Source organism: Pseudonocardia parietis, assembly GCF_017876315.1.
GTDB classification, from domain to species: Bacteria; Actinomycetota; Actinomycetes; order Mycobacteriales; family Pseudonocardiaceae; genus Pseudonocardia; species Pseudonocardia parietis.
In genome coordinates, this window is sequence record NZ_JAGINU010000001.1 from 7059026 (window position 1) to 7172499 (window position 113474).

Annotated in this window: 110 protein-coding genes, 1 tRNA gene and 3 pseudogenes (1 of these 114 cut by a window edge); 49 read left to right on the forward strand and 65 right to left on the reverse strand. The window is 72.4% G+C overall.

Translation table 11 applies throughout. The annotated features are described in order from the left end of the window. Positions 1 to 8 precede the first annotated feature (8 nt). The 4 genes from JOF36_RS33350 to JOF36_RS33365 form a co-directional block, all read right to left on the reverse strand. On the reverse strand, positions 9 to 500 hold the full coding sequence (locus JOF36_RS33350) for a MogA/MoaB family molybdenum cofactor biosynthesis protein (RefSeq protein ID WP_210036418.1): 492 nt from the start codon (positions 498 to 500) through the stop codon (positions 9 to 11). 205 nt (positions 501 to 705) lie between these two features. Next, a complete protein-coding gene (locus JOF36_RS33355) occupies positions 706 to 2367 on the reverse strand; it encodes a trypsin-like peptidase domain-containing protein (RefSeq protein WP_210034673.1) in 1662 nt (553 codons plus the stop codon). Positions 2368 to 2425: 58 nt separating this feature from the next. Further along, complete coding sequence (locus JOF36_RS33360) at positions 2426 to 3907, reverse strand: sensor histidine kinase (protein ID WP_210034675.1); 1482 nt, start codon at positions 3905 to 3907, stop codon at positions 2426 to 2428. Beyond that, complete coding sequence (locus JOF36_RS33365; protein ID WP_210034676.1) at positions 3904 to 4602, reverse strand: response regulator transcription factor; 699 nt, start codon at positions 4600 to 4602, stop codon at positions 3904 to 3906. Before JOF36_RS33365 ends, JOF36_RS33360 begins: the two co-directional genes overlap by 4 nt. A 92-nt stretch (positions 4603 to 4694) precedes the next feature. Here JOF36_RS33365 and JOF36_RS33370 point away from each other — a divergent pair, with 92 nt between their 5' ends. From JOF36_RS33370 to ppk2, 9 genes are all read left to right on the forward strand, one after another. Further along, positions 4695 to 5399 carry a mycothiol-dependent nitroreductase Rv2466c family protein gene (locus JOF36_RS33370; protein ID WP_210034677.1) on the forward strand — a complete coding sequence of 235 codons (705 nt, stop codon included), beginning with the start codon at positions 4695 to 4697 and terminating at the stop codon, positions 5397 to 5399. Between the two features lie 19 nt (positions 5400 to 5418). Next, positions 5419 to 6099, forward strand: a complete 681-nt coding sequence (locus JOF36_RS33375; RefSeq protein ID WP_210034678.1) for an SGNH/GDSL hydrolase family protein — start codon at positions 5419 to 5421, stop codon at positions 6097 to 6099. A 153-nt stretch (positions 6100 to 6252) separates the two neighbouring features. Further along, complete coding sequence (locus tag JOF36_RS33380) at positions 6253 to 7908, forward strand: ABC transporter substrate-binding protein (protein WP_210034680.1); 1656 nt, start codon at positions 6253 to 6255, stop codon at positions 7906 to 7908. Beyond that, complete coding sequence (locus tag JOF36_RS33385) at positions 7908 to 8942, forward strand: ABC transporter permease (protein WP_210034682.1); 1035 nt, start codon at positions 7908 to 7910, stop codon at positions 8940 to 8942. Before JOF36_RS33380 ends, JOF36_RS33385 begins: the two co-directional genes overlap by 1 nt. Continuing rightward, positions 8939 to 10612 (forward strand): dipeptide/oligopeptide/nickel ABC transporter permease/ATP-binding protein, encoded by a 1674-nt coding sequence (locus JOF36_RS33390; RefSeq protein WP_210034684.1) that lies wholly within the window; start codon positions 8939 to 8941, stop codon positions 10610 to 10612. Before JOF36_RS33385 ends, JOF36_RS33390 begins: the two co-directional genes overlap by 4 nt. Further along, positions 10609 to 11388 carry an ABC transporter ATP-binding protein gene (locus tag JOF36_RS33395; RefSeq protein ID WP_210034686.1) on the forward strand — a complete coding sequence of 260 codons (780 nt, stop codon included), beginning with the start codon at positions 10609 to 10611 and terminating at the stop codon, positions 11386 to 11388. Before JOF36_RS33390 ends, JOF36_RS33395 begins: the two co-directional genes overlap by 4 nt. Beyond that, a complete protein-coding gene (locus tag JOF36_RS33400; RefSeq protein ID WP_210034688.1) occupies positions 11385 to 12686 on the forward strand; it encodes a hypothetical protein in 1302 nt (433 codons plus the stop codon). The genes JOF36_RS33395 and JOF36_RS33400 overlap by 4 nt, the downstream gene beginning before the upstream one ends. Next, positions 12683 to 13201 (forward strand): hypothetical protein, encoded by a 519-nt coding sequence (locus tag JOF36_RS33405; RefSeq protein WP_210034689.1) that lies wholly within the window; start codon positions 12683 to 12685, stop codon positions 13199 to 13201. Before JOF36_RS33400 ends, JOF36_RS33405 begins: the two co-directional genes overlap by 4 nt. A 54-nt stretch (positions 13202 to 13255) precedes the next feature. Next, positions 13256 to 14059, forward strand: coding sequence for a polyphosphate kinase 2 (gene ppk2, locus JOF36_RS33410; protein ID WP_210034690.1), 804 nt, complete (start codon positions 13256 to 13258; stop codon positions 14057 to 14059). Between the two features lie 7 nt (positions 14060 to 14066). On the opposite strand, the gene JOF36_RS33415 is transcribed toward ppk2, so the two are convergent. Then, on the reverse strand, positions 14067 to 14963 hold the full coding sequence (locus JOF36_RS33415; protein WP_210034691.1) for an alpha/beta fold hydrolase: 897 nt from the start codon (positions 14961 to 14963) through the stop codon (positions 14067 to 14069). A gap of 107 nt (positions 14964 to 15070) precedes the next feature. Between JOF36_RS33415 and JOF36_RS33420 the strand changes: the two genes are divergently transcribed. From JOF36_RS33420 to JOF36_RS33435, 4 genes are all read left to right on the forward strand, one after another. Further along, positions 15071 to 17056 (forward strand): AfsR/SARP family transcriptional regulator, encoded by a 1986-nt coding sequence (locus JOF36_RS33420; protein WP_210034692.1) that lies wholly within the window; start codon positions 15071 to 15073, stop codon positions 17054 to 17056. 422 nt (positions 17057 to 17478) lie between these two features. Then, positions 17479 to 18240 carry a GAF and ANTAR domain-containing protein gene (locus tag JOF36_RS33425; protein ID WP_210034693.1) on the forward strand — a complete coding sequence of 254 codons (762 nt, stop codon included), beginning with the start codon at positions 17479 to 17481 and terminating at the stop codon, positions 18238 to 18240. 96 nt (positions 18241 to 18336) lie between these two features. After that, positions 18337 to 18567 (forward strand): acyl carrier protein, encoded by a 231-nt coding sequence (locus tag JOF36_RS33430; RefSeq protein ID WP_210034694.1) that lies wholly within the window; start codon positions 18337 to 18339, stop codon positions 18565 to 18567. An 87-nt stretch (positions 18568 to 18654) separates the two neighbouring features. Next, on the forward strand, positions 18655 to 18882 hold the full coding sequence (locus tag JOF36_RS33435) for a nuclear transport factor 2 family protein (protein WP_210034696.1): 228 nt from the start codon (positions 18655 to 18657) through the stop codon (positions 18880 to 18882). Between the two features lie 46 nt (positions 18883 to 18928). Here JOF36_RS33435 and JOF36_RS33440 read toward each other — a convergent pair whose 3' ends face one another. From JOF36_RS33440 to istA, 6 genes are all read right to left on the reverse strand, one after another. Then, complete coding sequence (locus JOF36_RS33440; protein ID WP_210034698.1) at positions 18929 to 19828, reverse strand: alpha/beta hydrolase; 900 nt, start codon at positions 19826 to 19828, stop codon at positions 18929 to 18931. Between the two features lie 49 nt (positions 19829 to 19877). Next, positions 19878 to 20930, reverse strand: coding sequence for a helix-turn-helix domain-containing protein (locus tag JOF36_RS33445; RefSeq protein WP_210034700.1), 1053 nt, complete (start codon positions 20928 to 20930; stop codon positions 19878 to 19880). Positions 20931 to 21248: 318 nt separating this feature from the next. Beyond that, complete coding sequence (locus JOF36_RS33450) at positions 21249 to 22145, reverse strand: IS3 family transposase (RefSeq protein ID WP_210034702.1); 897 nt, start codon at positions 22143 to 22145, stop codon at positions 21249 to 21251. Beyond that, positions 22142 to 22453, reverse strand: coding sequence for a transposase (locus JOF36_RS33455; RefSeq protein WP_210034704.1), 312 nt, complete (start codon positions 22451 to 22453; stop codon positions 22142 to 22144). The genes JOF36_RS33450 and JOF36_RS33455 overlap by 4 nt, the downstream gene beginning before the upstream one ends. A gap of 20 nt (positions 22454 to 22473) precedes the next feature. Further along, positions 22474 to 23253 (reverse strand): IS21-like element helper ATPase IstB, encoded by a 780-nt coding sequence (gene istB / locus JOF36_RS33460; protein ID WP_307862716.1) that lies wholly within the window; start codon positions 23251 to 23253, stop codon positions 22474 to 22476. A 56-nt stretch (positions 23254 to 23309) separates the two neighbouring features. After that, entirely contained in the window at positions 23310 to 24881 is a 1572-nt protein-coding gene (gene istA, locus JOF36_RS33465; protein ID WP_210034707.1) for an IS21 family transposase, read from the reverse strand. A gap of 193 nt (positions 24882 to 25074) precedes the next feature. Between istA and JOF36_RS33470 the strand changes: the two genes are divergently transcribed. Then, positions 25075 to 25617, forward strand: a complete 543-nt coding sequence (locus JOF36_RS33470) for a GIY-YIG nuclease family protein (protein ID WP_210034709.1) — start codon at positions 25075 to 25077, stop codon at positions 25615 to 25617. 137 nt (positions 25618 to 25754) lie between these two features. Further along, positions 25755 to 25827 (forward strand) — tRNA-Arg (locus JOF36_RS33475). Between the two features lie 152 nt (positions 25828 to 25979). Here JOF36_RS33475 and JOF36_RS33480 read toward each other — a convergent pair. The 9 genes from JOF36_RS33480 to JOF36_RS33520 all read right to left on the reverse strand — a co-directional run bounded on the left by JOF36_RS33480 (position 25980) and on the right by JOF36_RS33520 (position 34987). Beyond that, complete coding sequence (locus JOF36_RS33480; RefSeq protein WP_210034712.1) at positions 25980 to 27221, reverse strand: alpha/beta hydrolase; 1242 nt, start codon at positions 27219 to 27221, stop codon at positions 25980 to 25982. A 1-nt stretch (position 27222) separates the two neighbouring features. Beyond that, positions 27223 to 28032 (reverse strand): maleate cis-trans isomerase family protein, encoded by an 810-nt coding sequence (locus JOF36_RS33485; RefSeq protein ID WP_210034714.1) that lies wholly within the window; start codon positions 28030 to 28032, stop codon positions 27223 to 27225. A 93-nt stretch (positions 28033 to 28125) separates the two neighbouring features. Beyond that, the gene (locus JOF36_RS33490) at positions 28126 to 28449 is read right to left on the reverse strand and encodes a hypothetical protein (RefSeq protein WP_210034715.1); all 324 of its coding nucleotides are present in this window, start codon (positions 28447 to 28449) and stop codon (positions 28126 to 28128) included. Beyond that, complete coding sequence (locus tag JOF36_RS33495; protein WP_210036449.1) at positions 28446 to 29117, reverse strand: VOC family protein; 672 nt, start codon at positions 29115 to 29117, stop codon at positions 28446 to 28448. The genes JOF36_RS33490 and JOF36_RS33495 overlap by 4 nt, the downstream gene beginning before the upstream one ends. Then, positions 29110 to 30744 (reverse strand): FAD-dependent monooxygenase, encoded by a 1635-nt coding sequence (locus tag JOF36_RS33500; protein WP_210034716.1) that lies wholly within the window; start codon positions 30742 to 30744, stop codon positions 29110 to 29112. Before JOF36_RS33500 ends, JOF36_RS33495 begins: the two co-directional genes overlap by 8 nt. Next, the gene (locus JOF36_RS33505; RefSeq protein ID WP_210034717.1) at positions 30741 to 32426 is read right to left on the reverse strand and encodes a (2,3-dihydroxybenzoyl)adenylate synthase; all 1686 of its coding nucleotides are present in this window, start codon (positions 32424 to 32426) and stop codon (positions 30741 to 30743) included. The genes JOF36_RS33500 and JOF36_RS33505 overlap by 4 nt, the downstream gene beginning before the upstream one ends. Before the next feature lie 94 nt (positions 32427 to 32520). Next, positions 32521 to 33363: a TetR/AcrR family transcriptional regulator gene (locus JOF36_RS33510; protein ID WP_210034721.1), complete on the reverse strand. Its 843-nt coding sequence runs from the start codon at positions 33361 to 33363 to the stop codon at positions 32521 to 32523. Beyond that, on the reverse strand, positions 33360 to 34658 hold the full coding sequence (locus JOF36_RS33515) for an MFS transporter (protein ID WP_245351066.1): 1299 nt from the start codon (positions 34656 to 34658) through the stop codon (positions 33360 to 33362). Before JOF36_RS33515 ends, JOF36_RS33510 begins: the two co-directional genes overlap by 4 nt. Beyond that, positions 34655 to 34987, reverse strand: a complete 333-nt coding sequence (locus tag JOF36_RS33520; RefSeq protein ID WP_210034723.1) for a hypothetical protein — start codon at positions 34985 to 34987, stop codon at positions 34655 to 34657. Before JOF36_RS33520 ends, JOF36_RS33515 begins: the two co-directional genes overlap by 4 nt. Positions 34988 to 35521: 534 nt before the next feature. Here JOF36_RS33520 and JOF36_RS39625 point away from each other — a divergent pair. Then, positions 35522 to 36457 (forward strand): alpha/beta hydrolase, encoded by a 936-nt coding sequence (locus JOF36_RS39625; RefSeq protein WP_245351067.1) that lies wholly within the window; start codon positions 35522 to 35524, stop codon positions 36455 to 36457. Between the two features lie 169 nt (positions 36458 to 36626). Here the strand turns inward: JOF36_RS39625 and JOF36_RS39630 are convergent. Together JOF36_RS39630 and JOF36_RS33530 are read right to left on the reverse strand one after the other, a co-directional pair. Beyond that, positions 36627 to 37100: pseudogene (locus JOF36_RS39630) on the reverse strand (SDR family NAD(P)-dependent oxidoreductase); the annotation flags it as partial. A gap of 3 nt (positions 37101 to 37103) precedes the next feature. Continuing rightward, positions 37104 to 37313 (reverse strand): hypothetical protein, encoded by a 210-nt coding sequence (locus JOF36_RS33530; RefSeq protein ID WP_210036450.1) that lies wholly within the window; start codon positions 37311 to 37313, stop codon positions 37104 to 37106. Positions 37314 to 37351: 38 nt separating this feature from the next. On the opposite strand from JOF36_RS33530, the pseudogene JOF36_RS41495 reads away from it, so the two are divergent. Continuing rightward, positions 37352 to 37633: pseudogene (locus JOF36_RS41495) on the forward strand (SMP-30/gluconolactonase/LRE family protein); the annotation flags it as partial. Positions 37634 to 37748: 115 nt separating this feature from the next. Here JOF36_RS41495 and JOF36_RS33535 read toward each other — a convergent pair. The 6 genes from JOF36_RS33535 to JOF36_RS33560 form a co-directional block, all read right to left on the reverse strand. Then, positions 37749 to 38723, reverse strand: coding sequence for an MBL fold metallo-hydrolase (locus JOF36_RS33535; protein WP_210034725.1), 975 nt, complete (start codon positions 38721 to 38723; stop codon positions 37749 to 37751). A gap of 10 nt (positions 38724 to 38733) precedes the next feature. After that, positions 38734 to 39699 carry a fumarylacetoacetate hydrolase family protein gene (locus JOF36_RS33540; protein ID WP_210034727.1) on the reverse strand — a complete coding sequence of 322 codons (966 nt, stop codon included), beginning with the start codon at positions 39697 to 39699 and terminating at the stop codon, positions 38734 to 38736. Positions 39700 to 39910: 211 nt separating this feature from the next. Continuing rightward, positions 39911 to 41971, reverse strand: coding sequence for an acetate--CoA ligase family protein (locus JOF36_RS33545; RefSeq protein WP_210034729.1), 2061 nt, complete (start codon positions 41969 to 41971; stop codon positions 39911 to 39913). Beyond that, positions 41968 to 42576, reverse strand: a complete 609-nt coding sequence (locus tag JOF36_RS40470) for a TetR/AcrR family transcriptional regulator (protein WP_307862774.1) — start codon at positions 42574 to 42576, stop codon at positions 41968 to 41970. The genes JOF36_RS33545 and JOF36_RS40470 overlap by 4 nt, the downstream gene beginning before the upstream one ends. Positions 42577 to 42580: 4 nt before the next feature. Next, positions 42581 to 43360 (reverse strand): enoyl-CoA hydratase-related protein, encoded by a 780-nt coding sequence (locus JOF36_RS33555; protein ID WP_210034735.1) that lies wholly within the window; start codon positions 43358 to 43360, stop codon positions 42581 to 42583. Positions 43361 to 43392: 32 nt separating this feature from the next. Continuing rightward, the gene (locus JOF36_RS33560) at positions 43393 to 44547 is read right to left on the reverse strand and encodes an acyl-CoA dehydrogenase family protein (RefSeq protein WP_210034737.1); all 1155 of its coding nucleotides are present in this window, start codon (positions 44545 to 44547) and stop codon (positions 43393 to 43395) included. 241 nt (positions 44548 to 44788) lie between these two features. Here JOF36_RS33560 and JOF36_RS33565 point away from each other — a divergent pair, with 241 nt between their 5' ends. The 5 genes and pseudogenes from JOF36_RS33565 to JOF36_RS33585 form a co-directional block, all read left to right on the forward strand. Further along, positions 44789 to 45274, forward strand: a complete 486-nt coding sequence (locus JOF36_RS33565; RefSeq protein ID WP_210034738.1) for a hypothetical protein — start codon at positions 44789 to 44791, stop codon at positions 45272 to 45274. A 61-nt stretch (positions 45275 to 45335) separates the two neighbouring features. Further along, positions 45336 to 46175 carry a DUF4097 family beta strand repeat-containing protein gene (locus tag JOF36_RS33570; protein WP_210034739.1) on the forward strand — a complete coding sequence of 280 codons (840 nt, stop codon included), beginning with the start codon at positions 45336 to 45338 and terminating at the stop codon, positions 46173 to 46175. 100 nt (positions 46176 to 46275) lie between these two features. Further along, positions 46276 to 47247 carry an ATP-binding cassette domain-containing protein gene (locus JOF36_RS33575; RefSeq protein ID WP_210034740.1) on the forward strand — a complete coding sequence of 324 codons (972 nt, stop codon included), beginning with the start codon at positions 46276 to 46278 and terminating at the stop codon, positions 47245 to 47247. After that, positions 47244 to 48080: an ABC transporter permease gene (locus tag JOF36_RS33580; RefSeq protein WP_210034741.1), complete on the forward strand. Its 837-nt coding sequence runs from the start codon at positions 47244 to 47246 to the stop codon at positions 48078 to 48080. Before JOF36_RS33575 ends, JOF36_RS33580 begins: the two co-directional genes overlap by 4 nt. 300 nt (positions 48081 to 48380) lie before the next feature. Next, positions 48381 to 48938: pseudogene (locus JOF36_RS33585) on the forward strand (putative N-acetylmannosamine-6-phosphate 2-epimerase); the annotation flags it as partial. A gap of 19 nt (positions 48939 to 48957) precedes the next feature. On the opposite strand, the gene JOF36_RS33590 reads toward JOF36_RS33585, so the two are convergent. Then, positions 48958 to 50313: a glycoside hydrolase family 140 protein gene (locus JOF36_RS33590; protein WP_210034742.1), complete on the reverse strand. Its 1356-nt coding sequence runs from the start codon at positions 50311 to 50313 to the stop codon at positions 48958 to 48960. Between the two features lie 168 nt (positions 50314 to 50481). On the opposite strand from JOF36_RS33590, the gene JOF36_RS33595 reads away from it, so the two are divergent. Then, positions 50482 to 51438: a DUF808 domain-containing protein gene (locus JOF36_RS33595; protein ID WP_210034744.1), complete on the forward strand. Its 957-nt coding sequence runs from the start codon at positions 50482 to 50484 to the stop codon at positions 51436 to 51438. 17 nt (positions 51439 to 51455) lie between these two features. Continuing rightward, positions 51456 to 52184 carry a YwaF family protein gene (locus JOF36_RS33600; RefSeq protein ID WP_210034745.1) on the forward strand — a complete coding sequence of 243 codons (729 nt, stop codon included), beginning with the start codon at positions 51456 to 51458 and terminating at the stop codon, positions 52182 to 52184. 51 nt (positions 52185 to 52235) lie between these two features. Here the strand turns inward: JOF36_RS33600 and JOF36_RS33605 are convergent, their stop codons facing one another. Beyond that, on the reverse strand, positions 52236 to 52835 hold the full coding sequence (locus tag JOF36_RS33605; protein ID WP_307862717.1) for a TetR/AcrR family transcriptional regulator: 600 nt from the start codon (positions 52833 to 52835) through the stop codon (positions 52236 to 52238). A gap of 47 nt (positions 52836 to 52882) precedes the next feature. After that, positions 52883 to 54799 (reverse strand): flavin-containing monooxygenase, encoded by a 1917-nt coding sequence (locus JOF36_RS33610; RefSeq protein ID WP_245351069.1) that lies wholly within the window; start codon positions 54797 to 54799, stop codon positions 52883 to 52885. 155 nt (positions 54800 to 54954) lie between these two features. Between JOF36_RS33610 and JOF36_RS33615 the strand changes: the two genes are divergently transcribed. Both JOF36_RS33615 and JOF36_RS33620 read left to right on the forward strand, forming a co-directional pair. Beyond that, a complete protein-coding gene (locus tag JOF36_RS33615; protein WP_210034746.1) occupies positions 54955 to 55605 on the forward strand; it encodes a nitroreductase family protein in 651 nt (216 codons plus the stop codon). A gap of 31 nt (positions 55606 to 55636) precedes the next feature. After that, positions 55637 to 57196 (forward strand): class I adenylate-forming enzyme family protein, encoded by a 1560-nt coding sequence (locus JOF36_RS33620; protein ID WP_307862718.1) that lies wholly within the window; start codon positions 55637 to 55639, stop codon positions 57194 to 57196. A 30-nt stretch (positions 57197 to 57226) separates the two neighbouring features. On the opposite strand, the gene JOF36_RS33625 is transcribed toward JOF36_RS33620, so the two are convergent. Together JOF36_RS33625 and JOF36_RS33630 are read right to left on the reverse strand one after the other, a co-directional pair. Continuing rightward, entirely contained in the window at positions 57227 to 58291 is a 1065-nt protein-coding gene (locus JOF36_RS33625) for a DUF2332 domain-containing protein (RefSeq protein ID WP_307862719.1), read from the reverse strand. Between the two features lie 5 nt (positions 58292 to 58296). Then, positions 58297 to 59274 carry an SDR family NAD(P)-dependent oxidoreductase gene (locus JOF36_RS33630; protein WP_210034750.1) on the reverse strand — a complete coding sequence of 326 codons (978 nt, stop codon included), beginning with the start codon at positions 59272 to 59274 and terminating at the stop codon, positions 58297 to 58299. Positions 59275 to 59343: 69 nt separating this feature from the next. On the opposite strand from JOF36_RS33630, the gene JOF36_RS33635 reads away from it, so the two are divergent. Together JOF36_RS33635 and JOF36_RS33640 are read left to right on the forward strand one after the other, a co-directional pair. After that, entirely contained in the window at positions 59344 to 59949 is a 606-nt protein-coding gene (locus JOF36_RS33635; RefSeq protein WP_210034751.1) for a TetR/AcrR family transcriptional regulator, read from the forward strand. Between the two features lie 71 nt (positions 59950 to 60020). After that, positions 60021 to 60413: a hypothetical protein gene (locus JOF36_RS33640; protein WP_210034752.1), complete on the forward strand. Its 393-nt coding sequence runs from the start codon at positions 60021 to 60023 to the stop codon at positions 60411 to 60413. Between the two features lie 23 nt (positions 60414 to 60436). On the opposite strand, the gene JOF36_RS33645 is transcribed toward JOF36_RS33640, so the two are convergent. After that, positions 60437 to 60856: an SRPBCC family protein gene (locus tag JOF36_RS33645; RefSeq protein ID WP_210034753.1), complete on the reverse strand. Its 420-nt coding sequence runs from the start codon at positions 60854 to 60856 to the stop codon at positions 60437 to 60439. Positions 60857 to 60910: 54 nt separating this feature from the next. Between JOF36_RS33645 and JOF36_RS33650 the strand changes: the two genes are divergently transcribed. The 3 genes from JOF36_RS33650 (at position 60911) to JOF36_RS33660 (ending at position 63714) form a co-directional block, all read left to right on the forward strand. Then, positions 60911 to 61489, forward strand: a complete 579-nt coding sequence (locus JOF36_RS33650) for a TetR/AcrR family transcriptional regulator (protein WP_210034757.1) — start codon at positions 60911 to 60913, stop codon at positions 61487 to 61489. 88 nt (positions 61490 to 61577) lie between these two features. Continuing rightward, positions 61578 to 62078 carry a cupin domain-containing protein gene (locus JOF36_RS33655; protein ID WP_210034759.1) on the forward strand — a complete coding sequence of 167 codons (501 nt, stop codon included), beginning with the start codon at positions 61578 to 61580 and terminating at the stop codon, positions 62076 to 62078. A 103-nt stretch (positions 62079 to 62181) separates the two neighbouring features. Continuing rightward, positions 62182 to 63714, forward strand: a complete 1533-nt coding sequence (locus tag JOF36_RS33660) for an FAD-dependent monooxygenase (RefSeq protein WP_210034760.1) — start codon at positions 62182 to 62184, stop codon at positions 63712 to 63714. A 19-nt stretch (positions 63715 to 63733) separates the two neighbouring features. Here JOF36_RS33660 and JOF36_RS33665 read toward each other — a convergent pair whose 3' ends face one another. The 5 genes from JOF36_RS33665 to JOF36_RS33685 all read right to left on the reverse strand — a co-directional run bounded on the left by JOF36_RS33665 (position 63734) and on the right by JOF36_RS33685 (position 70251). Next, entirely contained in the window at positions 63734 to 65059 is a 1326-nt protein-coding gene (locus JOF36_RS33665) for an MFS transporter (RefSeq protein WP_210034761.1), read from the reverse strand. A gap of 236 nt (positions 65060 to 65295) precedes the next feature. Beyond that, the gene (locus JOF36_RS33670) at positions 65296 to 66642 is read right to left on the reverse strand and encodes an HNH endonuclease signature motif containing protein (RefSeq protein ID WP_210034762.1); all 1347 of its coding nucleotides are present in this window, start codon (positions 66640 to 66642) and stop codon (positions 65296 to 65298) included. Between the two features lie 157 nt (positions 66643 to 66799). Next, positions 66800 to 68332, reverse strand: a complete 1533-nt coding sequence (locus tag JOF36_RS33675; RefSeq protein WP_210034763.1) for a carboxylesterase/lipase family protein — start codon at positions 68330 to 68332, stop codon at positions 66800 to 66802. Between the two features lie 150 nt (positions 68333 to 68482). Next, positions 68483 to 69376: a serine hydrolase gene (locus tag JOF36_RS33680; RefSeq protein ID WP_210034764.1), complete on the reverse strand. Its 894-nt coding sequence runs from the start codon at positions 69374 to 69376 to the stop codon at positions 68483 to 68485. After that, a complete protein-coding gene (locus JOF36_RS33685) occupies positions 69373 to 70251 on the reverse strand; it encodes a LysR family transcriptional regulator (protein WP_210034765.1) in 879 nt (292 codons plus the stop codon). The genes JOF36_RS33680 and JOF36_RS33685 overlap by 4 nt, the downstream gene beginning before the upstream one ends. Positions 70252 to 70345: 94 nt before the next feature. Between JOF36_RS33685 and bla the strand changes: the two genes are divergently transcribed. After that, a complete protein-coding gene (gene bla / locus JOF36_RS33690; protein WP_210034767.1) occupies positions 70346 to 71263 on the forward strand; it encodes a class A beta-lactamase in 918 nt (305 codons plus the stop codon). Between the two features lie 52 nt (positions 71264 to 71315). On the opposite strand, the gene JOF36_RS33695 is transcribed toward bla, so the two are convergent. Both JOF36_RS33695 and JOF36_RS33700 read right to left on the reverse strand, forming a co-directional pair. Continuing rightward, positions 71316 to 72122, reverse strand: a complete 807-nt coding sequence (locus JOF36_RS33695) for an SGNH/GDSL hydrolase family protein (RefSeq protein ID WP_210034769.1) — start codon at positions 72120 to 72122, stop codon at positions 71316 to 71318. Between the two features lie 75 nt (positions 72123 to 72197). Continuing rightward, on the reverse strand, positions 72198 to 73757 hold the full coding sequence (locus JOF36_RS33700) for a long-chain-fatty-acid--CoA ligase (RefSeq protein WP_210034771.1): 1560 nt from the start codon (positions 73755 to 73757) through the stop codon (positions 72198 to 72200). A 60-nt stretch (positions 73758 to 73817) separates the two neighbouring features. Here JOF36_RS33700 and JOF36_RS33705 point away from each other — a divergent pair, with 60 nt between their 5' ends. Both JOF36_RS33705 and JOF36_RS33710 read left to right on the forward strand, forming a co-directional pair. Then, positions 73818 to 74543: a GntR family transcriptional regulator gene (locus JOF36_RS33705; RefSeq protein WP_210034772.1), complete on the forward strand. Its 726-nt coding sequence runs from the start codon at positions 73818 to 73820 to the stop codon at positions 74541 to 74543. A 55-nt stretch (positions 74544 to 74598) separates the two neighbouring features. Then, positions 74599 to 75744 carry an acyl-CoA dehydrogenase family protein gene (locus JOF36_RS33710; RefSeq protein WP_210034774.1) on the forward strand — a complete coding sequence of 382 codons (1146 nt, stop codon included), beginning with the start codon at positions 74599 to 74601 and terminating at the stop codon, positions 75742 to 75744. A 6-nt stretch (positions 75745 to 75750) separates the two neighbouring features. On the opposite strand, the gene JOF36_RS33715 is transcribed toward JOF36_RS33710, so the two are convergent. From JOF36_RS33715 to JOF36_RS33725, 3 genes are all read right to left on the reverse strand, one after another. Beyond that, on the reverse strand, positions 75751 to 77142 hold the full coding sequence (locus JOF36_RS33715) for a glycosyltransferase family 2 protein (protein ID WP_210034776.1): 1392 nt from the start codon (positions 77140 to 77142) through the stop codon (positions 75751 to 75753). A gap of 98 nt (positions 77143 to 77240) precedes the next feature. Then, entirely contained in the window at positions 77241 to 77909 is a 669-nt protein-coding gene (locus JOF36_RS33720; protein WP_210034778.1) for a glycoside hydrolase family 16 protein, read from the reverse strand. A 1156-nt stretch (positions 77910 to 79065) separates the two neighbouring features. Continuing rightward, positions 79066 to 80310: an MFS transporter gene (locus tag JOF36_RS33725; RefSeq protein ID WP_307862720.1), complete on the reverse strand. Its 1245-nt coding sequence runs from the start codon at positions 80308 to 80310 to the stop codon at positions 79066 to 79068. A 116-nt stretch (positions 80311 to 80426) separates the two neighbouring features. On the opposite strand from JOF36_RS33725, the gene JOF36_RS41175 reads away from it, so the two are divergent. Further along, on the forward strand, positions 80427 to 81653 hold the full coding sequence (locus JOF36_RS41175) for a class I SAM-dependent methyltransferase (RefSeq protein ID WP_210034780.1): 1227 nt from the start codon (positions 80427 to 80429) through the stop codon (positions 81651 to 81653). On the opposite strand, the gene JOF36_RS33735 is transcribed toward JOF36_RS41175, so the two are convergent. After that, a complete protein-coding gene (locus tag JOF36_RS33735) occupies positions 81628 to 82101 on the reverse strand; it encodes a VOC family protein (RefSeq protein WP_210034782.1) in 474 nt (157 codons plus the stop codon). The genes JOF36_RS41175 and JOF36_RS33735 overlap by 26 nt on opposite strands. A gap of 37 nt (positions 82102 to 82138) precedes the next feature. After that, positions 82139 to 82666 carry a GNAT family N-acetyltransferase gene (locus JOF36_RS33740; RefSeq protein WP_210034783.1) on the reverse strand — a complete coding sequence of 176 codons (528 nt, stop codon included), beginning with the start codon at positions 82664 to 82666 and terminating at the stop codon, positions 82139 to 82141. A gap of 76 nt (positions 82667 to 82742) precedes the next feature. Here JOF36_RS33740 and JOF36_RS33745 point away from each other — a divergent pair, with 76 nt between their 5' ends. Further along, complete coding sequence (locus JOF36_RS33745) at positions 82743 to 83759, forward strand: NAD(P)-dependent alcohol dehydrogenase (RefSeq protein ID WP_307862721.1); 1017 nt, start codon at positions 82743 to 82745, stop codon at positions 83757 to 83759. After that, a complete protein-coding gene (locus JOF36_RS33750; RefSeq protein ID WP_210034784.1) occupies positions 83756 to 84325 on the forward strand; it encodes a nucleoside/nucleotide kinase family protein in 570 nt (189 codons plus the stop codon). Before JOF36_RS33745 ends, JOF36_RS33750 begins: the two co-directional genes overlap by 4 nt. 88 nt (positions 84326 to 84413) lie before the next feature. Here the strand turns inward: JOF36_RS33750 and JOF36_RS33755 are convergent, their stop codons facing one another. From JOF36_RS33755 to JOF36_RS33765, 3 genes are read right to left on the reverse strand one after another with little or no spacing between them, the layout of a single operon-like run. Beyond that, positions 84414 to 85157 (reverse strand): hypothetical protein, encoded by a 744-nt coding sequence (locus JOF36_RS33755; protein ID WP_210034786.1) that lies wholly within the window; start codon positions 85155 to 85157, stop codon positions 84414 to 84416. Continuing rightward, a complete protein-coding gene (locus JOF36_RS33760; protein WP_210034788.1) occupies positions 85154 to 86038 on the reverse strand; it encodes an ABC transporter ATP-binding protein in 885 nt (294 codons plus the stop codon). The genes JOF36_RS33755 and JOF36_RS33760 overlap by 4 nt, the downstream gene beginning before the upstream one ends. Next, positions 86035 to 86394 (reverse strand): GntR family transcriptional regulator, encoded by a 360-nt coding sequence (locus JOF36_RS33765; protein WP_210036424.1) that lies wholly within the window; start codon positions 86392 to 86394, stop codon positions 86035 to 86037. Before JOF36_RS33765 ends, JOF36_RS33760 begins: the two co-directional genes overlap by 4 nt. Positions 86395 to 86516: 122 nt before the next feature. Here JOF36_RS33765 and JOF36_RS33770 point away from each other — a divergent pair, with 122 nt between their 5' ends. The 5 genes from JOF36_RS33770 to JOF36_RS33790 all read left to right on the forward strand — a co-directional run bounded on the left by JOF36_RS33770 (position 86517) and on the right by JOF36_RS33790 (position 90296). Beyond that, the gene (locus JOF36_RS33770) at positions 86517 to 86855 is read left to right on the forward strand and encodes an ArsR/SmtB family transcription factor (RefSeq protein ID WP_210034789.1); all 339 of its coding nucleotides are present in this window, start codon (positions 86517 to 86519) and stop codon (positions 86853 to 86855) included. Then, complete coding sequence (locus JOF36_RS33775) at positions 86855 to 87364, forward strand: SRPBCC family protein (RefSeq protein ID WP_210034791.1); 510 nt, start codon at positions 86855 to 86857, stop codon at positions 87362 to 87364. Before JOF36_RS33770 ends, JOF36_RS33775 begins: the two co-directional genes overlap by 1 nt. 175 nt (positions 87365 to 87539) lie before the next feature. Further along, entirely contained in the window at positions 87540 to 88580 is a 1041-nt protein-coding gene (locus JOF36_RS33780) for a DMT family transporter (protein ID WP_210034793.1), read from the forward strand. Beyond that, positions 88577 to 89296, forward strand: a complete 720-nt coding sequence (locus JOF36_RS33785; protein WP_210034795.1) for an ArsR/SmtB family transcription factor — start codon at positions 88577 to 88579, stop codon at positions 89294 to 89296. Before JOF36_RS33780 ends, JOF36_RS33785 begins: the two co-directional genes overlap by 4 nt. 172 nt (positions 89297 to 89468) lie before the next feature. Then, positions 89469 to 90296: a TetR/AcrR family transcriptional regulator gene (locus tag JOF36_RS33790; RefSeq protein ID WP_210034797.1), complete on the forward strand. Its 828-nt coding sequence runs from the start codon at positions 89469 to 89471 to the stop codon at positions 90294 to 90296. A gap of 3 nt (positions 90297 to 90299) precedes the next feature. Here JOF36_RS33790 and JOF36_RS33795 read toward each other — a convergent pair whose 3' ends face one another. The 5 genes from JOF36_RS33795 to JOF36_RS33815 all read right to left on the reverse strand — a co-directional run bounded on the left by JOF36_RS33795 (position 90300) and on the right by JOF36_RS33815 (position 96267). Further along, positions 90300 to 91016: a hypothetical protein gene (locus JOF36_RS33795; protein WP_210034799.1), complete on the reverse strand. Its 717-nt coding sequence runs from the start codon at positions 91014 to 91016 to the stop codon at positions 90300 to 90302. Next, complete coding sequence (locus JOF36_RS33800) at positions 91013 to 91927, reverse strand: ATP-binding cassette domain-containing protein (RefSeq protein ID WP_307862722.1); 915 nt, start codon at positions 91925 to 91927, stop codon at positions 91013 to 91015. Before JOF36_RS33800 ends, JOF36_RS33795 begins: the two co-directional genes overlap by 4 nt. A 136-nt stretch (positions 91928 to 92063) precedes the next feature. Next, positions 92064 to 92720: a DedA family protein gene (locus JOF36_RS33805; RefSeq protein WP_307862723.1), complete on the reverse strand. Its 657-nt coding sequence runs from the start codon at positions 92718 to 92720 to the stop codon at positions 92064 to 92066. Between the two features lie 118 nt (positions 92721 to 92838). Beyond that, entirely contained in the window at positions 92839 to 95013 is a 2175-nt protein-coding gene (locus JOF36_RS33810; RefSeq protein ID WP_210034801.1) for a 3-hydroxyacyl-CoA dehydrogenase NAD-binding domain-containing protein, read from the reverse strand. Between the two features lie 33 nt (positions 95014 to 95046). Then, positions 95047 to 96267: an acetyl-CoA C-acetyltransferase gene (locus JOF36_RS33815; RefSeq protein WP_210034803.1), complete on the reverse strand. Its 1221-nt coding sequence runs from the start codon at positions 96265 to 96267 to the stop codon at positions 95047 to 95049. A 189-nt stretch (positions 96268 to 96456) separates the two neighbouring features. On the opposite strand from JOF36_RS33815, the gene JOF36_RS33820 reads away from it, so the two are divergent. Together JOF36_RS33820 and JOF36_RS33825 are read left to right on the forward strand one after the other, a co-directional pair. After that, positions 96457 to 97200, forward strand: a complete 744-nt coding sequence (locus JOF36_RS33820) for a MerR family transcriptional regulator (RefSeq protein ID WP_210034806.1) — start codon at positions 96457 to 96459, stop codon at positions 97198 to 97200. A gap of 30 nt (positions 97201 to 97230) precedes the next feature. Then, positions 97231 to 97713, forward strand: a complete 483-nt coding sequence (locus JOF36_RS33825; RefSeq protein ID WP_210034808.1) for an acyl-CoA thioesterase — start codon at positions 97231 to 97233, stop codon at positions 97711 to 97713. Here the strand turns inward: JOF36_RS33825 and JOF36_RS33830 are convergent. After that, positions 97675 to 98736 carry a fumarylacetoacetate hydrolase family protein gene (locus JOF36_RS33830; protein WP_307862724.1) on the reverse strand — a complete coding sequence of 354 codons (1062 nt, stop codon included), beginning with the start codon at positions 98734 to 98736 and terminating at the stop codon, positions 97675 to 97677. The genes JOF36_RS33825 and JOF36_RS33830 overlap by 39 nt on opposite strands. A gap of 303 nt (positions 98737 to 99039) precedes the next feature. On the opposite strand from JOF36_RS33830, the gene JOF36_RS33835 reads away from it, so the two are divergent. From JOF36_RS33835 to JOF36_RS33845, 3 genes are all read left to right on the forward strand, one after another. Then, positions 99040 to 99603 (forward strand): hypothetical protein, encoded by a 564-nt coding sequence (locus tag JOF36_RS33835; RefSeq protein ID WP_210034810.1) that lies wholly within the window; start codon positions 99040 to 99042, stop codon positions 99601 to 99603. Between the two features lie 220 nt (positions 99604 to 99823). Beyond that, positions 99824 to 100912, forward strand: a complete 1089-nt coding sequence (locus JOF36_RS33840) for an S-(hydroxymethyl)mycothiol dehydrogenase (protein WP_210034812.1) — start codon at positions 99824 to 99826, stop codon at positions 100910 to 100912. Then, positions 100912 to 101538 (forward strand): MBL fold metallo-hydrolase, encoded by a 627-nt coding sequence (locus tag JOF36_RS33845; RefSeq protein WP_210034814.1) that lies wholly within the window; start codon positions 100912 to 100914, stop codon positions 101536 to 101538. The genes JOF36_RS33840 and JOF36_RS33845 overlap by 1 nt, the downstream gene beginning before the upstream one ends. A gap of 248 nt (positions 101539 to 101786) precedes the next feature. Here JOF36_RS33845 and JOF36_RS33850 read toward each other — a convergent pair whose 3' ends face one another. The 4 genes from JOF36_RS33850 to JOF36_RS33865 all read right to left on the reverse strand — a co-directional run bounded on the left by JOF36_RS33850 (position 101787) and on the right by JOF36_RS33865 (position 104684). After that, complete coding sequence (locus JOF36_RS33850; protein WP_210034816.1) at positions 101787 to 102080, reverse strand: hypothetical protein; 294 nt, start codon at positions 102078 to 102080, stop codon at positions 101787 to 101789. Positions 102081 to 102091: 11 nt separating this feature from the next. Beyond that, entirely contained in the window at positions 102092 to 102364 is a 273-nt protein-coding gene (locus JOF36_RS33855; protein ID WP_210034818.1) for a BrnT family toxin, read from the reverse strand. A 109-nt stretch (positions 102365 to 102473) separates the two neighbouring features. Continuing rightward, positions 102474 to 103658 (reverse strand): MFS transporter, encoded by a 1185-nt coding sequence (locus JOF36_RS33860; protein ID WP_210034821.1) that lies wholly within the window; start codon positions 103656 to 103658, stop codon positions 102474 to 102476. Between the two features lie 24 nt (positions 103659 to 103682). Beyond that, positions 103683 to 104684 carry an iron-siderophore ABC transporter substrate-binding protein gene (locus tag JOF36_RS33865; protein ID WP_210034829.1) on the reverse strand — a complete coding sequence of 334 codons (1002 nt, stop codon included), beginning with the start codon at positions 104682 to 104684 and terminating at the stop codon, positions 103683 to 103685. Positions 104685 to 104802: 118 nt separating this feature from the next. On the opposite strand from JOF36_RS33865, the gene JOF36_RS33870 reads away from it, so the two are divergent. Continuing rightward, on the forward strand, positions 104803 to 106158 hold the full coding sequence (locus tag JOF36_RS33870; RefSeq protein WP_210034831.1) for a sodium/glutamate symporter: 1356 nt from the start codon (positions 104803 to 104805) through the stop codon (positions 106156 to 106158). Positions 106159 to 106185: 27 nt separating this feature from the next. On the opposite strand, the gene JOF36_RS33875 is transcribed toward JOF36_RS33870, so the two are convergent. Then, positions 106186 to 107568 (reverse strand): carotenoid oxygenase family protein, encoded by a 1383-nt coding sequence (locus tag JOF36_RS33875; RefSeq protein ID WP_210034833.1) that lies wholly within the window; start codon positions 107566 to 107568, stop codon positions 106186 to 106188. A gap of 74 nt (positions 107569 to 107642) precedes the next feature. Here JOF36_RS33875 and JOF36_RS33880 point away from each other — a divergent pair, with 74 nt between their 5' ends. Further along, a complete protein-coding gene (locus JOF36_RS33880) occupies positions 107643 to 108173 on the forward strand; it encodes a PadR family transcriptional regulator (RefSeq protein ID WP_210034835.1) in 531 nt (176 codons plus the stop codon). Between the two features lie 112 nt (positions 108174 to 108285). Here JOF36_RS33880 and JOF36_RS33885 read toward each other — a convergent pair whose 3' ends face one another. From JOF36_RS33885 to JOF36_RS33905, 5 genes are all read right to left on the reverse strand, one after another. Next, positions 108286 to 109455, reverse strand: coding sequence for an amidohydrolase family protein (locus JOF36_RS33885; RefSeq protein ID WP_210034837.1), 1170 nt, complete (start codon positions 109453 to 109455; stop codon positions 108286 to 108288). A gap of 87 nt (positions 109456 to 109542) precedes the next feature. Further along, positions 109543 to 111231 (reverse strand): chaperonin GroEL, encoded by a 1689-nt coding sequence (groL, locus tag JOF36_RS33890; protein ID WP_210034839.1) that lies wholly within the window; start codon positions 111229 to 111231, stop codon positions 109543 to 109545. Positions 111232 to 111450: 219 nt separating this feature from the next. Beyond that, positions 111451 to 111813, reverse strand: coding sequence for a propane 2-monooxygenase effector subunit MimD (gene mimD, locus JOF36_RS33895; RefSeq protein ID WP_372447438.1), 363 nt, complete (start codon positions 111811 to 111813; stop codon positions 111451 to 111453). Then, entirely contained in the window at positions 111810 to 113012 is a 1203-nt protein-coding gene (locus tag JOF36_RS33900; protein WP_210034841.1) for a ferritin family protein, read from the reverse strand. The genes mimD and JOF36_RS33900 overlap by 4 nt, the downstream gene beginning before the upstream one ends. Continuing rightward, a protein-coding gene (locus tag JOF36_RS33905; protein WP_210034843.1) for an FAD-binding oxidoreductase crosses the window boundary here: on the reverse strand, positions 113009 to 113474 show its final stretch. The gene runs 596 nt beyond the window's last position; the window shows 466 of its 1062 coding nt (coding positions 597-1062); the start codon falls outside the window, past its right edge; it ends in the stop codon at positions 113009 to 113011. The genes JOF36_RS33900 and JOF36_RS33905 overlap by 4 nt, the downstream gene beginning before the upstream one ends.

Below are 113474 nucleotides of genomic sequence, written 5' to 3' on the forward strand. Positions count from 1 at the left end.
CGGGTGGGTCAGCCTTCCAGGCCGGACAGCTCCGAGATCACGTGCGGGACCAGCGGCGTCAGGGTGGCCATGCCGTCACGCACCGCGGCGCGCGAGGCCGCCAGGTTGACCACCAGCGTGCTGCCGGAGACACCGACGACGCCGCGTGACACCCCGGCGTCCACCGCCCCCGCGGCCAGCCCGGAGGCACGGATCGCCTCGGCGATGCCGGGCACCGGCCGGTCCAGGACACCGGCGGTGGCGTCCGGTGTGACGTCGCGGGGCGAGACCCCGGTCCCGCCGACCGTCACCACCAGATCGACCCCGCCGATCACGGCGGTGTTCAGCGCGCTGCGGATCGCCACGACCTCGCCCGGGGCGGTCACCACGCCGTCGACGACGAGGTTCGCCTCCTCCAGTAGCTCGGTGACCAGCGGACCGGTGTTGTCCGAACGTTCACCGGCACTCACCCTGTCGTCGACGATCACCACGAGGGCACGGCCGATCTGCGGACCCGGCATCTCCATGGTCGTCACCCTATCGCCGGGACTGCCGCGATTCCGGGGAGGCCGTGCCGGCACGGGGAGGGGGAGCCCACACCGGCACGGCGCTCGACTGCATTCGGAGGGGCACCACCGAATACCGGTCCAGCCCACCACGACGATGTTTCACACGTCAACGAGGTGAGAGGCGCCACACCCCGCCCGACCTGACCGCCGGCGCTGCTCACTGCTCCCCGAGCGTCACCGGGACGGTCCGGTCCCGCAGCTGCAGCTCGACGGTGGCACCGGGCGGCTGCGACCGGACCGCTGCCTGCAGGTCGGTGCCGGAGGAGATCCGCTGGTCACCGAGTCGCACGACGAGGTCGTTCGGCCGCAGACCGGCCTTCTCGGCCGCGCCACCGGGAGTGACGGTCCGGACGACGGCACCGCCGAGCTGCGGGTCGTCGGAGACCTCGACGCCGAGGACCGCGTGCGTGGCCGGGCCGCCGGTACGGAGCTGGTCGGCGATCCGGCGGGCCTGGTTGACCGGGATCGAGAAGCCGACGCCGATCGACCCGCCGCCGGGGCCCGCCGTCGCGATCGCCGAGTTGATGCCGACCACCCGGCCCTGCATGTCGACCAGCGGGCCACCCGAGTTACCGGGGTTGATCGCCGCGTCGGTCTGGATCGCGTTGAGCACGGTGGAGGCGTTGCCCGCCTCGCCACCGACGCTCACCGCCCGGTCCAGGGCCGAGACGATGCCGGTGGTCACCGACCCGCCGAGCCCCAGCGGCGACCCGATCGCGGTGACCTGCTGACCGACCCGGACCCCGTCGGAGTTGCCCAGCTCGACCGGGGTGAGCCCGCCGAGCTGCACCCGGACCAGCGCGACGTCGGACTGCGGGTCCTGCCCGACGATCGACCCGACGGCGACCCGGCCGTCCTGCATCACCGCGCGCAGCGTCCCGCCGGAGGCTGCCGGCTCCACCACGTGGTTGTTGGTGAGGATCAGCCCGTCGTCGCTGATCACCATCCCGGATCCCTCGCCACGTCCGCCCGAGTTGCCTGCGCCGCCGTCGACACTGAGCTGCACCACGCTCGGGAGCACCCGGGCGGCGACGGCCTCGACCGGGGTCACGGGCAGGTCGGACTCGACCTCGGGCACCGGATCGGTGAGCACCCCGCCACCCGACGCCGAGGACCGGGCGATGTCGGTGCCGATCGCGCCACCGACGGCCCCGGCGACCAGCGCCAGGATCAGACCGCCCGCGACCAGCGCGATCGTCCGGCGTGACCGGCGCGGCGGCGGCGCTCCGACCTCGGCGGCGTAGAGGTGCTGCCCCGCACCGGCCTCCGGGTACGGCGCGGTGCCGGGATACGGCGACGCCCCGTACGCCCAGGGCGGGGGTGACGGCTGCGCATCCTGCGGCCCGGGTGCGCCGGGCGCGTGGCCGGCGGTCGCGGTGTCCCCGCCGGAGGTGGCGTCGCGCGCCCACGGGCTCATCGGGACCGTCCACCGGTCCGTCGGCGGGTCCTGGGTGGAGACGGCGTCGGCGTCGGGGCCGGTGTCGGGCGCCTCACGCCCGGCGGCGCCGCCGGGCGCGGACCCGTCCGGCGGCACGTCGTCCGCGGGGTCGCTCGGCACGGCACCACCCGCGGGCGTCCCGGCCTCGGCGGCGGGCGCCGCGCCGGGCTCAGCGGCGGGCTCGGCGGCGGGCGCGGCCTCCGCCGGCTGCTCCTGCTCCGCACCGTGGCTCCGGACGTCGGCGCCGGTGTCGCGGTCCGGCGTCTCCCGCCCGGTGTCACCGGCACCGGGCTCGGCCGGACGCGCAGCTCCCGTCGAGCCGGACCCGTCGGACGCCTCGTGGGTCCCGGTCCCCTCGTCGGGCGCGTTGTTCTGGGCCATGCGTCCACCGTCCGTCATGTCGCGTGCACGGTCCGCCGTCCCGGACCACCCCTCCAGGCTATGGGTCGGTGGGCTCCGCCACGTGTCGGCCCGGCAGCGCGATGGACAGCAGCGCCCCACCCTCGGGGGCGCGGCCCGCGCGGACCTCGCCACCGTGGCGCGCCACGGCCTGCGCCACGATCGAGAGCCCGAGCCCGGAGCCGGCCATCGTGCGGGACGTGTCGGCCCGGTAGAAGCGGTCGAACACGTGTGGCAGGTCCTCCGCGGTGATGCCGGAGCCGCTGTCGGCGACCTCCACGACCATCCACTGCGGCGAGATCGGCACCATCGACAGCCGCACGGTCCCGCCGGGCGGGCTCCACTTCACGGCGTTGTCGAGCAGGTTCAGCACGGCCCGTTCGAGGGCGCTGGCGTCGCCATCGAGCGTCCAGGGCGTGAGGTGGACGTCGAACCCGGTCTCCGTGGCGCGCCGGCGCACCCGGGCCAGCGCGCGCTCGACGATCTCGGTCAGCTCCAGGGCCTCGGTGGTCATCGTCGGGGTGTCGTCGCGGGCCAGCTCGACGAGGTCCCCGACCAGGTGCGTGAGCTCCTCGACCTGGGCCCGCACGTCGGTGAGCAGCTCCGCACGGTCCTCGGCGGGCAGTTCCGGGGCGTCCGGCCGGTCCGCGGCCGCGAGCAGCTCCAGGTTGGTGCGCAGCGAGGTCAGCGGGGTCCGCAGCTCGTGCCCGGCGTCGGCGACCAGGCGTCGCTGCTGCTCGCGGGACGCGGCCAGCGCGCCGAGCATGGCGTTGAAGCTGAGCGTCAGCCGGGCCAGCTCGTCGGACCCCGACACCGGGATCGGCCGCAGGTCACCGGTGGTGGCGACCCGCTCGGTGGCCGCGATGAGCCGCTGCACCGGCCGCAGCCCGGTGCGGGCGACGGCGACCCCGGCCAGCGCGGCCAGCACGACACCGCCGAGCCCGACCAGGGGCAGCGCCGTCCCCATCCGCGACACCACCCGCGTCATCGTGTCGAGCTGCTGGGCGATGACCAGGGCACGGCCGTCCCCGGCCTGCACCGCGACGATCCGGTACGGGATCCCGTCCATGACCTCGGTCCGCCCCGGCTGGGTGGGTCCGCCCTGGGCCACCGCCAGCTCCGGCTCACCGACCGGTGGCATCGACGTCGGGTCGGAGGAGGTCGCCAGGCCGGAGCCGTACACCAGCGCGATGTGCAGGTCGGCGGCCCCGAGGACGGCGGGCGGGAGCGCGGCCAGCAGTTGCGGGTTGCTCAGTTCGCTCTGCGCCGCGGCGTAGGCGCGCTGGCGGAGCGTCTCGTCGAGCGAACTGGTGAGGTTCTGCCGGACGACGAGGAACGCGGCCGACGACACGATCAGCACCATGGCCGCGGCCACCAGCGCGGCCAGCACGCCGATCCGGGCCCGGAGGGTGAACCGCTCGCGGTCCGGCGACCGGTCGCCGCGCAGCCGCCGCCACCACTGCTCGACCCGCTCCTCACCCTCGCTGAGCTGCTGCGAGCCGGTCACCCGGGAACCGGTCACGGTGGCGACTCCCGCAACACGTACCCGACACCGCGCACTGTGTGGATCAGCCGCGGTTCGCCGTCTGCCTCGGTCTTGCGGCGCAGGTAGCCGACGTAGACCTCCAGGGCGTTGCCGCTGGTCGGGAAGTCGTACCCCCACACCTGCTCGAGGATCTGGCCGCGGGTCAGCACCCGCCGGGGATGGGCGAGCAACAGCTCCAGCAGCGAGAACTCGGTGCGGGTCAGGCTGATCGGCCGCTCACCCCGGGACACCTCGCGGGTGTCGGGGTCCAGCGACAGGTCGGCGAAGGTCAGCACGGCGCTGCGCCGCTCGCCGTCACCGGCCGGTTCGATGACCCGCCGTCGCAGCAGCGCACGCAGCCGGGCGAGCAGTTCCTCCAGCGCGAACGGCTTGGGCAGGTAGTCGTCCGCGCCCGCGTCGAGCCCGGCGACCCGGTCGGACACCGCGTCCCGTGCGGTCAGCACGAGGATCGGCAGGTCGTCGCCCGCGCTGCGCAGCCGCCTGCAGACCTCGAGCCCGTCGACCCGCGGCATCATCACGTCGAGGACGAGCGCGTCCGGCCGGTCGGTGAGCAGCCGGTCCAGCGCGGCCTGCCCGTCCTCGGCGAGCTCGACCTGATAGCCGTTGAAGGCCAGCGATCGGCGCAGCGAGTCCCGGACCGCCTTGTCGTCGTCGACGACCAGAATGCGCATGCCCCCCAGTCTCACCCAGCGGGCTGAGAGGGATCTGAGTGGACCCGTCGCCGGGACGCCTGGCGGGCGGCGGGCGTGGGTACCCGAGGGGCGTGAGCGACGAACTCGAGTTCTTCTTCGACCCGATCTGCCCGTTCTGCTGGGTCACCTCGCGCTGGGTGGTGGAGGTGGGCCGGCAGCGCGAGATCGCCGTGAGCTGGCGGCCGCTGCCGCTGGCGATCCTCAACGAGGGCATCTCCTACGAGGAGCGCCGGCAGGTCTCCGAGGCGTACCCGGAGTCGCACCAGCGGGGCCTGGAGATGCTGCGGGTGATCGACGCGGCCGTCGAGAAGCACGGTCCGGAGGTGGCCGGTGATCTCTACACCGGTTTCGGCGAGCTGGTGTGGGAGACCCCGGCGCCCGACGGCGAGGGGTTCGACCCGGTCATGCAGGTGATGGCCCGCCGGCGCGACCTGCGTCCGGTGCTGGAGCGCTTCGGGCTCGATCCCGCCCTCGCCGACGCCGCGTCCGACACGTCGCGCGACCCGGGCCTGCGCAAGAACGTGGACGAGGTGCGGGCCCGCTGCGGCGACGACGTCGGCACGCCGATCCTGTCGTTCACCCCGCCGGACGGTCCGGCCCTGTTCGGCCCGGTGATCGACACCGTGCCGTTCGGCGACGACGCGCTGCGGCTGTGGGACGCGACGTACACCCTCGCCACCTGGCCCGGGTTCGCCGAGCTCAAGCGCGGGCTGCGGTCGTTCCCGGACACCCCGTTGACCGCCCGGATCGCCCACGGCGAGACCACGGTGCGGTGACCCCTGGTTCACTGGCGCCGTGACCGACGCGGGCGCTCCCGGCTTCTCCAACCGGACCGGCCGCCCGCCCGGCCGGCTGATCACGCTCGCGTCCCGGTTCGTGCCCGGCATCCGGCGGATGCAGGAGCAGATCGAGCCGTACGCGGCGTTCTGGGAGCGGCGCAACCGCGACGAGCTCGCCCGGAGCGGGCCGCTGTGCGTGGTGCTCGGCGACTCGCTGGCCCAGGGTGTCGGCGCGAGCACGCCGGAGTCCGGCTGGGTCGGGCGGCTGCTGCCCCTGCTGGCCGGGTGGCGGCTGGTGAACCTGTCCCAGTACGGCGCCCGGGTCGAGGACGTCCTGGACCTGCAGCTCCCCGCCGCGCTGCGGCTGCGCCCGCGCCTGGTGCTCTGCCTCGTCGGGTCGAACGACCTGATGCAGCCCAGGCACCAGGACGGCGTCGGTGACCGCTACGCGCGGCTGCTCGATCAGCTGCCGCGCGGGGCCGTGATCGGCAACCAGCCCGGGACCTACGCGGCGGCGCTGCAGGTCAACGGCCTGATCGACGACGCCGTCGAGCGTCGCGGGCTGGTGCTCGCCGAGCTGCGGGACGCGCGGACCCGGCACTGGCACGGCAAGCTCGCCTCGGACCGGTTCCACCCGAACGACCGTGGTCACGCCGCGATCGCCGAGGTCTTCGGCGAGGCGCTACGGCGCCGGTGATCCCCCCGCACCGACCCGCTCGATCCGGACATCCCTCTCGAACGTGACCTGTTCAACATCATCCATGTGCATCTTGCCGCGCTGTCGCGGACTACTTAGGGTCAACAAGCCTCATCTAGGCGAGGCTTGCCTAACTCGATCGGAGCACGCAGGATGTCGACCAGTGGCAGTGAGGGCCGCACGGCGTCGGTGGGGCGCAGGCTCTTCCCCGCAGTCCTCGCCCTCGTGCTGGCGAGTGGCTGCGCGGGTGGCGCCCCGGCCTCTCCCGCAGACGGACCGACCACGGCAGATCGGCTGACCATCGCCCTGCCCGAGACGATCGGTGGCCCGCTCAACCCCTTCGTCACCTTCACCGAGCAGATCAGCGAGCTGGTCTACGACAAGCTGCTCGCCCCCTCCCCCTACGTCGACGAGCCACAGCCCTGGCTGGCCACCGACGTCAGCATGGTCGACCCGACCACGTGGGAGGTCACCCTGCGCGACGACGTGACGTGGCACGACGGTGAGAAGCTCACCGCCGACGACGTCGTCTTCACCTTCCACTACGCGCACGCGGCCCCGACCGGGCGCTTCACCCACCACGTCAACGAGATCCCCGACGTCTCCTCGGTCGACGTGCTCGCCGAGAACAAGGTGCGGTTCACCTGTGCCTTCGCCTGCCCCGATCTCGGGCCCGTGACGCTGGCCGACCTGCCGATCCTGCCCGAGCACGTCTGGTCGAAGATCGCGCCGACCGACGTCAAGAAGCACACCGCGCTGCCGGTCGGCAGCGGTCCGTACCGCCTGGTCTCGTTCGACCAGACCACCGGGTACCGCTTCGAGGCCAACCCCGACTACTTCGCGGGCGCACCGGTCGTGCGCGAGCTGGAGATGCCGATCATCGCCGACCCCTCGGCGACGTTCACCGCCCTGCGGGCGGGTGAGATCGACGCCGCGTTCCGCCCGGTGTCGCCCGAGCTGGTCGACCAGTTCGCCGGCTCCGGCGACGTCTCGGTCGTCGAGACCAGGCCGCTGCGCTTCCCCGAGCTGCGGCTCAACTACGAGCGCGCGCCCTTCGACGAGCCGCGGTTCCGCAAGGCGCTGAGCCTGGCACTGGACCGCCAGGAGCTGCTCGACACCGTGTTCCTGGGCCAGGGGCGCATCGCCGACAAGGGCTATCCGCACCCGGACTCACCCTGGACCGATCCGACCCTGTCGACCCCGTCCGACGCGGCCCGGGCCACGGCGCTGCTCGACGAGATCGGCTTCCGCGACACCGACGGCGACGGCGTGCGGGAGAGCCCGGCCGGGCCGCTGCGCTTCACGATCTCCGCGGAGGGCTCCGAGCCGACCCAGGTCCGGGCGGCCGAGATCGTGGCCGAGCAGCTCGCCGGGGTCGGGATCGCGGCCACCGCGCAGGGCCTCGACGCCGGGTCGTTCGCCGACCTGTCGACCTCGCGGAACTTCGACATGTTCGTCAACACGATCACCGCGCACGGCGTCGCCGACCCGACGCAGTTCATCATGTCGCACCGGTCCGGCTACCTCTGGGACGCGCCCGACCTGCCCTACCCGGCCTGGGACGCGCTCTTCGAGCGCTGGAAGGCGACGACGTCCGTCGAGGACCGCCGTGAGGTGGCCTTCGAGATGCAGCGCCTGTTCAACGAGCAGCCGACGTCGATCCCGCTGTACTACCCGGACGAGCACTGGGCGTTCCGCCCGGAAGCGTTCTCCGGCTGGGTGGAGTCCCCGGGCTTCGGGATCATCCACAAGTGGTCGCTGCTGCCGCGCTCGGTATCCGAGTCGGCCGGCGCGATCGTCACCGGCTGATGCTCGCCGAGCGGAGCGCCCGGCACGGCCCGGGCACCCTGCGCCGGGCCGGCGCCAAGGTGGGCCAGTACGCGCTGGTGGTGTGGGCGGCGGCGACGCTGAACTTCGCACTGCCGCACCTGGCCCCCGGCGACCCCGTGCAGTACCTCTACGGCGGTGAGTCGCTCGGGCTCGCGCCCGAGCTGGTCGACGAGATCCGCAAGGGGTACGGCCTGGACCGTCCGGTGCTCGAGCAGTACGGGATGTTCTGGGCCGGGCTCCTGCGGGGCGACCTCGGGATCTCGGTGGAGTACAACCGGCCCGTCGTCGACCTGCTCCTGGAGTACCTGCCGTGGACGGTCGTCCTCGTCGGGGTGTCGACCGTGCTGGCGCTCCTGCTCGGCGTGGCCCTGGGGACCTGGGCGGCGTGGCACCGCGGAAAGCGCCGGGACGCCGCCGGGGTCGCGGCGGTCCTGGTCCTGGACTCCATGCCGGGGTTCTGGATCGGGATGATCCTGATCGCGGTGTTCGCCGTGACGCTGGGCTGGTTCCCCTCCTACGGTGGCGCCGCGATCGACGGCAGCGGCCTGGCGTGGCTCGCCGACGCCGCGTCCCGGATGGTGCTGCCCGGCCTGACCCTCACCATCGCGACCTTCGGGGGCTTCTTCCTGCTCACCCGCGCCGCGATGGTGACCGTGCTCGACGAGCCGTTCGTCCGGCTGGCCCGGGCGAAGGGGGTGCCGGACCGCGGCATCGCCGTGCACCACGCCCTGCGCAACGCGCTGCTGCCGGTCTCGACCAACGTCACCCTCGTGCTCGGCTCGCTGCTCTCGGGCGCCGTGGTGGTGGAGAGCGTCTTCGCCTATCCCGGTCTGGGCCGGCTCATCTTCGAGGCCGTGACCGCCCGCGACTACCCGCTGCTCCAGGGCGCCTTCCTGCTGATCACCCTCGGTGTGGTCGCGGCCAACGTGCTCGCCGACCTGATCTACCCGCTGCTCGATCCGCGGGTCCGGCGAGCCCCGGCCCGGCCCGCGCCGAAGGCGGTGACGGCGTGAACCGGGGGCTCTCCCGCAGGTTGGCGATCACCGGGCTCGCCATCCTGGGCCTGCTCGCGCTGGTCGCGCTGGCGGCCCCGCTGCTGGCCCCCTATGACCCGGCCGAACGCACCGGACGGCCCTTCTCCCCGCCGTCGGCCGACCACCTGCTGGGCACCAACGACATCGGCCACGACCTGCTCTCCGAGCTGATCCACGGCGCGCAGGTGTCACTGCTGGTCGGCGTGGTCGCAGCCCTGGTCGCGACGCTGGTCGGCGCCGCCGTCGGCGTGGCCGCCGGGTACGCCCGGGGCTGGGTGGACACCGTGCTGATGAGGGCCGTCGACGTGGTGCTGGCGCTGCCGACGCTGCCGCTGACGATCGTGATCGGCGTCTTCGCGGGCCCCGGCCTGGGCACCCAGATCCTGGTCATCGCCGGCGTGATGTGGGCCGGTGTCGCCCGGGAGCTGCGCTCGCAGGTCCTGTCGCTGCGCGAACGCGACCACATCCAGGCGGTGCGGGCGATGGGCGCCGGTCCCGTGCACGTGGCGTCCCGGCACCTGCTGCCCGCGGTCGCCCCGCTGGTGGTGCCGCAGTTCGTGCTCGCGACCAAGACCGCGATCCTGCTGGAGGCGTCCCTGGCGTTCCTCGGACTCGGCGACCTCACCGCGAAGAGCTGGGGGACGATGCTGTCGCTCGCCCACGCGCGCAGCGCGTTCCTGACCGACGCCTGGCTGTGGTGGGTGCTCCCGCCCGGCCTGGCCATCGCCATGACGGTGCTGGCCTTCGCGCTGCTGGGCTTCGCGTTCGAGGAGCGGGCCCGCCCGGCGTTGCGGGTGCGCCGCAGGCAGGCCCCGCGGCTGCGCCGCCCCGCGTCGCCCACCGGTGCCGCGGCGCCCGACGGCCCTCCGCTGGTGGTCGAGGGCCTCACCGTCACCTACGACGGCGTGAGCTCCGCGGCCGCCGGGGTCGATCTGCACGTGGCCGCGGGCGAGCTGGTCGGCCTGGTCGGCGAGTCCGGCAGCGGCAAGTCGACCGTGGCCGCGGCCACCGCCGGGCTGCTCCCGCCGGCGGGCGAGATCACCGCCGGTGCGATCCGCGTCGAGGGCGTCGACATCGCGACGCTCCCCGACGAGGAGCTGCGCACGCTGCGCGGCAACCGGATCGCCATGATCCCCCAGGAGGCGATGAGCGCGCTCGACCCGGTGCACCCGATCGCCGACCAGCTCGCCGAGGCGGTGCTGGTGCACCGCAGCGTCGGCAGGCAGGCGGCCCGGGAGCGGGCGGCCGAGCTGCTCACCCTGGTCGGCATCGACCCGGCACGCGGGCGCGACCACCCCCACCAGTTCTCCGGGGGTATGCGCCAGCGCGTGGTGATCGCGATGGCGCTGGCCAACGATCCCGCCGTCGTCATCGCGGACGAGCCGACGACCGGTCTCGACGTGCTCGTCCAGGCCGACGTGCTCGCCCTGCTCGACACCCTGCGCAGCACCATCGGCATCGCGCTGCTCGTGGTCACCCACGATCTGCCGGTCATCGAGGCCGTCGCGGACCGCATCGTCGTGATGAAGGACGGCGCCGTGGTGGAGTCGGGTCCGACGGCCCGGGTACTCACCGCACCCGAGCACCCCTACACCCGGCTGCTGGTGGACTCCACCCTGCGCCTGCAGGTCGCGGAGCCGGCGTCGTGAGCCCGGTACTGGCCGTGGACGGCCTGACCGTGTCCTTCGGCGGACGCGGCGGCCGGCTCCCCGCGGTGTCCGATGTGGATCTCACGGTGGAGGCCGGTGAGATCGTCGGGCTCATCGGCGGCTCGGGGGCCGGGAAGTCGACGGTGGCCCGTGCCGTCGCCGGGCTCGTCCGCCCCGACGCGGGCTCGATCCGGATCGCCGGTTCCGAGCTGCTGGGTGCCGGTCGCCGCGAGCTGCGCAGGCTGCGGCGGACGATGCACCTGGTCTTCCAGGACCCCTACGCGTCGATTCCACCGACCATGCGGGTCGCCGACGTCGTCGCCGAACCGCTGGTCGTCCACCGGATCGGCGACCGGTCCGAGCCCGCGGACCGGGCGGCCGAGGCCGTCACCGCGGTCGGGCTGCCCACCTCGCGGCTGCACAGCTTCGCCCACGAGCTCTCCGGCGGGGAACGCCAGCGGGTCGCCTTCGCGCGGGCGCTCGTGACCGGCCCCCGGCTGATCCTCGCCGACGAGCCCACCCAGATGCTCGACGCGTCGCTGCGCCGGGGCCTGGTCGACCTGATCGACGAGCTCGCCACCGGCCGGGGGATCGCCGTCCTGCACGTGACCCACGACCTCGCACTGGCCCAGCACAGCTGCGCCCGGCTCGCCGTGATGTGCCGTGGACGGGTGGTGGAGGCGGGCCCGACCGACCGCCTGCTCGCCGCACCCCGGCACGACTACACCGCGGCGCTCGTCGCCGCCGCCCACCACGCTCCGAAGGGAACCTCGTGAACGACATCGCCGTGCTCGACATGGACATCCGCAGTCCGGAACGGCACCACCGCGGCGACCGGATCGACTGCTACGACCTGGAGCGCACCGACCTCGGCCGCTACCGTCTGATCGCCGTCTCCGGCACGGTCGACCAGGAGCACCTGCTGCGGAACCGGCACATCATCCGCGAGTACCTCGACGGCGGCGGTGTGCTGCTGTTCAACGGGCAGCTGCACCGGGACTGGCTGCCGGGGGCGTCGTCGTTCGTCCCGCTGGAGCGACCGTCCCTGGCCGCCTACCGCGTGACCTGGCTCGCCGACCACCCGGTCTTCGCCGGGATCGAGCCGGACGACCTGACCTTCCGCCGCGGGGTCGCCGGCTTCTTCGCCCGCGGCCACCATCCCGTGCCGGACGGCGCCGAGGTGCTCGTGCGTCTCGGCGGCGGCGAGCCCGCCACCTACGTCGACCGGGTGTCGACCCGCGGCACGATCGTCGTCCACGCGAGCGGGGACCTGCTCGGCTACGACGGCGCCGACAACACGGCGAACCGGCTGGGCGGCCAGCTCGTCGACTGGGCGCGCGCCGAAGCCGACACCCGCCGAGCGGCCGCCGCGACGGCCGTCACCCCGGCGCCCTCCGGTGCCGCACCGCAGCCGGAGCCGGTACCGGCCGCGCACGGCAGCGGGCTCGCCGCCGTCTACGGCGGATCGGCGCCGCACCTGCGGGCCCTGACCACGCCGAAGTACGCCCGCCACCTCACCGGCGGCCTGCACTACCTGCCCGACCTGGCCGCGGCCGACCTCACCGGACTCGACGGCCTGATCATCCCCGAGCGGCTGCACCGCGACCTGCTGCACGGCGCGCGTGAGCGTGTCCGGGACCTGCTCGACGCCGGTGGCACCGTGGTGTCCTTCGCGGGCGGCGAGCCGGTCCCCGAGTTCCTGCCCTCGGTGCACTGGGAGCACCGGCCGACGAACTTCTGGTGGTGGCTCGAACCCGGCGCCGACCTGGGGCTGCGCACCCCGGACCCGGAGCACGCGCTGTTCGACCACCTCACGATGCGGGACTGCACCTGGCACTACCACGGTGTGCTCGACCCGCCCGAGGGCGCGGAGGTGCTCGTCACGCTGCCCACCGGCGAGGCGCTGCTCTACGTCGACCGGGTCAGCACCGCAGGCACCCTCGTGGTGTCCACACTGGATCCGATGAGCCACTACGGGAGTCACTTCATGCCTGCCACCGAGCGGTTCCTCGACGGGTTCATGCCGTGGCTCGCCGAGACCGTCGCCCAGGACGCGACGGCGGGTGTCCGATGACCGGCCACGCCGCACTCACCGTCCTCGACGCGGGAACGCCGCTGACCTTCGGCCTCGACGACCTGATGCGCTACCACGGCCCGGGCTTCCCCGGCGGGGTCGCGCACGGCTTCACCGCGATGCGCCGCGCGTGGCCGCTGCTGGACCCGGCGGGCGCGCCCGAGCGCAGGGAGATCCGGGTCGAGACCGCGTTCCGAGGCCCCGGCGGCCGGGACGCGATCGAGCTGGTCACCAGGGCCGCGACCGAGGACCGCTTCGTGGTCACCGCGGACCTGGAACGGCCCGAGCGCGGCACCACCCTCGAGCGCTACGTCTTCCGGTTCCACCACCGCGACCGCACGGTCACGGTGCAGATCCGCGAGGGGTTCGTGACCGACGAGTTCATCGCGCTCGGCCGTGCCACGGACCGGACCGCGGACCAGGACGCGCGACTCGTCCTGCTGAAGCAGGAGATGGCCGACCGGCTGCTGGCACGGCCGCCGGAGGAGGTCTACGACGTCGTCGACGGGAGCTGACCCGCCCCGGGGCGGCGTCCGCGCAGCACCACGTCGCTCTGGTTAGGTGGTCCGATGGCGACCGCGAAGCTGCCGCGCAAGATCTACGAGCCCGAGCTGCTGCGCCTGCAGGGCGAGCTGGTGAAGATGATGGAGTGGGTGCGGGCCTCCGGCGCGCGGATCGTCGTCGTGTTCGAAGGGCGGGACGCGGCGGGTAAGGGCGGCGCCATCCAGCGGGTCAGCCAGTACCTCAACCCGCGCTTCTGCCACATCGTCGCGCTGCCCGCTCCGACCGAGCGTCAACGGGGCCAGTGGTACTTCCAGCGCTACGTCGAACAGCTGCCTGCGGCCGGCGAGATCGTGCTGCTGGACCGGTCCTGGTACAACCGCGCCGGCGTCGAGCGGGTCATGGGTTTCTGCACCGAGGCCGAGCACCAGCGGTTCCTCCACCAGGCCCCGGCGTTCGAGCAGATGCTCGTCGAGGACGGCATCCACCTGCGCAAGTACTGGTTCTCGGTCAGTGCCCAGGAGCAGTCGCGGCGGTTCGCCGAGCGGCTGGACAACCCGCTCAAGCGGTGGAAGCTCTCGCCGATGGACCTGGAGTCGATGACCCGCTGGGACGACTACTCCCGGGCCCGCGACGACATGCTCGCGCACACCGACACCGAGCACGCGCCGTGGTGGATCGTCGAGGCCGAGCAGAAGCGCAACGCTCGGATCAACATGATCCACCACCTGCTGACGTCGGTCCCGTGGGAGCCGGTGGAGCCCAGGGTCCTGACGATGCCCGGGCGCGCCCCGTCGACCGGGTACGAGCGACCGCCGCGCGAGGTCCAGCGCGACGTCCCGGACCACGCGGCGACACTGCTGAAGAAGTAGCCGGCGATCACACCGGCTGTCGGAGCCGGCGGGCCACCAGTTCCCGGATCGTCGCGGTGACCTCGCCCGGCGCCTGCTCCGCCATGAAGTGCCCCCAGCCGCGGGTCCGGTGGTCGAGGTCGCCGGCCCACGCCCGCCACAGGGCGACGGCGTCGTAGCCCAGCGTCGCGCCCCAGTCCTGCTGGACGACCGTCACCGGCATGGCCAGGCGCCGCCCGGCGGCCCGGTCGATCCGGTCGTGGTCGATGTCGATCCCCGCCGACGCGCGGTAGTCGGCCACGATCGAGGGCACCGCCTCCCGGGAGGCCCGCAGGTACTCCGCGCGCACCTGCGGCGGGATCGCCGCGGGATCGGCGCCCCAGGCGTCGAGGAAGTGGCCGAAGAACTCGTCGGCGCTGCGGGAGATCATCGACTCCGGCAGGCCCGGGGGCTGCGCCATCAGGTAGAGGTGGAACGCGACCGCCGCACCGGCGCCGTGCAGGATGTCCCACATGTCCAGGGTCGGCAGCACGTCGAGGATCCCGAGGTGAGTGACCGTCTCCGGGTGGTCGAGCCCCGCTCGCACCGCGACCAGGGCACCACGGTCGTGCCCCACCAGGGCGAAGCGCTCGGCGCCGAGCTGCCGGGCGGCGGCGACGACGTCCGCGGCCATCGTGCGCTTCGAGTACACGTCGGGGGTCGTGGCGTCGGGCTTGTCGCTGGCGCCGTAGCCGCGCAGGTCCGGGCAGATGACCTGGTGGTCGGCGGCGAGATCGGCGGCCACGTGCCGCCACATCAGGTGGGTCTGGGGGAAGCCGTGCAGCAGCACGACCGCCGGGCCGGAGCCCGCGATGGCGACGTTCAGGACCGTCCCGTCGTGGGCGGGAACGCGCTCCGTGCGGAAGCCGGGGATCTCGGGGGGCATGACTGTTCCTCTCGTTCGGACCGGCGCCAGCCTCCCCACCGCCGGTCAGTATCCGGTCAGTACCGATTCCCCTACGACCGACGACCCGACGACCGACCCGACGACCGATGACCCGACGACCGCCGACCGTCGCCGGGATCGACGTCCTCGGGCCGGTGACCGCGCGCGACAGCGGCGGAGCGACGATCGATCTGCGGGGCCCGCGGCACAAGGCCGTGCTGGCCCGGCTGATCGTGGCCCGTGGTCGCGTCGTCCCGCTGACGCGGCTGGTGGACGACCTGTGGCAGGACCTGCCGTTGCCGCGCAACCCGGCCGGCGCCGTCCGCACCTTCGTCTCGGCCCTGCGCGCCGACCTCGAGCCCGGGCGACCGGCGGGTGACCCGGCCCGGCTGATCGTCACCGAGGGACCCGGCTACGCGTTCCGCGCCGGGCCGGGACTCCTCGACGCCGACCGGTTCGTCGCGGCCCTCGACCGGGCGGAGCCGCCGGGTGCACCCGGCGCCGGGCAGGCGGTGCGGTCCCTGCACGAGGCGCTGGCCCTGTGGCGAGGACCGGCGTACGCCGACTTCCCCGACGCGTCGTGGGTGCGCGCCGAGCGCGCCCGATTGGGGCAGCTGCGACTGGACGCCGTCGAACGTCTCGGCGAGGCCAGGCTCGCGGCCGGCCGCCCGGCGGATGCCGTCCCGGACCTCGACGCCCATGTCGTGGACCATCCCTGGAGGGAGGAGGGCTGGCGGTTGCTCGCGCTGGCCCTCTACCGCTGCGAGCGGGCCGGGGACGCGCTCGCCGTCCTGCGCCGGGCCCGCCGCGAGCTCGTCGACCAGCTCGGCAGCGACCCCGGCCCACGGCTCTCCGAGCTGGAGACGGACATCCTGCGCCGCGCGCCGCACCTCGACCGCTCGCCGGCCGGGAGCACGACGGGAGCGGGCGACGTCCTCACCGAGACCGCCGCGGCCTGGGCCACCGGCCCCGCGATGGGCCCCCGGGCCGGTCTGACCTCGGCGACCACGCTGCTCGGCAGCTTCGCCGTGCACGGCGGTGGGCCCGCGGAGGCGACCGTCCGGCACGCGTCGACGATCGCGGCGGCCGAGGAGCTCGGTGACCCGCGCTTCACCGCTGCGGTCATCTCCGCGTTCGACGTGCCGAGCGTCTGGACCCGGCCGGACAGTCCGGACTCGTCCCGCGCCGTCGTCGCCGCGGCCGAGCGCACCCTGCGAGCGCTGGGTGACGGCGCCCCGGTCCCGACCCGCGTCCGCCTGCTCACCACGATCGCCCGGGAGAGCCGCGGGACCACCGACCCCCGCGGTGGCGAGGCGGCGATCGAGGCCGAGCGGCTCGCCCGGGGACACGGCGACCCGGCACTGCTGGCCACCGCCCTCGGCGGCCGGTTCCTGCACCGGTTCGGCCGGGCAGGCCTCGCCGCCCGGCGCGACGAGCTCGGCGCCGAGATCCTCGACCTCGGTGTGCGCCACGAGCTGACGAACTCGACCGTGCTCGGGCACCTGGTGCGGCTGCAGGCCCGCTGCGCGCTGGGTGACCTCGCGGGCGCCGGACAGCACGAGGACGCACTGGTCGAGCTGGACCGGCGGCACGAACGTCCGCTGGTCCAGGTGTTCGTCGCGTGGTTCCGCGCGCTGCGCGCCGACCTGCGCGACGACCCGCACGCGGAGGCCGGATACCGCGATGCGGCCGGGCTGCTCGACGGCGCCGGGATGCCCGGCCTGGCCGACGGCCTGCTCCCGCTGGCACTGGTCGCACGCCGACTACGCCGGGGAGAATCCGCCGGCTCCCCGGAGCCCGCCGGGCCCTACGAACCGTGGATCGCCCCGCACCGGCTCCTCGCCGCCGGGGAACGGAGCCGGGCCGCGGCGGCACTCCGGTCACTGCCCGACCCCGCGCCGGGCCACCTGCTCGAGGTGCTGTGGTGCCTGGCCGGGCAGGCGGGCCTGGCCGTGGGAGACCACGACATCGTCGTCCGGGCCGCACATGCCCTGGGCCCCGCCGAGGGCGAGCTGGCCGGGGCGGGAACCGGCCTGCTCTGCGCCGGGCCGGTCGCCGAGCACCTCGATGCCCTGCGCGCGGCGGCCGCGTGATCTCTGCGGAGCCGTAGCGCCACGAAGGCGGCCCCGGCGGCTGTTGGATCAACCACCGGGGCCTCGAACCCATCGGCACCCGGGTCCCGAGAGGCTCTACGGGCGGACGATACGGGCCCCGGCGAGTGGGGCCGGGGCCGACCGACGCCGGCCCGTCTCCGGAGCCGGTGCTGAATCTCCGAGGTCGGCGCTGATGGCGTACGGTCGGCACGACGGTCGAGCACACGGCCGTCGGTCCGGACACGGGGCACGGCGCTTCCTCATCGGCGCTTCCCCGCTAGTTCCGTTCTTCATGTGCGTCCTCGACCACTGGCTCCGCGGGTGAGGGCTGAACGCGTCATGTTGCTTCGGCCCTATCCGGTCAGTGCGCCCTGCGCGCTGTACCCCGTACCCGCCCGCCTTCCGGAAGGTCGTACGCCCGCATGGACGTCGAACGGACCAGCGCACTGGTTTCCGCGCTGCGTCAGGCCGCCCACGATCTCGTGGGCCGGCGCGGCATCGCCGATCTCGAGCAGACCCTGCAGCAGATCGTGGAATCCGCCGTGGAGACCGTGCCGGGTGCCGACGCCGGTGGGATCACCATGACCACCGGCCGCGGCGAGGTCGGCTCCCGCAACCCCTCCACCGACGACGTGCGCTACCTCGACGGGCTCCAGACGACCTTGCACGAAGGGCCCTGCATCAGTGCGGTCGAGAGTGCGGCCGAGGTCGAGGGCGAGCCCGACGACGGGGTCGTGCTCGCCTCCGACCTGGCCGAGCCACCCGACGCCACCCGCTGGCCGACGTTCGCCCCGCAGGCGGTCGAGTACGGCTACCGGTCGATGATGTCGACCCGGCTCTCCCCGACCAGCAACGGTGTCCGGGCCGCCCTGAACCTCTACTCCCACGCCCCGCACACCTTCGACACCTCCGCCCGCGCCCTCGCCAGTCTCTTCGGGGTACAGGCGGCGCTGCTGCTCTACGGCGCCGACCAGGCCACCCACCTGACCGCGGCCCTGGGCAGCCGGGACACCATCGGGCAGGCCAAGGGGATCCTGATGGAGCGCTTCGACGTCGACGCGGACCAGGCGTTCCAGATGGTGGTGCAGTCCTCGCAACGCACCAACCTCAAGCTCGCCGACGTCGCCCAGTGGCTGACCACGCACCGGACCGACACGAGCGCTCCGGGACCGCGGACGTCCTGACACGCCGGGAGGTCCGAGCTCCTCCAGGAACCGTGCATGGCCCGGCTCTGGCCGGGTAGGCCTCCGGTGCCCGCAACCACGTGAGGAGTGATCGCGATGGCAACCGGTGAGACCGGGTTCGGCGACGTCGTCTACGACCTGGTGTCGGTCCAGTACCACGCCCTCAAGGGCGGCCACGACTACGGCCAGTACGTGCGCGACGCCCGCAACGGCGGCTACGAGGAGATCGCCTCCTTCTTCGAGAAGGTGATGGAGGAGGACTCCCAGCGCGCCGAGAAGTGCCACAAGTTCCTCGCCGAGCTGCAGAGCAAGGAGGGCGTCGGCTGAGCCCGGCGGTCCAGGACGGCGGCGGTCCCGGGGCCGGCACGACGTGACCGGTCCCGGTACCACGGTCGCGAGGCCATCGTCAGCAACGTGTTCGGCCCGATCCTCTCCGATGTCGAGTCCTTCACCGCCGTACCCGACGAGATCCTGTCGCTGGACGAGAATCGCGTCCTGGCGCTCGGCCGCCACGGCGGTCAGGGCGCACACGGCCCGGTGCGCGCCAGGTTCGTCCACATCTGGACGGTCACCGACGGCCTGGTGTCGCGCTACCAGCAGCTGGCCGACACCCACAGCTTCCGCGTCGCCATCGGAAAGTAGCCGCCGCTACCCCGAATCAGCGGGCGGGATGAGAACGGGGTGGCCCTCAGGGCTTGAGGTGCTCGAGGAACCAGTCCCGCGCCGGGATCATGGAGGCGTCGAAGCCCTTGACGTAGGCGTCGAAGTGTCCGCCCGGCAGCATCACGAGCTTCTTGGGCTCGCGGGCCTTCTGATAGGCCGCCAGGGCCAGCTCGGTGGGCGTCAGGACGTCGTTCGCGGCGACGAGCATCAGCAGCGGCCTCGGGCTGATCCGCTCGACGACGCTGTCCGGGCTGTACTCCGACAACATCTCGACCGAACGCAGGGTGATCTCGTTGCGCCAGGCCGGAGCCCGCTCCTCGTGGGTCTCGGTGAACCACGTGTAGGAGTCCGGGGTCGGCATCGCGGCCGGTCCGAGGGGGTCCTCGGATACGGCGGGAACCATGCCCGGCGCCTCGCCGCGGAAGCGGGCTTCACGGTCGGCGTCGAACATCTCGCGGAAGCCGCCGATGAAGTCCGAGCGGACCAGCGAGCGGATGTTCTCGTAACCGTTCACCAGCGGGACCTGCGACACGACGGCCTTCACACGGCTGTCGAACGCGCCGACGGTGAGCACGTGGCCACCGGAGTAGCTGCTGCCCCACACGCCGACCCGGTTCCGGTCGACCTCGGGAAGGGTGAGCGCGTAGGTGATCGCGTGGCGGTAGTCGCGGACCTGCGCAACGGGGTCGATCTCCTGGCGGGGTTCGCCGTCGCTGGCTCCGAAATTGCGGTTGTCGAACACCAGGGCATTGAGTCCGGCTTCGGAGAACGCGGCGGCGTACTTGTCGAGGAACATCTCCTTGACCGCGGAGAGACCGTGCGCCATGACGATCACCGGGGCGGTGCTGCTCGCGCCCTCGGCCGGGTAGAACCAGCCCCGCAGCGTGGTGCCTTCGGCGTCGAACTCGATATCGCGTCGAGCCATCCTGAACTCTCCGTCGGGTCGTAGCGGTCGGCCCGGAGGGAGTCTCGACTCAGCTCCGGGCCGCTGTGGCCCCAGTCTCACGACTCCGGGTCGGAGCTTCATGAACTCCGGCGACAGGCCCTTGCACGGACGCGCCATCGCGGTTCCCGGTCCGTGCCACGAGTCGGTACTCGCTCGGGGATGAGCCGTAGTGGGCCTTGAACGCCCGGCTGAAGTGACTGGCGTCGGAGAACCCCCACCGGTGGGCGATGGAGGACAGGGGCAGGTCGGCCTCGGTCAGTTCTTCGCGGGCCCGGGCCAGGCGTCGGACCCGGATCACTTCGCCGGCGGTCTGGCCGGTGGCGTTGAAGATCCGGTTCACGGTCCGGACCGAGACGCCGTGCGCGCTGGCGACGGCCGCGGGGGTGACGGTGGCGCCGAGCAGGTGGCGCTCGATGTAGCGGTCCATCGCGTCTCGTAGGGCCGGCTGGGCCATGCTCGTCGTCGGCATGTCGCCACCCGACCGCAGCGCCCCGATGAACAGCTCCAGGGTCGCGTTGCGGGCCGCACTCACCGACTGCGAGCCCAGATCGGGAAGGGCGACGCTGAGGGTGTCGAGGTAGGACGTCAGCAGGCGGGTGGCCGGCTTCGTCCCGTCGAGCATGACCCCGCCGGCTACCCACGCTCGCCCGCTGACCTCGTCGAGCGCAGCCCGGGGGATCAGCAGGCTCCGCTTGGACAGCGGCTCCGACACCGCGAACCGGGCAGACTTGGTGCTGTCCCAGACCACGGCGTCACCAGGCCTGAGCTCGGCCTCGGCGTCGCCCTGCGCGACGGTCTCCCGCCCGGCCAGGGTGATCAGCACGATCACGAACTCGCCATCGGTCCCGGCGAGCTCCCGACGTGTTCGCGTCCCTGAGCACGGGCCGCACGTACAGTCGACCAGGGCCAGATCGTCGATCCACCACCGCCGGACGGCGGCCTCGAACATCACGGAGCTGCGCTCCTGCCGCGGTATCGCGATCGACCAGGGCAGGTGAGTCTTCGAGAGCATGTCTTGCCACTGCTCCGCCACGCCGTCTCGCTCGTCGTCCGTTCGCCAGAACTCCCCGCCTCGCGCCACGACCTGGTCCTCTCGTCCGACAGCGCTGTCCGACCACGTCAGGCAAGCCACAGTAGGGAGGACGACGTCCCTCGACCAGGGGCCACCGGGCTGACGCCTACCGCTACCCATCGGGCTCGGTGGTCGCCCTGATGTCGCGTGCCAGCGAGAAGGGACCACCGGTTTGCCATGAGGTAGGGACCACGTCGGCGGTCGCGGGCCGTGTGATGGAGGGTGGCTGTGGCGGCCCTGGTCGGTCAACTCTGGCCGGCTGATTTGTCGGCCGTGGTGCGGCCGGTGAGGGTGGGTTGAGCTTCCCCCGGTTCGCCGGAGTCCGGGTTATCTGTGATCGTCGCGCTGGGCGCGATGGTAGGTGTCCTCGTACTCGTCGGGTGAGAGTCCTCCGAGGCCGGCCTGGATCCGGCGCGGGTTGTACCAGCCGTCGAGGTAGCGGATCAGGGCGTGCTCGGCCTCGGCGCGGGTGGCGAAGGTCGTGCCCGGCCAGTACATCAACTCGATCTTGATCGTGGACCACAGGTTCTCGGCGAGAGCGTTGTCGTAGCTGTCCCCTGTGGACCCGGTCGAGGGGGCGGCCCCGGCGTCGACGAGGCGCTGAGTGAACCGCAGCGCGGTGTATTGGGCGCCCTTGTCGCTGTGAAAGATCAACTGTCCGGTGCGGATGTCGCGGGAGCGCAGGGCGTGGTTGAGCGCGGTGAGCACCAGCGTCGTAGTGGCGCGGGGGTCGGTGGCCCAGCCGACGACCCGGTTGGAGAACGCGTCCCGCACGCTGGCCAGCCATACGACGCCCTCGCCGGTGACGATCCGGGTCAGGTCGGCCACCCACACTCGGTCCGGCGCGGACGCGGTGAAGTCGCGTTCGAGCAGGTCCGGAGCGGGCCGATGCGACGGGTCCTGCCGGGTCGAGCCGTGGCGCCAGCCGCGGCGCAGGTGCGCGCCCTGCAGGCCGTGCTCGCGCATCACTCGCTCGACGCGCTTGCGTCCGACGTGCACGCCTTGTCGGCGCAGTTCGAGCCAGACCCGCGGGGAGCCGTAGGCGGCGGCGAACTCGTTGACGCTGCGAATCTTCCCGATCTGCTCGAGCAGGGTCGCGTCGTCGAGCTCGCGCCGCGATGGGTTGGCGCGGCGGGTGCGCCAGTCGTAGTAGGTCGAGGTGGGCACACCGAGGACCCGTAGTACGAGACCGGCGGGGAAGCCATGGACGTCGATGAAGCTCATGACCACCTCCGGGTCGGGCCGATCTCGCTGGCGAAATAGGCACTCGCCGCGCGCAGGACCTCGTTGACCCGCCGCAGCTCGGCGTTCTCCTTCGCCAGCCGGCGGTTCTCGACGACCATGTCGGTGCTCGGGCGATCGGCGCGCTGGCCATCGTCGGCCTCGGCTTGGCGGACCCAGTTGCGCAGGGCTTCATGGTGGACATTGAGCTGCTCAGCCAGCCTGCGGAACGACGGCCGCGGGTCAGACTCCCGATAGAGACGGACCGCGCGTTCCCGCAGCTCATCAGGGTACTTCTTCGGTGCCGGCACCAGTGCCTTCCTTCCGGTTCTCAAGATCGAACCAGTCTTCGAAGACTCCGGCAAAGCGGGGGAACCTCAGGTTTCTGGCGTTGGCGGTAGCTGTCGCCTTCGACGACGAGTTCGTAGGACGCTGACTGGAGTCGGTCGATCGCGGACTGGGCCAGCAGCGGGTCGGCCATCATGGTCACCATCTCGCTGGGGTCGCGGTTCGAGGTGGTGATCGTCGAGCCCTGCCGGTGGCGTTCGACGACGAGTTCGTAGAAGTCGCTGGTGTCGGTGGCGCCCAGCGGGTGCAGGGCCAGGTCGTCGAGGACGAGTAGATCGACGCGGTGCAGCTTGCGCAGCTCGTCGTCGTGGGTGCCGTCGAGGCGGGCCGCCCGCAGGCGTTTAAACAGCTTGTCGGCCCGTTCGAAGTGCACCGAGTGGCGGCGGCGGACTGCGGCATGCCCGAGTGCGGTGGCCAGAAAGGTCTTGCCGACTCCGACCGGACCCATGATCAGCGCGTTGTGGGCGTCGGCGAGGAAGCGCAGCGAGCACAGTTCCGACCACAGTTGGCGGTCGAAGGCGGCGGAGCTGGTGTCGTCCCAGGCCTCGAGCACCATGGTGGGGTCGAGCCCGGCGCGCTGGGCGCGCAGGGTGGTGGCCTGGCGATCCCGGCGGTTGACCTCGTCGGCGAGCAGCATCTCCAGGAAGTCGTGGTGGGCCAGGTGCTGGGTGCGGGCCAGGGCGAGGCGTTCGGGCAGGGTGTCGAGCAGTCGGCCGAGCTTGAGCCGGCGCATCAGCTCCTTGAGCTCGGCCGAGACTTCCACCCGTTGTGGTGTCGCACTGCTGGCAACGGGCGTGGGCGGCTTCGGGCTCCGGCTGCTCATGAGGGCCGCCGGCTGCTGAACTCGCCGGCGTCGCGGACGAACCGGCCCGCCGCCGGCACCACCGCGCCGGCTTCGGCAGCGGTGTGCGAGGTGGAGTCAGTGTCGCCCACGCCGCGGGCGAGCATGCGTTCGATAAGCCCGACGTTGATGACTTCGACCTCGAGTGCCCGGGCGCAGGCCGTGTCCAGGTCCGGCGCGCCGTGGCGGCGGGCGAGCCCGAGTAGCCGGTAGACCTGCCGCATCTTGGTCCAGGGCAGCGGGTGGTCGAGTACCGCGGCGGCGTAGGCGCCCACGTTCGGACCGTAGGTTTCCGCGCGGCGGGCAAGCCCGTCCAGATCCCGCAGCGCATAGGCGCTGACCTCGTCGGGCAGGTCGGCCGGGTCGGTGTGGCGCCGCCCGGGCGCTTGGCGGGGATGGACCTTGATCAGCTGGCCGCGGTGATAGAGCTTGACCGTGGTCGCGTCCGCGCGAGCGCTGATGCGTCGGCCGATCAGCTCACCGGGTACCGAATAGATCCCGCGGGCCACCTCGACATGGCGATCCCGGGCGACCTTGGGCTGAGTGAAACTCGGGACCTGGAACGCCGAGGTCGGCGCCGGGCCCAACAGAGCGGCTTCCTCGGCAGCGAACACTTCACCAGGGCGGGCCCGGGTGCTGCCGTGGATCCGTCGCCCAGCCACGTGGGTGCACCAGTGCGCCGCGCGTGCCCGGCAATCGGCCAGGTCGACGAAGCTCTCACCGGCGAAGAAGTTCCCGCGCACGTACTGCACCGCGCGTTCGACGCGCGGTTTGTCCTGCGGGTGCCGCACCCGGGCCGGGTCGATCGCGAAGCCGCGGTGCTGGGCGTACTCGCGGAAGGCGTCGTTGAACCGTGGATAGAGCGCATCTGCTCGGTCCACCACCGGCGCCAGGTTGTCCGGGATGACCACAGCGAACACGCCGCCGAAGAACGCCCAGGCGGCGTCGAACCCGGCGATCACCTCGTCCTGGGTTTGGCGATGGGTGGCGAACACGAACAGGTGCCGCGAGTAGACCGCAGTGAAGATCAACCCGTGGGTGACGCGCCGGTTCCCACGGACCGGGTCCGGGATCAGGCCAAGTCGGCCGAAGTCGACCTGCACCTCCACGCCCGGGTCGCCATCGGCGACCGGCACGGTGGCTCGTCGTCGGCCGAACCCGAGCTCGGCCACGGCGAAGCGGTGCAGCGTCCGATACGGCACCGCCACTCCGCGCCGCTCCAACAGTACGTGCACCTTGACCAGCGTCAGGCCGTCTCCCAGCCAGCCCTCGATCCGTTCTCGCTCGCCGGCGATGGTCTCCCACGACACACCGGTGCCCCGCGGTCGCGCCGGGCGCACCGCAGCCACCACCGCGCCCAGCAACTCGTCCGTGAGCTGGTCGACGCCGCCGTCACGGTCCAGCCCGGCGGCCTTACCGGCTTCGACGTAGCGGCGGACCGTCTTACGGTCCACCCCGGCCAGCGTTGTCACCTCGCGCAGCGACCGGCCATCCAGCCACAGCCGCAGGATCTCCTTCACCTCGATCACCGACACCTCCCGGTAGCTCATGCGGTCGACCACAACGGCCGCACGACCTACCGGCGGGGAGCCACGCCGAGGGTGGTCCCATCACTGGCAAACAGGTGGTCCCATCCTCATGGCAGAACTACACCTCAGTGGTCCCATGATCGTGGCAAGCGACAGCCCTGACGAAGGGTTGACGAACGCTGCCCTGGTCCTCGGCGCCGGGCAGACTACCGAGATGGCGTCCGATCCCGCGCCCATCGACACCGTCGTCGACGAGCTGCTGACCAGCCCCGCCTGTACCGAGGAGATCCGGACGCAGGCACCGTCGGCTCCGGGTCTCTACGCCTGGTGGGCGCCACCAGCTGTCCTCCCCGAGCTCGTCGGCCCTGCCCACCCCGCCGTGCCGGATCTTCGACTGCTCTACGTCGGCATCGCGACGAAGCTCCGCTCCCGGCTCGTCTCGAACCACCTCGGACGAAGCGGCAGTTCCACGCTCCGGCGCACCCTCGCCGGCCTCCTGCTCGACGAGCAGAGCTACCGGACCCGCTGGACCGATCGCGTGGTCCTGATCGACGACGACGAAGTTCGGCTCACCGGCTGGATGGGCACCAACCTCCGCGTCTCCTGGTGCACGTACCCGACACCGCGTGATGTGGAGGGCGACATCATCCGGGCCCTGCACCCGCCCCTCAACGCCGACCACGCCTCGGGCACCACTCTCCAGGTCGTCAAAGCCGCCCGACGCCACTACTACGACAGCGCCGGACCTCGGCCCTGAGATTCTGCACGAGTTGCGACACACCGCGGCGTCGCCCGCGACAGCATTTCGCACGGACGTGAAGGTGGTGCAGATGGTGCCGGGGTACAGGACGGCGACGAACGGGAGCCGAGGAGTTCCAGGTACGCTCCATCCAGGCCCTCGTAGCTCAGGGGATAGAGCACCGCTCTCCTAAAGCGGGTGCCGCAGGTTCGAATCCTGCCGGGGGCACCCACGAAAACAGCCTCTCACCAGGTGAAGCCTGGTGAGAGGCTGACCTTGCGGTGTCCGGCTATACCCGGCTGCGAGCGAGTGTCTGACTCGCTCGAACCGACGACTGGTGACCGAGGATCAAAAATCCCTCTCGGACTGCAAGGAAGACATCACAACTGTCCACTCGTCCTGATCCAGTGTGCGATGAGGTCGGCTGCATAGCCTCGCCGTTGCCTCCCCGTACCAACAGGGTTGCCGTAGTGGTCGGCCGGGATCGCGTGGATCTGCTTGTCGCTGCTGGCGATCGCATCAGCGATGCTGTCGAAGTCGCTGGGGAACACGCAGTTGTCGGCGGTGTAGGTGATGAGCAGGGTCGGCAGGGTCATGTCGGGCCCGGTTTTGGCGATCGTGGCGTTCGAAGTGATCGCCGACCAGGTCGACAGCCATGCGTCCGGGGTGGTGAGGCGCCCGAAGCCGACGATGCCGTAGTTGGTGATTTCAGGGTCGTGGCCGTAGACGGATCCGTAGTCACGGTCGGACTTGTCGAGGCTGAGATCCATGGCACGCAGATCAGCGTCGGTGCGCCAGGTCGTCATCAGGCGTGCGGTGCCGGCGCGGTGGCGGTCTGCGGCGGTGGCGTTGCCGTCCTTGACCTTCCGGCGGGCATCGCGAGCCTCGGAGACGTGGGAGCGGGCACGTTCGTCGATGCGGGCGATTCGGGCGAGCTGCGCGGCGCGGTAGCGCTCGACGAACTCGGCCGGGTAAGCGGAGCTCTCCGGTACCGGCCGGTGGCCGTTGTGCTCGGCGAAGGGGTCGAGGCCGGGGTCGACGGAGAACGGGTCGTCCTCGTCGGTCACCGACGGGTCGATGCAGTGGCTGAGTAGGGTGCCCTGCCCGGGGTGCGGGGCAAGATATGCCAGTGCGTCGAGCGTCGGGAGGGTGGCCTTGTCGAGTGAGCTGAGTCGACCGGCCGGGGTCCGCGTGATCCGGTCAGCGGCGGCTCGGTGGGACTGCTGGACGTAGTAGGTGAGCAGCCCTCCACCGCCGGAGTTGCCCAGACCGACCGCGCGGCGGAATCCGACGGTGTGCAGCCACTCCAGTCCTGCACCGAGATCGAGCAGGGCCTGTTCGTGGATCAGGCGCAGGTCGTTGCCGGCGTCTCGGGCCTGCTGGGCGTAGACGGCGTGCCCGGCCTCGACGAGGGCGGGAACGAGGTAGTGGCGGGAGAAGTCGACACGCGGGTGCATCAACACGACGACCGTGGTGTCGCGGGGTTCGCGACCGGGAGGGGTGAAGAGGGTGCCCTTGGCGGCGTTGCCGTCCACGGTGACGCTGGTCTGCAGGTGGACGCCGGTGCCGGTGGGCAGGCTGGCGGGGTACCAGTCGACGTTGAGTCCGGGGTTCTTCGCCATCTCAGACACCAACCTTCGCGTCGCGGGTGAGCAGCCGCCCGGCTCCGGGGAGGTCGACGGGCAGCCCGAGCCGGTCGAGCAGGGTGAACGCGCCCGCGGTGGCGGCGGTCAGGACGGGGAGCCCGAGCTCGTCCTCGGCGGCCTGCACCAGCGGCAACGAGGGCATCTGCACGCAGGCCGACAGGATGAGCGCGTCGGCGCCGGACAGGTCGAGCGAGCGTGCTGCGTCGAGGACCCGGTCACTTGGGATACAGCCGACCTCGGCGTTGTCGGCGACCTCGAGTGCCCGCCAGTCCGTGACGGTGAAGCCCTCTGCCTCGACGTAGGCGACGACGAGCTCGGCGACGGGGCGCAGATAGGGCATGACCAGCGCGACGCGTCGCGTGCCGGTCGCCCGGAGCGCGTGCACGAGGGCACCGGCGCTGGATGTGACCGCAGGGGCGAGGCCGCGCTCGGTCAGCCGGTCGGTGAGAACCTCCTCCGTGCGCTCGTGCTCGCCGACGCCGTCGGTGTGGCCCTGGGCCATGAGGGCGACCAGGCAGGCGTAGAGGATCGTGTCGACCCCGGCGTCGCCAATCTCGTCGACGCAGCGCCCTCGCTGGGCGTTCATGGCCCGGAGCTCCTCCGGCGAGACGGTGTGCATGCGCATCCGGGTGGAGTGGAAGGAGAACGTCGCGTCGCGGTGGCGCTGCAGCAGCGCCGGCATCTCCGTCTCGACGGTCACGTTCGAGCTGGGGACCACCAGCCCGATGCGGCGGTGGGTTCGTCCGGATCCAGCAGGGCTCGCTGTTCTGGTAATCGGGTCGCTCATCGTCCGTCCTGGTTCGTCGCGCGACCGGTGAACGGTCGCGCCGGGGGGTGCAGCGGGCCCACGCCGTGCCGGACGTGGGCCCATGTCCGGGTGTCAGCGGTGGATCAGGCGCAGCGCGTTCTTGTCGTGCTGGACGATGCGGGCGTCCTGCAGACCGGCCAGCGCGGAGTACCAGACGGCGTGCCGACACCCGGTGGCCCGGCGGTCGATGACGATCTGATCGTGGGTGCTCGTGTGACCGGCACCGACGTCCTCTCCCGGATCACCAGGGGTACCGGCGCGAACCGGGGTTGCGGGCTCATCGAGCGCGATCCGGAAGTACGGACCGACCTTCTCGACCTGCAACAACGCGTCCTGCTCAGCGACCTGCACGACGCCCTCGTTCTCCGGCACGTCGAGCACGAACACCGCGGTCACGTCGTCACCTCGGTGAGGTCGGTCGCGGGGGCGTCCCACCCGGCGGCACGCTCCACGATCAGCTCGGCCTTGCGGGTGAGCAGCTTGGCCAGCGACGGCTCGGGCCCGTCCGTGACCTCGCAAAGGGCCTCGATGGTCAGCTCCGCGTCGAGGTCCTCCTGCGGGGTGACCGGGCGCAGCGCCCGCGTGATCTCGACCATGTACCCGTTCGGGTCGTGGGTGTAGATCGACTCGATGGTCTCGTGCTTGACCTGCATCTCGCACGGCCATGCGCTCTCGTCCAGGCGTCGCCGGTACTCGAGCAGGTCCTCCTCGGAATCGACGTGGATGGCCAGATGCCGCGAGCGCACGAAGAAGTCCGGCACATCGGCCGCGAAGCGCGCGTACACGTCGCCCTTAGTCGTCTCCGCCGGATCCGCGGCGACGGCAGGGTCGAGTCCGAAGTAGTAGAAGAACGCGATCCGGTCATCGTTGCCGATGTCGAAGAAGAAGTGGATGAAATCGGGGTGGTCCTCCGGACCCCAGCCGGCCGCGCAGATCGAGTGCACGACCGGGAACTTCAGGGTGTCGCGGTAGAAGCGGACCGTCGCGGCCGGGTCGAAGGTCGGGAATGCGGCGTGATCGACGCCCTTCACCCGGTGTGCGGTGCGAATGCTGTCGTCAGGCACGGTGGGCCTCCTCGAGTGTGTTCGATGACATTTCCGTGGGCGGGAGCGGACAGACCAGGTCGGCGCGGGCGGCGACGACACCGGCGGCGAGGTCGTCGCGGCACGACGCGGGGCCATCGACGACGACCAGCCCGCTGGTCTCGGTGCGGAGCCGCTCACCGACGTCGAGACGGGTCAGGACGCACCCGCGATCGAGCGGTCCGGTGAGCCAGAACCCGCGCCAGCCGGCGAGGACCAGGTCGTGGAGCCCCTTGACCAGGGTGTCGGCCTCCGGGCTCCAGGGGTCATCGAGCATGACCGGGATGCGGGCCAGGTCCGCGCTGGTCGGGGCCGCGGCGATGTCCGGGGCAGGGGTACTGAGCCGGTCGCGCTCGGCTGGATTCAGGGTTCGGCTGTCCCATGTGTGGTCGCCGTGGGTGAACGGCTGGGCCAGCACCCACTCGACGATGCCCTCGGTCGGCACGTGGGACGGATCGATGCCGGCGAACCCGGCGAGGCCACGGCGGACGATGTCGGGGTTCGTGCCTGCGAAGCGCTGCAGCCCGACGTTCCCGGTCCGGGTCATGTAGGCGAGCATGAGCTGGTCCACGGGCAGGTTGGTGCGGCGGGGGAACGAGTCCCACCACAGCCGGCTGCGCCGGGCCAGTTCCTGGAGCCGCTCGACCTGGGGACGGCGCGTGCTCTCGTAGACGGCCAGCGCGGTCGGCAGGTCGGTCGCCCCGGTGATCGCGTCGCGCAGCGCGATCGCGTCCTCCATCGCGAGTTTGGTGCCGGAGCCGACCGAGTAGTGCGCCGTGTGTGCTGCGTCGCCGAGCAGCACGGCGTTGCCGCGGGTCCAGCGCCGGCAGTTCACGGTGCGGAACCGCAGCCAGCGGGTCCGGTTCCCGATCAGGTGATGGCCGTCAAGGTGCTCGGCAAAGGCGTCCTGCAGGTAGGCGAGCGCGGTGGTGTCGGACTCGTCCGGGGCGGTGGCGTCGGTGGTCGCGTCGAAGCCCGCCGCCCGCCAGGTCGCCTCATCGGTCTCGATCAGGAAGGTGCTGCGGTCGGGTGCGTAGGGATAGGCGTGGGTGACGAACGTGCCGTGCGCGGTCGTCGCCGGGGCGAAGATCGCGGTCTCGAGCGCGAAGTCCGCGCCGGCCCACAGATAGAGCCCGCCGGCAATCTCGGCCTCGGCCCCGAAGTCCTCCGCGTGCTCGGTGCGGGTTTGGCTGCTCACCCCGTCGGCGACGACGATCAGGTCGGCGTCGATCTCCCCGAGCCGCCGCCGCTCGCCGTAGCAGAGCTCGACGCCGGCGGCCCGCGCGTGCCGGTCGAGCACGGCGAGCAGCTCGGGGCGGGCGATGCCGATCAACGGTCCGTTGTGTACCCGCGCGGCTTGGCCGTCGACCAGCATCCGCATGTCGTGCGGGCGTCCGGCGGCGATGATGTCCGCCTGCGTGGCGGGATCGGCCTCCTCCAGGTTGCGCTGGGTGCGGCCGGCGACCGCGACACCGAATCCGAAAGTCGTCTCCGGTGTGCCCTGCTCGTACACCCGCACGACGGCGTCCGGGTGCGCCAGCTTCAGCAGGCGTGCGGTGTACAGGCCGCCCGGGCCGCCACCGAGGACGGCGATGTTGTCGAGCCTCATGAGGCGAGATTCTCCTTCTCGATCTTCTCTTCGACGTCCGCCCGCAGGTCCTTCTTCGAGACTTTGCCGACGTTGGTCAGCGGGAACGCGTCGAGTACCTCGACCCGCTCGGGCAGCTTGAACTTCGCCAGTCCCTGCTCGAGCAGGTACCGGCCGAGCGAGGCGACGGTCGGCGGCTCGGCTCCCTCGGCGACCACGACACAGACGCAGACCCGCTCACCCAGAACCGGGTCGGGCATGGCCACCACGGCGGCATTGCCCACGTCGGGATGCCGCACGAGCAGCTCTTCGACCTCCTCGGCGTGGATCTTCTCGGCGCCGCGGTTGATGACGTCCTTGATCCGGCCGTCGATCGCGTAGTAAGGGCGGCCGTCGAGGACGTGCCGGGTGACCAGGTCACCGGTGCGGTAGAATCCGTCCGAGGTGAACGCCGACGCGTTATGCCGCGCCGCACGGAAGTAGCCGTTGATCGTGTACGGGCCCCGGCAGACCAGCTCCCCGATCTCCCCGTCCGGGACCTCCTCCTCGCCCCCGGGGGCGAGGACACGCACCTCATCCGCCGCCGAGATCGGGGTGCCGACCGTGGTGAGACGGGCCTGCTCGGGCGCGTCGGGCGGGGTGTAGAGGAACATCCCCTCGGCCATCCCGAACATCTGCAGGGCGCGGATGCCCAGCTCCCGATCGAGGCGTTCGATCAGATCCACGCTCGGGCGCTGACCGCCGAGCGCGAACCGCCGGAGGCTGGTCAAGTCGGCGTGGGGGGCTCGTTCGTGCTCCAACATCCGGATCGCCACCACAGGGGGCACGACGGGGAAGACGGTGACCCGCTCCGCGGCGATCAGCTCCAACAACCGGCCGGGCTCCGCGTCCGGCGCGACGACGCAGACAGCCCCGACGAGGTGGGCCGGCTGCAGTGCAGCCGCGGTGCCCGCGTTGTGCATGATCGGCAGCGGGTGCAGGAGCACCGAATCCTCTGTCATCTCGAGCGCCTCGGCCCAGATTCGGGAGTTGTAGACGTACTCCTCGTGTCGGCGCGGGGCGACCTTCGGCAGCCCGGTGGTTCCGCCGGACAGCTGGAGCACGACGAGCCCGTCCGGATCGATCGCGACCGCAGCAAGTTCCTCGCGTGCCCGCGGCTCGCCACCGGCGTCGAGGATCTCGTCATAGGAGTGTTCCGACGCAGGGGCGGCGCCGCGAGTAACGATCAGTGTGTCCAGGACGTCGATCTCGCGCTGCAACCGGTGCCCGAGTTCGGTGAGGTCCCGATTGCGGAAGTCGGCCTGCACGATGTGGCCGCGCGCGCCGGTGTGCTCGGCGAGCTGACCGATCTCGCGTTCCCCGTGCTGGGGCAGGGTGCAGACCGGGACGATCCCGGCCCGGATGCATCCGTAGTAGGCAACCACGGTCTCGAGCTCGTTGCCGAGCTGGAACATGACCCGGTCACCGGTGCGCAGTGAGGTGCGAGCCAGTAGCCCGGCGCCGAAGGCCTCGACCCGTTCGTCCAGCTCGCCATGAGTCAACCGGCCCTCGCCGGTGACCAGCGCGGTTCGACCCGGATGCGACCGGGCGGCCTGGTGCAGCGCCTCCCCCAGTGTCTCCCCCGTCCACAGTCCGCGGCGCCGATAGGCCTCCGCGCGTTCGAGCGGGAAGGACGGCGAGGAGGTCTCGGTGTCGACCGGCATGGCAACTCTCCCGGTAGCTAGGACATAAATGTAGAACTATCGACAGTCATGTCAAGAACGGCCTGCGCATGCGCCCGGCCGGTGAGAAGGCGGTTCAGCCCTGCGCGTTCGGGTTCGGGTTCGAATCCGTGTCGGGGGCCGGCATTACAGCGCGAGCTGTGCCGTCGGTCGCAGACAGGGCGCTCTCGAGGTGGGCGATGTCTTCCTTGAGCAGGGCCAGCGCGGCCCACGGACCGGGCTGCACCTGGCGGTCGTCGTCACGCCGGACACCGACCATCACGAGATCGAGCAGCACGTCCGCGACGACCTCCGCGTCCCCGTCGGTACCGGCGCGGTACCACCAGGCGACCCAGTTCGCCATGCCCAACATGCCCAGGGCGACGGTGCGGGCATCTAGCGGCCGGAACCGCCCGGCGTTGGCCGCGTCCTCGATCAGGCCGGTGAACAGTTCCAGCACGCGCCGTCGGGCCCGGCGGTGCAACTCGGCGATCTCGGCCGGCAGATCGGGCTCGCTGCGGTCGAGCAACCGGAACCGGGTGGTGTTGCGCGCGTTGTTGACGATGATGCGGCGCAGGGCCTCCTCGACACGCTCGTCCTCGGCGAGATCCTCCCGGGATCGCACCTGCTCGAGAATCTCGACGACTCGTTCGAGCACGTCACGCACCAGGGCGGCGAGGATCTCCTCCTTGTTGCTGACGTAGTGGTAGAGCGCGGGACGGCTGATCCCCATCGCGTCGGCGATGTCCTGGAAGGAGGTGTTCGCGTAGCCCTGGGCCGCGAACAGGCGGGCCGAGTGCTCGAGCAGCTCGTGCGACACCAGCTGCCGGCGGTTGTGCTGCCGCGCCATCGATGCCTCGCCCTGCTCGTCCAACCTGTGTCCGCTGCCATCCTGCACCACGACGGCGAGCCGCTTCTGCCGGAGGGCTTCCGCGCTCACGACGCGCCTCCTGGCTCTCGCACCGGTGCGGGCTCGGCGTTCATGATCGGGCTGCGATCCGGCCCGGTCGAAGCCCGATCCGCGGACGCGTCGACCGGGCGCGGGACGAGCGCGCAGGCGATCGCCCCGACGACGGCGACCAGGGCGAAGACCCCCACGTTCCAGTCGAGGCCGAGGCCGGCGGCGACCAGCGAGCCACCTACGACGGGCCCGGCCACCGCACCGAGTCGACCGATCCCGCTGCTCAATCCCAGTGCGGTGGCACGTCGCACGGGCGGGTAGTGCGCCGCCACGTAGCCGTAGACCACGATCTGGTTGCCGGTGGTCGCCGCACCGGCGACGAACACCAGCAGGTAGAGGATCGCAGTCGGGAGCGGTACTGCGATCAGCGCCAGCGACACGACTGCGAGGGCGAACAGGACCGTCGCGACCCAACGGCTGCCGTATCGGTCGGCCACCGCCGAACCACCCAGGCCGCCGAAGATGGCTCCGACGTTGAGCACCAGCAGGAACGCCAGCGCGGACCCGAGTTCGTACCCCGCGCCCCGCATCAACTGCGGCAACCAGGTGTTCAGCCCGAACACCAGCAGGAACCCACAGAAGTTCGCGACGACGAACAGCAGAGTGGCGATCGCAGCCCGCCCTCTGACCAGTTCCAGGAGCTCACGGCGCTGCCGCCCCTGTCCCGTGCCCCACTCCCGCCGGACGAAACTCGGCGACTCGGGAAGCAGCCACACCGCCAGTGGCACGAGCGTGATGAGGGGGAGCGCTCCGATCGCGAACAGCGCGCGGAAGCCGAGCGGCTCGAGCAGTGCGATCGCCAGCACCGCGGCCAGCACCCCACCAACCGGAAACCCACACAGCATCAGGCCGTTGAGCACCTGCCGCCGCGCGACCGGTGCGAGTTCGACGACCAACGCGATCGCGGTCGGCGGGATACCGCCGAACCCCAACCCGGCCAGGAACCGGAACAGGCCCAGCCACGTCGGGTCCGGCGCCATCGCGACCAGCAGCATCATCACCGAGAACCAGGTCAGCGAGGCGATGAACAACCGTCGCCGGCCGATCAGGTCGGTCAGCGTGCCCGAGGCGATCGCCCCGATGAACATCCCCAGCAGCGCGTAGCTGCCGATCGCCCCGGCCTGGGCGGGCGTAAGGCCCCACGGCTCGTACTGCAGCAGGGCGGGCATGACCGAGCCGTAGACGATCAGGTCATACCCGTCGAACACGATCGCCCCGAAACACAGCCCCACCGCCGCCGACGCCGAACGGGGACTGATCGGTCTTGTCGTCATGACGACCTCCCGGACTCGGCCCGCGTCGCGTGGGCGGCGAGGCAGGTCTCGAAGAACGCTGCAGGCGTGAGGTGGTGGGCGTAACCGGCGCGGTCGGCGTCGACGCAGTGACCGGCGGCGCGCTGCACCATCCCGGCGGCACCCTCGCTCCTCTTCAGCGCGGCGGATGCCTGCTGCCGCGCGCACTCATCCGCGCTCCAAATCCCGTCGTGCTCGGGCAGGACGTGCAGCACCGGCACAACTGCCCGCGCCGTCCCGTCCGGTTCAGCCGCCCGCCCGCTCAGCCGTTGACCGCCCACCTCGACCTCGATGGTCGACACCGTTGTCATCTCCGCCTCCTGTTCGACGATAGTGTCGAACTATGGACAGTCTTGTCTTGTTCAGTGGGGCAATAGGCCGACCGGGCGAGACCGCGCCCTGGTCTCGACGCCCGGCGCGGGGTCCGCCCGGTCGGCCCCGTGCGCTTCCCGGTCAGGCCGCGAGGCCCTTCTCGGCCAGCCAACGGGTAGGGCAGCTCAGACACTGCGTGCAGGCTCCGCGTGGAACGCCTCGTGGAACGAACTGCGGGTCACGACGGCGTTGCGAAGACGCATACGGCGAACGAGCGACCGCAGTAGGCCCAGCGTGCGCTCCACAGATCGCGCGGTCCACCGGCCTCCTAAAGCGGGTGCCGCAGGTTCGAATCCTGCCGGGGGCACGCAGATCAAAGGCCTACAGGGCGTCGCGCGGGCGCCTCCCGTGGAGCCGCCCGCAGAGCCAATGCGCGTCACACTCGCTCCATTGCAGGCGGCCGGACTGAACCGGCCCGGCGTGTCTGGAGAGGCTGGGGGTAACGGTGCGGCCACACCCCGCGAATGCAGGTCATGGCCGCGGTCGACAGCATCCAGGCACAGACGCTCAGCCCAGAGGCTCTGAACCACCTGCTCTCGACCAACCCGGTTCAGATCCCCGGTCCGCAGCTGAACCAGCAGTTCGCGGACACGCTCAACGCTCAGCTCGCGGGCCAGATCAACCCCTTCCTCGCGCAACTGCGCACCCGGCTCGGTCTCGTTGTCAAGGCGAAGGAGCTCGGCGGGTCCCGAGTCCTGACGATCACGCCGAAGAAGATCGCGAAGAGTCGCCGGAGGGTCGCCGGCATCTACGTCCACGGCGGCGGCTTCGCCCTGCTCAGCGCCAACGACTACACCGCGTACCGGATGGCCCACGACCTAGGCGTCGTCGTGTACTCGGTCGACTACGACCTCAGCCCACGGGTACAACTTCCGATCGCGCTGGAGCAGACGGCGCGTGCCTGTCGGGCGGCCTCGCGGCAGTACCGCCGGGTCGTCGTCGCCGGCTCCTCGGCCGGCGCCAACCTCCTGTTCACCACAGTCCTGCGTGCAAGCCGCGGCGAGTTCGATCCGCCGGCCGCAGCTGGGCTCTTCTCCCCTGCCGCGGACCTGCGCGCCATCGGCGACAGCTACGTCGCCAACGACGGCCGCGATCCACTGCTGACCCGGGACACGATGACCAAACTGGTCGCCGCCTATCTCGGGTCCACACCGTCCGGTGATCCGGCGGCCTCGCCGATCCTCGCGAATCTGCGCAGTGGCTTCGTGCCGACTGTCATCAACACCGGAACCCGGGACCTGCTGCTGAGCGACGGCGTACGGCTCCACCGGACGATGCGAGACGCCGGCCTCGACATCCGCCTCCGCGTGTGGGAGGGGATGTGGCACGCCTTCGAAGGCGTCCCCGGCTTACCGGAGGGCGACCGGGCATTGGGTGAGGTGTTCGGGTTTCTCGAGCAGCACCTCTGATCGAACCGACCCTGTTCCGAATACGACAGGCGGGTATGGCGATCACCTCCTGCTGGGTGCGATCGGTTGCAGGGTGCGATCGGCCGCCCTGGTCAGAGAGTGGGCTCGGCACGTAGAGCCCGACACCGGGCTCGCCCTCGTAGCCGGACCGGGAGCCGACATGCACCAGGGTGCCCCTGCGGGTGCGGCGCGTGTGCAGCAGCACGGCGCTGGTCATGTCGATCAGACCGAACACGTTGAGGTCGAACGGAGACCGCGCCTCGGCGTCGGTCACGTCCACGACGGCGTCGAGCAGTCCCCGGCCGGCGTTGTTGACCAGTACGTCGATGCCGCCGAGCTCCGCGACGCCGAGCTCGACGGCGTGGGCGATCGCCGCGCCGTCGGTGACATCGAGCGCGACGGGCACGGTGCGGGGGTGCGCCCGCAGGTCGGTGGGCAGGGCGTCGGTGTCGCGGGCGGTCACCACGACCGCGGCACCACGGTCCAGCGCGGCACGGGCGATCTCGGCGCCGAGCCCACGGGAGCACCGGTCACGAACCAGGTCGACATCAGAACTCCTTCTGCGCGGATCGAGGGCGGTGGTCGTTCCGCCCTCGACACATTCGACCTGCCGGGAGATGCTTCGTGCGACGCGCCGGCGCACCGATCAGGTGTAGAAGTTGCCGACACCGGTACGGAGGGTCCGGAGCTGAGCCGGGTCGTGACCGAAGATCACCTGCCCGCCGGTGTGCTCGGCCGTGCTGCGGATCTTCTCGACGGAGGAGAACCAGGCGACCGTGTCGTGGACGATCGCTGCGGCGAGCGCCGGCGGCCCGTAGGACTCGCTGCGGTACAGGGCGTCCGAGGCGGAGAGCACGTGTCTGCGCCCTCGACCAGGACTCGGGCACCGTCGACGTGACCCTCGACGACGTCGACGACTACCCCAACGGCCTCGCCTTCGCCGACGATGAGCTGTACCTCGCCCAGACCGCCCTCGGGCTCGTCAGCCGGTACCGGTGGGACGGGAACCGGCCGGCGCCGGCCGGAGATCCACTCGTACTGCCCGAGGGTGGACCGGACGGCTTGGCCCTCGACGCCGAGGGCCGGGTGTACGTCGCGGCACCCGAGGCGAATGCGGTCTTCGTGTTCGGCCGCAACGGTGCTCTCGAGGAGACGATCGGTTTCTCCGAGCCCGCGTTCCCGACCAACCTGTGCTTCGCCGGCCCGGACCTCGACCTCCTGGTGGTCACCGCGGCGAAGGGGGGTCGGGTACTCGTGTGCGAGCGCGTCTCCGACGCACCGGGCCGGAAGGTCACTCCCGAGGTTCGGCCCGCAGAGCCGCGTTCGGGAACCCTTCCAGCGCCGCGATCTTGGTCAGCACGTTCAACCGGTCCGGACGCGCGACGCTGGAGTCGAGCTGCTGATACACGTTGAGGACGTTCTGCGCGAGACGACCCGATTCGGGCAGATCCGCGAACTTCCCGAGATCGATCGTCGTGATCGCGTCGTCGACGCCGAGGCCGTCCTCGTAGCGTTTGCGGGCCTCGGTCTCGACGAAGACCAGGTACTCCCGCATCGCCGCGACCTCGGCCTTGCCGCTGACCGGGCCGTGGCCGGGGACGACGGCCGTGACGTCCATGTCCAGGATCAGGTCGAGGGCAGCGACCCACCGCTCGATCGGCCCGGCCCACGCTATCGGGGTGCCGCCGACGAACAGGATGTCGCCGGCATAGAGCAACCGCGCGTCCGGGACGTACACGAGCGCGTCACCGGGGGTGTGCGCCGGTCCGACCTGGATCAACCGCACTTCCCGCCCGCCGACGTCGACGCTCTCCTCACCGGTGAAGGTCCGGTCGGGGCCGGTCGCGGTGATGCCCTCCAGGTCGAAGGGGCCGAAGATGTGGCGGGCGAAGTCCCCGAGCGCACCGGGCATGCGCTTGGTGCCGGTGACGGCGTCCGCCGCCTCCTGGGTCATCAGCTCGGCCGCCGCCTCGGAGGCCACGATCTCCACTCCCCGTGCGGCGAGCAGCTCGTTTCCGAAGGTGTGGTCGGGATCCGAGTGGGTGTTCACGAGGGTCTGCAGTGGATGGTCGGCGACGACCGGTCCGAACCCGTCGAGCATCTCGCGGGTCAGCGCGAGGTCGAACAGCGTGTCGACCATGAGTGAGGTCCCGGACCCGGTGATCAGGCCGGAGTTGCTCCAGCCCCAGCTGCCGTCCGGCTGCAGCCAGGCATGGCACCCCTGCCCGAGGTCGTGGAATCCCTTGCGGTAGTCGAGCGTGCTCACGTCGTTCCTCTCAGGTGGTGGTCGAGGCGGCGGTCCGCGCGGCACGAGTGCGTAGCGGGGTCAGCCCCGGTGCCGGCCGCACGGTCTGCTCGGTCGAGCCGATCCCCGATGCGTGCAGGGACACGACGTCGCCCGGTCGCAGCCACCGGCTGAAGTCGGCGAGATCGGGTGTGTCGACGTGTTCGAGCAGGCAGCCACCGGGCACGGTGCCCGAACCGATCACGTCGCCCGGGCGCAGGTCGGTTCCCCGGGACAGGTAGGCGAGCAGCTCGCCGAACGTCCAGTCCATCTGGTCGAGCGTGCCGCGCGCGAGCTCGACCCCGTTCACCTCGGCGGACATCTCGAGCACCGGCCGCCCGTCCCGCCGGTAGGGCTCCAGCTCGTCGACGGTGACCAGGGCGGGGCCGAGCGTGATGGCGCCGTCCTTGCTCTTGCCCATGCCGATGCCCTGCGCCATGTCGAGCTGCTGCAGGTCCCGCGCGGTCCAGTCGTTGTAGAGCGTGTAGCCCACGATGTGGGACTCGGCCCGGTCGGGGTGCAGGTCCCGGCCGGGCCGTCCGATCACGGCGCCGAGCTCGAGCTCCAGGTCGAACATCGTGGAACCGGGCGAGATCACGACGTCGTCGTACGGCCCCACGACCGCGGCGGGACTGGCGAAGTAGAACGCGGGGGCCTGGGACCAGACAGCGGGCAGTTCGTCGGGTGCGTCCATCGCGCGCCGGCATCCGCGCAGGTGGTCGAGGAAGCAGAGGCCGTCACGGACCGACGGTGGGCGCGGAATCGGGGCGAGCAGCCGGACGTCCGACAGCGGCCGGACCTCCACCGGTTCCCGCCGGGCGGACTCCCCCGCTTCTTCGAGGTCGCCTCCTTCCAGCAGGGACAGGACCGTCACCACCGGGGGCAGCCCGCGCACGTTCTCTCCGTCGAGCACGCCGGCCCGCGGCCCGGCGCCGCCGTCGTAGGTCACCCATCTCATCAAGCACTCCTGTCGTCCGCAGCGTCATGACGTGGCGAGCCGATCCACCGGGCATCCTCCGGTGGGAGGACCGCCGGAAGCTTCAGCCGACGGTGACATCCTGGGGAGGACGAGCGCTGTGGTCCAGGAAGTTCTCCGGCCACGAGCGACGAGGTCGCGACGCGAATGCCCTCTGACGGGCGCGTCCGCGGTCGCACCATCAGATGTGGAGTCACTCCGCGAGGACGATCCGCGCGTCGAGGGCGGATACCCCGGAGGGGGTGACGAGCAGGGGGTTGACCTCGATCTCGGAGATCTCCGGATGGGAGACCGCGAGCGCGCTGACGGCGGTGATCGCCCTGGCGGCCGCGGCGGTGTCGAGCTTCGGACGGCCCCGGAACTCGTCGAGCAACCGGGTGCTCCGTAGCCGCGACAGCATGCTCTCGGCCGCGGCCTCGTCGACCGGTGCGAGCTCGAAGGTGACGTCCACCAGTACCTCGGCGAGAACTCCGCCGAAGCCGACCATGACGATCGGGCCGAACCGCGGGTCCTGCTGGACGCCGACGATGAGCTCGACACCCGCGCGCAGGTCCGCCAGCTCCTCGACGCAGAAACTGGAGACACCGAGGGTGTCCCGCATCCGTGTCAGTTCCTCGACGAGCCGGTCCTCGTCGCTGATCCCGAGGGAGACCCCGCCCGAGTCCGACTTGTGCAACAGGCCCATCGCCTTCAGCGCCACCGGGAAACCGATGGCGCCGGCCGCGGCCACGGCGTCCTCGGCGCAGTCGACGAGGCGGGCGTCCGGTGCGGGGATCCCGGCGTCACGGATGATCTGCCGGGAGGTCCAGTAGCCGGTGTCGCGGATCGGACGGTCGGCCGGACCGGGGAGGGTGGGAAGCGGTCGCCGGGCGCCGGCGCGGTTCAGCACACCGAGGCAGTTCGTGGCGTCCTCGACCGCGGCGAACACCGGGACACCGTTGTCGGACAGCGTTCCGGTCGCGCTGCCGTCCGGGTACATCGAGTGGACGAGTACCGGCTTGCGGTACCGGTGGGCGCTCCCGGCGATCGCCAGCGCCGTCTCCTCCTCGCTGCGCGCCATGCCCGCTCCGTAATGCTCGTAGCCGCCGAAGTAGCCGGAGAGGAGCACGCCGTCGATGTCGGGGTGGCGCAGGGCGGTGTCGACGATCGATGCGAACGAGCCGATCTCGAATCCCGGACCGACGACGACGTCGACGGGGTTCTGCACGTGTCCGCCGGTCCCGACGGCGGTCCGGAGCTCGTCGTGCAGCTCCGGCGCCAGTTCCGGAACCCGGACACCGGCCGACTCGGCCAGGTCGCTCGCGACCGAGGCGTGACCGCCACCGTCCGCCACCACCACGAGGTTCCCGACGGCGACCGGTCCGTAGGCGGCAAGCACCGACGCGACGTCGGCGAGGGACCGCGGACTCGTCACGCGGTACACACCACCCGCCCGGCACGCCGCGTCGACGACCGCCGTCGCGGAGGTGAGCGATCCGGTGTGCGACTTCGCTCCCCGGATCGACGCCTCGCTGCTGCCCACGGTCAGCAGGATCACCGGCTTCCCCGCTGCCACCGCCTCCCGGGTGGCGGCGACGAACTCCCGCCCGTCGCCGAAGTCCTCGCAGTAGAGGGCGATCACGTCGGTGCCGTCGTGCTGCGCGCACGACCTGATCAGGTCGGCGACGCCCAGGTCGGCCTGGTTGCCGAGCGAGACGAACCGGGAGAAGCCCTGTCCACGGGCGGCCAGCACCCTGCTCAGCTCGAGTGCCATGTTCCCGCTCTGCGACAGCAGCGCGATCCGCCCCTCGGGCATGGTGTTCGAGCTCAGCGTCAGGCCGGTCGACGAGTCGGTCAGGCCCAGACAGTTCGGTCCGACCAGCACGGCCCCGGCCTCGCGTACCCGTGCCACGACGCGCTCCTGCACCGCGCGTCCCTCGGCTCCGAGCTCGGCGAAACCCGCCGTCACGCCCACGATGGCCCGCGCACCGGCGGCCAGCGCGTCCTCGACCGACGCCTCGAAACCGTGCGCCGGCACCGCGATGGCGACCAGGTCGACCGTGTCGCCGGTCTCGCCGAGACTCGCCGATGCGGGGTGGCCCAGCACCGTGCCCGCGCGCCGGTTCACCAGGTGCACGTCCCGTGAGCCGGCCATCCGCAGGGCCTGTGCGCCGAGCCAGTTCCCGTACTTCGTCTCGTCGTCGCTGGCCCCGATCACGGCGACCGACCTCGGGTCGAACAGGACGGACAGGTCACGGGTGCCGGGGGGCGTCATGAGGTCTCCGGGACCGGCAGCGCACGGTCCACGAACGCCACGACCAGCTCGCGCATCCGCTCGACGTCACACCCCGACGAGTCGGTCAGCACCCGGATGGCCAGTCCGTCCGTGAGCGCGGTCAGCTGGTGGGCGAACTCGTCGGCGTCGACCTCCGCGGCGATCCCGCCGCGCTCGATGCCCTGTTCCACGTTTTTCGCGACCGCGCGGCGCCACCGGCTGTAGTACTGGTCGTGGATCTCGCGCAGGTCCGGATTGATCATGGCCTCGGCCCAGAACTGCACCCACACCGACCATTCCGCGCGCAGCTCCCCCGGGCGCGGCAGCTGCATGTCGATCAGCAGGAGAAGGCGCGCGCGTGGATCGTCGAGCTCCTTCAGGGGAGCGCTCTGTCGGGCGAAGGCGCGGTCCATCGCGTGGGTCAGGGCGGCACGGAGGACGTCGTCCTTTCCGGGGAAGTGGTAGTGCACCGTCCCCGTACTGGTGCCGACCAGCTCGGCGATGTCGGCGATCCGGACCGCGTGGTACCCGCGCTCCGCGATCAGCCGGGCGGCGGCATCGAGCAGCTGCCGGCGTCGGTCGTCGACGTTGACCTGGGTACTGATGGCCCTACCGTCCCTTCCAGACCGGCGACCGCTTCTCGGCGAACGCGCGTGCCCCCTCGGCCTGGTCCTCCGAGGCGTAGAGGGTGGCGACGGTGGGGAACTCGGAGGTGGAGATGCGGCGCATGGCCTCGGCGAAGGAGAGCCGGCGGCTCTCGCGCTGCACCTCCTTGATCGCCGCGTACACCAGCGGCGGACCTTCCGCCAGGCGCTCCGCGACCCCCAGGGCGTGCTCGGCGACCGTCGCCGCCGGGAGCACCTCGTTGACCATGCCCCATCGGTGCGCCTCGGCCGCGTCCATCCAACGACCGGTGAACAGCAGGTCCATCGCGATGTGGTGCGGAAGGCGGTCGGGCAGGCGCAGGGTGGCCGCGTCGGCCAGCGTCCCGGCGTTGATCTCGGGGAGCGAGAAGGACGCCGTGTCGGCCGCGTAGATCAGATCGCACGAGAGTGCCAGCTCGAAACCACCGCCGACCGCCATGCCGTCCACCACCGCGATCACCGGCTTGTTCAGCCCGGGCAGCTCCTGGATCCCGCCGAAGCCGCCGATGCCGTAGTCACCGTCGACGGCGTCACCGGATGCGGCGGCCTTGAGATCCCATCCGGCACTGAAGAACCGGTCACCCGCCGTACGGACGACCGCGACCCGCAGGCCGGGGTCGTCGCGGAACGACGCGAACACCCGTCCCATCTCCCGCGAGGTGGCGAGGTCGATCGCGTTGGCCGGTGGGCGGTCCAGCGTGACCTCGAGGACCGTGCCGCTCTGCCGTGTGCGCACTGCGCTCATTTCTCTCCCTGGTCGTCGACGGATGTGCCGGCTCAGCCGCCGTGGGCCCGCAGCATCGATCGCGACAGGATGTGCCGCTGGATCTCCGACGTGCCGTCCCAGATCCGCTCGACCCGCGCGTCGCGCCAGATCCGCTCCAGCACCATCTCGTCCATCAGGCCCATCCCGCCGTGGATCTGCAGGGCCTCGTCGGCGACCGACGCGAGCATCTCCGTCGCGGCGACCTTCGCCATGGCGATCGCCGGATCGGACAGCTGGTCCGCATCCACCAGCCACGCCGCGTACCACGTCAGCCAGGATGCGGACTCCAGCGACGTCGCCATGTCGGCCAGCTTGAAACCGATTCCCTGGTTGCGCCCGATCGTCCGGCCGAACTGCCGGCGGGTCGCGGCGTGCTCGACCGCGAGATCGAGCGCACGCCGAGCCCGGCCCAGGCTCGTGGCGGCCACCTGCAGCCGCGTGCTGCCCAGCCAGCTGTTGGCCACGTCGAAGCCGCTCCCGACCTCGCCGAGCACCGCCGAGCCGGGAACCCGGCAGTCCTCGAACGCCAGCGTGAAGTTGCCGTATCCGCGGTGCGAGACGCTGCGGTACCCCGGCAGCACGGTGAGCCCGGGATTGTCGAAGTCGACCAGGAAGGCCGTGATCGCGGCTCGTCCGGGTTCCTGCTCACCGGTCGCCGCGAAGAGGATCACGTAGTCGGACGCGTCGGCGTGCGAGATGAAGTGCTTGGTACCCGAGATCACCCAGTCGTCGCCGTCGCGGACGGCGCGCGTACGCATCCCGCGCAGGTCCGAACCCGCGTCGGGCTCGGTCATCGCCAGACACTCGGTACGCTCGCCGGCCACGGTCGGCAGCAGGTACGAGTCCCGCTGGTCGCCCTCGCAGGCCAGCAGGATCCGGGACGGCCGGGCCACCGAGGACATCTGCAACACGTACCCGGTGTGCCCGAGCTCGCGCTCCATCAACATCCAGGTCAGCGTGTCGAGCCCGCCACCACCGACGTCCTCGGGCATGTTCGCGGCGTAGAGACCCGAACGGATCGCCGTCCCGCGCAGCGTCCGGGCGAGCTCCGGGTCGAGCCGACCGGAGCGTTCCACCTCGTCCTCGTGCGGCACGAGTTCGCGTTCCACGAAGGCCCGGGTCGTGTCGACCACGCCCCGCTGCTCGTCCGTCAGTGCAAAATCCATCGTTTCTCCCCTGGGACGTGGGTCGGACGCAACCGCGGGCCGGCATCCGGCACACCTGCGGGCGACCGGAGCATCTGACTGACGCGTCAGTCAGATGCAGACTGCCCATCGGTCACGCGCGCTGTCAAGCTGGTGCGCCACCTCAAGACGCACCTGCCGAGGGCACATCCGTTGGCGCAGCTTGGCGCCACATGACGCCACTGAGTTGACAATGGCGCCACAAGGCGCCATATTTGGCGCCATGGAGTTGGACGGATACGTCGATCGGCTGCGATCACAGTTCGCGGCGATCAGTGACGTGGCAGGCGAGGACGTCCGCGATGTGGCCGAGCGGCTGGTGACGCCGTTGGAGTCGACGGTGCGGCTGGTCCTGCTCGAGGCGCTGGCGGCCGCGGCCGACGAGATCACCCTCGACCTGGCACCGGGCTCGGTGCACGTGCGCCTGCACGGTTCCGACCCCGAGTTCGTCGTCGCCACGGCACCGGCCGTGTCGACGCCGGAGCCACCGGCGACGCCGGCCACGACCCCGCCGCCCGATCCCGACGGCCCCGTCGCACGCATCAACTTCCGGCCGCCGGAGCACCTCAAGTCCCGCATCGAGGAGGCCGCGGGCCGGGACGGCCTCAGCGTCAACACCTGGCTCTCCCGCACGGTCGCGGCCGCCCTCGACCAACCCGCGCCGGGCCGGCCGGCGAACGAACGCAGCCGCGGCGGCTGGTTCGGCTAGCCCCTCCCCCACCGATCCACCCACTCACGGCATCGCCTCGATGCCGAGGAGGCGATGCCCCGTGCCCACTTTCGACACTCCCGAACCGATCACCGCGACCGTCGACCTGCCGATCGGCGAGATCCGCGTCGTCGCGTCCGCCCGCTCCGACACGACCGTCGACGTGCGCAGCGCCGCGAGCGACCGAGCGCAGGCCGAGGCGGTCCGCGTCGAGCTCGTCGGTCGCGAGCTGCGTGTCACGGGCCCTCCGCTCGGGCTCCGGCAACTGCTCCCGAAGACTCCGGGACGCACGCTGGAGATCGAGATCGCGCTACCGGCAGGCTCGGCGCTGTCCGCGCAGACCGGATACGGCGGGGTCCAGGCCGAGGGTCGGCTCGACTCCTGCGACATCCGGACCCGCTACGGCGACGTCCGGATCGAGGACGCGACGTCGGCCGAAATCGCTACCAGCTTCGGCCAGGTGCGCGTGACCGGCGACATCGACGGGGATGCGGACCTCGCTGCCGACCACGGTGGCGTACGCGTGCGCCGGGTCGGTGGCACGGCGGTCCTGCGCAGCAAGCACGGCGGCATCCGCGCCGACCGGCTCGCCGGCGAGGCCCGGCTGACCGGCACCCACGGCGACATCGAGGTCGACGTCGCCGACGCGGACGTGCGGGTCCGCACCGCCCACGGCGGTGTCCGCCTCGGCCGGGTCGCACGCGGCGAGATCTTCCTGACCAGCACCCACGGGCGGCTGGAGATCGGGATCGCCCCCACGAGCGCAGCCTGGCTCGACCTCGACACCGGCGGACGCGTCAGCAACGACCTGACCGCACAGGACGATCCCGCAGGCTTCGCCGAGACCGTGTCCGTCCACGCACGCTCCCGTGAGGGCGCCATCGTGATCCGCCGAGCCTGACCCGACCGTCCCAGCAGCCGCCGGACCCGCTCGTCCCGTCCGTCGGCCGTCCCGTCCTGCCCGCAGCACTGCGCACAGCCCTTCATCGAGAGGATCCGACATGGCGACCGACCCGGCGATCATCGTCGCTGACCTGCACAAGTCCTACGGCACCCAGCCCGTTCTCCGCGGCGTCGACCTCGAGGTCGGCGCCGGAACCGTGTTCGCGATGCTCGGCCCCAACGGCGCCGGCAAGACCACGGTGGTCAAGATCCTCTCCACGCTGTTCCGCGCGGACTCCGGCCGGATCCGCATCGCCGGGCACGATCCGGTCACCGAACCGGACGCCGTCCGCGCCGCGATCGGCGTGACCGGTCAGTTCTCCGCCGTGGACGGGCTGCTCACCGGGACCGAGAACCTCCAGCTCATGGCCGACCTGCACCACCTGCCCCGAGCCCGGGGCCGGGCCCGCGCCCGCGCGCTGCTCGAGCAGTTCGACCTGACCGACGCCGCCGCGCGACCGGCGAGCTCCTACTCCGGAGGGATGCGCCGGCGCCTCGACCTGGCCATGACGCTGGTCGGCGAGCCACAGGTGATCTTCCTCGACGAGCCGACCACCGGCCTGGACCCGCGCAGCCGCCGAGAGCTGTGGACGGCCGTCCGGACGCTGGTCGACGACGGGGTGACGGTTTTCCTCACCACCCAGTACCTCGAGGAGGCCGACCAGCTCGCCGACGACGTCGCCGTGCTCGACCACGGGCACCTGGTCGCACGCGGCAGCCCGGCCCACCTCAAGACGCTGGTCCCCGGCGGACACGTCCGGCTCCGGTTCACCGACCACCCCTCGCTGACCGCCGCCACCGCCGCACTGCCCACCGCCGCCCCCGACCCGGAGGCGCTGACCCTGCAGGTGCACGCCGACGGATACCCGGCCATCCGCGCCCTGCTCGCCCGCCTCGACACCGCCGGCGTGCAGCCCGAGGCGCTGACCACGCACACCCCGGACCTCGACGACGTGTTCCTCGCCCTCACCGGCCACTCGGCCACCCCGACGCCGCCCGCCCCCGCCTCCCGAAAGGTGCCCACGCCATGACCACGTCCACCGCGCTCGCCCCCTCGCGCGACCGTCGCTCGTCCCCGGTCGCGGACTCGCTGACGATGCTGCGCCGGCGCCTCGTCCACATGCGCCGCTACCCGTCGCTGACGCTGATGCTGATCGGCCAGCCGATCGTGTTCCTGCTGCTGTTCGTCTACGTGTTCGGCGGCACCATGGGCGCGGGCCTCGCCGGCCCCGGCGCCGGGCGCGCGGAGTACCTCGCCTACATCACCCCGGCCATCCTGCTCATGACCGTGGCCAGCGTCGCGCTGGCCACAGCCCTCGGGGTCGCCACCGACATGACCGAGGGCATCGTCGCCCGCTTCCGCACGATGGCCATCGCCCGGGTCAGCGTGCTGACCGGACACGTCGTCGGCGCGTTCGTCCAGACCGCGATCGCGCTCGTCGTGGTGCTGGCCGTCGCGCTGCTGCTCGGCTTCCGCACCGTCGCCGGACCGGTCGCCTGGCTCGGCGTGTTCGGTGTGCTTGCTCTGCTCACCATCGCGCTGACCTGGTTCACCGTGGCACTCGGGCTGGCCGCGGACTCCGTCGAGACGGCGAGCAACACCCCGATGTTCCTGATCCTGCTGCCGTTCCTCGGCAGTGGTTTCGTACCGACGGAGTCCATGCCGACGGGCCTGCGCTGGTTCGCCGACTACCAGCCCTTCACGCCGGTCATCGACACCCTGCGCGGCCTGCTGTCGATCGGCCCCGCCGCCACCACCGGTCTCGCCGGCAGCGCCGCGCTCACCGTCGGGTGGTGCGTGCTGATCACCGGTGCGAGCTACCTGTGGGCCAAGCGCCTCTACAACGCCCGCGCAGACCGCTGAGCGCCGATCCGCCCCTCGGCCGAGGCGGGTGGCGTTGATACGAACGCCGGAGATCACCGGTTGTGGAGTGCCACGTACGTCTCGCGTACGCGGCACTCCTGAAACGACGATCATCGACCGATGCCCGGGTAGCCGTGCGGTTCCCGAACGCCGTAGGAAGAGCGCCGGGCTACTGCACCAACGCCTTGCCCGCCTGCACCTCACGCAGGTAGTCGCCGAGGCTGAGCCGGGCGGCGGCGTCGGCGGCGTCGACCAGCACCGTGACGTTCGGGTGCATCTGCAGGACGGGCGCCGGCCAGAGCGCGGAGACCGGCCCTGCGGATCCAGGGGCCCGAGGACATCGCGGCCGTCGTCGCGGTGGTCGACGTGCCCGTCGTCGGGCTCTGGAAGGACGGCGACGACGAGGTCGTCATCACCCCGACGCTCGAGCACGCGCTGGCGGTCGCCGCGGCCGGTGCGCACGTGGTGGCCCTGGACGGCACGCGCAGACCCCGCCCGGACGGGCTCGATCTCGCCGCGACCGTCGCCGGGCTGCGGGCGGTCACCGACGTCGCGATCATGGCGGACTGCGGTTCGGTGGCGGACGCGGTCGCCGCCGAGGCGGCCGGGGTGGACCTGCTCGGCACCACGCTGGGCGGCTACACCGGTGAACGCCCCCGCACCGCGGGCCCGGACTACGAGCTGCTGGAGCAGGTCATCCGCAGCTGCCGGCTCCCCGTCGTCGTGGAGGGTCGCGTGCACACCCCGGAGCAGGCCGCGCGGGCGATCGCCCTGGGTGCGCACAGCGTGTGCGTCGGCACGGCCATCACCCACCCGGCCACGATCACCGGCTGGTTCGCCGAGGCCGTCGCCGGCTGAGCTGCGGTGGCCCGGCGGGCTACCGCCGGGCCACCAGCACCCAGTCCTCGTCCGTGGGCGGCTCGTACTGCTCGCCGGCCTGCGCGTCGCGGAACTCTCCGGTGCGCGGGTCGAACCACTGGATCCGGGTCATCCCGTCGGTCGCGGCGGGATCGAGCGAGAACCCGCCCCCGGACGGGGTGTAGACGAGCACGTACGACCCGTCCGACGCCCGGTTGGCCACGATCCGGTCCGCGCCCGACCCGGTCTCCGACGTGATCACCGACTGGTCCGGCTCACCGAGCCGGAACGGCAACGACGTCATCAGGTCCCGCAGGTGCACCATCTGCTTGCCGGCCGGCAGGTCCAGGGCGTCGGTCCAGCTGCCGCGGGCACCCAGCTCGCCGCTGCCGCCCTCGTTGAACTGCCACACGGCATGGGCACCGTAGGTGTGCCCGGCGGCGCCGCCGAGCACGGCCCAGTACGCGTCGCGGCGGACGTCCTGCGCGGTGGAGAAGCCCTTCTCCGGCTTCCAGCAGTACGGGTGGTCCTCGTAGATGGGCTCGCCGTCGAGGAACGGCTTCGTCGGACTCGCCCGGTAGGTGGTCTCGATGAGCTTCTGCCGGACCTCGTAGCGCAGGCAGTGACCGCCCTGGATCATGTGGAAGTCCAGCCACCGGGCCCCGGAGAACCACTGGGCCGACGACTGGTCGCCCTGCGGGTGGTAGGTCGTGAGCTGGGTGGCCCCGCCGGCGTCCAGTCCCTCGGCGAGGTTGCCCCACAGGGTCTCCTCGCCGTCGGCCGGGTGGTCGCCGCCGAGGGTCCAGGTGACGTTGCTCTTGTCGCCGTACCGCTCGCCGAGGAAGCGGCCGTACTCCGCGGCGTTGCTCTCCCGGATCACCGAGCCGGTCTGGTCGTCGCCCCAGACCGGGTGGATGGCCAGGTACATGCCGCGCTGCGCGGCGGCGTCGATCACGAACTCGAGGTTGTCCCAGAAGTCGCCGTGCCGGTCGACGCTGCGGACGTCGCCGGTGATCGGACGGTCGGCCCCGGCCTGGGGGAAGATCGCCACCGTCTGGATCACGTTGTAGCCCTGCTCCTTGCGGGCGTCGAGGTACCGGACCGACTCCTCCCGGTCCAGCTTGCCCAGCAGTGCCCACGCGGTGTCGCCCAGCCAGAAGAACGGCTTCCCGCCCGCGGTGAAGTAGCGCCCGTCGACCTCGAGGCGCGGCGGGCCGGGGGCGGCCGGCGGAGCGGGCTCCGGCTCGACGGGGCCGGGCGGCTGCTGCGGCGAGCCCGCCCCGGTCACGCACGCCGCGGCGAGCACGCCGAGCGACGTCGCGACGCCCAGCAGGCGCAGCATCCGCCTCGTGCGACCCGGCGTCAGGCGTGTCATGTCATCTCCGTGGGCTCCGGTTCATGATCGACGCGAACCTACCCGCCGCCGGGCCGGCGTGTGCCGGTTCGTCCGGTTCCGTTCGTGTGGTCTTGCCGTGCAACGGTCAGGCCGTAGGCTTTCCGACGTGCGCATCACGGAGACGGGCCTGCGACTGGCGGTACAGCGGTGAGCGGCGGGTTGTTCGCGTTGCTCGACGACGTCGCGGCGCTCGTGAAGCTGACCACGTCCTCCCTCGACGACGTCGTCGGCGCGGCCGGGCGGGCCGGCGCGAAGGCGGCCGGGGTGGTCGTCGACGACGCGGCCGTCACACCGCGCTACGTGCACGGACTCAAGCCGGAACGCGAGCTGTCGATCATCTGGCGGATCGCCAAGGGCTCGCTGCGCAACAAGATGCTGATCATCCTCCCGGCCGCGCTGCTGCTGAGCCAGTTCGCCCCGTGGCTGCTGACGCCGATCCTCATGCTCGGCGGCGTCTACCTCTGCTACGAGGGCGCGGAGAAGGTCTGGGAGAAGCTCGCCGGGCACGAGCCCGCACCGGAGGCCCAGGACGCGGAGGTCGCCGTCGACCCCGTCGCACACGAGAAGAAGGTCGTCTCGGGCGCCGTCCGGACCGACTTCATCCTCTCCGCCGAGATCATGGTCATCGCGCTGAACGAGGTCGCGTCGGAGGGCTTCGTCTCCCGGGCGATCATCCTGGCGGTGGTCGCCGTCGCGATCACGGTGCTGGTCTACGGCGTGGTCGCCCTGATCGTGAAGATGGACGACATGGGGCTCGCCCTGGCCGCGCGCGGTTCGGGTGCGCTGAGCACGTTCGGGCGCGGGCTCGTCCGGGCCATGCCGATCGTGCTGTCGGTGCTCTCGGTCGTCGGGATCGCGGCGATGCTCTGGGTCGGCGGGCACATCCTGCTGATCGGCGTCGACGAGCTCGGCTTCCATCCGCCGTACGCGTTCGTGCACCACCTCGAGGTGCTCGTGCACGACGCCACCGGCGCGCTCGGCGGTTTCCTCGGCTGGCTCACCAACACGGTGGGCTCGGCGATCCTCGGCATCGTCATCGGCGCGCTCGTCGTGGCCGTGCTCCACCTGATCCCGAAGCGACGCAAGGGCGCGGCGCACGCCTGATCGGGGACGATCACGGCATGGACACCGCGGTCCCACCCGACGTCTTCGTGCCGTACGGCACCACCCACTGGATCGTGCTGGGCATCGGGCTGGTCGTCGCGGTGCTGCTCGTCGTGGCCGGGCGGGCGCTGCGGGGCCACCCGGCGGCGACGACCTTCGCCCGGGGCTTCGCGATCGCGATCCTCGCCTTCGAGATCCCGCTGCAGATCCGCCTGCTCACCCCCGCGGTCTGGGACATCCACATCTCACTGCCGCTGCAGCTCTCCGACCTCGCCTGGATGACCGCCGCGTACGCGCTGTGGTCCGGGCGCCGGTGGGCGTGCGCCGCCCTCTACTACTGGGGCCTCACGCTGACCCCGCAGGCGCTGTTCACTCCCGCGCTCGACGCCCCCGACTTCCCGCACGTCGACTTCGTCGCGTTCTGGGGGCTGCACCTGCTCCTGCCCTGGGCCGCGATCTACCTGACCTGGGGCGCGGGCGTCCGCCCGACCTGGCGGGGCATGCGCACCACCCTCGCGATCACCGGCGTCTGGGCCGCGCTGACCATGACGTTCAACGCCGTGGCCGGCACCAACTACGGGTTCCTCAACCACAAGCCGAACAACCCGTCGCTGCTCGACCTGCTCGGACCCTGGCCGTGGTACGTCGCGGTGGAGCTCGTGCTGGTCGTCGTGGGATGGAGCCTGATCACCTGGCCGTGGACCCGCGCCCGCAGCGACGTCGCCGAGCTCGACCACGATCGTTGACGATCTTGGAGATGCTTCGAGGTTCGAGTCTGGCCCCCGACGCGCCGGCTGTCAGCTCGCGCGCAGCCCGGCGAACAACAGGGTGACGTAGGTTTCGACCACCTCGTCGGCATCGGAGTCCGCGTCCCCCCGGATCCAGCTGCTCACTCCGTTGAGCATGTCGAGGATGCCCAGCGAGGCCAGCGACGGGTTCATCGCGCGGAACTCGCCACTGCGCATCCCCGCGGCGAGGACGTCCTTGACCCGCCGGTTGTAGTACTGCAGGTGCCCATCGATGTCCGCGCGGTGCTCCGGGGTGAGCGACGGGCGCTCATGCAGGCCGACCAGGTACTCCGTCCGGCGGCGGAGCAGGTGCCGGATGTGCGCGCCGACCAGCGCGGTCAGCCGCTCGGTCGGGGTCCCGGCGGCGTCGAGCAGGGGAAGATTCTCCTCCACCGGCTCCTTGGTGACCGTCAAGCAGATCGCATAGAGGATCTCCTCCTTCGAGGAGAAGTGGTGGTAGAGGCTCGCTCCGCGGACCCCGATCGCCTCGGCGATGTCCCGCATGCCGACGTGGGCATAACCCTGGTCGGCGAAGATCCGGGCCGCGCTGGTCGTGATCTCGGCCCGCCGCTCGACGGTCCCCTTCCGCCTGCCACCGCGCTCCTGCACGGGGGCCAGTCTTTCCGCACCGGCGGACCGGTGGGCCTGCGGGCCGGTCACGACCCCGGGACGACGCGGTAGTCGGCCAGGTCGGCCTCGTGCGTCATCCGCCAGTAGTCGACGATCCGCCACGGCATGGTGGAGACGACGCGACCGTCGGCGTTGCGGTACCAGTTCGTCATCCCGGGGTGGGTCCAGAGCATCCGGGCGTGCGCTTCGTCGTGCCGCCGGGTGTAGTCGTCTTCGACCTCGGGCCACACCTCGACGGTGCGCAGGCCCTTCTCCGCCATCGTGACGACGAGGTCGGTGATGTATCGGACCTGGCACTCGGCGATGGTGATGAAGCTGCCGCCGTGCCCGAGCACGGTGCCCGGCCCGCAGGTCAGGAACAGGTTGGGGAAGCCGGGCACCGTGATGCCGAGGTGGGCCCGCGCGTCCTGGTCACCCCACACGTCGGCGAGTCGGACGCCGTCGCGGCCCCGCACCTCGATCGGCCACAGGTAGCGGTGGGTGTGGAAACCGGTCGCCAGGATGATCACATCGGCATCGACCTCGGTGCCGTCGTCGCCACGCAGTCCGGTCGGGGTGATCTCGGCGACGCTCTCGGTGACGAGCTCGACGTTCTCCCGGCGCAGCGTGCGGTACCAGCCGTTGTCGAGCAGCATCCGCTTCCCGAAGGGCGGGTAGTCGGGCACCGACTTCGCCACCAGGTCCGGGCGACCCTCCAGTTCGGACTCGATGTAGCGGGTGAAGACGCGCCGGTGGGCGTCGTTCACCGCATTGACCGACCGTTGCGGGTGCTCCCACCCGGGGTCGACCTGCAGGCTCGGGTGCACCCGGTCGTTGAAGTTCCAGGACAGCCGCGCCCGGTACCAGCGCCGGTAGAACGGCACCCGGTCCATCAGCAGGTGCACGGCCCGGTCGATCGGGGCGAAGTAGACGTCGTTCGGGGCGATCCACTGCGGAGAGCGCTGGAGCACGGTGAGCCGCCCGACCGTCGCGGCGACGGCCGGCACGACCTGCATCGCGCTGGCACCGGCGCCGACGACGGCCACCCGCTTCCCCGTGAGGTCCACATCGTCCGGCCACTGTGCGGTGTGAAAGATCCGGCCGGCGAACGTGTCGAATCCCGGGATGGGCGGCACCCGGGGCCGGTTCAGCGCACCGGTCGCACTGATCAGGATCCGGGAGACGAACTCCCGGCCGTCGGCGGTCCGCGTCGTCCAGCTCCCCGACTCCTCGTCGTGGAGCGCCTCGACCACCTCGGTACCGAACTCGATCCGCTCGCGCAGGCCGTGGCCGTCGGCGATGTCGCGCAGGTACTGCTGGACCTCGTCGCGCTTGCCGAAGTGGGTCGACCAGTTCCGCGGGAAGAACGAGTACGAGTACAGGTGGCTGGGGGTGTCCACCCCGGCGCCGGGGTAGGTGTTCTCGTACCAGCCGCCGCCGACGTCGTCGTTCTTCTCCAGGACGACGTGCTCGATCCCCGCCTCGGCCAGCCGGATGGCGGCGAGCACGCCGGAGACGCCGGCGCCGATGATCACCGCGGTGACGTCGGTCGGCGGAGCGGTGCGCGCGGGCGCGGGCACGAACCCCATGTCCTCGGCCAGCATGTCGGCGTACTCGATCGGGGTCGGCTCGCCGTTGGCCAGCTCGAGCAGCTCTCGCAGACGCTCGCCTGTGGGCGCGGGCACCGCGGGCGGGCGGCCGGCCTCGTACTGCTCGACGGCGTCGGCCACCGCGGCCCTGATCTCCGCGGCGACCTCGGGCGCGAAGCCACCGGAGTCGTTGTCGTCCATCCCCCGGCTGCGGGTCGGGCGGTACGGCTCCCGCAGCCAGCGGTCTTCCCCGGTCAGCTGGTGAAGGACGGGGACGAGCGACGGCAGGTTCGCCTGTTCCAGGGCCTCGACGAGCTCAACCCGCCCCGACCCGGCCGATCCGGTTGCTCGCACGGCATCCCCCAGGAAGCTCAAGCTATCCAGCGTTAGGTTAGTTCGTTGCACCAGTCTCACCACCACGAGCCCGCCGCCGTCAAGCAGCCAGCTTGAACTGCAGTCTTCTTGACAGGAGAGCTGCACCACAGCACGATCGCCGACACAACCTAACCATTGATAGGTAGGAGTTGGCGATGGAGCTGACCGACGCGATGCGCACCGTGGGTACGACCCGCTATTTCACGGACGCCCCGGTGCCGGACGCGGTGCTGCACCGGGCGTTCGACGCCGCACGCTTCGGCCCACAGGGTGGCAACCGGCAGCCGGTCCGCTGGGTCGTCGTGCGGGACACGGCGCGCAAGCAGGCACTCGCCGACCTGTATCTGCCGACGTGGAAGGCGTACCTGAACGGCGTCGGTGAGGGCAGCGTCAACGTCGGTGCGCTGCCGAAGACCGTGCGCGACGCCGACCATTTCGCCGAGCACCTCGCGACCGTGCCGGCCATCGTGGTCGTCTGTGCCGAGGTCGACGGCCTGCACCCGACCGACCTCGACCTCGACCGGCCCTCGGTCGTCGGCGGTGCGTCGATCTACCCGACCGTGCAGAACCTCTGCCTGGCGCTGCGTGACCAGGGTGTCGGTTCGGCGCTCACCACGCTGCTGTGCCACCACGAGGAGCGGGTACGCGAACTGCTGGCCATCCCCGAGGGCGTCCTCACCGCGGCGCACATCGCGATCGGCTACCCGGCGCGACCGTTCCCGACCGCGCTCACCCGCAGTCCGGTGGAGGACATCGTCTCCGCCGAGACCTATGGGCAGCCGTACTTCGCCCCCAGCACCGTCTGACCAGCGGCGCCGAGCAGAACAGGACGACATCGTGGCCGACCTCGCCCCGCACCACCGCACGCTCCTCGGCCGCGCGACCATCGGCGACCAGCTCCGCCGGCACGCGCGCACCCAGCCGGACAAGATCGCGTTCGTCGCGTACGCCGCCGACGGGACCCGCACCGAGACGACCTACGGCGCGCTGGACGAGCGGGCGAACCGGTTCGCGCGCCTGTTCGCCGCCCGCGGGATCGGTCGCGGCGGGCGGATCGCGTCGATGGCACGCAACTCCGTCGACGTCGTCGCCGCCTACTACGGCGCCCTGAAGATCGGAGCGGCGTTCACCGGCATCAACCCGCTTTACCGCGAATCCGAGGTCGCCCACCAGCTCGGCCACAGCCGCGCCGACCTGGTTCTCTCCGACCGGGCCTTCGCCGCTGTCGTCGACGCCGCCCGGCCGGAGGGTCTGGACCGGCTGGAGTACGGCGTCGCGCTGGACGCCCGGCTCGCGGAACAGCCGGTGACCGAACCGGAGGTCGAGCTCGACGAGAACGACGTCGCGCTCATCGTCTACACCTCCGGCACCGAGGCCTCGCCCAAGGGTGTGCTGATCCCGCACCGCAACTACCTCGCCTCGACCGCACCGGCCTGGGGCTGGGGCCTGGACACCGGCCCGCGCGACACCTGGCTGTTCGTGATGCCGTTCCACACGATCGCGGGCCTCGGGTCGATGACCAGCCTGACCCTGATGGGCGCCACTCTGGTGCTGCCCGCGACCGTCGAGCCGGCGTCCGCGCTGCGGATCATCGAGCGCGAGCGGGTCACGGTCATCGCCCAGACCCCGACGTTCTACATCGCCCTCTCCGCCCACGACGGTTTCGGACCCGACGCGGTCGGGCAGGTCCGGCGTTGCATGACTTATGGCGGACAGATCCCACCGCACGTCGTCGAGGCGTGGTCCGCCGCCGCACCCGAGGTCATGTGGGGCACCTACTGGGGCCAGTCCGAGCTGTCCCAGCTGGGCACGGTGGGCTTCTTCCGGACGCTCGACGACGTCCCGGGCGGTGACCCGACATGGATCGGCAAGCCGGTCACCCACCTGGAGATCCGGGTGGTCGACGCCGAGGACAACGACGCCGAGATCGGCGAGCTGATCTGCCGCACCCCGTCGGCGATGCTCGGCTACCTCGACGATCCCGAACGGACCGCGGCCGCGTTCCGGGACGGCTGGGTACGCACCGGTGACATGGTGCGGATCGACGACGAGGGCAATCTGTTCTTTCACGACCGGCTGAAGGACATGATCAAGACCGGTGGGATGAACGTGTCCTCTCAGGAGGTCGAACGGGTCGTGCACGAGCATCCGGCCGTGGAGCGGGCCGCGATCGTCGGCCTGCCCGACGCCTACTGGTCCGAGGCCGTCACCGCGTTCGTCGTCGTACGGTCCGGACAGGAGCTGACCGCCGACGAGCTCTTCGAGCACTGTCGCGCGCGGCTGGCGGCGTACAAGGTGCCGAAGGCCGTCCACCTCGTCGAGGAGCTTCCCGTCGACCCGCAGGGCAAGATCCTCAAGCGGCGACTCCGCCGGATGACCCCGACCCCGAGCTCCTGAGCTCGTCGTCAACGCCATCCGCATCGGCTCTCAGGTGTTCGCCAACCACGTCAGCAGACGCCCCCGCGACCAGCAGCGGCCGATGGCGTCGGTGCGCAGTGCCGACTGCTCGAACACCGCCAGGCCGATGATGCTGTGGCCGGAGGCGCGTCGGTCGCCGAGCGTCGGTATCGCCGGCGCGACGCCGACGCCCTCCACCGACACCCACGCCACCGGCCGGTCGGTCGCCGCGTCGGCGAGGCGGTGCAGGAAGCGCAGCCGGGCATCGAGCGGGAGGGCCGACAGCGCCCACGTCGTGGTGACGACCGGCAGGGCGTCCGCGGGCACCCGGGCGATGGCGTCGGGCAGCATCTCGACGGCATCACCCCGCAGCAGCAGCGGAGGCACCGACGCGGCCAGCGCCAGCTCCGCGTCGAGCCGCGCGCGCCGCTCCGGCCGGTCCGGCCACAGGCAGGCGCGCAGCCACCGGACGTCGTCCGCGTCGGTCACGTCGATCGGATCGCGGTCGATCCCGATCCGGGCGACGACCTCGGGAATCGAGTGCGTCGGGACGGATCGGTCCCCCACGATCGACGCCGAGAGCTGCACGGGAGACGACGGGTCGCCCAGCGACTGCCCGTTGCCGTAGGTGATGCCGACCCGGTCGACCGTGAGGTCGAGCCCGGCCGAACAGCCCACGTCGATCAGTCCGACCGCCTGCGCGCCGGCCCGGCGCGCCGCCTCGGCGACCGCCGGATACAGCACGGCGCCGTGTCCGGTCTCGTCGGAGCGCGCCGGCCGGCGCACGGCGAGCTCCACGACCGCGTCGGTCATGCGCACCAGCGTGTCGATCGCCGCCCCGGCGGCGGCGTCGACGTCCACGGCCGCGTAGGCCGCGGCGAGCGCCGGGGCCCGGCCGGCGAGCGCGAGGTCGTGCAGAGCGGCGAGGATCACCGTGGGGTGCCGCTTGCGCGCCGGCGCCGCCTCGATGGCGCGCAGGGCCTCCCCGGACTCGCTCAGCGCGACGACGATGCGCTCGGACAACGGCGACACTGCGGCAGCGTCGACCTCACCGAAGCGCCGGTAGACCTGGGCGAGGCTGCGGGACCTACCCACCGACGTCACCCCGCGGCCTCGAGCCGGGCGTTCACCATCGCCATGAGCTCGTCGCGCCCGCCCGTGCCCAGCGCTCCCCCGAGTGCTGCGGCGAGCCGGTCGAACGGGTCCTCGACGTCGAGCGCGCCGAGCCGGTCGGCGAGTTCCGGCACCGTCCACGGCCCGTCCCGCTCCACGCCGGTGCCGTGCGACCAGCCGCGGTCGACCGTGATCGACCCACCCCGCACCGACAGGGTCTGCCCGGTCAGCGGGCAGTCCGGCGACAGCAGGTAGGCGACCAGCGGTGCGACGACGCCGGGGTCCCGCGGATCGAACCGGCCGCCGTCGGGTAGCTGGTCCATGCCCGGCACCGGGAGCGTCAGCCGGGTCCGGACCATGGACGGGCTGATGCAGTTCACCCGCACCCCGAGCCTGGCCAGCTCGACGGCGTGCACAGCGGTCAGGGCTGCGACGCCGGCGTTGGCGGCGGCGTAGCTCGACTGCAGCGGCAGCGGGTTGGCCAGGCCCGACCCGGATGCGGTGTTGACGATCGCGCGGTCGGCGCGGAACCCGGCGGCCGCCCGCTCGCGCCAGTGCACGGCCGCCCAGTGGCTCACCCCGAGCGTCCCCTTCAGCTTGACGTCGACCACGGCGTCGACGTCACGCTCGGTCAGATGCTCCAGGCCCCGGCTGATCTCGACCGCCGCATTGTTGACCACGCCGTGCAGGTCGCCGAACGCATCGACGGCCGTCGCGACCATCCGCCGCGCGTCCTCCCGGTCCGCGACGCTGCCGGTGTCGGCGACGGCCCGGCCGCCGGCGGCGACGATCTCGTCCACCACGGAGCGGGCCACGCTCGCGTCGCCACCCGATCCGTCGGTCCCGACACCCGGGTCGTTGACGACGACGTTCGCTCCCGCCGCCGCGAGGTACATCGCCTCAGCTCGTCCGATGCCGCGGCCGGCACCGGTGACGAGCACTGTCCGCCGGTACGCCTCGTCCACGCTCCACTCCTTCATTCCATGTACTAATACACCTACTGCAGGTAGATACCAACTGCAATACTTCACGGCATGACAGAGGAGATGGGCCGGCGGGAACGAAAGAAGCTGGCCACCCGCCGTGCGCTGGTCGACGCAGCGGTGGAGCTGTTCACCGAGCAGGGCTTCGACGGGACGACCGTCGCGCAGATCGCCGAGCGGGCCGACGTCAGCACCCGCACGTTCTTCCTGCACTTTCCGACCAAGGAGGACGTGCTCGCCGGCGAGGGCGACGCCCGGGTGGAGCTGGGTCTGCGCGCCATCGCCGAACAGGTTCCCGGTGAGGGGCCCGACGAGGCGTTCGCGCGGGCGATGCGCACGATGATCGACGACAGCCGGCCCGAGGAGTCGGAGCTCGGACGCCTGCGGAACCGGATCGCCCAGGAGGCACCGACCGTCCGGACGAACATCCTGCGCCGTCGCCACGAGGCCGAGGAGCTGTTCGCCGACGCGCTGCACGAACGGTTCCGCGACGAGCTCGACGAGCTCGGCGCGAAGGCCACCGTCGCCGCCGTCATGGCCGCCACCTATGCCGCGGCGATCACCTCGATCAACCACGGCGCCTCGCAGGCAGCACTGCAGGATGCGATGCACCGAGCAATCGAGATCGGCATGTGGGGGCGCCGTCGCGACCGGTGACACCTCACGCGGGTCGCCGTTACCGGCCGGGTAATTGAGCCCCCGCCGGGTCGGCCCCCAACCTCGCCAGGGTGCGAACCATCGAGAACACCCCATCGGAGCGCGACCCGGCCGGCGACGTACTGGCCGGGGGCCGGGTCGTGCTCGGAACCCTGGGCTTGATCGCGCCCCGTGCGCTGACCCGGCTGCTCGGCCTCGACCCCAGCCCGGAGATCACCTACCTGACGCGGATCCTCGCCGGCCGCGCGATCGCGCTCGGCGCCGGATACCTCACCGAGCCCGCCGTGCAGCGGCGCCGCTGGCAGCGGCTCGGGCTCTTCGTCGACATCACCGACACGCTGGCCGCCGTGACCCACCTGCACCGTCGGGACCTGCCGCGCCCGGCGGTACTCGCGCTGGCCGGACTCACCGGTGGCTATGCCCTCACCGGCGTGCTGAGCCTGCTGGCCGGACGTCGGAGCTGACCGGACACCGGAGCTGACCGCCGTCACCCGGCTTCGGCGGCCCGCCGGAGCCCGTCGGCCTCGAGCTCCACGTAGCGGCGGGTACGCCGGCCGAGCGGCGCCCGCACGACCGGCGCGAGCACACCCCGTTGCTCGATGCCGAGCCGCAGCCGGGTGACGCCGCCGGGCCCGGGCCGTAGCGAGTGGGTCCCGGTCGTGGCCACGCCGGCCGCCGACGCGGTCCATGTCAGCTCCCGCTCCGGGACGAGCTCGGTCACCGTCCAGATCATCGGCCGCAGGCTCGGCTGGGCGATCCACACCCGGCACCCGGGAGCCAGGCCGTCATCGAGCAGCCGGACCTCGCGCACGGATTCGGTCCACCGGGGCCAGTCCCGCGGATCGGTGAGCACCGCCCACAGCCGGTCGATGCCCGCGTGCACCTCACGTTCGACGGTCAGCTCCATCGCACCCTCCTCGGACCTGTACCGAATGGTACAGCACCCCGTACCATCTGGTACATGTCCGATCCGAGCCGAACTCCCCAGGAGCAACTGCTGCACGCCGCGGTCGAGCACTTCGCCGAGCACGGGGTGGCGGACCGCAGCCTGCGGGCGATCGCGACGGCACTCGGCACCAGCCACCGCATGCTGATCTATCACTTCGGTTCCCGCGAGGGCCTGCTCGTCGAGGTCGTGGCCGCGGTGGAGGCAGGCCAGCGGGAGACCCTCGCCGCGCTCGTCGCGGAGCCCGACGCCGACCCGTCCGACGTCGTCACCAGGTTCTGGTCGACGGTGACGGCGGCCGCGCACCGCTACGGCCCACTGTTCTTCGAGCTCTCGGCGCACGCCATGCAGGGCCGGCCACATGCCGTCCGGCTGCGGGAGACGCTGGTGGATCCCTGGCTCGAACCGCTCGCCGACGTCTTCGAACGTGCCGGGACGGACCGGGCGACCGCCCGCGTCCGCGCCCGGCTCGGCCTCGGTGTGGCTCGTGGCCTGCTGCACGACGCCCTGGTCACCGGCGACACGGCCGGAGCCGACGCCGCGATGGCGAGCTTCGTCGACCTGGTCCTGCCGTCAAAAAAAGACACTCGCTAAACAACTACATGTCATGCACCATTGCACTCAGTGGCGCGGGATCGCGCGCGCCGCTGAGAACCGAGTACCCACGACACGCGGAGGCGGCATGAGCATCGACCGCATCGATCTTCCGACCGGGGAGGCGCTCACCGTGCTGCGCACCGGCGTGAGCACCGGCGGCGCCGCGTTCGAGATCGAGGCCACCCTCCCGCCCGGCCTGGCCGGCCCGCCCGCACACCGGCACCGGTTCGAGTCCGAGACGTTCACCGTGCTCGACGGCGAGCTCCGCGTCCGCGTCGGCCGGGAGCGCCGCCTGCTCGGGCCGGGCGAGATGGTGACGGTGCCACCCGGTGTCGTGCACGCCTTCGCCAACCCGACCGACCATCCGGTCCGGATCCGCACCTGTGAGACCCCGGCCGGCCCGCTGGAGGAACAGTTCCGCGCGCTCGCCGACGCGGGCCGGATCCCGCCGCTGCGCCGGCTCGCGCGGATCAACGTCGCGCACGACCTCAGCTTCGTGCTGCACGGTGTGCCGGAGGCCCTGCAGCGTCCACTGTGGCGGATTCTCGCCGCGTTGCCCGAACCGTCCGGAAAGGACACCCAGTGACCACTCACCCGTCAGACCGGCGAGCCCTTGCTCGGCGCGCTCCCGTCCACACTGCACTGCCCGGTAACCGAGGCGCTGCGGCGCCGGGGGCGGCGATGCCGGTATGACCGGCGTCGTCGTCGCCGGAGCGGGGCCGACCGGGCTCGCGCTCGCCTGCGGCCTGGCCGCTGCGGGGACCCCGGTGCGGGTGCTGGACCGAGCCGACGGCCCGGCCGTCACTTCCCGGGCGAACATCCTGCACGCCCGCGGGGCCGAGGTGCTCGCCCGCCTCGACGCCCTCGGCGACCTGCGGGAACAGGCCGTGGCACCGGTCGGCATCCGGATGCACGTGCGCGGCAGGCACCTCACGACGATGACCTTCGCCCCCGACGAACGGGAGACCGTGCAGGCCCTGTTCGTGTCCCAGGCCGCGGTCGAACAGCGGCTGCGCGATCGACTCGCCGAGCTGGGCGTCGACGTCGAATGGGGGCACGGCGTCGAGCACCTGGAGCAGGACGCCGACGGGGTCACCGTCCGGACGACCGGCGGCGGCGAGCTGCGGGCGTCCTGGCTGGTGGGCTGCGACGGCGCACACAGCCGCGTCCGGACGCTCGCCGGGATCGGTTTCCCCGGCGTCCCCGTCGTCGAACGCTTCCTGCTCGCCGACGTGCACGCCGACGGCGTCGCCGACCGGGAACACTCCGCGGGCTGGTACCACCGCGACGGCATCCTGATGGCGATGCCCATGCCGGACCCGTCCGGGAACCTCTGGCGGCTGATGGCGAACGTCCCGGACGACGGCAGACAGCTGTCCGGCGAGGAGATCGTGGGGGCGTTCACCGAGCTGTTGCCGGTCCGGGCGGAGATCGCCGGGGCCCGCATCCGGGACACCGTGTGGACCTCGGTGTTCCGGATCCACCGGCGCCTGGCGGACGACTACCGCAGCGGCCGGGTGCTGCTCGCCGGCGACGCCGCGCACGTTCACTCGCCCTTCGGCGGGCAGGGGATGAACACCGGCATCGGCGATGCCGAGAACCTCGCCTGGAAGCTCTCACTCGTCGTCCGCGGGGCGGCCGGTGCGAAGCTGCTCGACACCTACACCGCGGAGCGCCGGCCGGCAGCAGCGGAGGTGCTGCGCCGGACCACGACCAACACCCGCGCACTCGTCGCCGAGGGCGCCGTCTCCCGGCTGCTGCGCGATCACGTGCTGGTCCGCATCCTGAACCTTCCCGTGGTGCAGCGGCAGGCGACCCGCGCCGCGTCCCAGCTGCGGTTGAGCTACCGGCGGGGGCCGCTGGGCGGGCGGGTACGGGTACCGCTGGGCGCACGCGGCCGGGCACCGCGCCCCGGCGACCGGGTCCGCGATCGCCCGGTCCGGCTGCCCGACGGCACGGCAGGCACGCTGACCGGCGAGCTCGGGCCGCGCTGGGTGCTGGTGACCGGAGGCGCCGGCGACCGGCTCGCCGCGACCGCCGCGGCTGCCCTGCCCGGGCAGGTCACAACGGTGACCGACCCCGAGCGGGCGGATGACGACGCCCTGCTCGTCCGGCCGGACGGCCACCTGCTGTGGCGCGGCACCGACCCGGACCTGCTCGCGGACCGGCTCGCCGTCCTCCTGCCGGCCGGGACGGGATCGTCCCCGACCCACCGGGCGTGAGGCCCCCGCCGGGCGGGGCTCACACCGGCGCGGGCTCCCCCTTCTTCATCGCGGCCCGGTACGGATCGGGCGACAGCGCCGCCGCCACGATGGTGATCAGGACCATCGCCGACATGTAGAGCGCGATCATGTTGTAGCCACCCGTGGCGTTCAGCAGCGCCGTGGCGATCACCGGGGCGAGGCCGCCGGCGAACACGCTGGCGCCCTGCGCGCCGATCGACGCCCCGCTGTAGCGCACCTCGGGTTCGAACAGCTCGGAGAAGTACGCCGGCTGCGGCGCGTAGACCGCCGAGTTGCCGATGTTCACCGCGACCACGGTGGCCAGCACGATCAGCGGGAGCGAGCGGGTGTCGAGCGCCCAGAAGTACGGCCAGCTCATCGCGAGCAGCACGAACGAGCCCCACAGCACGGTCCGGCGGCGGCCCCAGCGGTCGCAGGCCCAGCCGTAGAACGGGATGCTCACCAGCCCGATCGCCGAGGAGATGATCACCGCGAGCAGCAGCTCACCGCGTGCCATCCCGAGCATCACGGTGCCGTAGGTCAGCACGAAGGTGGTGTGGATGTAGAAGGTGCTGTTCTCGGCGAACCGCAGGCCCGCGGCGCGCAGCACGTTCTTCGGCTGCTTGCGCAGCACCGCGAGCACCGGCTGGCGTTCGATCCGGCCGGCCGCCCTCGCCGCCTCGAACACCGGCGACTCGTGGATCCGCAGCCGGATCACGATGCCGAACACGACCAGCACGATCGACGCCAGGAAGGGCACCCGCCAGCCCCAGGACAGGAACGCGGCCTCGGACATGCCGACCGACATCACCAGCAGCGACAGGTTCGCGACGAGCATCCCGGCCGGCACGCCCATCTGCGGGAAGCTGCCGAAGAAGCCGCGCCGGTGCGGCGGGGCGAACTCCACCGCCATCAGCGCGGCCGCACCCCACTCGCCACCGAGGCCGATGCCCTGGATGATCCGCAGCACGACCAGCAGGATCGGCGCGAAGATGCCGATCGTCTCGTAGGTGGGCAGCAGGCCGACGGCGAACGTGCCGCCCCCCATCAACACCACCGACAGCACGAGCATCGACTTGCGCCCGACCCGGTCACCGAAGTGCGCGAAGATCACTCCGCCGAACGGCCGCGCCACGAACCCGACGCCGAACGTCGAGAGCGCGAGCAGCGTGCCGGTCAGCGGGTCGGCCGTGGGGAAGAACAGCTTTCCGAACACGAGCGCGGCGGCCGCGCCGTAGACGAAGAAGTCGAACCACTCGATCGACGTGCCGATCAGCGTCGCGACGGCGACCCGGCGGGTCTCCCTCGGCGTCGGCGCCGGCGTCGTCGGGGCGGGATGCGTCATTGGACCCTCCGCGACTTCCGCGATGCGGAATCAACGTTCAGATGTGGGCCGCACCATACGTTCCGGAGAGCAACGTTGCCAGGCGAAGCGATCGCTCGGTTGCACCGAAAGGGCGAGCCGATCACGCCGAACGGCACGCAGCGTGATGACGTCCGGGCATGCAGCCTCCGAGCGAACAGGACCCGGCGTTCGTTCGCGATCGACCGCCTCCGGTCGGCCGCCCCGCCGTCGGTGTCCTATCCGGTGTCCTCGAAGTTCGCGACCCGCACGCCACGGACCTGGCCGGTGTCGTCGGTGGTGACGACGGGGCCGGAGCGTCGGCGGGGTCGGCGTCCGGCGTCGATCCAGCCCGGCGGGATGAACTCGGGCAGCCCGTCACGGATCTGCACGGTCCACCCGGAGTAATGGATCAGCCGATGATGCGTCCGGCAGAGCATCACCAGGTTCTCGAGCTTGGTCTCGCCGTCGTGCTCCCAGGCGAGAACATGGTGGATCTCGCACCAGGACGGGGGCCGGTCACATCCGGGGTGGGCGCAGCCTTGGTCGCGGGCGGTGACCGCGCGGCGCAGGCCGTCGGGGATGGTGCGGGTGGCGCGTCCGACGTCGAGGGGTTGTCCGGCGCCGTCGAGCACGATCGGGATGACCGCGGCGTCACAGGCCAGCATCCGCAGTGCTTCGGGCGACAGTTGCCCCCCGAAGTCCGGCATCGCCGCCCGGGCGCGCTGTTCGAGGTCCTCCAGGCGCACCAGGACGTTGAGTTGGGGGCGGCGCCCACCGGTGTCGGGCACCAACGAGGTGGGCCCGTGCGACAGGGCGAACCCGCACACCTCGGCGAGGGCTTCGGCGGCGCGTTCGGCCGGGGTGCGGGTCTCGTCGGCGCTGCGCGGGCAGCTCTTGGCGTCGAGCACGGTGGCGATCGCGTCGAACAGGGCGGCGTCGTCGAACCGGCCGGTCAGCTTGCCGCCGGGCCGGTTGCGGTGGCGTACCAGGCGCAGTTCGTTGATCTGTGGCTCGGGACCGTCGTTGTCGTCGGGTTCGGGGCCGTCCTGGTCGAGGGCCTCGATCAGTTGGGTGCCCCAGGTGTGCAGCTCGGTGGGGGTGTGGTCGAGGGCCTGTTCGGCGAGCTTCTCCTCCGCAGTCGCCCAGGTGGCCGGGTCCAGCCGCGCCGCGGCGCGTGATCCGAGTACGGAGGCGATGACCTCGGTGTGGCGCAGGCTGATCTCGCCGCCGGCGAACACGGTCGCGGTCGCGGGCAGGACCGGTGGCAGCACGGTGGCGTCGAGGCCGGTGCGGGTGATGACGTGCTGCGCGGCGATGGTGTGGCGGCGGGCCTGGCCGCGTTCCCAGCGCAGCAGGTCGGCCAGAGCGGTGGTGCTGGAGCGGTAGCCGCGGTCGGTGAACACCCCGCGGCGCTCCACCGCGGCCAGGGTGTCGACCGCGACGTGGTCGAGGCGTCGTGTGGTGGCCTCGCAGGCGCGCAGGCCGTCGAGCAGGTCGTCGTCGCCGGCGCCGGCCAGCGCCGCGCGCAGCTGTTCGACGGCCTCGGTGAGGCGGTCGGTCGCGGCGGCGACGTCGGTGGACATGTCTCCAGTTATCCGAACTGGTGTTCGAGCATGGGGTATTCGTCGCAGGTCAGCGACCGTTTGGCGACGGCCCGGGCGGTCGTGCGGGTCTCGTATCACCGACGCGCACCGGGTCGTCCACACGACCGTCGAGGACGGGTCCGGAACGCCGCACCCGCTACCGCAGCTGAGTGCTCGGCAGCGCATCGCCGGCGAGCAGCGGCGACGGCGCGAACTCGTGCTCCGCCCACAGCCGGCGCGAGACCTCCTCGGGGTAGGCGGCCACCGCGGGCGGAGCGTCGACCAGCCAGGTCGCGCGGCCGTCGTCGTCCCAGGCAGGCCAGCCCGGGTCGCCGTGACGGGCGAACGCCGTCCACGCCCGCTGCATCGCCGTCGACACCGCACGCACGGTGCCGGGCGGTTCCTCGCCGAGCAGCTGCGTGATCATCGGTCCGCCGTCGAAGTTGCCGAACACCAGCGGGACGTCCAGGGCGTGGCAGGCGCCCAGCGCGCCGCCGGCCGCGGGTGCGGCCATGGTCAGCTCGTAGACGTGCGCCCGGCCGCCGCCGCGCACGTGTTCCTCGGCCAGTCGCAGGCTCGGCATCCGGAACAGCCAGTCCGACTTCACCCGCTCGAACAGCTCGGACGGCCCGGCAGCGGGGAAGGCGGCGCGGAAGGCGGCGGGATCGGGCGCGAGCGCCCGCACCGTCGTCTCGGCCAGCTCCTCGGGGACGGCGCCGAGCATCCCGGCCATCGCGACGAACAGCCGGAACTCGTCCCGGTTGTGCCCGGCGATCAGCTCGACCCCGCGGCCGGCCCCGGCCCGCAGCGCCCGCCACGGCGTCGTCGGGAGGATCTCGCCGTCGACGACCGGCGAGTACGGCGTCGGGTTGTGCGCGACCGGGCCCCAGGTGCCGACCCACTCGCGCATCCGGGTCGCGGTGGTGTCGCCGGCGGCGGCCAGCGCGTCGGGCTCGACCGCGGCCAGCGACTCCCGGTCCGGGCTGCGGCCCAGGTCGGCGGCGACCCGCGCGGTGAAGTCGGCAGCCAGCTGCGGTGTGAAGAAGGTGCCGGGCACGCTCTGCGTGATCGCGCGGCCGAACAATCCCGCCGACGCCGGCATCGCGAGCAGCGCGGCGATCGCGCCGGCGCCCGCGGACTCGCCGAACACGGTGACCCGCCCGGGATCGCCGCCGAACGCAGTGATCGACTCCTGTACCCAGCGCAGCGCGGCGAGGTCGTCGAGCAGGCCGCGGTTGTCCGGGGCGCCCTCGATGCGGGCGAAGCCCTCCATCCCGACCCGGTGGTGGAAGGTCACGACGACCACGTCACCGGCGCGGGCCAGCCGGCCGCCGTCGTAACCGGGGTCGCCGGGGTCGCCCGCCCGGTAGGCACCGCCGTGGATCCAGACCATGACCGGTAGGCCGGCTCCGGGGTCCGGCCGCGGGGTCCAGACGTCGAGGGTGAGCCATCCGCGGCCGTCGTCCGGGCGCGACGGCGGCACGACCGGACCCATCGGCGACTGCGGCACGGCCGGACCGGACTGCCCCGCGTCGAGGATCCCGCTCCACTCCCGGGGCGGCACGGGCGCAGCGAACCGGAGGTCACCGACCGGAGGTGCGGCGAACGGGATCCCGCGGAACACCGCGGTACCGGACTCGGTCCGGCCGCGAACGGATCCGGCCGGGGTGTGCACGTGCGGGTCGGGCATCGATGACCTCTCCTCGTCGGGCTCGCGGGCCGAACCTCGTCGCACGCGCTCCGGGTGTCAACGGTGCGGGGACCGCGCACCGGGTGCAGCCGCTGCGAGGTCGCTCGGCGGGGTGCGATGCGCCGGATCGGCCGCGCCGGGGACGCCGGTTCAGAGGGCGGATGCGCGCAGCTCGTTCACCGCCACCCGGGCGGCCGCCCCGATCGCGGCGTCCGCCCGCGGCACGTTCGCGTCGCTGCGGGCGGCGTGCGTGAACACCGCGACGGCGACCGGGTGCTCGCCCGGGAAGGTCACGACCCCGACCTCGTTGCGGACCGCGCCGACCGTCCCGGTCTTCCCGGCGACGCTCGCCGCAGCCGGGAACCCCGCCCGTAGCCGGTGCGGCCAGACCTGGGCGGACAGCACCCGGCGGGCGAACTCCGTCCCGGCGGCCGACGTCAGCTCGCCGCGCCACAGCAACCCGAGCAGGCGGGTGGCGTCGGCGGCGGTCGTGGACGACCCGAAGACCGGGCTCAGTGCCCGGACCTGGGCCGGCACGTCGTTGTCGGCGAGGACCGCGAACGCCGCCGCCACGTCGTCGGTACCGGTGTCGGCGACGAGATCGGCGAAGACGTCCGCGGTCCCGCCCCTGACCCGGGTGCCGTCCAGGCCCAGCTCGGCGGGCAGCGCAGCGACCCGGTCCCGCCCCACCCGGGTGTGCACGACGTCCGCGGCGGCGTTGTCCGACACGGTGATCATCGACGTGGCCAGGTCCCGCCAGCTCATCGTCACCGGGTCCGCGAGCGCGGAGATCCCGGTCCCGCCCGGCGTACGCCCGGGTGGGACGACGACCGGCTCCCGCGGATCGATGCCGCCGTCGTCGACCTCGCGGCAGAACGCCACGAGCACCAGGAGCTTGTAGACCGAGGCCATGACGACCGGCACGTCGGCACCGACCGCGACCTCCACCGGGCCGGGCCCGTCCGTCGTGACCGGGCGCGCGTGCAGCCAGCCGCGGACCCCGGCGTCCCGGAACACCGCGCGGACCTCGTCGGCCGCGCTCATCCCGCGTCCCCGGCCCCTCGCAACACGGTGACCAATGCTTCGACGACGCCGTCCGGGGTGTCGTCGCGGTGCACCACCCGCACCCGGAACGGCACCGGCTCACCGGCCGCGGCACGCCGGGCCACCCCGTCCGCGGCCAGCTCCGGGTCCGGGGTGAGCAGGAAGGCCACACCGGTGGCGACGAGCGCGAGTGCCTCGGCCGGGGTCGCTGCGGCAGCGGCCCGCGCCGGGCGCCCACGCGTCTCCAGGCTGTCGAGCAGCAGGTCGTGCGCAGCCGGGGCGTGCGCGCGGGGTGCCGTCGCGACCTCCAGGCCCCGCAATGCGCGCAACGCGACCGGGCCCATCCACGCCGCCGCAGGGTGCTCGTCCGGCAGCAGGATCTCGGTCGGCAGCGCGACGACCGGGCCCGCCCGGGCCGACCCCAGCACCGCCGGATGCGCGACGACGGCGGCGTCCAGCGTGCCGGCGGACACCGCGTCCACCAGCGTGACCGTGGTTCCGACGGTCAGCGCCGCCCGGCGGCCCGCGGCGGCGCCGGCCCGTGCGGCCAGTCCGGCGCAGGACCGGGGGCCGAGCTCCGGGACGACACCGACCCGCAGCACCTGGGCCGCCTCGGCGTGCCGGTGGGCGGCGCGGTCGAACGCGTCGGCGTCCTCGAGCAGCGCGCGGGCCCGGGGCAGCAGGTCGCGGCCCGCCGGCGTCAGGCTCACCCCGCCGGGTCCGCGGTCGAACAGCCCGACGCCGAGCCGGGCCTCCAGCCGCCGCACCCCCTGGGAGAGCGGCGGCTGCGCCATGTCCAGCCGGAGCGCGGCCCGGCCGAAGTGCCGTTCCTCGGCGACCGTGACGAAGAACGCGAGGTGGCGGAGCAGGTTCACCGGTCGTCGTCACCTCGTTCCATACTCAACTGATATCAGCCACGCCGTACGAGCATATTCGCGATATCGAAAGCGGTCTGGTGCGGTGGCCGGCATGAACTTCTCCCGCCGCTCCCTGTTGCTCGCCGGTGCCGCCGGCCTCGGTGGCGCACTCCTCGGCTGTTCCGCCCCGGCACCGGCCGCTCCGGCCGCGGTGGCCGCACCGGCCCCCGGCACGCCGGCAGGACCACGCCCGATCCCGGCGATGTCCGACGTGGAACGCGAGTTCGGCCGCCGGATCGGCGTGCACGCCCTCGACACCGGAACCGGGGCCGCCGCCGGGCACCGCGACGGCGAGCGCTTCCTGATGTGCTCGGTGACGAAGGCCCTCATGGCCGGGTTCGTGTTGCACCGCTCGGTGGGCGACCCCGCGCTGCTCGACCGCAACCTGCGCTGGGACCCGTCCGAGGTGCTGGAGTACGCGCCGGTCACCTCCCGGCACACCGGCACCGGTCTGACGGTCGCGCAGCTGTGCGAGGCGGCCGTGACCGTCTCCGACAACACCGCGCACAACGTGCTGCTGCGCGAGGTCGGCTCGCCCGCCGATCTGACGGCGTGGCTGCGCACCACGGGCGACGACGTGACCCGCGCCGACCGGACCGAACCCGCGCTCAACGACGTCGACGGCGACCGGGACACGAGCACCCCGGCGGCACTCGCCGCCACGCTGGGCAGGCTCACCACCGGCGACGCGCTCCCACCGGCCCAGCGCGACCGTCTCGTCGGCTGGCTGCGCGCGAACACCACCGGCGACGGGCAGATCCGCGCCGGGGTGCCCGCCGGCTGGCAGGTCGGGGACAAGACCGGCAGCGGACCGCTCGGCGAGAAGAACGACGCCGGGATCCTGTTCCCGCCGGACGGGGCGCCGATCGCGCTGACGATCCTCACGGTGCCGTCCGGCCCGGAGGACGAGCGCGGCGCGGAGGCCGTCGCCGCCGCCACCCGGACGGCACTGGCGGCGCTGCGCGCCTGAGCTGCGGGTCTGAGCTGCGGGGCCGAACTGGGGGCTCGAGCTGCGGAGGCCGTCAGATCGCCGCCAGTACGGCCCGCAGGATGGCGACCTGGCCCAGCGGGCTGGGGTGCAGACCGTCGTCCTCCCAGAAGCCGGGCCGGACCGGCAGCCGGCTCAGGTCGATCGCCTCCGGGTCGACGTCACGGACGATCGCGACGAGCTCGGCCAGGTCGCCGCCGTCCCACCACTCCCCGGTCAGTTCCCGGGAGAGCCCGACCCGGGACGGGTCGACCGGCGGCGGGACGACGAACCGCACCCGCGCGCCGGCGTCGGTCTCCAGCAGCAGTCGCAGCGCCCGCAGGTTCCGCGCGGTCTCCGTCGCCGACACCATCCGGACCCCGGTCGTCGCACCCTCCCGGCGGACGTCGTTGGTCCCGAGCAGCACCAGCACCCGGGTGGGGACCCGCGACACCAGCACCGGGCCGAGCGCGAGCGCCTCGGAGCTGGTCCGGCCGGACAGCGCGAGGACCTCGACCGACGCCTCCGGCTCGACCATCGGCACCAGCTCGGCCAGCAACCGGGCCCAGCTGAGCCGGTCCGCGGAGATCGAGTCACCGACGACGGCCACCCGCTCCCCCGGCCGCAGCGCCATCCGGTGCAGCCCGGCCGCGACCGGGCGTTCGGTGAGCAGAGCGCCTGCAGCGGCCCGCACCCGGCCCGACAGCTCGGCACGCACCCCGGAGACGGCCGACGGGTCCAGCCCCGCGGTGGCGGCGAGCAGCCGGTCGATCTCCTCCTCCTGCACGCCGAACGCGGCGAACGCCGGCCACGCGGTGAGATCGGCGAACCGGATCAGCCGGGTCATCAGGTCGCTGTCCACGCATACCTCCACATCGCACGGCCGGCCCGAGCATGCCCGGCCGGGCACCGCGGCGACCCGCCCGGGGTACCGGGCTCAGCCGATGGTCCGGCCCAGCCCCACCCAGTACGGCGCCCGCAGCTCGCGCTTGAGGATCTTCCCGCTCGGGTTGCGCGGCAACGCGTCCACCACGTCCACCGAGCGCGGCCGCGTGTACCCGGCGACCAGCGGGCGGAGCCAGTCGAGCAGCGCGTCCGGGTCGATCGTGGCGCCCGGCCGCGGCACGACCACGGCCTTCACCGCCTCACCCCAGCGCTCGTCCGGCACGCCGATCACCGCCACGTCGGCGACGTCCGGGTGCTCGGACAGCACGCTCTCGACCTCGATCGGGTACACGTTCTCGGCACCGGTGACGATCATGTCCTTGATCCGGTCGGTGAGGAACAGGTAGCCGTCGGCGTCCAGGTAGCCCGCGTCGCCGGTGCGCAGCCGGGCGTCGTCGCCGAGTGCGGCCGCGGCCTCCTCGGGCCGGCGCCAGTACCCGGCGGTGACCTGGTCCGAGCGGATCCGCACCTCGCCGACCTCGCCGGAGGGCAGTTCGTCACCGGTCGCCGGGTCGACGACCGTGAGCTCCACCCACGGGTACGCGCGTCCCGCCGAACGCATCAGATGCGCCCGCGGGCCGTCCGGGTCGTGGTCGTCCGGGTGGAGCTGGGTGATCGCGCCGGTCGTCTCGGTCGCGCCGTAGACCTGGAACAACGGTGCGCGGAACGTCTCGACGACGTTGCGCAGCGCGCCGGCCGTGATCGGCGAGGCGCCGTAGGCGATCGAGCGCAGCGCCGACCAGTCCCGCTGCGCCGCGCCGGGCACGGCGACGAGCATCTGCAGCACCGCCGGCACGAGGAACGCGTTCGTGACCCGCTCGCCGGACATCGTGTCCAGCAACGCGTCCGGCACGATGTCGGCGACCAGGACCACCCGGGCGCCCGCGGCCAGGCAGACCAGCGCGTAGCCGACCCCGCCGATGTGGAACAGCGGCATCGCGACCAGCGCCGTCGAGTCGGTGTCGATCGACCAGTGGTCGGCGGCGAGCAGCAGCGCGGAGAACTGCCGGTGCGCCAGCAGCACGCCCTTGGGCAGCCCGGTGGTGCCCGAGGTGTAGAGCTGCAGCACCGGGTCGTCGACGGTCGATCCGTCCGGGACCGACGACGGCAGCGGCGTGGCCGGAGCGTCCCGCCAGGCCTCGTAGTCCTCCCCGACCACGAGCACGCGCCGGTCCCCCAGCGCGGGCCGCAGCGCCGCGAAGTCCGGGCCGAGCACGACGAGGCCGGCGCCGGCGTCGTCGACGAGGGCGAGCAGGTCGGCCTCGGTGAGCCGGGTGTTCAGCGGCACCGACACCGCGCCGATCCGCGGTGCGCCGAAGAGCAGCTCCAGGAACTCCGGGCGGTTCTTCCCGACCCAGACCACGCGCGCCCCGGCACCGAGACCGAGTTCCGCGAGTGCGGCCCCGGCCAGGCCGGCCCGCCGGTCCAGCTCGCGGTAGGTGAGCGCCGCGCTCCCGAACGAGACGGCGGTCAGGTCCGGGTGCGTGCTCGCGTGCTCCCGGAGGATGTCGGTCAGCCGGAAGTCCGTCGCCACAGTGCTCTGAGCTGCCACTACGCGCTCCTTCGGTCGTCGTCGACGTGCGCTCACCAGAAACCGTATATGATAGTGGCCATGTCGTCGCCGGACCGTGTGCTCGGCCCCGTGGCCCTCCCGGGGCCTGCGCCCCAGCTCCCCGACCGGATCGCGCTCGTCCTGCGGGACCGGATCCTGTCCGGCGAACTGCGTCCGGGCACGTTCCTGCGGATGGATCGGATCGCCGCCGAGCTGGGAGTGAGCCACACCCCGGTGCGCGAGGCGCTGCAGTCGCTGCGAGCCGAGGACATGGTCCACGCCGTCCCCCGTCGCGGCTTCGTGGTCGCGGAGCTGACCCGGGACGACGTGGCCGATCTCTTCGAGGTCCAGGCCGACCTGACCGGCAGGCTCGCCGCCCGGGCCGCCTGCCGGATGTCCCCCGCCGACCTCGACGACCTGCGCACGCTGGCCGGCCGCGTGCGCGATCTCGCCGGGAGCACCCCGGAGGACGCCGTCCCGGCCGAGCTCGAACCGCTGGTCTCGGCCGAGCACCGGCTGCACGCCGAGATCAACCGGGTGGCGTCGTCGCGCAAGCTCGCCTGGCTGGTGGGGCGGTCGGCCCACTACCTGCCGGCGCACTTCTACACCGGCTCGCCCGCCTGGCGGGCGGGTGCGCTCCGCTCGCACACCGAACTGCTCGACGCGCTCGGCGCGGCCGATCCGGAGGCCGCGCGATCGGCGATGCGCCGGCACGTGCTCGACGGCCGGGACCTGCTCCTGGCCCATCTGGACGCGATCGGCATGTGGTCCGGCCCCCCGACCTGAACAGCACCGGCCCGAGAAGCACCGACCTGAGAAGCACCGACCCGAGGAGGTACGGATGCCCGTGACCCTGACCGAGGACCAGGCCGACCTGGCCCGCGCGATCGGCGAGTTCTGCCACCGCGAGATCGGTTCGAAACAACGCCGCGACGAGCTCACCGAGAACGGCACGAACCCGCACTCGGACGAGATCTACCGCAAGATGGCCGAGCTGGGCTGGCTCGGCATCGCCGTCCCGGAGGAGTACGGCGGCGCCGGCAGCGGCATGCGTGAGCTGCTGGTCTTCCTCGAGGAGACGTCCTACGGCCAGGCGCCGATCTCCGGCTTCGCCACCACGATCATCACCGCTGCGGCGATCGAGAAGTTCGGCACCGAGGAGCAGAAGCGGGAGCTGCTCGGCGGGGTGTGCCGCGGTGACGTGCTGTCGATCTCGATGTCCGAGCCCGAGGCCGGGTCCGACGTGGGCGGGCTGAAGTGCCGCGCCACGAAGACCGACACCGGCTGGCGGATCGACGGCCAGAAGACGTGGTGTTCGAACGCGCACATCGCGTCGCACATCCTGCTGGTCGCCCGGACCTCGACCGAGGGCGGCAAGCACGACGGGCTGACCATGTTCGTCGTGCCCGCCGACGCGGCCGGGCTGAGCATCCACGGCATCGACACGATGGGCGGCAAGGAGGTCAACGACCTCTACTTCGACGGTTGCGAGCTGCCCGCGGACGCCGTGGTCGGCACCGAGGGCCAGGGCTGGAAGCAGCTGATGGCCGGGCTCAACCTGGAACGGATGATCCTCGCCGGGCTGATGCTCGGGTTGTCGCGCCGCGCGTTCGACGACACCGTCGCCTACGTGAAGGAGCGCACGCAGTTCGGTCGCCCGGTCGGCAGCTTCCAGGCCATGCGGCACCGGGTCGCCGACAACGCCACCGAGCTGGCCGCGACGAGCCTGCTGGTCCACGACACCGCGCGGGTGATCGACGAGGCCGAGCCGGGCGCGCTGTTCCCGCGCGAGGCGTCGATGGCGAAGCTGAAGGCGACCGAGCTGGCCAAGCACCTGTCGCTGGAGGGCATGCAGATGCTCGGCGGGTACGGCTACGCCACCGAGTACGGCATGGAGCGGCTGCTCCGGCAGAGCGTGGTGTCCACCGTCTACGGCGGCACCAGTGAGATCCAGCGCGACATCATCGGCAAGACCTACGGCCTCTGAACCGGGTCAGCGCGCCCCGGCGCAGGCCCGCTCGCTCCGCGGCGCGGGAACGGCGGCGGCCCGCAGGGCCACGGCGGTCGGCACGGTGGCCGGTGCCCGGCCACCGCCGTCGCCGTCCGTGGCCGGGGCGGCGGCGTCCGAGTGCCGGGCGGCCCGCCGGATGTGCGCGGGAACGGTGCTGCTCCGGCGCGGCAACAGCATCGGCGGGACCGCACCACCGTTGCGCCGGACCTCGCGGGCCTGTCGCAGGTACTCCCGGCCGCCCCGGGCCAGCCGGGCGGCGCGCTGCCGGGGCGATGCGTCCGGCATCGCCGCGCCGGCGCCTGCCTCGCGTTCGGAGATGTGGCGCAGCCGGGTGAGCGCGGCGGGCAGCCTGCGCAGCGCCACCGACCGGCCCTGCGGAGACAGCGCAACCTTGGTCAGGAAGCTGCCGAGCCCGACCGCGTAGCCCTCGAGCTGGGCGGCGAGCGCATCGTGGTCGGGACGGTGGTGATGCCACAGGTACGCGCCCGGGGCGTAACCCAGGACGTGGCCGGCCAGCACCATCCGCACCAGGAACTCGCAGTCCTCGCCGCCGTGCGTCGGCGTTCCGGGGCCCATGGCCTCGTCGAACCCGCCGACCGAGCGTGCAGCGGTGGCGCGCACCGCGAGGTTCGCGCCGATGCCGAACAGTCCGGGTGCGAACGGGAAGACGGGCGAGTCGGCCGGGGGCCGGTCGAGCGAGAACCGGCGGGCGACGAAACCCTTGTTCCAGGCCAGCGCGACGTCAGCGGCCCGCTCCTCCGGGCTGCCCAGGCGTGCGGCGAGCACGGGCCCGGACACGCACGCCAGCTCCGGGTCGGCGGCGAACGCGCCGGCGATGCGCGTGGCCCAGCCGGAGTCGACCTCGGTGTCGTCGTCGGTGAAGGCGACGATCTCGGTGCGCGCCTCGGCGAGCCCGCGGTTGCGCCCGATCGAGGCGCCCCGGCGGGCTTCCCGCACGTAGCGGATCCGCGGCGAGTCCAGCGCGGCGACGGCGAGTTCGGTGCGCTCGTCGTCCGGCTCGTTGTCGACGACGACGACCGACAGCGCCGGGTGGTCGGACGCCAGCACCGCACGCAGGCAGCGGGCGAGGGACTCGGGGCGGTTCCGGGTCGCGATGACGACGGTGACCGGATCGGCCGCCACCGGTGCCTGCTCGACCTGCTCGACCGGCCCCAGCGGTGCGACGGCCGCCGCGACGTCCGCGGCGGACGCTCGCCCGTCCCGCAGCGGCACCGTGACCTGTCCCTGCGGCGTGCCACCCACTGTGATCAGCAGGCGGGCGGCACCGAAACGCTGGTCGACCCTCAGGTCGTCGGCGGGCACGAGCCGGTCCAGCTCTCCCACCCAGGTCGGTTCGTCCGGGTTCGTCGCCATGTGTCCCATCGTCCGGCTCGCTCCTGTGACGACGCTGAGATCTCACGCCGGCGTGTCCGGGCACACGCCGCCGCCGTCAGCCGTGGCCCGGCTCGGGCCTACTTCTCGTCGGGGGCGTAGATGCGCACCCAGTCCACCTCGTAGGTGGCAGGCTGCATGTCGCCGCCGAAGAAGTTGTCGAGCTGGATCGTCAGGTGCCCGCCGGGCATGGCCTGGATGTCGCGGCGACCGTCGCGCGCACCGTCGGAGAAGCTGAACCACTCCTCACCGTCGATGAAGCCCTTGATGTGGTCCGGGGTCCACTCGACGGCGACGTTGTGCCACTCCGAGAGGGGCTCGCCGCAGTCGGCCTCCCGGACGAACTCCTGCTGGATCGCGCCGCGGCCGTGCGGGTAGTGGATGAACGCCTCGGCACACTGCTCACCGGGCGCGCCGTTCTCCAGGAAGTCGTACTCGCCGTCCTCCGGCCAGCGGTCGGACTGCGGCCAGATGATCAGCAGCGGGTGGTACTGCCTGCCGTTGTCGGGGCCCGTCCCCTCGGACCGGACGCGGGCCTCCCAGCGGCCGTACTGCTGATCGAACCGGGACGCGATCCAGGCCGAGTCACCGTTGGCCAGTCCGGTCTGGACGAGCTTCTCACCGTCGACCGTGGAGCGACTGGCACAGCGGCCGCCGTTGCCGTCGTGCCCGGCCCAGCACTCGCCGGCGTGGTTCCACTTCTCCGGGTCCGGCGGACCCTCGTACCGGAACTCGTCGGACGCCGGCAACGGCGCCCCCCAGCCGTAGCGCTCGGCCGCGGTGGGCGCCCCGGGCCTCGGGGCGCTCTGGTCGGCAGGCAGGGCGGACGGGTCGGGCCGCTCGTCGGCGGGTTCGGCGGACGGGTCCTCGCCCGGCTGGTCACCCGGCTCCGTCGCCGGGTCCAGGGCTGGCTGGTCGCCCGGCGCGGTCGCCGGGTCCTCGGCCGGCTGGTCCCCCGGCGCGGTCGCCGGGTCGCCCGGGGGCTCGTCGGCCGGGTCAGCCGGGTCGGCCGGGTCAGCTGGGCCAGGCCGGTCGGCCGGGTCCTTCTGGTCGGCCGGACCAGGCAGGTCGGCCGGGTCTCCCGGATCCGTCGAGCCGGCCGGATCGCCCGGGCCGTCCGGGGCAGTCGGACCAGGCCGATCGGTCGGATCTCCTGGGGTGGCTGAGCCGGCCGAATCGCCCGGATCTGCCGGATCAGGCAGACCCGCCGGATTCGCCGGGCCGGCCGGGGCTCCCGAGTCACCCGGGCCCGCCGAGCCGGCCGGACCAGCCGGGTCGCCCGGACCGCCCCGGTCAGCCGGGTCGGTCGGGCCAGTCGGATCAGCCGGGTCAGCCGGGTCAGCCGGGCCCGTCGAGCCGGCCGGATCGACCGGATCAGCCCGGTCGGCCGGGGGCACCGGATCGGCGAGGTCAGCGGCGTGACCGGCGTCAGCGAGGGCAGCGGCGTCAGCGAGGTCGTCCGAGCCAGCCGCGTCAGCCGGCGTCGGAACCAGCTCTGCCGTGCCGGCGGACACGCCGGGTGCCGACGTTGCGGCCCCCGCCGTCCCACCGGACAGCACGAGGCCCCCACCGGTGAAAGCGAGGACGCTCGCCGTGACGATCGCCGTCGTGCCGATCACTGTGCGTCGTGCCAGTCCGCGCCTCATGGCTCCGATCCGCTCCCGTCCGTGTCCGGCTTGTCCGATATTTCGGACGTTAAGCGCGCCCCGTGCACGACGACCATGCGAGCCACTCGACAGTGGGATGACCCCACCCGGTCGAGCGTCCCTCGGCACGGGTGCCGATCCCCGGTGCGCTACTTCCTCGCCGCGCAGCGCGCGACGCCCGGGAATCCAGGGACCGCAGTGCCGGAAGAGGCGCGCGTGGGGCCCCACAGCCGGGTGCGGGGTGCGGCGCGGGGCCTGGTCAGGCCGGGGGGCGCGCCGGGGCGGGGAGGGTCTCCGGAGCACGCCACCACACGACCACCGCGGCCAGCGAGAGCGCTCCGGTCACGGCGAAGGCGGGGCCGTAGCCGAGGCCCTCCGCCAGCAGTCCGGCGACCAGCGGGCCGGTGATCGTGCCGAGATCGGCCGCCATCTGGAACCCGGCCAGCACGGACCCGCCCCGTCCTCGCGCGCCGATCACGTCCGCCACGGCGGCGTTCAGCGGCGGGTTCACCAGACCGCTGCCCAGGCCGGCCACGAGCGACAGCGCCAGGAACAGCCACGGCGAGGCGGCATAGCCGAGCACCGCGGTGGCGGCGCCCGACACGGCGAGGCCGGCGATCAGCGGCGGGCGCCGCCCCGACCGGTCGGCGATCCGCCCGGCCAGCGGGAGGGTGGCTGCGTTCCCGACGGCGAACACCGACAGCGCGATGCCGCCGAACGCGTCGTCGCGGCCCAGCGCCTCGACCACCACCAGCGGCACCAGCGCGATCCGGACGCCGAACACCGCCCAGCCGTTCGCGAAGTTCCCGATCAGCGCCGCCCGGTAGGCACGGGTTCGCACGGCGTCCCGGAACCGGGTGCGCGGCGGGGCCTCGCCGTCGTCGGCCGGCTCCGGCGGTCGCCGCAGCATCCGCCCGCCCACCACGAGGACCAGCACCAGCAGCCCGGCGTAGATCAGGAACGGGGCCCGGATGTCGATCACCGCGAGGCTTCCGCCGAGCAGCGGGCCCGCGATGTTGCCGAGCAGGAAGCCGGTGGCCCACAGGCTGGTCGCCCGCCCCCGCTGGTGCGGTGCGGCGAGCCGGACCAGCAACGACACGGCCGAGATCGTGAACATCGTCGAGCCGACGCCCGCGACCAGCCGTAACGCGATCAGCTGCCAGTACGCCGTCGCGAAGGCCAGCCCGGCCGTGGTCAGCGCGACCACCGCCAGCCCCCAGACGAACACCGGCAGCTCGCCGAACCGGCCCACCACCGACCCGGACATCGGCGCGAACACCAGCCGGGAGAACGCGAACACGCTGACCACCGCGGACGCGGCGGTGATCCCGACGTCGAACGACCGGGCGAACGCCGGCAGCACCGGTGCGATGAGCCCGAACCCGATGGCGATCGCGAACGCGGACCCGACCAGGACGTAGATCTCCCGGGGCAGCCGCTCCGCACCACCGGGGCGCGGGCGCCGACCGGGCACACCGGAGACGCGGCCGTCCTGCTCGACCACGTGTCCTCCCTCGTCCGAAACCCGGCCGACCTCGTCCGGAACCCGACCGACGACCGTACGCGTGGACTGCGAACCCGCCGCCCTCCGGTACCGCGGGGTCCGGGAGGGTGGTCGGCGTGGATCGCGAGGACACCGCGTGGCTGGACCGGCTCGCCGGACCCGAGGGGACCGCGCTGCTGGACCGGCTGGCCAGCACCGACCGCTCCGGCTCCGCGGCCCTGCGGCTCGGCACCGCGCTGCGCCGCGAGCACGACGCCGGGCTGGTCGCCGACGCGATGGCCCTCGCCGAGCTGCGCGACCGGGCGGCGGCGAAGTTCACCCGGCCCGAGCGCATGTGGTTCACCCGCGACGGGCTGGAACAGGCGTCGTCCGAGGTGATCGCGCGGCACCGCGCGGCCCGCTACGACGGCCGTGGCCCGCTCGCCGACCTGTGCTGCGGGATCGGGGGCGACCTGCTCGCGCTGGCGGCCGGGCACGAGGTCACCGGGGTGGACCTCGACCCGGTGCACCTGTGGATGGCGGAACGCAACGTCGCCGTGCACGGTGGCCGGGCCCGGACGGTTCGCACCGACGTCCGGAGCGCCGACCTCTCCGGCCTCGACGGCGTCTTCGTCGACCCGGCGCGGCGCACGTCCGGCGGACGGATGCGGACGGGGGACTCCGAGCCGCCGCTGGACTGGTGCCTGGACCTGACCCGCCGGGTCGACGCCGTCGGGATCAAGGCGGCCCCCGGGATCGACCACGCCACCGTCCCCGCGGACTGGGAGATCGAGTTCCTGGCGCTGGGCCGCGAGCTGAAGGAGGCGGCCGTCTGGTCGCCCGCGCTGGCGACCGCGCGGACCCGGGCCACCGTGCTCGACACGGACGGGACCGCCCACGCCCTGGCCGGCTCGCCCGACCCGGCCGACGGCGACACCGGGATCCCGATCACCGCGCCCGGCGGCTGGCTGCTCGACCCGAACGGGGCCGTCACCCGCGCCGGGCTGGTGTCGGAGCTGGCCCGGCGCACCGGGACCGCCAGGATCGATCCGCGCATCGCGTTCCTGACCGGCGACGACGAGCCGGAACCGACACCGTTCGCCCGGGTCCTGCGCGTGATCGACTCACGGCCGTGGGACCAGAAGCGGCTGCCCCGGCTGCTGCGTGACCTCGACGTCGGCGCGGTGGACGTGCGCCGCCGCGGCCTCGCCGGGGACGTGGACGCACTCGTCCGCAAGCTGCGGGGGCGCGGGTCGCGGCGGGCGACCGTCGTCATGACCCGGGTCGACGACCGGCCGTGGGGCCTGGTCTGCACGGACCCGGAGCGCCCCGGCCCGGCTACCCCCGCCCGGGGAAGTGGATGAACTCCAGCGCGATCCCGTCCGGGTCGCGGAACTCCAGCGTCGCGTAGTCGGTCGGGTCCGTCCGGTCGGCGACACCGTCGTGCGACACCGACAGCATGTCCAGCCAGGCCGCCCACCGGTCCAGCGTGGCGCGGTCGGCGACACCGAACGCCAGGTGGTCCAGCGCGCCGCGCACCGGGCCGCCGTCGCCGTCGACCGGCGTGTGCAACTCGATCATGACGCCGGTGGCCGAGTCGAGGAGCAGGGCCGCCTTCTCCGGGTCGCCGCGCGAGCCGGAACCCGCGCGGACACCGCCGTCGGCGTCGTGGTGCGGGAAGGTCATCGGTAGCCGCTGCAATCCGAGCACCCGCTGGTACCAGGTCGCGCTGGACTCCACGTCGGTGACGATCGCCGACACATGGTGGAACCCGGTGACGGCCGGCCGTTCGATGCCCGTGCCCATCGGCATCCGCCCCCTCCTCCGGCCGTCGCTCTGCGCGACACAGTCAACAGACCGGCCCGGTGCGGTGTCCAACCGGCAGGGACCGGCCTCCATGATCGTCGGTGCGGACCTGCGCCGTCACGGCCCCCTCCGTGCCCGGTGTGATCGCCGCGCCGAGCGCACCCAGCAGACCGAGCGCGGCGGTGTTGGCCGCGGTCGTGCGAGCGACGAGCGGTGTGCCGGGCGCGATCACCGACTCGTCGTCGAGGACCAGCCGGACGGCGGCGGTGCCCGCCCCGCGCCCGCGAGCGCCCCGGGCGAGCCAGATCCCGATCTCGGACGCGCCGCCGACCGGTTCCAGGCGCAGGGCCCCGGCGGCGCAGCCGTCCACCCGGATCACCCAGGTGCGTTCCACCGGATCGGCCGCGAGCGCGCGCGCCCGGTGGAACGCGAGGAACCCGGTGCGCAGCTCGTCGTCCCACGTCGCGCCGGGTGGGCAGGGCATCACCTCCGCCGGAGCAGTACCGGCGACCGCCGCCTCGAGCAGGTCGGCGAGCCCGCGCTCGTCCAGCGGGCGGATCCGTACGTCCACGCCGGTCAGCCTGGCCCCGGAGCGGTCGCGGCGCGAGCGGATTGCCGGAACCCGCCGGGCGTGCCACCGTCGCCCGGTGAGCGCGAGTCTCGAGATCCCCGAGTCGATGCGGTGCAGTGTGCTGCGGGCCGCCGGTGAGCTGGAGGTCCAGCAGCGGGCGGTGCCCCGGCCGGGGCCACGGGAGGTGCTCGTGCGGGTCGGCGCGGTCGGCACCTGCGGCTCGGACGTGCACTACTACCGGCACGGCCGGATCGGGGGCTTCGTGGTGCGTGAGCCACTGGTGCTCGGGCACGAGCCGTCGGGCCGGATCGTGGCGGTCGGCCCGGGGGTGGACGCCGGCCGGATCGGGCAGCGGGTCTCCCTCGAGCCGGGCGTCCCCTGCCGGCGCTGCCGCCACTGCCACGCGGGGTCCTACAACCTGTGTCCGGACATCGTCTTCTTCGCGACTCCGCCGGTGGACGGCGCGTTCGCCGAGTACGTCACGATCGCCGACGACTTCGCGCACCCGGTGCCCGAGCACGTCTCCGACGACGCCGCCGCGCTGCTCGAGCCGCTGTCGGTGGCGATCTGGGCGCACCACAAAGCCGGGACCGGGATCGGGTCCCGGGTGCTGGTCGCCGGCGCCGGGCCGATCGGGCTGCTGGTAGCGCAGGTCGCGGCGGTACAGGGGGCGGCCGAGATCCTGGTGAGCGACCCGGACCCGGCCCGCCGCGAGCTGGCCCGGACGTTCGGGGCGACGGCGGTGCTGGACCCGGCGGCCGACGCAGCACCGGAGGTGGACGCGTTCGTGGACTGCTCCGGCGCTCCGCCCGCGGTGCTCGCCGGGCTGCGCGCCGTCCGCCCCGGTGGCACCGTCGTGCTGGTCGGGATGGGCGCCGACGAGATGACCCTGCCGGTGGCCGCGCTGCAGTCCCGCGAGATCGTCCTGACCGGCACCTTCCGCTACGCCAACACCTGGCCCACCGCGGTCCGCCTCGCCGCCTCCGGTGCCGTCGACCTCGACCGGCTCGTCACCGGACACGTCGATCTCGAGCACGTCGGCGATGCCCTCTCCCCCGACCCCGCCCAGGTCAAGGTCATGGTCCGGCCGTGACCTCGCGGCTCCTGCCCGCAGCGCCCGGGTGGGAGCGGCGGGCCGCCGGGCTGGTGCGCTGCGCGCCTGCCGGGCCGGCCGGGAACCGGCTGGTCACCGTCGACGGGTTCTCCGGGGCCGGTAAGTCGACGCGTGCCCGCGAGCTGGCCGGGGCCCTGGACGCGCCGCTGCTGGAGATCGAGGACCTGTGCCCGGGCTGGGACGGGCTGGTGCGCGCACCCGAGCTGGCCCGGCGCGGGATCGGCGGCCCGCTGGCTGTCGGCGAGCCCCTGCGCTGGACGTCCTGGGACTGGGAGCACGCCCGGCCCGGTCCGGTCCGTACCCAGCAGCCCGCCGACGTCGTCGTGCTGGAGGGGTGCGGCTCCGGTGCCGCGGCACTGGCGCCGGTGACGTCGCTGGCGATCTGGGTGGACGTCCCCGCGGACGTCCGTGAGGCGCGGCTGCGTGCCCGGGACGACTGGCCGATCTACGCGCCGTACCGCGAGTCGTGGCGCCGCGCCGAGGAGTCGCTCGCCGCGGCGGGCGGCAGCCGGGCTCGGGCCGCCGTCGTGCTGGTGGAGCCGTAGACACACGTCCGCGGCCCGGCACCACCCCCCAGTGGATGCCGGACCGCGGCGCGCGGCGTGGCCGGGTTCCCCCGCCCGGCCGTGGTCGTCAGACCCTGGCCCGCCGGACGACCAGGAACCCGCCGACGAGGGCCACCGCCGCAAGAATCAGCGGGTAGCCGGCCATCAGCATCGGGACGGGCGTCTCGACGAAGAACCGGCCGAACGCGGGCCAGGCGTTCTGCCAGGTCAGGGTGAACACGATCGTGCCCAGAACGAGGGTCAGCCCGATCATGACCGTCCACACCCCGAACTGCCCCCACCGGCGGAAGACCGCGCCGATGGCGAGGAACGCCAGGCCGATCGTCAGCAGCGGCACCCAGTAGGTGAGGACCTGCAGCAGCGGGTTCTGCACCGGCATGAACGTGAACGAGAAGAACTCCATGCCGATCCCCCAGCCGCCGGTGAACCGTTCGATCCCGAGCAGCGCGGTCAGCACGATCGCGTGCAGCAGGGTCTCGATCGCCAGCAGCAGCGAGACACCGGCGTAGAAGTGCCGCCGGGTGATGCCGAGACTGAGTGCGAACGGCATGACCTGGGTCATCGCGATCAGGTAGGTCGAGCCCACGATGAAGAACAGCGCGGACAACGCCCCGGTGGTGCCGGCGCCCGCGTCGTCGACGTTGACCCGGATCGCCCACCAGATCGCGAAGTTCACCGCGAAGATCGCGGCCAGGATCAGCCAGGGCCCGCCCACCCGGCCACGGACGTCGACCATGTTCATCCGCAGCACGGCGGCCACCCGGCTGCCGGTGGTGGCGGGCTGCTCGATCGCGGAGGTGGTGGTGGTCATGACAGGACCTCCCGGTCGAGGCGTGCTCCGGAGTTCAGCTGGGTGGTGCGGACGACGAGCTGCTGCAGCGAGACCCGCTCGAACTGCAGGTTCGGCTCCCGGGGCTCCGGCTCGGCGCCGGACAGGGTGACCCGCAGGAACCCGCCGAGCTGCTCACGGTGCAGCTCGACGTGCCCGCGGGCGAACCGCTCCACGGAGTCGACCGGACCGGTGACGGTGACGGCGCGGCCCCGCAGCTCGTCGGCCTCGGCGTCGATCAGCACCCGGCCCTGGTCGATCAGCACGACGTGCTCGATCAGGTCGGACACCTCGTCGATCAGGTGGGTGGACAGGACGACGGTGCGCGGGTGCGCCGTGTAGTCGGCGAGCAGCCGGTCGTAGAACAGCTGCCGCGCGACGGCGTCGAGGCCCAGGTAGGGCTCGTCGAAGAAGGTCAGCGGCGCGCGCGACGCGAGCCCGATGACCACGCCGACCGCGGACTGCTGGCCGCGGGAGAGCTTGTTGCAGGGCCGCTTGAGCGGCAGCCCGAAATCGGTGACGAGCTCGGCGGCGAACGCCTGGTCCCAGTGCGGGTAGACGGTCGCGGCGGCGCGCAGCGCGTGGGCGACCTTGTAGCCGTCCGGGTACTTCAGCGACTCGCGGATGAAGCAGGTGCGGGCGAGCACCCGGGCGTTCTCGTAGGGCTGCTCGCCGAAGATCTCGGCACGGCCCGCGGTGGGGAAGTTCTGCGCGGTCAGGATCTGCATCGCGGTCGTCTTGCCGGCGCCGTTACGGCCGAGCAGCCCGTGGATGCGGTTCTCCTCCAGCGTGAAACTCACACCGTCGAGCGCGGTCACGTCACCGTAGCGCTTCGTGACGCCGTGCATGGCGACCGTGCTCATGATTCGTCCCCCCAGACATCGATCATCTTCTTGAGCTGCTCCGGATCGAGCCCGAGCTTGCGGGCCTCGGTGACCAGCGGCGCGATGTACTGCCGGGCGAAGTCCTCGCGCCGGCTCTCCAGCAGGCGGGTACGCGCACCGTCGGCGACGAACATCCCGATCCCCCGTCTCTTGTAGAGGACACCCTCGCTGACCAGCTGGTTCAGTCCCTTGGCCGCCGTCGCCGGGTTGATCCGGTGGAAGGCGGCCAGCTCGTTGCTGGACGGGACCTGGGTCTCCTCGGGGTAGGTCCCGTCCACCACAGCGGAGGCGATCTCCTCCGCGATCTGCACGAACAGCGGGCGGCCGTCGTCGATCACGGCGACCTCGCAGTGCAGTAGTGCGGTGGTTCATTACTCATGTAACGAACCATAGAGGTACGCCGGTCCATCGTCCAGTGGGGCTTCTATTTTCGTCTGTACTTATATAAGCTGTGTTCGTGCACGCGTTCGATGTCCTGGGCGATCCCGTCCGGAGGCGGATCCTCGAGCTCCTGGCCGGTGGCGAACACACCGCGGGCCAGGTCACCGAGGTCATCCGGGCCGAGTTCGGGATCTCCCAACCCGCCGTCTCCCAGCAGCTCAAGGTGCTGCGGGAGAACGGTTTCGCCACCGTCCGCGCGGAGGGGACCCGGCGCATCTACGCCGTCGACCCCTCCGGTGCGGACGACGCCGAGGAGTGGCTGTCCCGGTTGCGCGGCTTCTGGTCCCAGCGGCTCGACGCACTCGGCACCGAACTCGCCCGTGGTCGCCGTACCCGATCTTCCGAGGAGTCCTGATGACGAACCCGACAGCACCTTCGACGGCCGGCGCCGTCGTCCACGGCCCGGACGGCCGCCGGCGGCTGACGTTCCGCCGCGACCTGCCGGACCCGGTCGACGACGTGTGGTCGGCGATCACCGACCCGGACCGCTGCGCCCGCTGGTTCGGACGCTGGACCGGGGACGCGCGCCCCGGCGGCACCGTCGCACTGAGCCTGACCAGCGACGAGGACGGCGGCGGCCCGCCGGCACCGACGCGGATCGTCGTGTGCGAGCCGCCGCACCGGCTGGCCGTGGAGATCACCGAGGAGGCCGGGGACCCGTGGGAGCTCACGGTCGCGCTCAGCCCGGCCGGCACCGGAACCGTGCTGGAGTTCGAGCAGGTACTGCCTGACGGGTTCTCCCCGGCCGACGCCGGACCGGGCTGGCACTGGTACCTCGACCGGCTCGCCGCCGTGCTGTCGGGCGGACCGATGCCGGACTGGGAGGAGACCCTCGCCGCGACCGCGCCGCTGTACCCGCGCTGATGGTTGTGGTCCGGTGAGCCCGCCGGCCAGTGATCACCGATCCGGAAGGAGGCCGGCCATCCGTGGCCGGATCCGTTCCGAATCGGTGATCACCCGCTAGCGCGCACGTCACGCACCGTCCGACCGTTCCGAATTTCGCTGCCCACCGAAACGTTCGGGCCCTAGCGTCGGCGCCGTGACAGGAACGGGTGCGCGGGTCGCGGCGGCGGCCGGAGTGACGGTGCTGGCGTGGGCGTCGGCGTTCGTGGCGATCCGGGCGATCGGCCCCGAGTTCGGTGCGGGCGCGCTGGCGCTCGGCCGGCTGGTCGTCGGCGGGGTCGCGCTGACGGTCGCACTGCTGGTGAGCCGCAGCTGGGTGCGGCCGACCCCGCGGGAGTGGTTGCTGCTCGCGGTCTGCGGCCTCAGCTGGTTCACGATCTACAACGTCGCGCTGAACGCCGCCGAGGAACGGCTCGACGCCGGGACCGCGGCGATGCTGGTCAACATCGGCCCGCTGCTGATCGCCCTGTCCGCCGGAGTCGTACTGCGGGAGGGCTTCCCGCGCCCGCTGCTGGCCGGGGCCGTGATCGGGTTCTCCGGTGCGGTACTGATCGGGTTCTCGACGTCCGGGCCGGGCACCGCCGACGGGCTCACCGGTGCGCTGCTGTGCGTGCTCGCCGCCGTCACCTGGACGATCGGGGTGCTCGCCCAGAAGCCCGTGCTGCGCAGGCTGCCCGCCCTGCAGGTCACCCAGATCGCCTGCCTCGTCGGCGCGGCCGGCGCGCTGCCGTGGTCCGGTGACCTGGTCACCGCGCTCGGCACCGCATCCGGTCCGGCCCTCGCCGGGCTGGTGTACCTCGGGCTGGTGCCGACCGCGCTGGCGTTCGGCACCTGGGCCTACGCGCTGTCCCGGACCGACGCCGGACGCCTCGGCGTCACCACGTACCTGGTCCCGACGCTGGTCGTGTTGATGGCCTGGCCGGTGCTCGGCGAGCTTCCGCCACCACTGGCGCTGCTGGGCGGGCTGCTCGCGCTGGCCGGCGTGGCGCTGTCCCGCTACCGCGGCAGGCGGCCGGTGACGGCCGGACCGGAGTCCCGCGAGGCCCCCGGCGCCCAGGACAGCACGGGGCCCGTGGCCGAGGTGCCCATGGCAGAGGTGCCCGTGGAGCGCGACCCGGACACCCAGGCTGGTGCAGAACGCTCCGGCGCGCAGCCGGGCCCGGGCGGACAGCGATGAGCGGCGGCTCGCCACCACCGGCCGGGCCGATCGATCCGTCGGCTCTCGCGGAGCGGGCAGCCTTGCTGGCCGACCGGACGCGGGCGGCGTTCTGCCTCGCGCTGATCGACGGCCGCGCCTGGACCGCCGGGGAGCTGGCACGGCACGCCGGGGTCGCCCCGTCGACGGCGTCGGCGCACCTCGACCGGTTGGTGGCGGCCGGACTGCTGGTCACCGAGCGGCAGGGACGGCACCGCTACCTGCGGTTGGCCGGGCCGGACGTCGCGCACACGGTGGAGACCCTCGCCGGCGAGACCCGTCCTGCTCCGTGCCCGCCGACACTGCGGGCGTCCCGCGTGGCCGGGCGGCTCGCCACGGCCCGCACCTGTTACGACCACCTGGCCGGGGCGCTCGGCGTCGCGCTGTTCGACGGGCTCGTCGCCGACGGCCTCCTCGAGACCGAGGACGGCCTCGCCCTCACCTCGGCCGGGCGCGGCTGGTTCGTCTCGCTCGCCGGGCCGGACGCGCTGCCGCGAACCCCGCGCCCGGTGGTGCGGGCCTGCCTGGACTGGACCGAACGGCGCCACCACCTGGCCGGGACCGCGGGCGCGGCGCTGTGCCGGGCGCTGTTCGCACAGGGCTGGGTCGCGCGGGGCCAGGACCGGCGGTCGGTGCGGATCACCGACACCGGCCGGGCCGCGCTCCCCCGCCGGCTGACTATCTCCCTGCCCGCCTGAACCCCGTGCGAGGTCGCACACCTTCCGGGGACCTCGCACCTCCAGCCGCTGGAGGTGGAGACGACGTGTGCGACGTCTGGTGGCGCGGGCGACGGGAGCGATGCTCTCCGATCGGATCAGTTGGAGCACGAGCAGTGCTCTCGTCTGTGGGCAGTGGTCTACCGTGCTGCGGGTGAACGCCTCCCGCACCGCCCGTGAACGCGCCCGGACCGAGCTCGTCGCCGAGATCACCGCGGCCGCACGCCGCCAACTGGCCGAGACCGGCGCCGCCGCGCTGTCCATGCGGGCGGTCTCGCGGGAGATCGGGATGGTCTCCTCGGCGCTGCACCGCTACTTCCCCACCCGCGACGACCTGCTCACCGCCCTGATCGTGCAGAGCTACGACGCGCTCGCCGACGCCGTCACAGCGGCCGCGGACGGTGCAGCCGGCCCTGCGAGCAGTGCAGCCGAACCCACAGGCGGTGCAGCCGGGCCCGCGGGCAATGCAGCCGAACCCGCGGGCAGCGCAGCCGGCCCCGCGGGTGGTGCAGCCGAACCCGCCGACCCCGGGCAGCGCTGGCGGGCGATCGCCCGCGCCGTCCGCACCTGGGCGCTGGCGAACCCGCACGAGTACGCCCTGATCTACGGCTCCCCCGTCCCCGGCTACCGGGCCCCCACCCACACGGTCCCGGCCGCCGCCCGCGTGCTCGCCCCACTGGCCCGGCTGCTCGCCGACGCCCACGCCGCCGGCACGCTGCAGACCGACGCCGACGCCGACGCCGGCACCGACACGAGCATCGCCCCCGTCCTGGCCGAGGACGCCGCGCGGCTGCGGGACGCGCTCGGGACCCCGGACCTGCCGGATGCCGCCCTGCTCGCCGCCGTCACCGCGTGGACGGGCCTGTTCGGGCACGTCTCGTTCGAGCTGTTCGGCCAGTTCGAGAACGTGCTGGAGCACCGCGACGCCGTGTTCGAGGGCACCGTCGACCGGCTGGGCCGCCTCGCCGGGCTGGTCCGCTGACCCTCAGGAACCCGGCCGGATCCGCTCCACCAGCGCCGCCCAGCGCTCCCGCCAGGGCGCGAACCGGCCCTGCTCCACCCGCACCACCAGGGCGAGCGCCGCCACCGCGACCAGGATCGCCAGCAGCACGTCGCCGAACGGGCCCAGGCCGCCGCGCCCGGTGCCCAGCGACGCCGCGGCCGTGCCGACCGGCGGCAGCCAGGAGCTCGTCCCGGTCACCACGAGGAAGGTCAGCGCGGCGACCAGCGCCACGCCCTGGCTGCGGAACAGCGGCCGCGCGAACACCGACCCCACCGCGGCGCCGGTGATCCCGCAGGCCAGGTGGGCGAGCAGGCCGTCGAGCAGGCCACCGGTCGTCGCCGTGCCCCACGCCGCAACCACCCCCCACACGACGGCGACCATCCCGAGCGCCGCGATCCCGGCCGTCGCGGCCAGCAGCACCCCCGCGGCGACCGGCAGCGGGCCGCCCGCCGCGGCCAGCGTGACGGTGCGGGCCGTGTCGTCCTCGGTCTCGGCGACCGCGTGCGCCAGCCAGGCGCCGACCGGGTAGAGCAGCAGCGCGCTGGCGGCCCACGGCTCCGGCAGCGGCCCGGGGTCCCCGCCGAACAGGATCGCGAGGAAGCCGACGTACAGCACCGCCGGCGCGACGAACCGCTCCGACCGCGCGACGTCCTCGCCCAGCAGCATCGCCACCGCGACCGCCGATCGCGCCCACCTCACGGCAGCGGCTCCTCGAAGCGGTGCGGGCCCGAGCGCTGCGTCGGCCGGCTCGCCTCCTGCCCGGGGCGCACCGGGCGCACCGAGCGGACCGCGCACCCGGCGGCGATCGCGGCGCCCAGCCAGGCGTCGCTCTCCGGGGCGGGCACCCGCACGGTGAACCGTCCGGGTGCGGCGCCCTCGACCCGGGCAGGCGGCAGGACCCGCTCCAGCAGCGGCCGGGGGTCCCCCGCGCAGGCCATGTCGATCCGCATCATCGCGCCGGGCGGGGGCGCCGCGGGCAGCGGAACCGACTCGGGGTCGGACGCGGTGGCGAGCCGGCCCCGGCGCAGCCGGTGCACCCGCGCGCCGGGCAGGTCGAGGGCCGTGCCCGTGTGGTCGGTGACCAGGGTGGCGCCGGTCCGGTCCGCGAGCAGGCCGGTGAGCGCGTCGGCGGCGTCGTCGTCCAGGCCGGACCAGGGTTCGTCGAGGACCAGCAGGCCCGGGTCGCAGGCCATCGCCTGCACCAGGCCGATCTTCTGCGCGTTGCCCTTCGAGAGCTCGGCCATCGGCTCGTCGTCGTCACCGGCATAACCGAGCGCCTCGAGCAACGCGTCCGCACGGTCGGCGACGACGTCCGGATCGAGCCTGCGGACCCGCGCCAGGTGGTCGAGCCAGCGCCGCGGCGGCAGCCGCAATCTCGCCGGGAAGCGGTCGGGCAGATAGCCGACGACCGCCGGCCGGTCCTCGACCACACCTTCAGTGGGTGTCTCGGCGCCCGCGGCGATCCGCAGCAGGGTGGACTTCCCGGCCCCGTTGCCGCCGCGCAGCACGGTCGGGACGCCCCCGTCGACGTCGAGGTCGACGCCCTGCAACGCGACCGCCCCGGACGCGTAGGCGTGGTGAATGCCGACGAGGCGCACGACCACCTCCACCTGTCCGACCGCACCTCTGACGACCGCCAGGTTCGCACAGCGCCACGACCGGGCGACCGGGCGGCAGCACACCGGCACGCCCCGTGGTGGGACCGGCACGCAGTGGTTTCATGATCACTGCGTGGTCCGGGCGGGCTCAGCGCTGGGAGCTGGGGTCCGTTCGCGGCATGTCCTTCTCCTGGACGCCGCCCCGCGCCCGGCGCTGCCTGAGCTTCCGCCAGACCAGCCAGGCCACGACCAGGATCCCGACCACGAGGACGACCTTGCTGATCGGCGACATGTACTCCTCGATGACCTCCCAGCGCTCGCCCAGCGCGAAACCGAGGTACACGAAGATCGCGTTCCAGACGCCGCTGCCGAGTGCCGAGAGCGCCGTGAACCGCAGCAACGGCATCCCGGCGATCCCGGCGGGGATCGAGATCAGGCTGCGGACGATCGGGATGCAGCGCCCGCCGAGCACGAACCAGTTGCCGTACTTGCCGAAGAGGTCGAGGCCCTTCTCCAGGTCCTTCTGGCTGGAGATGACGAACCACCGGTTCCCGGCGAGCGCGTGCAGCCGCTCGAAGCCCAGCCAGGCCCCCAGCGCGTAGAGCACGAGCGCTCCCGCGACGGCGCCCATCGTCGCCGCCGCCCAGACGCCGATCGGGTCCATCGCGCCGGTCGAGGCACGGAATCCGCCCAGCGGGAGGATGACCTCCGACGGGATCGGCGGGACGACGTTCTCGAGGAAGATCAGTAATCCGATCCCCGCCGCCCCGAGCCGGTCCACGATGTCGAACACCCACTGCGTCACACCCTCCATGGTGCACGTGACGCCGATCGGCCGTCCGGTCGGTCCCGCGGCGAAGCGCGGCCCCACGACGAGCAGCCCCGCCGGCCAGGGTGCCGGCGGGGCTCTCGACGGGGCGGGGTCAGGCGGCGGCGGTGGCCGTCTCGCCCTTGGCCGCACGGTCCCGCAGGCTCTGCGGGACGTCGAACCGCTCCCCGTACTTGCCCTTCAGCTCGTCCGCGCGGGCGACGAAGCCGGCCGGACCACCGGGGTAGCCCTCGATGTACTGCAGCACGCCGCCGGTCCAGGCCGGGAAACCGATGCCGAAGATCGAGCCGATGTTGGCGTCGGCGACGGTCTCCAGCACGCCCTCGTCGACGCAGCGCACCGTCTCGATCGACTCGATGATCAGCATGCGCTCGGAGAGCTCGTGCAGGTCGACCTCGTGGTTCGTCGCCCCGAACTGCTCGCGCAGCCCCGGCCACAGGCCGGTCCGCTTGCCGTCGGCGTAGGAGTAGAACCCGGCGCCCGAGCTCTTCCCCTTGCGGTCGAACTCGTCGACCATCCGGTCGATCACGGCGTCCGACGGGTGCGGGGTCCAGGTGCCACCGGCGGCCTCGACGCCCTTGCGGGTCTCCTCGCGGATCTTGCGCGGCAGCGTCAGGGTCAGCTCGTCCATCAGCTGCAGCACCGGAGCCGGGTAGCCGGCCTGCGAGGACGCCTGCTCGATCGTCTGCGGGTCGATGCCCTCGGCGATCATCGCGACGCCCTCGTTGATGAAGGTGCCGATCACCCGGCTGGTGAAGAACCCGCGGGAGTCGTTGACGACGATCGGGGTCTTCCTGATCCCCAGGGTCAGGTCGAACGCCTTGGCCAGCGCCGCGTCGTTCGTCCGCTCACCCTTGATGATCTCGACCAGCGGCATCTTGTCCACCGGCGAGAAGAAGTGCAGGCCGATGAAGTCGTCCGGCCGGTCGATGCCCCTGGCGAGCTCGGTGATCGGCAGCGTCGAGGTGTTCGAGCAGAGCAGCGCGTCGGCGTCGATGTACTTCGCCGCCTCCCGGAACACCTCCTGCTTGAGCTCGACGGACTCGAAGACGGCCTCGATGACGACGTCGCAGCCTGCGAGATCGGCGTAGTCGTCGGTCGGGGTGATCCGGCCCAGCAGCGCGTCGCCCTTGTCCTGGGTGACCTTGCCGCGGGAGACGCCCTTCTCGACCAGGCCCTGCGAGTAGGCCTTGCCCTTGTCGGCGGCCTCGCGGGAGACGTCCTTGAGCACGACCTCCCAGCCGGACTGGGCGCAGACGTAGGCGATGCCGGCGCCCATCATCCCCGCGCCGAGCACCGCGACCTTGCTCGGCGCCCACTTCTCGGGGCCGTCCGGGCGGGACTTGCCACCGTTGATCGCGTTGAGGTCGAAGAAGAACGCCTTGGTCATGTTCTTCGAGACCTGGCCGGTGACCAGCTCGGCGAAGTAGCGACCCTCGATCCGCAGCGCGGTGTCGAAGTCGACCTGCGAGCCCTCGACGGCCGCGGCGAGGATGTTGCGCGGCGCGGGCATCGGCGCACCCTTGATCTGCTTGCGCAGGTTCGCCGGGAACGCGGGCAGGATCGAGGCCAGCGACGGGCTCGACGGGGTGCCGCCGGGGATCTTGTACTTCGGCTTGTCCCAGGGCTGGGCGGCCTCCGGATTGGCCTTCACCCACTCCTTGGCCTTCGACAGCACCTCCTCGGGCGTCGAGGCCAGCTCGTCGATGATCCCGACCTCGAGCGCCTTGGCCGGCTTGTGCCGCTGGCCCTGCGCGAGGACGTTCATGAACCCGTTCGCGATGCCCAGCATCCGGACGACCCGGGTGACGCCGCCGCCGCCGGGCAGCAGGCCCAGGGTCACCTCGGGCAGGCCGTAGACGACGCCCTTGGCGTCGATACCGATCCGGTGGTGACAGGCCAGACCGATCTCGAGCCCGCCGCCCAGCGCGGTGCCCGCCATCGCGGCCACCACGGGCTTGCCGAGGGTCTCCAGCCTGCGCAGCTGGGCCTTGACCTCGGTGACGTTCTCGAACACCTGCGGGGCGTCGTCCGGCCCGGCGGCCGAGAGCTGCTGCAGGTCGCCACCGGCGAAGAAGGTCTTCTTGGCCGAGGTGATGACCACGCCGGCGATGTCGTCCTTCGCGGCGACGAGCTCGTCGACGACCTCACCCATGGCCGCCTTGTAGCGGTCGTTCATCGTGTTGGCGCTGCGGCCCGGATCGTCGAGGGTGACGATCGCGATCCCGTCCGCACCCTTCTCCCAGCGGACGGCCTTCTGCTCACTCACTGTGTGTTTCCTTCCGAAGTCCGGGAGAGAGGCTCAGACCCGCTCGACGATGGTGGCGATGCCCATGCCGCCACCGACGCACAGCGTGGCGAGGCCACGGCGCAGGTCGCGACGCTCGAGCTCGTCGACCAGCGTGCCGAGGATCATCGCGCCGGTCGCGCCCAGCGGGTGGCCCATCGCGATGGCACCGCCGTTGACGTTGGTCTGCTCCGGCGAGATGCCCATGTCACGCATGTAGCGCAGGGCCACCGCGGCGAACGCCTCGTTGATCTCGAACAGGTCGATGTCGTCGACGGTCAGGCCGGCCTTGGCCAGTGCCTTGCGCGACGCCGGCGCCGGGCCGGTGAGCATGATCGTCGGGTCGGCGCCGGAGAGCGCGGTGGACACGATCCGGGCGCGCGGGGTGAGCCCGTTTGCCGTGCCGGCGGCCTCGGTACCGATCAGGGTCAGCGCGGCACCGTCGACGATGCCGGACGAGTTGCCGGCGTGGTGCACGTGGTCGATCTTCTCGACCCAGTGGTACTGCTGCAGCGCGACGGCGTCGAACCCGCCGTCACGGCCCATCATCTCGAACGACGGCTTGAGCCCGCCGAGGGTCTCGACGGTCGCGCCGGCCCGGATGTGCTCGTCACGGTCGAGGATCGTCAGGCCGTTGCGGTCGACGACCGGGACGACGGAGTTCGCGAACCGGCCGTCGGCCCACGCCTTGGCGGCACGGGTCTGGGACTCGACGGCGAAGGCGTCGACGTCGGTCCGGGAGAAGCCCTCCAGGGTGGCGATCAGGTCGGCGCCGATGCCCTGGGGCACGAAGCCCGTCTCGTAGGCGGTGTCCGGGTCCATCGCCCAGGCGCCGCCGTCGGAGCCCATCGGCACCCGGCTCATCGCCTCGACGCCGCCGGCGATCACCATCTCCTCCATGCCGGAGCGGACCTTCTGGGTGGCGGTGTTGACCGCCTCCAGACCGGACGCGCAGAACCGGTTGAGCTGCACACCCGCGACGGTGTCCGGCAGCCCGGCGGCGATGGCGGCGGTCTTGGCGATGTCGCCGCCCTGGTCGCCGATCGGGGAGACGACGCCGAGCACCAGATCGTCGACGACGGCCGGGTCCAGCTCGGGGTTGCGCTTGCGCAGCTCGTCGATCAGGCCGACGACCAGCGAGATCGGCTTGACCTCGTGCAGCGAACCGGAGGCCTTGCCCCGGCCGCGTGGCGTGCGGATCGCATCGTAGATGTAGGCCTCGGGAATCTCGCTCATCCGAACCTCTCGTGGGGTGGTCGGGCGCTGTGGTCACGAGCGCGCGGCGCGGCTGTGCGCCACCTACTTGCTGGTAGCTTTGTTACAGCAGTGCTGTCACATGGGTCAAGACGCTCGACCGAGTATTCGACAGCAGCAATGTCACATCAACACTGTCACGTTCGTGGCTCGGCCCGTACTGTGCTCGCCATGTCCGCCGCGCCGACCGAGACCGACGCCCTGCTGACCGTCGACCAGCTCGCCGACCGGACCGGCGTCTCGGTGCGCACCATCCGGTTCTACGCCGGCAAGGGCCTGATCCCCGCGCCACGGCTGCGCGGCCGCACCGGCCTCTACGACGCGGGCCACCGCGCCCGCCTGGAGCTGATCAGCGAGCTGACCGCGCTGGGCTTCACCCTCGCCGCCATCGAGAAGCACCTGGCCCGGCTGCCGCACGACGCCGGGCCGGAGGAGCTCGCCCTGCAGCGGGCACTGCTCACCCCGTGGTTGCCCGAGGACGGTGAGGAGCTGTCCCGCGACGACCTCGACCGGCGCGCGGGCCGGCGCCTGTCCGACGACGACGTCGGCGCCCTGGAGCATCTCGGCGCCCTGATCCTGCACGACGACGGGACCGTCCGGGTCCGCGGTGCGACCGCGCTGGCCTCGGCGCTGCAGACACTGGACTCGGGACTGCCGCCGGAGCTCTGGAGACGCTCGCACGCGCTGATCGAGAAGCACATGTCCGCGCTGGCCGAGGACCTCATGGCGCTGTTCCAGGACGAGGTGCTGCAGCCCTACCGGGACCGTGGCCGCCCGGCCGAGGAGCGGACCAGGCTCGCCGCGGCGCTCTCCCGGCTCAAGCCGATCACCGTGCAGGGCGTGGTCGCGACGTTCGGCCGGGCGGTGAACCGGACCATCCGCGACCGGGTGGGTGGAAGCTCCCAGAACGGGTGATCACCGGCGATGTCGCCGTAACATCACGCCATGTCGGCCTTCGAGTTCCCGATGCGGGTCCCCTACCACGAGGTGGACGCGCAGGGCGTCGTGTTCAACGCCTGGTACCTCGCCTGGTTCGACGAGGCGATGACCGAGTTCCTGGAGTCGCGCAGCCTGACCTACCGGGCGATGCTCGACGCCGGCTACGACGTCCAGCTCGTGCGCGCCGAGCTCGACTGGCACGCCGGCGTCGGCTGGGGCGAGGACGTGGTGGTCGCGGTCTCCACCGCCCGGATCGGCCGGACCGGCTTCGCGCTGGACTTCCAGGTCCGCGCGCTCGACGACGCCGGCAACCGGATCGTCACCTGCGACTGCCGCAACGGCTACCTGGTGGTGGCCGCCGACGGCGGCGGCGAGCGGGAGGTCCCGCCGCTGATCCGGAACGCTCTGACGCCCGTGGACGGATTCCGCGGTCCTGACCCCGAGAGCCCCTCACGAGGCGCGGATGCGCCCCCGTACCTCGCCGAGTGAGAAGCGGCCGCCGTCCGCGGCCGGGGCGGTCGCGGTGATCAGGACCTCGTCGCCGTCCTCCAGCCACGAGCGGTGCCCGCCCCCGTTCAGCGCGACCGGGTCGCGCCCGTTCCAGGACAGTTCCAGCAGCGAGCCGAACTGGTCGCGCTCCGGCCCCGAGATCGTCCCGGAGCCGAGCAGGTCACCGGCGCGGAGCCCGGCCCCGTTCGACGTCAGGTGGGCCACCAGCTGCTCGGGCGACCAGTACAGGTCCGCGGCAGGCGGGGTCGCGACCCGCTCGGCGTTGACGTGCACGGCGAGGTCCAGGTCCAGGCCGTGCGCGGGCGCGCTCGGGGTCAGGTAGGGCAGCGGCTCCGGGTCGTGTGCGGGCACCGGGACGCGGGCCGCGGCCAGCTCGCCGATCGGCGTCACCCAGGCCGAGATCGACGTCGCGAACGACTTGCCCAGGTGCGGGCCGAGCGGGCGGGTCTCGAAACCCTGCACGTCGCGGGCCGACCAGTCGTTGAGCAGCACGACGCCGAAGACGTGGTCCGCCGCGTCGTCCACCGACACCGGGCCGGGCACCGGGCCGCCGAGCACGTAACCGAGCTCGGCCTCCAGGTCGAGCCGGCGGGTCGGGCCGAAGTCCCCGGCCGCCCGCTGCCCGCACGGCCGGTCGACCGGGCTCCCGCTGACCCGCACCGTGCCGGCCCGGCCGTGGTAGCCGACGGGCAGGTGACGCCAGTTCGGGGTGAGCGGCTCGGCGTCCGGACGGAAGATCAGTCCGGCGTTGCGGGCGTGCTGCTCGCAGGCGTAGAAGTCGACGTAGTCGGCGACGGTGAAGGGCAGCACCGGGGCCAGTCCCTCGGCGGGGAGACGGTGCGCGAACGCCCGCTCGTGGTCCACCCGCCAGCTCGCCAGCCACTCGCAGACCTCACGCCAGACCGAGGCGCCCGCGTCGAGCAGCCGGTCCAGGTTGGGCGCGGTCAGCAGGTCGGGATACGGGCCGCGCTGCGCGGTGGCGAGCGAGCCGACGTCGAGCACGCCACCGTCGGGCAGCGGGCAGGCGATCCGGGAGCCGCCCGGACGCCCGGCTCAGGCAACGGCACCGAGCGCGAGTCCGGGGGGCGGGCTGGACGGTGCGTTCGGGGTCGTCACGGTCCCCGACCGTACCCGCGATGCGGTGCCGCACGGCCACGCACACGCCCGTCACCACCTCGTCCGGCGGTGCGTTCCCGTCCACCCGGGACGGTTCCGGGAACCAGCGACGGGTACGGGACGTTCGTCCGGATGTGCCCGGTTCGTCCGGACCGGGCGTGACTCCCCGACCCCAGGAGGGCCCCACAGATGGGTCTGCTCGACAAGCTCAAGGAACGCCTCACCGGAGGCACCCAGGCCCCGCGACAGCAGCAGCACCCCGGATCCGGCAGCGAGCCGCAGCAGCCGCAGGACCCGGACCAGCAGGCGATCGAGCGCTACCGCTACATGCTCCGCACCGCCCCGCCGGAGCAGGTGGAACAGGCGCACGCCGAGGCGTTCGCCAAGCTCACCCCGGAGCAGCGGCAGAAGGTGCTGACCGACGTCAGCGCGCAGGTGCCCGAGTCCGAGCGCGCGACCTCGACCGACCCGCAGGACATGGCCCGGATGGCGACCCGGGCCGAGATGCGCAACCCGGGGACGATGGAGCGATCGCTGGGCGGCGGACGCGGTCCGGGCATGGGCGGCATGATCGCCGGGTCGTTGCTGGCCGGTGTCGCCGGCGCGTTCATCGGCACCGCGATCGCCGACGCGATGTTCGACGACACCGGTGACGCCGGCGGCGAGGACGTCGCCGCGGCCGAGGAGCCCCCGGCCGAGGACCCCGGGTTCGACGACGGAGGGTTCGACGACGGCGGCGGCTTCGACTTCTGAGCCGGCCGGCACCTCCCGACGGGTGGAACGCCGCGGGCGGTGTCCGCGGCGTTCCACCCGCGCCCCTGACCGCTCCGATCCGACCACCGGAGGGGGTAACCGGCGAGTAACACGTGTTTCGGGGCCGTCCGGGGAGACACTGGCCCGCGACCCATGCCAGAGTCGCGATCCGAGCATCGGTCCTAACGGATGTCGTCGAGGACGAGTGGGAGTAGAACGAATGGCACAGCAGGTACGCGGGGTCGTGGCCCGCGCCAAGGGCGAGCCGGTGACCGTCGAGACGATCAATGTCCCGGATCCCGGCCCGGGTGAGGCCGTGGTGAAGATCCAGGCCTGCGGGGTCTGTCACACCGACCTGCACTACAAGCTCGGTGGCATCAACGACGAGTTCCCGTTCCTGCTCGGCCACGAGGCCGCCGGGATCGTGGAGTCGGTCGGCGAGGGTGTCGCCGACCTGCAGGCCGGCGACTACGTCGTGCTGAACTGGCGCGCGGTCTGCGGGGTCTGCCGGGCGTGCAAGAAGGGCAAGCCACACCTGTGCTTCGACACCCACAACGCGACCCAGAAGATGACCCTGGAAGACGGCACCGAACTGTCCCCCGCCCTGGGAATCGGCGCATTCATCGAGAAGACCCTCGTCGCCGCCGGACAGTGCACCAAGGTCAACCCCGACGCCCCGGCCAAGGTCGCCGGACTACTCGGCTGCGGAGTGATGGCCGGACTCGGCGCCGCGGTCAACACCGGCCAGATCGGGCGCGGCGACTCGATCGCCGTGATCGGCTGCGGCGGCGTCGGTGACGCCGCCATCGCCGGCGCACACCTGGCCGGCGCGACGACGATCATCGCCGTCGACACCGACCCCCGCAAGCTCAAGTGGGCCCAGGAGTTCGGCGCCACCCACACCGTCAACGCCAAGGAACAGGACCCGGTCGAGGCCATCCAGGCCGCCACCGGCGGGTTCGGCGCCGACGTCGTCATCGAGGCCGTCGGACGTCCGGAGACCTACAAGCAGGCCTTCTACGCCCGCGACCTCGCCGGCACCGTCGTCCTGGTCGGCGTCCCGACCCCGGACCTGCAGGCCCCCGAGATCCCCCTGATCGACTACTTCGGCCGCGGCGGCGCGCTCAAGTCGTCCTGGTACGGCGACTGCCTGCCCTCACGCGACTTCCCGATGTATGTCGACCTGTACCTGCAGGGCCGGTTCCCACTGGACAAGTTCGTCACCGAGGAGATCGGCATCAACGACATCGAGTCCGCCTTCGACAAGATGCACGCCGGTGAGGTCCTGCGTTCGGTGGTGATCCTCTGATGGCCCCCATCGATCACGTGGTCACCTCCGGCACCTTCAACCTCGACGGCGGCAGCTTCGACGTCGACAACAACGTCTGGATCGTCGGCGACGACTCCGAGGTCTTCGTCATCGACGCCGCCCACGACGCCGACGCCATCGCCGCCGCCGTCGGCGACCGGCGGGTCAAGGCCATCGTGTGCACCCACGCCCACGACGACCACGTCAACCAGGCCCCCGCCCTGGCCGACCGGTTCTCCGCACCGATCCTGCTCAACCCGGCCGAGATGGTCCTGTGGGACATGACCTGGCCCGACCGCAAACCCGACCAGGAACTCGCCGACGGACAGGTCCTCTCCGCCGGCGGGATCGACCTACGGGTACTGCAGACCCCCGGCCACTCACCGGGCTCGTCGTGCCTCTACGCCCCCGAACTCGGGATCGTGTTCACCGGCGACACCCTGTTCCAGGGCGGGCCGGGCGCGACCGGGCGGTCCTACTCGAGCTTCGACACGATCATCGAGTCGATCCGCACCACCCTGCTGACGCTGCCGGGTGATACCCAGGTCCGCACCGGGCACGGCGACTCGACGAAGATCGGCGACGAGGCACCCCACCTGGAGGAATGGATCCGCAACGGGTCCTGAGGATCACGAGCGGCGACCGGGCCCGGCACCGACCACGGTGCCGGGCCCGTCCCGGCACGGCCCCGCGGCGACGGACTCGCCGAGATGCGGCCCAGCGGCCTGTGGAGATCGACAATTCCCCCTCAGCCGCATCTCGGCGGGTGTCACGGCCGGCGAGCGCTCCTCGACCTGCTCCGCGGAGACGATCCCGACGGACTCGATCGCGCTTCTGGAGCGTGCCGGCCGAGGCGGCCGGCACTGTGCAGCCCTCAGTGCGTGGCGGGGTCGAAGACGGCTTGCTCGAGTCGGGACAGGCGGGCTTCGAGGTCGTGGGTCTTGCTGCGACGCTCCTCGATCCACTGGCGCATCAGGGCGGTGGGCTTGGTGTGCTGAGCATCGGCCTGCTCGCGCACCCAGTCCAGGACGTCCTTCGGCAGCCGTAGCGACGTGGTGACCATCGGGTTCGGATCGACGTCGGCGTCGAGGCGGGCGCGTTCGATGTTGCTGCTCAGGTCGGTGGTGTCGTAGTGCCGGCGGAGCCGCTCGAGCTCATCGGGCTTCATGGCGGGGCCTCCTAGGTGGTGCGCCGGAGGAAGGACCGGCGTTCGCTGTCGGTCATGTCGCGCGCGGTGACGACGAAGTCACGGCCGTCTTCGGCTTCGCTGAGGATCACCACGAGGTAGCGGCCGGCGTCGGTGCGGCCGTAGAGCTCCTCGATGTCGCCGGGCCCGGGTTCGACCAGGCGAGGCCGGGTGTTGACGACCTGCTCGACCTCGCCCGGCGTGACGTCATGGCGAGCGATGTGAGTGTCGCTGTCGTCGGTCCATCTGATCTCCCGCCACGCCACATGCGCACCGTACTGCAATGCATTGCACTTCCACCGTAACGGCGTTCCGGCGCGAATGCGAGAGCTGCTACGAGAAGCGGCCCTTCTCGGGGAGCACCGACGCTCGGGCTCACCCGGCCGGTCGCCGGCGCCGGACGACCGGAGAGACGACCAGCAGGAGCGCGGCGGTCGTCCCGAAGGCGGCGACGAAGCCGAACGGTTCGGCGATCGCCCCCAACCCGGCCGCGCCGAGGCCGGTGCCCGCGTCGTAGGCGATGTTCCATGCCGCGCTGGCCGCGCCGTAGTGCAGCGGTCCCGCCGCGGCGAACAGGGCGACCATCGCGTCGTTCTGCACCAGACCGAACCCGGCACCGACCGCGGCCGCGCCCGCCACCAGGAACGCCGGTGCGAGCGGAGCACACAGCACCCCGAGCATCCCCACCGCGGCGAGCAGCGTCCCTACCGGTAGCAGGGCGCCCGGCCGGCCGCTGCGGTCCGCGCGGGCCCCGGCGACCCCGCGGCCGAGCAGCGCTCCCAGTGCGGTCACGAACAGCGCAGCGGGCACCGCGAACCGCGCGCCGGGTGCGACCAGCGGGGCGAACGTGATCACTCCGCCCTGCGCGGTGGAACACGCCAGCATGGCCAGCACCGGCGCGGCGGGCAGCCGGCGCCGGTGCTCCCGGGGATGGGGTGGCACGCCGCCGCCGTGCGTTCCGGCCCCGCTGCTCCGGTGGGCCCCGCCGAGCGCCCCGGCCGGCCGCGGACCGCGCACGAACGCCACGACCAGCGCCCCGAGGACCGGCGTGATCCCGGCGACCAGGAACACCCCGGCGAACCCGAGCACGTCGACGATCGCCACCCCGGCAGGCAGGAACGCCAGCTGCGGGATGCCGACGGCGTAGCCGTACCGGGCCGAGGCCCGGCCGTGCGCGGACGGCTCGACCAGCTCGGCGACCAGCGCGCTGCCGGCCACCGTCGCCATCCCGAACCCGACACCGCGCACCGCCGAGACCGCCAGCACCGGCGCCAGGTCGGCGGTCAGCACGAGCAGCGGGGTGGGCAGCCCGAGCAGCAACGACCCGATGACGAGCACCGGCCGGTGCCCCACCCGTCGCAGCATCGCGGGCACCAGCAGCTGGGTGCCGACGGTGACCGCCATCAGGACGCCGGTCGTCAGGCCGGCACCGAACTCCCCCGCCCCGCCGCGGGCCACCCACAGCGGCACCACCGGCAGCAGCAGTGCGTAGCCGCCGAAGCCGAGCGAGGTGGCGGCCAGGAGCAGGAGGAACGGCGGCGACGACAGGGAACGGGGCACGCCCTCACCCTGGCAAACCCCGGATCAGACCTTCGGCAGCGCCTGCTCGATCAGCGGGACGACACCGTCGAGTACGGCAGGCAGGCTCAGCACCGTCTGCCAGGCGAACGCCACCTCGGTGGAGCCCTCCAGGAAGATGCTCCGCCGCTCGCGGGACGCCGCCAGCCGGGAGATCAGCGGGTCGGCCTCGATCGTGGCCCGTCCACCCGGGGTGAACGACACCTGGTCCCAGACGAGCAGGTCACGGTCCAGCTCGTTCGCCTGCTCGAAGCTGAGCTCGGCGTAGAAGCTGGAGCCGGTCAGCTCGTCGAACCGGGGCGGCACCACGAAGCCGAGCGTGGTGAAGAACCGCGAGCGCGGGTCCTGCGAGGAGAAGATGCTCAGCTGGTCGGCGCCCCGAGTGCCGACGGCGACCTCCCGCCCGGCCCACTGCGGGTTGGCGTCGCGGGCCGCGGTGAACCGGGCCTCCAGGTCCGCGACGAGCCGCTCGGCCTGCTCGGACCGGCCCAGCGCCCGGCCGGTGTACCGGGTCGCGTCCTGCCAGGGGACGCCGTAGTCGCTGAACCCGGCCGGGGCGGCGACGGTGGGCGCGATCCTGCTGATCGTGTCGTAGCTCGCCTGCTCCAGGTCGGAGTAGATCCCGATGATGAGATCGGGCTGCAACGCGGCGATCTTCTCCGGCTCCGGCGTCGACATGTTCAGGACCTCGGGCTGCGACCCGGTCTGCTGCACCGCCTGCACCGCCCAGGGCTGGATCGGCTCCCCGTACCAGAACCGGACGCCGGCCACGGGCACGCCGAGCGCGAGGATCGCGTCGTGGTCGGTGTAACCGATGCTGACCACGCGCTGCGGAGGGCGCTCGATCGTCGTCGTGCCGAACTCGTGCTCGATGGTGACCGGGAAACCGTCGCCCGCCGCCGTACCGCCGCCCTGGTCTGCCTCGGTGCCCTCACCGCATCCCGTCAGCAACACCCCGCCGGCCGCGGCCAGCGATCCGAGCAGTACCTGCCGTCGCGTGAATCCCATGTGTCCACCTCTCCTGTTCGCGACGGATCGTAGCGACACAGGTAAGGCTTGCCTATATAGGCGATCACTTCCGCCGAGCAGCCCTGAGCTGATACTCCTTTCGGCGGAGGAGGTGCGCATGAACTACGGACCCTGGTCCCTGGTGGTCGACGTCGGGCTGATCGGTGGCCTGCTCCTCGTCGGCACACTGATCAGGCGCTGGGTCGGACCGGCCCAGCGCCTGATGCTCCCGGCGAGCGTCATCGCGGGGTTCCTCGGCCTGCTCCTCGGACCGCAGGTACTCGGGGTCCTGCCGTTCTCCGACCAGCTCGGCACCTACGCCTCGGTGCTGATCGCCGTGGTGTTCGCCTGCCTGGGGCTCGGCGACGATCCGCACGCCCGCGGGTTCGGTCGCTCCACGGCCGCGTTCTCGGCGTACTCGTTCGCCACCTACGCGTTGCAGGTCGGCCTCGGCATGGTGCTGGCGTATGCGCTGTTCGTCCCGGTCTTCGGCACTCCCGACACCTTCGGGCTGCTGCTGTTCGCGGGCTGGGCAGGCGGCTTCGGCTCGGCTGCCGCCGTCGGGTCGGTGCTCGGCGACGCCGGCTGGGCCGGGGCGAGCTCGCTGGCCTTCACCTCCGCGACGGTCGGCATGCTCGCCGGTGTCGTCGGCGGCATCGCCATCGCCAACTGGGGCGCCCGGCGCGGGCACACCGAGCGGCTCGGCCGGTTCGAGGAGCTGCCCGCCACGCTGCGGACGGGGCTCGTACCACCCGGCGACCGCGAGCCCACCGGTATCGCCACGACGTCGGCCTCCTCCATCGAGCCGCTCGGCCTGCAGGTGTGCCTGGTCGCGGCGATCACCGTTCTCGGCTACGGCGCGGCCGAGGGCATCGGCCTGCTGGTACCGTCGTTCTCCGTACCGGTGTTCATCCTCGCCTTCCTGGCCGGGCTGCTCGTCAAGACGGTGGCCCGCCGGACCCCGGCCTGGCAGTACTGCGACCAGCGCACGCTCAAGAGCATCTCCGGGGTCAGCACCGACGTCCTGATCGTGTGTGGCATCGCGTCGATCACTCCGAGCCTGGTCGCGGACTACTGGGCCCCGCTCGCGCTGCTGTTCGTCGCCGCGCTCGCACTCAACCTCGCGATGTTCCGCTGGATCACCCCGTCGGTCATGCACGGCGCCTGGTTCGAGAAGTCGCTGTTCACCTGGGGCTGGGCCACCGGTGCCGTGGCGACGTCGGTCGCCCTGCTCCGCATCGTCGACCCCGATCTGGACAGCCGCACCCTCGAGGAGTTCGGCCTGGCCTACCTCCCGGTGACACCGCTCGAGACGGGCAGCGTCGCGCTCGCACCGCTGATCGTGCTGGCCGGTCTGGGCTGGGCGGTCGCGGTCGGCTGGACGGCCGTGGGGCTCGTCGCGCTCGCGCTGCCGTTCCTGCTCGGCTGGACCCGGCCCCGCCCGTCCGAGCGCACCGGGGGAAGGACCACCTGAGCAGCCGACACCCGTCCTACGCCGGGCTCAGCCGAGCACCGTGTCGGGGATCCACGAGCCGTGGAAGCCCGTCGGCACCCCGCGCGGGAGCTCCACCCGGGCCACCGGCGCGCCGGCGACGTCGGCCGCGTCGAGCACCAGCAGCTCCGAGGCCCGCCCGTCACGGGTGGTGGTGATCGAGAGCAGCCAACCGTCGTCCTCCGCACGGTCGGGCGCGCCGGACGGCACGAACACCGCCTCGCCGGCGATCAGGTCACGGTCCAGCTCGTGCGTGGCCAGCTCGTCGCGCGTGCGATCGTGCCGCAGCACCGCGGCCCGCGGCGCACCGAGCGGGCCGGTGTCGGCGACGGCGTAGGTGTAGCGGTTCGGGCGGCCGACGGTGCCGTCGTCGACGGTCGGGAACTCGCAGCCCGGCTCGGAGAGCACGGACTCGGTGACCGCACCGGTGGCCGGGTCGAGGATCCACCGGTGCAGCGCCGCCTGGCCGGTGGCGGCGGCGGACGCGGCGGGACCGGCCGGGCCGTCCCCGAGCGAGGACCACATGACCGCGACGTCGGCCGGGGCGTAGCGGGCGCCGTCGACGACGATCCGGCCGCGGTCGTCGGTGTGCGCGTTGCCGACGTGGAAGACGAAGCACGGGTCGATCTCGAACCAGCGGACCTCACCGGGCCGGTCCAACGGCATGACGCCCAGCCGGGCGCCGTAGCCGTCGTCCCAGCCGAACGGCATCGCGCCCCGTTGCGCGTCCTGGATCCGGAAGGTCATCGGCAGGTCGAGGAAGATCGCGTGCCGGTCGGTGATCGCGAAGTCGTGCATCATCGTCGGCGCACCGACGGTGATGTCCGCACTGGTCACGAGCTCGCCGGCGGCCGAGAGCCGGTGGTAGGTCAGGTACGGCGACAGCATCCCGTAGCCGAAGAAGTGCAGGTCCCCGGTGACCGGGTCGGTCTTCGGGTGCGCCGTCATCGCGGTGGTGAGCCGACCGCCGAAGTCGTCCGGCCCGACGGTGTCGAGCTCCGGGGTCACGACGTACGGGAAGCTGCTCTCCACCAGGGCCAGGATCCGGCCGGCGTGCTCGATCACGTGCGTGTTGGCCGGACCGACGGTCAGGTCGAACGTGCCGTCCGGCCGCACGAACGGCGCACCGTCCAGGAGCCGGGTGCGCACCCAGCGGTTGCGGTACCACTCCGCGCGCCCGTCGCGCAGCCGGATCCCGTGCACCATCCCGGCCCCGCCGAACCAGTGACCGGGGTCCTGGCCGGGCAGCGGGTTGGGGCCGTTGCGCAGGTAGCGCCCGCACAGCTCGGGCGGCAACGACCCGGAGACCGGGAGGTCGTGGGCGGTGATCTCGTCGGGGACGGGCGCGAAGTGTCCCTGCAGGTACGGCGGCACGTGCTCGGTCGACGTCATGGACCCGAGAATCGACCGTCAGGGTCGGACATGTCAATAACAACATGTCAGTACCGGCAGGTAAGCTCGGTCCCGTGTCGCTCCCCCATGCTCTGCTCGGACTGCTCGCGGTGGAGCCGGGCACCGGCTACGACCTGACCCGGATGTTCGACAGCGACCTCGGCCGCTACGCCTGGCAGGCCGGGCACACCAGCATCTACCCGGAGCTCGCGAAGCTCGCCGCGAACGGGCTCGTCGAGGTGACCGCCCAGGGCCCGCGGGGGGCGAAGACCTACGACGTCACCGAGGCCGGCCGCGCGGAGCTGCGACGCTGGATGCTGGCACCGCAGCAGCAGGGCCGGGTCCGCAACGAGCCGGTCCTGCGGATGTTCCTGATCGCCGCCCTCCCCCGGCCGGAGGCGCTGGAGCTGCTCGACCGGATCGAGCAGGAGGCCGAACAGGGCGCGGCCGAGCTCCGCGAGGTCCGCGCCGAGCATCCCGACACCGCGCCGATGCTCGGCCCGGAGGGGCTCGGGCAGCTCGCCGCCGAGTTCGGGGTCCGCCAGTACGAGGTGGTCCGCGACTGGGCCCGGTGGGCGGCGGACCGGCTGCGCGCGGAGAACTGACCGGCTGCGCGCGGAGAACCGACGGCGGAGCCGACGGGCGCGACCGGCCGGACGGGTGTCACCGACCGTATTACCGGCTACCGGCTACCGGCTACCGGCTACCGGCTACCGGCTACCGGCGGGGCGCCCGCCCGGCCAGGACCGGGCTCCGCGCCCGGTGCATCTCGGTGCACGGCGCCTGGGGAGCGGCCAGGTCGTACAACCGGGCCGCGGTGCCGCCGAGGAGCGCCTCGCGGACGTCGTCGTCGAGCTCGGGGAAGCGTCCGCGCAGCGCGTCCGGGTAGCGGAAGGTCATCAGGTCCCGGATCAACCGGGCCGGCCGCACCAGTGGGTAGCCGCTGCCGAACATCAGCCGGTCCGGCCCGTACGCGGCCAGCAGTTCCCCCAGCGCCTCCGCGGCCGGCACCGGGTTCCGGCGCAGCGCGATGAGCAGGTCGGTGAGCAGCACGTACACGTTGGGCAGCCGGGCGAGGCGCAGCAGCGCCGCGGTCGGCGCCGAGGCCGCACCCAGCACGAACCGGACCCGGGGCAGCGCCGCGGCGAGCTCCCGCACCTCGGCGACGTCGACGGAGCCCGCGGGCAGCGGGCCCGCCGTCCGGGCGCGGACCGGCAGCGCCGACCCGGCCCGCACCGGCTCGGCCCAGGACGGCCAGCGCGGTCGCGGTGCGGCGTCACCGCCCTGGACCACCCCGGCGTGCGCCCAGTCCGGCGCACTCAGCGGCGGCCGCGCGGTCGGCGCGACACCGAGGTGCACCACCCGCGCCCCGCCCTGCTCGGCCCGGATCAGCGTCCGGCGCAGCCACGGGGTACGCAGCGACACCGCCGTCTCCGGGCGGCGCGCCGGCAGCACGGTCAGGGCGCGGAACCCGCCCCGGGCCACCTGGGCGCCGATCCCCCGCGCCCGGGCCCGGTCGGCCGGGTCGAGCTCGCCCACGAGCACCAGCCGCCCGGGGTGTTCCTCGGCCAGCTCGGCATGCCAGGTGGGCGCGGCGAAACCGAGCACGAACAGGTCGTCGAAGGTCGCCGGGACGAGCACCGCGCGGTCCACGGCGGACAGCACGTGCGCCCCCAGCGCGTCCGGGGTGACCAGGCCGAACACGTCGGCCGACAGCGGTCGCGGCGACGGGTCGACCATCCGGTGCCGGTGATGGAGGTCGGCGACGAACTGCTCACCGGCCGGCCCGGCCTGATTGTGCGGCCGGCCGTCCCAGCCGTGCACCTGGGCGTCCACGACGAACGGGACGCCGGCACCTCCGCAACACCGGTCCACCTCGGCCTCCACACCTTCCACCCTCACGAACCCGGCCCGGCACGCACACCGCGTGCCGGGCCGGATGGTGACGCACTCTCGCTCCGGAGCGGCCCCCGCCTAGCCGACCGACGGGCCGAGGCCCATCGACTGCGGCGTGCTCGAGTCCGGGCTGGGCTGCGGGATCCCCTCGTCCAGCTGTCCGAACTCGGTCATCAGCGACTTGTTCCAGGGCGTCTGCTCCTCGGCCACCAGCGAGTTGGTGGTGAGGATCAGGCCGGCCACCGACGCACCGTTCTGCAGCGCGGACCGGACCACCCGGAGCGGGTCGATGATCCCCATCTCGATCATGTTCCCGAAGCGGCCCTCGAGGGCGTCGAAGCCCTCGTCGACCTGCATGGTGGTGACCTGCTTGACCACCTCGTCGCCGTCGTAGCCCGCGTTGGAGGCGATGAGGTGCACCGGCTCGTTGAGCGCGTGCCGGACGATCTCGACACCGATCCGGTAGTCGCCGGTGACATCGAGCTCGTCCAGCGCGTGCTCCGCGTGCAGCAGCGCGACACCACCGCCCGCGACGATCCCCTCCGCCACCGCGGCCCGGGTCGCCTGCAATGCGTCGTCGACGCGGTGCCGGACCTCGCGGGCCTCCGCGTTCGTCGGCGCGCCGGCCGAGATGATCGCGGCCTTGCCGGAGAGCCGGGCGATGCGGTCGGAGAAGAAGTCCTCATCGGTGCCGATCGTGGCCCTGGCGAGCTCCGCGCGCAGCTGCGAGAGCCGGTACTCCAGCTTCTGCTTGTCCCCGCTCCCACCGATGATCGTGGTGTGGTCGCTGGTCACCCGCACCTGCGAGGCGCGGCCCAGGTGCTCGATGTCGATCTGGTCCAGGGAGAACGACGAGCTCTTCGAGTGCACCTGGCCGCCGCACAGCGCGGCCATGTCCTCGAGCAGGTGGATGCGCTTCTCGCCGAAGCCCGGGGCCTGGATCGCGACGGCCTGGAAGTGCCCGTTGACGTGGTTGTGCACCAGCATCTGCAGCGCGGTGCCCTCGACCGTCTCGGCCAGCACGACCAGCGGCCTGCGCTCGTTGCGCATGATCCGGTCCAGCACCGGCATGATCTGCTGGACGTCCTTGATCCGCCCGGCGGAGAAGAGGATGTAGGGGTCGTCGACGATCGCCTCGAGGGTGCCCGGGTTCGTCACCATGTACGGCGAGACATAGCCGTTGTCGAACTCGAAGTCCTCCACGAAGGACACCGAGATGCCCTGGACCGGGTTGTCGTCGACGGTGACCACGCCGTCGTCACCGACGGTGTGCAGGGCCCTCGCGACGACCTTGCCGATCACCTCGTCGTCGTTGGCGGAGATGGAGGCGACGCGCGCGTAGTCCTCTTCGGTGCTGACCGGGTGCGACACGCTCTGCAGCCGGTCGACGAGGGCGCCGATCGCGAGGTCGATGCCCCGCTTGACCAGCACCGGGTTGCCGCCACGCTCGATCGCGCTCATGCCCTCGCGGACCATCGCCTGGGCGATGACCGTGGCGGTGGTCGTGCCGTCGCCGACGGTGTCGTTGGTCTTCACCGCCGCTTCCTTGAGCAGCTGGGCGCCCATGTTCTCGAACGGGTCGCGCAGGTGGATCTCGCGGGCGATGGTGACGCCGTCGTTCGTGACCTCGGGCGAACCCGTGATCTTCTCCAGGATGACGTTGCGGCCCTTGGGCCCGAGCGTGCTCTTGACGGCTTCGGCCAGCTGGTCGACGCCGGCCTGCAGCAGGTGCCGGCCGTCGGCGCCGAAACGGAGTTCCTTGGCCATGGTGGGAGTCCTCCCGGAGAGATGAGTTGGTCCAGTGCGCGGGTGCGGATCAACGCGTGCTCGGTGGTCCGAGCGGCGCCGCACCACCCGAGCCGGCTCGGGGACGGTGGTTCCCGCGCCGGGTCGTCGTCCCGGGCGGTGCGGCGCGTCAGCGGCTCGGCGAGGGCCGGGCCTGGTGGACGAGGGGGTCAGTGCAGATGCTTGCTACGCAAGCTCCGCTCAGTGCACCGGCTTCAGGTCGAAGTCGATGTACTCGGCCGCGTCCTCGGGGTTGGCGAACATGATCGTCTTGTCGTCGAGGTGGACCATGCGCCCGTAGTGGGTGGACATGTTCTCCTCGAACTCGGCGGCGTCGAACCAGCCGTCCTCCTCGCCGGCCTCCTCGTCGAGCGCCGCGTAGTCGAGCTCGAACATGCCCGTGCCGTCGATACGGATCATCGAAGGCAGGTGCGTGACGGTCACGTTGTCCTGACGGTCCATGACGGTCGCGATCACCACGCCGATCTGGTTGTTCATCAGGGTGAAGCCGCACATGTTCGAGGCAGTGCTGTCCTGCTTGAACGGGCTGTCGGTACTGGTCACTGCTTCAGCTCCTCGGGGACGTCGAGACCGAGATCGGTGCAGATCCCGGCGAACCGGTTCTTCGCACGGTCGAGGGAGTCCTCGAACGTCGGCGGCTTCGAGTCGGACTGGGACCACATCGGCTGCATCGTGCGGGCGGCCTCGAGCGCCTGCGACACGTAGGACCGCAGCCAGCCGTTCATGAGCTCGCGGTTGTGGTCGGCGAACTCCCGGTCGGTGACCAGCGGGGAGAAGCAGGCGAGCGTCCAGCGCAGGTCGCGCATGGCGAAGTCGTACTCGCCGGCACCCATCACCGTCGGGGTGACGAAGTCGCCGTTGGTGGCAGCGGACTGCATGACCAGGTGCGACCGGAACAGCTCACCGATCAGCGGTTCGAACACGATGTTCGCCGCGAAGACCGCCTCGCCCCAGTCGTCCTGGATCGCCGGCAGGGTCTCGAGGAACTTGCGGGCGCCCTGCCACTCCGGCGCGTTGTTCCAGGCGTCGAGGTGCGCCGAACCGTCGAACGCGTCGATCTCCTCGGAGAGCGTCAGGTTGTAGAGCGCCAGGTCCTGGGCGAACCGGATCTTGCGGGTGGAGTTCGCGGCGAGCGCGGTGTTGTGCATGTTGGTCGGCGCCGACCGCTCGTTCGCCGCGAAGACGTAGAGGCCCAGGACGTGCTCGATGTGCATCCAGGCGCCGACGTTGCGCTCGACGAACGTGGTCCAGTTGGGGTTCCACATCTCGAACGCCTTGGCGTTACGGGCGTTCTCGATGTTCTGCGTGAGCTGGCGGACGACGTTCGCGTTGTACCGGTAGAGGGACTGCTCCCACTCCTCGTTGGGGTCCCGGAACTCGTGCCAGCCGTGCGCCGGCCAGTCCTTGACGTGCATGGCACCGGTACCGATGCCGCGGGCCGGCTCCGGCTCGTCGACGCCCCAGGCCTTCAGCTTGGTCCAGTGCAGCGGGTAGCCGCCCTCGCCGTTGGCGAACCCGTAGAGCCAGCCCTGCGCGAGGTAGTGCCGGGGATCCGGCTGGACCTCGACCGTGACGTCCTCGTAGTGCGTCTGCTTCCGCTTGGCGGGCTTGAAGTAGTTGTAGCGGCGCGCGCTCGCACTCGAGTCCGGGAACTCCCGTGCCCCGGCCTCCGCGTCGGTGAAGACGGGCTTGGGAACGCTGCGCTGCGAACCGGACGACGTGCTGCTCTCGGTGGTGGTCACTGTCCGTCCTCACCTTCTTGTTCACCGGTCGTGGTGAACTTGTCGTAAAAGATGTTCTGCTCGCTCACACCCAGCTGGGTCAGCGTCGCGATCGCCGCGTCGACCATCGGCGGCGGACCGCAGACGTAGGCATCGGCTCCCTTCAGATCGGCCTCGTGCTGCCTGACCACATCGGTGATCAGACCGGTCTCCCCGTCCCAGCCCGCGCTGTCGGCACTGTCCGGTTCGGACAGCGCGGGCACGAACCGGAAGCCGGTGAGCTGGGGGGCCAGGGCGGCGAGCTCCCTCTCGAAGCAGAGGTCCTTCACCGTCCGCGCGCCGTAGTAGAAGGTCGCGCGCCGTTCGACCCCGCCCTCCGCCATCGCCCGCAGCAGGCCCAGCACCGGCGCCATGCCGGCACCTCCGCCCACGAAGATCAGCGGACTGTTGCGGTTCTGGCGCAGCGTGAAGGTCCCGAACGGC

Coding starts and splice junctions, on each gene's coding strand:
- JOF36_RS33350 (WP_210036418.1), bottom strand. CDS start 500: ATGCCGGGTCCGCAGATCGGCCGTGCCCTCGTGGTGATCGTCGACGAC.
- JOF36_RS33355 (WP_210034673.1), bottom strand. CDS start 2,367: ATGGCCCAGAACAACGCGCCCGACGAGGGGACCGGGACCCACGAGGCG.
- JOF36_RS33365 (WP_210034676.1), bottom strand. CDS start 4,602: ATGCGCATTCTGGTCGTCGACGACGACAAGGCGGTCCGGGACTCGCTG.
- JOF36_RS33380 (WP_210034680.1), top strand. CDS start 6,253: ATGTCGACCAGTGGCAGTGAGGGCCGCACGGCGTCGGTGGGGCGCAGG.
- JOF36_RS33385 (WP_210034682.1), top strand. CDS start 7,908: ATGCTCGCCGAGCGGAGCGCCCGGCACGGCCCGGGCACCCTGCGCCGG.
- JOF36_RS33405 (WP_210034689.1), top strand. CDS start 12,683: ATGACCGGCCACGCCGCACTCACCGTCCTCGACGCGGGAACGCCGCTG.
- ppk2 (WP_210034690.1), top strand. CDS start 13,256: ATGGCGACCGCGAAGCTGCCGCGCAAGATCTACGAGCCCGAGCTGCTG.
- JOF36_RS33415 (WP_210034691.1), bottom strand. CDS start 14,963: ATGCCCCCCGAGATCCCCGGCTTCCGCACGGAGCGCGTTCCCGCCCAC.
- JOF36_RS33420 (WP_210034692.1), top strand. CDS start 15,071: ATGACCCGACGACCGCCGACCGTCGCCGGGATCGACGTCCTCGGGCCG.
- JOF36_RS33425 (WP_210034693.1), top strand. CDS start 17,479: ATGGACGTCGAACGGACCAGCGCACTGGTTTCCGCGCTGCGTCAGGCC.
- JOF36_RS33430 (WP_210034694.1), top strand. CDS start 18,337: ATGGCAACCGGTGAGACCGGGTTCGGCGACGTCGTCTACGACCTGGTG.
- JOF36_RS33440 (WP_210034698.1), bottom strand. CDS start 19,828: ATGGCTCGACGCGATATCGAGTTCGACGCCGAAGGCACCACGCTGCGG.
- JOF36_RS33450 (WP_210034702.1), bottom strand. CDS start 22,145: ATGAGCTTCATCGACGTCCATGGCTTCCCCGCCGGTCTCGTACTACGG.
- istA (WP_210034707.1), bottom strand. CDS start 24,881: ATGAGCTACCGGGAGGTGTCGGTGATCGAGGTGAAGGAGATCCTGCGG.
- JOF36_RS33470 (WP_210034709.1), top strand. CDS start 25,075: ATGGCGTCCGATCCCGCGCCCATCGACACCGTCGTCGACGAGCTGCTG.
- JOF36_RS33480 (WP_210034712.1), bottom strand. CDS start 27,221: ATGGCGAAGAACCCCGGACTCAACGTCGACTGGTACCCCGCCAGCCTG.
- JOF36_RS33485 (WP_210034714.1), bottom strand. CDS start 28,032: ATGAGCGACCCGATTACCAGAACAGCGAGCCCTGCTGGATCCGGACGA.
- JOF36_RS33500 (WP_210034716.1), bottom strand. CDS start 30,744: ATGAGGCTCGACAACATCGCCGTCCTCGGTGGCGGCCCGGGCGGCCTG.
- JOF36_RS33505 (WP_210034717.1), bottom strand. CDS start 32,426: ATGCCGGTCGACACCGAGACCTCCTCGCCGTCCTTCCCGCTCGAACGC.
- JOF36_RS33515 (WP_245351066.1), bottom strand. CDS start 34,658: ATGACGACAAGACCGATCAGTCCCCGTTCGGCGTCGGCGGCGGTGGGG.
- JOF36_RS33520 (WP_210034723.1), bottom strand. CDS start 34,987: ATGACAACGGTGTCGACCATCGAGGTCGAGGTGGGCGGTCAACGGCTG.
- JOF36_RS39625 (WP_245351067.1), top strand. CDS start 35,522: ATGGCCGCGGTCGACAGCATCCAGGCACAGACGCTCAGCCCAGAGGCT.
- JOF36_RS33540 (WP_210034727.1), bottom strand. CDS start 39,699: ATGAGATGGGTGACCTACGACGGCGGCGCCGGGCCGCGGGCCGGCGTG.
- JOF36_RS33545 (WP_210034729.1), bottom strand. CDS start 41,971: ATGACGCCCCCCGGCACCCGTGACCTGTCCGTCCTGTTCGACCCGAGG.
- JOF36_RS33555 (WP_210034735.1), bottom strand. CDS start 43,360: ATGAGCGCAGTGCGCACACGGCAGAGCGGCACGGTCCTCGAGGTCACG.
- JOF36_RS33560 (WP_210034737.1), bottom strand. CDS start 44,547: ATGGATTTTGCACTGACGGACGAGCAGCGGGGCGTGGTCGACACGACC.
- JOF36_RS33565 (WP_210034738.1), top strand. CDS start 44,789: ATGGAGTTGGACGGATACGTCGATCGGCTGCGATCACAGTTCGCGGCG.
- JOF36_RS33575 (WP_210034740.1), top strand. CDS start 46,276: ATGGCGACCGACCCGGCGATCATCGTCGCTGACCTGCACAAGTCCTAC.
- JOF36_RS33580 (WP_210034741.1), top strand. CDS start 47,244: ATGACCACGTCCACCGCGCTCGCCCCCTCGCGCGACCGTCGCTCGTCC.
- JOF36_RS33590 (WP_210034742.1), bottom strand. CDS start 50,313: ATGACACGCCTGACGCCGGGTCGCACGAGGCGGATGCTGCGCCTGCTG.
- JOF36_RS33600 (WP_210034745.1), top strand. CDS start 51,456: ATGGACACCGCGGTCCCACCCGACGTCTTCGTGCCGTACGGCACCACC.
- JOF36_RS33615 (WP_210034746.1), top strand. CDS start 54,955: ATGGAGCTGACCGACGCGATGCGCACCGTGGGTACGACCCGCTATTTC.
- JOF36_RS33635 (WP_210034751.1), top strand. CDS start 59,344: ATGACAGAGGAGATGGGCCGGCGGGAACGAAAGAAGCTGGCCACCCGC.
- JOF36_RS33645 (WP_210034753.1), bottom strand. CDS start 60,856: ATGGAGCTGACCGTCGAACGTGAGGTGCACGCGGGCATCGACCGGCTG.
- JOF36_RS33650 (WP_210034757.1), top strand. CDS start 60,911: ATGTCCGATCCGAGCCGAACTCCCCAGGAGCAACTGCTGCACGCCGCG.
- JOF36_RS33655 (WP_210034759.1), top strand. CDS start 61,578: ATGAGCATCGACCGCATCGATCTTCCGACCGGGGAGGCGCTCACCGTG.
- JOF36_RS33660 (WP_210034760.1), top strand. CDS start 62,182: ATGACCGGCGTCGTCGTCGCCGGAGCGGGGCCGACCGGGCTCGCGCTC.
- JOF36_RS33665 (WP_210034761.1), bottom strand. CDS start 65,059: ATGACGCATCCCGCCCCGACGACGCCGGCGCCGACGCCGAGGGAGACC.
- JOF36_RS33670 (WP_210034762.1), bottom strand. CDS start 66,642: ATGTCCACCGACGTCGCCGCCGCGACCGACCGCCTCACCGAGGCCGTC.
- JOF36_RS33675 (WP_210034763.1), bottom strand. CDS start 68,332: ATGCCCGACCCGCACGTGCACACCCCGGCCGGATCCGTTCGCGGCCGG.
- JOF36_RS33680 (WP_210034764.1), bottom strand. CDS start 69,376: ATGAGCGCGGCCGACGAGGTCCGCGCGGTGTTCCGGGACGCCGGGGTC.
- bla (WP_210034767.1), top strand. CDS start 70,346: ATGAACTTCTCCCGCCGCTCCCTGTTGCTCGCCGGTGCCGCCGGCCTC.
- JOF36_RS33705 (WP_210034772.1), top strand. CDS start 73,818: ATGTCGTCGCCGGACCGTGTGCTCGGCCCCGTGGCCCTCCCGGGGCCT.
- JOF36_RS33710 (WP_210034774.1), top strand. CDS start 74,599: ATGCCCGTGACCCTGACCGAGGACCAGGCCGACCTGGCCCGCGCGATC.
- JOF36_RS33715 (WP_210034776.1), bottom strand. CDS start 77,142: ATGGCGACGAACCCGGACGAACCGACCTGGGTGGGAGAGCTGGACCGG.
- JOF36_RS33735 (WP_210034782.1), bottom strand. CDS start 82,101: ATGCCGATGGGCACGGGCATCGAACGGCCGGCCGTCACCGGGTTCCAC.
- JOF36_RS33755 (WP_210034786.1), bottom strand. CDS start 85,157: ATGACCACCACCACCTCCGCGATCGAGCAGCCCGCCACCACCGGCAGC.
- JOF36_RS33760 (WP_210034788.1), bottom strand. CDS start 86,038: ATGAGCACGGTCGCCATGCACGGCGTCACGAAGCGCTACGGTGACGTG.
- JOF36_RS33775 (WP_210034791.1), top strand. CDS start 86,855: ATGACGAACCCGACAGCACCTTCGACGGCCGGCGCCGTCGTCCACGGC.
- JOF36_RS33785 (WP_210034795.1), top strand. CDS start 88,577: ATGAGCGGCGGCTCGCCACCACCGGCCGGGCCGATCGATCCGTCGGCT.
- JOF36_RS33815 (WP_210034803.1), bottom strand. CDS start 96,267: ATGAGCGAGATTCCCGAGGCCTACATCTACGATGCGATCCGCACGCCA.
- JOF36_RS33820 (WP_210034806.1), top strand. CDS start 96,457: ATGTCCGCCGCGCCGACCGAGACCGACGCCCTGCTGACCGTCGACCAG.
- JOF36_RS33825 (WP_210034808.1), top strand. CDS start 97,231: ATGTCGGCCTTCGAGTTCCCGATGCGGGTCCCCTACCACGAGGTGGAC.
- JOF36_RS33835 (WP_210034810.1), top strand. CDS start 99,040: ATGGGTCTGCTCGACAAGCTCAAGGAACGCCTCACCGGAGGCACCCAG.
- JOF36_RS33840 (WP_210034812.1), top strand. CDS start 99,824: ATGGCACAGCAGGTACGCGGGGTCGTGGCCCGCGCCAAGGGCGAGCCG.
- JOF36_RS33845 (WP_210034814.1), top strand. CDS start 100,912: ATGGCCCCCATCGATCACGTGGTCACCTCCGGCACCTTCAACCTCGAC.
- JOF36_RS33850 (WP_210034816.1), bottom strand. CDS start 102,080: ATGAAGCCCGATGAGCTCGAGCGGCTCCGCCGGCACTACGACACCACC.
- JOF36_RS33865 (WP_210034829.1), bottom strand. CDS start 104,684: ATGGGATTCACGCGACGGCAGGTACTGCTCGGATCGCTGGCCGCGGCC.
- JOF36_RS33870 (WP_210034831.1), top strand. CDS start 104,803: ATGAACTACGGACCCTGGTCCCTGGTGGTCGACGTCGGGCTGATCGGT.
- JOF36_RS33875 (WP_210034833.1), bottom strand. CDS start 107,568: ATGACGTCGACCGAGCACGTGCCGCCGTACCTGCAGGGACACTTCGCG.
- groL (WP_210034839.1), bottom strand. CDS start 111,231: ATGGCCAAGGAACTCCGTTTCGGCGCCGACGGCCGGCACCTGCTGCAG.